The organism is Parageobacillus sp. NEAU-HV-2 (assembly GCF_059115485.1).
Genome location: NZ_JBXUJJ010000007.1, coordinates 1 through 115,343, shown reverse-complemented (window position 1 = coordinate 115,343; position 115,343 = coordinate 1). Strand labels below are relative to the sequence as shown.

The following is a 115,343-nucleotide window of genomic DNA, read 5'->3' as shown; positions in this document are numbered from 1 at the left end:
CGCAAGTCAATAATTTTATCGACATGCTCGTTCATGACCGGACATTGGTCTTCACAGTTGCGGCATGTCGTACAGGCCCAAATTTCCTCTTCGGTAATGACGTCGCCGATCAAACTTGGCATCTCCAGCGCTGCTGCTTGCTCTTGTGCGCCTTGCGCAGCAAACGCTAATTGGTTGCCTCTCGTGTTTTTAAAGGCAAACGTCGGCACCCACGGAGCGCGGGACGTAACAGCCGCCCCTTTCTCGGTCAGGTGGTCGCGCAGTTTTAAAATCAAATCCATTGGCGACAGCATTTTCCCGGTTCCAGTAGCCGGACACATGCTCGTGCATCGTCCGCACTCCACACAAGCATATAAATCGATAAGCTGTTTTTGTGTAAAGTCTTCAATTTTTCCGACGCCAAACGATTCCTGCGTTTCATCTTCAAAGTCGATTTTCGATAATTTCGGCCGCGACAAACGGCTGAAAAACACGTTAATCGGCGCGGCAATCAAGTGAGCGTGCTTCGACTGCGGTACGTATACTAAGAAAGTAAGCAAAATCAACAAATGAATCCACCAAGCGATAAAGAACAAGACAGCAGCTCCGGTTTCGCCAACCCAGCCGAACGCGCCGGCGATGAATGACGCGACTGGTTCGCTCCACATTGCTTCTTCCCCATGCCAAATCATGGCCATGCCGTTGCCAAACAAAACGGAAAGCATTAACCCGCCGATAAAGATGAGCACTAAACCAGCTTTAAAATCCCGTTTTAAACGAACGAGCTTTTCAATATAACGACGGTAAAACGCAGCCAATACGGCAATCAAAATAAGCAAGGTTACAATTTCCTGGAAAAATGTGAACCCTGGATAAAGCGGGCCTAGCGGCAGATGTGCCCCAGGAACGAGACCTTTGATGATAAAGTCAATCGCTCCAAATTGCACAAGAATAAAGCCGTAGAAAAAGATGACGTGAATGATACCGCTTTTTTTGTCTTTCAGCAGCTTTTTCTGGCCAAAAACATTGACCCAGATTTTTTGCAGACGCTCTTTTACTTTTTCATCAAACTCGACTTTTTTGCCGAGCTTAATATATATCGCCCGCGTTTTCACCACGTAGGCAAACAAGTAGACAGCGTAAGCGGTTACAAGCAAAAACGCAAGAAAGTTGATCACTAATAGAGAATTCATGCCTCTCTCCCCTTCCCCCTTTAAATCGATAAGATGCCAATCAAAAAATATTGACAACAAAATAAATTTTCAGAATTATGACCTTGCATCTATTTTACATAATGAATGAGCATTCAGTCAACAATGTTTTTACAAACTGTCCTAGTATTTTTTGCATGCGCTGGGTACATTAATAATTAGCGATGTAATCAGGAGGGGAAGAAATGATTGTATTTTTCGTTATTGTTATTATATTAGCGCTAATATTTCTTGATGACAAGCTCGGAACGTTCATTTTCCAACATAAAAACAAAAAAATCGTCTATCCGCGGCGCCATAGCGGTATTTCTTTTTTTATCAACGGAACGCATCTTTTTTCCGATTATTTTGCGGAGATTCGCCAGGCGAAACACCATATTCACATTTTGTTTTACATCATTAAAGATGATGAGACGAGCGAACCGTTTTTTCAATTGCTAAAACAAAAAGCAAAGGAAGGGGTTCGCGTCCGCCTTCTCGTCGATTGGGTCGGAAGCTTCGGCTTGCCAAAAGCACTGATTCGTTCATTAAAAGCGAGCGGCATCGAATTCGCCTACACACATAAACCGCGCTTTCCGTTTTTCTTCTACTGGTTAAATCGGCGCAACCATCGAAAAATTACCGTGATCGACGGAAAAATCGGGTATATCGGCGGCTTTAATATCGGCAGGGAATATGTTGGAAAAGATCCAAATTTCGGGGAATGGCGTGATTACCATTTAAAAATTACCGGCGAAGGGGTTCATGATTTGCAAACGCAGTTTTTGCGCGACTGGGAAGAGGCAACGAAAACTACCTTTGCCAAAGACGAATATTTTCCTCCTCTTCAAGCAGGCGCAATCACCCATCAACTGATCGCGGTGAACGGTCATGGGCTCGAACAGCAATTTATTGATGTCATCGGCCGTGCCAAAAAAGAAATTATCATCGGCAGCCCCTATTTCATTCCTAGCCGCCCGGTGATGAATGCACTGTTAGACGCACTTCGACGCGGCGTCAACGTGACGGTTCTCGTCCCGCTAAAGGCGGATCACTTATTGGTCAAAGAGGCTGCCTATCCTTATTTTTACCGCCTGTTAAAAGCCGGAGCGCGTATTTATCGCTTTTATCAAGGGTTTTATCATGCGAAAACGATCGTAGTTGATGAGGAGTGCTGTGACATCGGCACCGCCAATTTTGACAAACGAAGCCTGTTTTTTAATAGCGAGATCAATTGTTATATATATGACCGCGATTTTGTTCAGAAAGTAAAAAAAGCGATCACACACGATTTAGCCCGCTCGGAACCGCTGACGCTTGATTTTTGGAAAAAACGCACGGTATGGGAGCGCGGCAAAGAATCGATAGCGACGCTTCTCTCTGCTTGGCTGTAACAGCCATGCCGCGGGGGTCTCCCCTTAGCATGGCGTTATTTCCAAAAATAGCTAACCCATTCAAATATTTTCATCCCTAAGTATACCCCGACAATCCCAGCAATACCAGCTAAAGCCGGCGGAGCAGGAATCGGCAAACGGAACAGCGTAAATAAAAAGCCGACCACCATCCCAGTTAGCAGCGATAAAATCACTTCTTTCATTTCCGTTTCCTCCATGTGTTTTTTTCATCATGATGTCCATAAGAAAGAGGGGGTATTCCCCCTCTTTCGAGCATTGATTTGCAATATTTCCTAAACAGAATGGCTGGCAAATCCACCTCAAAAACGCTCTACGCTGCTATTTTGTCACATTTTTTCCGGCGCCGATACGCCGATGAGCGCCAGCGCGTTTTGCAGCGTAATTTGCACGGCTTTCATGAGCGCTAAACGCGCCCGGCTTTTTTCAATGTTTTCCGGATCTAATACTTTTTCCGCATTGTAAAAGCTATGCAGTGCCGACGCCAGCTCAAACACGTAGCCGGTCACGCGGTGCGGCATCCGCTTCACAGCCGCTTCTGCCACGGCACTTGGGAACTCGCCAAGCTTTTTCAACAGCTCGATTTCTTTTTCCGTTTCGATATAATCAAGTTGCAAATCGCCTTCATACGATAAGTTTTGCTCCTCGCCCTGGCGGAGAATGCTCGAGACGCGGGCATGCGCATATTGCACATAGTAGACCGGATTTTCATTCGACTGCGAAACGGCAAGGTCCATATCAAAATCCAAATGCGTGTCGCTCGAGCGCATCGCAAAGAAGTAGCGAACGGCATCCAAGCCAACCTCTTCCATTAATTCGCGCATCGTCACCGCTTTGCCGGTACGCTTGCTCATTTTGACCCGTTCGCCATTTTGGTACAAGTTGACTAATTGAATAATTTCCACTTCCAACACGTCCGGGTCATAGCCGAGCGCCGCAATCGCCGCTTTCATCCGCGGAATATAGCCGTGATGGTCGGCGCCCCAAATGTTAATAATTTTCGCAAATCCGCGGCGCAGCTTATCTTGATGGTAGGCAATGTCCGGCAGTAAATACGTATACGTGCCGTCTTTTTTGATTAACACGCGGTCTTTGTCATCGCCAAACGCCGTGGAGCGGAACCATGTCGCCCCGTCTTTTTCGTAAATATGGCCGCGTTCGCGCAGCGCCGCCAGCGCTTCATCAATTTTTCCGCTTGTATATAAAGATGTTTCCGAATACCAAACATCGAACGAGACGCGGAAATCGGCCAAATCTTTTTTAATCTTTTCTAATTCATAGTTGAGTCCGTACTCGCGGAAAAAGGCAAGCCGCTCTTGTTCATCGATATGGACAAATTTGTCGCCATGCTCCTCGGCCAGCTTTTTGCCGATTTCGACAATATCTTCGCCGTAATAGCCGTCTTCCGGCATGGCTTTCTCGATGCCGAGCGCCTGGAAGTAACGGGCTTCAACCGATTTAGCTAGGTTGTAAATTTGATTGCCGGCATCGTTAATATAATATTCACGCGTCACATCAAATCCGGCTTTTGCTAAAATATTGCATAGCGAATCGCCGACCGCAGCACCGCGGGCATGGCCTAAATGCAAATCGCCGGTTGGGTTAGCGGAAACAAACTCGACTTGCACTTTTTGCCCGTTTCCGACGTTCGTTTCCCCATAAGCTTGTCCTGCTTGAATGATTGTTGGAACCAGTTCCGTTAAATAACGGTTGTCCATATAAAAGTTAATAAACCCTGGACCGGCAATGTCGATGTTGGCGATGGACGCTTTTGTGCGGTCGAAGTGCTGCACGATTTCTTCCGCGATCGCCCGCGGCGGTTTTTTCGCAATGCGGGCCAGCTGCATTGCCATATTCGTCGAATAGTCGCCGTGCGCTTTTTCTCTCGGCACTTCTAAAATCACATCCGGCATTTCTTCCTCTTTCGCAAGTCCGGCGCTAATGACGGCGCGCTTAATTTCTTCTTTGATCCGTTCCTTCATTTGTTCGACAATGTTCATTATCTATACCCCCTTAAACATAATCGTCATCGCATGGCGGCCTATTTTTTCATTTTGCATCTGCAGCTGGTACGATACAAACAACTGCCCTTTTTTCCGCCTGTCATCATAATGAAACTCGATATGATCGGTTTTTGTTTTCATCGTCCATTGCCCGAACGAAGTGCGGTAATGGCCGGTCGTTTCTTCCGTTTCGCGGAACGCATGGCGCATATGCACCGCTCCGGAACGAATGACGACCACTTCCCCGTTCGTTATTTTGACGATCGTCTTAATGTTGCCGAGTTCGTGCTGCTCCTCAAATTGCAAATACATGGCATTTTCTTTTATGTAGTAAAGCCCTTTTGCTTCTAACACAACCGTTTCTTTGTGCAGCCCGTCACGAATATCGGTCACTTGTTTCAGCTGCATCGGGATTCCGTTTTGTTTCTCCATCGAGAACACGCCCTTGCTAAAAAACAATAATAACTTAATTAAGTATAAAGGAATTAATTCCTTTGATTCAAGAGGAGAAGAAAGTATGCTGGCATACGTTACAAGGAAAATTTGCCTCTAAGCGCGTTTTCCGTAGCTTTTTGGCGCAAATCGGCCAGAATTTCACAGGAAAAAGCACCATCTTGAGTAAGATGGCGCTTTTAAGGAAACATATTTATGGTTGTTTTACATTTTGCAACACATTGATCGTAAAGACGATGACAGCGATGACGACAAGTGTTCCGCCAAGGGCAGTAACTGGGATCCATGCATTGTTTCCATAAACGACAAAAATAAGACCAATCATCATGAGTGGCAAGCCGATATTATGAAGCCAAAAGTGGGTTTTTGCTAGTTTTGTTGCTGCTGCTTGCGGGAATAAATGATAAATAATTCCAGCTAGCGTTAACGCGGTCCAGCCAAGCAAGTTGATGTGAACGTGAACCGGGGTCAACGTAAATGAGTGGGAAATCGACATGTAAAGTCCTAAACATACCCCAATCATAAAATAAACGGCGGAAATTTTAATAAGTCGTATCCCCATTATAATCCCCCTAAAACTAGGATAATGATACTACACTATATTATTCCATACAGGTCTATATTCCTAAAAAAATCCCGACCCCAGTAGAAATGGAGTCGGGATTTGCCATCAGCGGCGTTTTGGCACCCAGCCGAGAATCATTTCGCGAATGAGTTTGCTTGCGGTGTTGGCCGTTTGTTCGGAATGGTCATAAATCGGCGCTACTTCCACTAAATCGGCACCAACGACGCGAACATCCGATTTCGCGATTTCATGAATGGCCGCCAATAGTTCTTTCGATGTAATGCCGCCGGCGTCGACCGTTCCCGTACCCGGGGCATGCGCAGGGTCTAAAACGTCGATGTCAATCGTCACGTACACCGGACGCCCAGCCAGCTTTGGCAGCACTTCCCGAAGCGGATTGAGCACTTCAAATTTCGCGATGTACATGCCGTTTTCTTTCGCCCATTCGAATTCTTCTTTCATGCCGGAACGAATGCCGAACGAAAAGACGTTTGTCGGTCCGATTAAATCGGCTGCTTTGCGAATCGGCGTCGCGTGGGATAGTGGCTCGCCCTCGTAATGTTCACGCAAGTCGGTATGGGCGTCCATATGGATAACCGCTAAATCCGGATATTTTTTATATACCGCTTTAATGACCGGCCAGGAAACGAGATGCTCACCGCCGATGCCAAGCGGAAATTTATCTGCGGCTAAAATTTGATCGACAAAGTCTTCGATGATATCCAAGCTGCGTTGCGCGTTTCCAAACGGAAGCGGAATATCGCCGGCGTCAAAATATTTCACTTCTCTAAGTTCGCGGTCTAAATATGGGCTATATTCCTCGAGACCGATGGATACTTCACGGATGCGGGCCGGACCGAAGCGGGAGCCAGGGCGATAGCTTACCGTCCAGTCCATCGGCATCCCGTAAATCACCGCTTCGCTTTCCGCAAAATTCGGGTGGCTTCCGATAAACACATTGCCCGAATACGCCTCGTCAAATCTCATGATGCCATCCCCCTCATTTCAATAAATCAGCAACAAATTTCGGCAGCACAAAGCACGCTTTATGCAGCTCTTTCGTGTAATATTTCGTCTCGATGTCATGGAAGCGATCATCGCTTACTTCAAGCGGATCGTATTTTTTCGAACCGATCGTAAACGTCCAAAGCCCGCTTGGATACGTTGGGATGTTTGCCGTATATAAACGCGTAATCGGGAAAATTTCGCGCACGTCGCGGTATACGTTGCGGATTAAATCCGCCTTAAACCAAGGGTTATCAGTCTGAGCGACAAAAATACCGTCTTCTTTCAACGCTTTGGCGATGCCGGCGTAAAATCCTTTCGTAAATAAATTTACTGCCGGACCGACCGGCTCTGTCGAATCGACCATAATGACATCGTATTCATTTTCGCTTTTTGCAATATGCATAAAACCGTCATCCACTTTTACTTCAACGCGCGGATCGTCAAGCTTTCCGGCGATCTCCGGCAAATATTTTTTCGAGCATTCAATAACTTTGCCGTCAATTTCTACGAGCGTCGCTTTTTTGACGCTTGGATGTTTCAGCACTTCGCGGATGACACCGCCATCGCCTCCGCCGACAACAAGCACATTTTCCGGATTTGGATGGGTGAACAGCGGAACGTGCGCGACCATTTCATGGTAGACAAATTCGTCTTTTTGCGTTGTCATCACCATTCCATCTAAAATAAGCATGTTGCCGAACTGTTCTGTTTCGACCATGTCCAGCTTTTGGAATGGAGTTTGTTCTGTATGTAAAGTACGTTTAATTCTCGCTGTAATGCCAAAATGCTCTGTCTGTTTTTCGGTAAACCATAATTCCATCGGTAACATCCTTTCTCTGCTCGTTTCCACTTCTCGTATACGCTATTTTCATCTTTCCCTCGCGGAAAAAAACTAAACATGAAAAAGTATAGAGCAATCTAGCAAAAATGCAAGAGGTACTTGATAGAAAAAACGTTTAAAATAGAAAAAAATTTTTCATACTAATACAAATATGGTTTATGAAGTTATGAGGTGATGAACGTTGGAAATCATCCCAAGCAGCCGGTTTCGCGGGACGTGGAAATATATTCGGGCGTTCGCCTTTATTAGTTTCATCCTAGCAATCTTATCGGCCGTTACGCTTGGCGGCTTCATCTTATTTGCAAAAATCAAAGGCGCTCCTCCTTTAGCGGTGCCGCAAACAACGATTTTTTATGCAGATGACGGCACAAAAATCGGCGAAAGCGATAACGGGCAAAAGCGCTACTGGGTCAAGCTTGACGATATATCCCCTTATGTCATACAGGCGACAATTGCTGTAGAAGACCGCAAGTTTTACGAACATCACGGCTTTGATATCAAACGGATTATCGGCGCTGTCGCCGCGGATATAAAAGCGATGGCGAAAGTACAAGGAGCGAGCACGATCACTCAGCAATACGCGCGCAATTTATTTTTAACTCACGATAAGACATGGACAAGAAAATTACAAGAGGCGCTTTACACGATCCGCCTTGAAGCAAATTACAGCAAAAATCAAATTCTTGAAGGTTATTTGAACACGATTTACTACGGTCACGGCGCTTACGGGATCGAGGCAGCGGCCCGCTATTATTTCGGCAAACATGCAAAAGACCTTACGCTAAGCGAAGCGGCGATGTTAGCCGGCATCCCGAAAGGTCCGTACTACTACTCTCCGTTGATTAACGAAAAGAGGGCCAAGGCGCGGCAAAAAACGGTGCTGTTATCGATGGAACAATCCGGATACATCAACAAAAAAGAAGCGGAGCAAGCGTATCAAGACAAGCTTGTTTATACACATCATCACGAAATGAAACAAAAAAATATTGCCCCTTATTTTCAAGACGTTGTTAAACATGTGCTGCGCAATCAATTAGGACTTGACGAACGAACAATCGAGTTGGGCGGCCTGCGCGTATATACATCGCTCGATCCGCACATGCAAAAAATCGCGGAACAGGAAATAAACGCGATCATTGACCCGCACTCCCAAATTCAAGCCGCACTCGTCGCGATGGACCCGCGCACGGGAGAAGTAAAAGCGCTCGTCGGCGGCAGGGACTATGAAAAAAGTCCGTTTAACCGCGCTGTGCAGGCACAGCGGCAGCCGGGATCCACCTTTAAACCGTTTTTATACTATGCCGCAATTCGCGAAGGTTTCACCCCTTCCACGCAAATGCGCAGCGAACTGACGACGTTTACGTTTGATAACGGCAAAGCGACCTATACCCCGCATAACTATAATGACTACTATGCCAATGACGCGATTACACTTGCGCAGGCAATCGCCTTATCGGATAACGTGTTTGCCGTTAAAACCCATTTATTTATCGGTGAAAACAAGCTCGTGGAAACGGCAAAAAAGCTAGGGATTACAAGCAAATTAAAGGCAGTCCCGTCGCTAGCGCTCGGCACCTCGCCGGTCAAAGTGATCGATATGGTCAAAGCCTACAGCGCCTTTGCTAATAACGGCAAAAAAGTCGAGCCTGTTTTTATCAAAAAAGTCGTCAACCAGCAGGGAGAAATCATTTACGAATACAAACCGGAAAGCAAACAAGTGCTTGATCCTGACGCCGCTTACGTCACGACCCAGCTGATGACGGGCATGTTTGACCCGAAATTAAATGATTACACGACGGTAACCGGCCAATCGATTCGCAAACAGATAACACGTCCATATGCCGGCAAATCGGGAACAACCGAAACGGATAGCTGGATGATCGGATTTGCGCCGCAATTAGTAGCAGGAGTATGGACGGGTTACGACCGCGGGGAAACGATTGATAAAATGGTGGAGAAACAATATGCAAAACAAATTTGGGTTCGCTTCATGGAAAAAAGCTTGCAAGGAAAGCCAAAGAAAAAGTTTAAGCCGACAAAAGGCGTCGTCGGCGTGTACGTCGATCCAGATAACGGCAAACTTGCGACAAAATCATGTCCAGTAAGGCGGCTTACTTATTATATTACCGGCACCGAACCGAACGAATACTGCACAGATCATTTACCTGAAAAGAAAGCAAAGAAAAAAGAGAAAAAGAAACATTGGTTCGAAAAATGGTTCCCTTGGTTTTAGAAGAAAACCCCCCAAGCGTGATACGCTTGAGGGGTTTTCTCGTCCTAGTTTTATTGTGTTATACATGTAGGTTTAGTTTACCCTTTTTCCCTATAAACTACAAGTACCCGTCATAATACGTTCACAAAACCGTCACATATATGGAATTTACTGAAAAATGCCAGCCTATCCCCATGCAAAAAAACAGCCTTCCGTCTCATCGCGTTGCTTTCTCTTTTGTGCCGGGGCCAGCTTATTTGATACAGAGAGGATTTACTTTTCTCCTTCCAACCCTTTTTTCAATTCGTCGCTGGAACGATTCCACATCTCCATATCATGTTGTTTTAAAAAGTCGGCAAGCACCCGTTTTGATTTCTCATCCATATGATCAACGATAATGTGCCGTTTTAGCGATTTATCTAAACGATTCACATGCTCTGGCAGCAGTTTGTAGCCGCGGCGCGTTTCCCTATCGACCGTCATTTCGCAGGCGGTCACACCGGCATAATACGGCCCGTCTTCTCTCCGTTCAATCGTGACCCAGACGATCCAATACGGCTTGCCATTCGGTACTTCATCACGGTTTGGCAAAAATTTAATGCCCCGCTCCACCGCGCTGCGGGCATGCATCGCGCCCATGTCGACGAACGCCTCACCCGCTTCGACATCAATAATCACCGGGGAAACGTTCTCCAAACTTAACGCCCCGGCGCCAAAACCGCGGTGGCCGTCGGTCGGATCGTCTTTAATAATATTAAACCCGATGTTTTTCTTCTTTTTTTCCATTAAACCTCCTCCTTCCTGTCACATGAACAATTCGGCAAAAAATGATTGCAAATTTTCAAGGACAAATGGAATCGCCACCTGAAAAATCGGCTCGATCGTATAACTGTCAAGCGGGGTCAGCACTAAAATGAGAAACAAAAGCATCCCATAGCTTTCCCATTGCGTCATTTTCGCACGAACACCTTGCGGGGCTAAATCTTCGATAATCCGATACCCATCAAGGGGCGGAAACGGAAGCAAGTTAAAAATAAACAACACAACATTTAAACCAATAAAAATTTGAAAAAAGAGGTCAAACCCCGCGGCAAACCAATCGGGAAGCGCCCGCATGACGCCGAAATGAATCATGCTATACCAGACAAGAAACCCAAGCGCGGCAAGCAATAAATTGCTTAGCGGGCCGGCAATCGATACAAGGATCCCGGCAAGACGCGGATGTTTAAAATGAAAGCGGTTGACCGGAACAGGCTTTGCCCAGCCGAAACCAGCAAGAAAAATGAGCAACGTACCAAACAGATCCAAATGGGCAAGCGGCGATAGCGTCAGCCTGCCCTCATGTTTGGCCGTCGGATCGCCAAATTTATAAGCGACGTAAGCATGGGCGAATTCATGTACCGAAAAGGCGATCGCCAGCGTCAGCAATACATATGGAATTTCACTTAACGGGTATGGCAATAAATGTTCCACTCTGTTTAACTCCTTTTTCCACACATTACATTTATTTTTAGTATACATGATTTACTGGAAAAAGTGGACTGAAGTTCTTTTTTTCATCGTTTTAGCGCAGGAGACCCCCACTTCAACGAATGAGAAGGGCGGAGCCCAATGAGTAAGTGGGGGAGGAATGCGCCTTCCTCCTTTCTCTTCTAATATGCTATCATTAACTTATGGAGAAAACCGTTGGATAAGGCACTCCATCGACTACTCGATATAGGAGGTTGGTTGCAGAATCGTTGCAACCGTAAAATATCGAGCGTCATCTTCGCCGTCTGTTGTGTGTGGAAAATGAGTACTGCCAACAGACGAATCGGAACGAACCAGTAGCGGTACAGGCATGCCCTGGATCGCTGGGCAGTTGTCAACCTGCCTAAAGTAACACCAAGTCAAGGAAGGAGGTTCGTAAAAGAACCGCTTGCACTTCTGGGTAGTTACAAGCCCCCACTTCAAAAGCCTCTAGGCTCTAAGTGGTGGGTAGTTGACGATATAATCAACACGACAAGAGATGACAAAAAGGAGGAGCACCGATGCCTTACGTAACGATCAAAATGCTTGAAGGACGCACGGAAGAACAGAAAAAGGCGCTTGTCGAAAAAGTGACAGAAGCAGTCGCCGAAACAACGGGCGCTTCGAAAGACAAAATCGTCGTTTTCATTGAAGAAATGACGAAAAATCATTACGCTGTCGGCGGTAAACGGTTGAGCGACGAATAATGAGCGTGCAGGCAAGGAACTTTTTATTTGTTCCTTGCTTTTTTATTGCGGATTTTTTAAAAAACGAATATTATTATATATGCATTTAAAAATGTTCGTTTTTGGAGGTAAATGATGTTTGATTTAAGGAAACATAACACGAATTTAAAAACAGAAATCATTGCCGGATTGACGACGTTTTTAACGATGGTATATATCATCGTCGTGAACCCTGTTGTATTATCGGATGCCGGCGTTCCGTTTTCTCAGGTCTTCACCGCTACGATTATCGCCACCGTCATCGGAACGCTATGGATGGCGCTATTTGCTAACTATCCGATCGCGATTGCGCCGGGAATGGGGTTAAACGCGTATTTTGCTTACTCCGTTGTCGGATCGCATGGCAATATTTCCTATGAAACAGCATTCTCGGCTGTGTTCGTTGCCGGAATCCTTTTCGTCATTTTGTCGCTCACGCCGTTTCGCAGCAAACTGATCGAAGCAATTCCAGAAAACTTAAAACATGGCATTACCGCGGGAATCGGCTTGTTTATCGCCTTTATCGGCATGCGCCTCACTGGCATCATTCAAGCGCATCCACAAAACTTGGTCGCGTTAGGCAATTTGCACTCGCCATCGGTCATTTTGACGTTGGTCGGTTTAGCGGTTACGCTTGTGCTTATGTCGCTTGGCGTCAACGGCGCGCTCTTTTTCGGGATGGTCATTACCGGAGTGATTGCTTATTTCACCGGACAATTGAAATTTGACAAAGGCTTCGTTTCCGTGCCATCGCTTCCGGAAGGGCTTGTTGTCGCCAATCCCCTTACCGCCATCGGCGATGTCATTCAATACGGATTGTACGCCGTTGTGTTTTCCTTTTTGCTTGTGACGATTTTTGACACGACGGGAACGATGATTGGCGTCGCCCAGCAAGCCGGACTGATGAAAGGAAAAACGATGCCGCGCGCTCGCGAGGCGCTGCTTTCCGACTCGATTGCGACGACGATCGGCGCAATGTTCGGCACAAGCCCGACATCGGCGTATATCGAATCTTCTTCCGGCGTTGCCGCCGGAGGGCGTACGGGTATTACAGCGCTGACGGTCGCCCTCTTATTTGCCTTATCCGCCTTTTTTGGGCCGCTTGTTGGCGCCGTATCCGGCATTTCAGCGATTACCGCGCCGGCGTTAATTATCGTCGGAAGCTTAATGATGGGAAACATCGCCCATATTCAGTGGGATCAATTAGATGAAGCATTCCCGGCGTTTCTCATCATTTTAAGCATGCCGCTGACTTCAAGCATCGCCACGGGAATCGCGTTAGGGTTTATTTCGTACCCTCTGTTAAAAATCACGCGAGGCAAATGGCGCGAGGTGCATCCGCTCGTATATATTTTTGCTGTTCTCTTCTTCTATCAGCTTGCCTTTCTGCCTCATTAACGCAACGAAAAAACGAAGTCCCGTTCAGGCGTGGACTTCGTTTTTTACTTTAGCACGCAATTGTTCAATATAGGTATACGCCTGTTCCACTTCTTCTTCCGTATAGCGCTGCTTGCTTTTTAATAAAAATACTTTTTCTTTCACTTCTTCTTTCGGTAAATGTTCAAAGTAGAGCACCGTCGATACAAGCTCTAAAAACCGCGAATTTTGCCCGTTCATCTCTTGCATGCATTCACGCAAATGAGGCATGTCCAACTCGTAATGGTTTAAAAACTGCATACCCGCTTCCGTCAGCGTGTAGCGATATTGAAAATAACCGCCTTTTTTCTCTTTTACTTCGTGCAAAAACCCTAAATCACAAAGCTCCTCAATGCGGCATGTTAATTCTTCCGAATACGGTCCGTAAAAATGAAAATCAAATTTCTCATAAAACGGAAACTGCAATTTTTTCGCGATGTAAATCATTTTTTGCAGCTTTTTGCGACCGACGATTTCCCCCGCTGCCGCCAGCGCCTTCATCACTTTCGCATGCTCTGTGAACACTTCCCGTCATCTCCTAACCCTCTAAAATTTCAATAATTTTTTTCTTTGTCGTCCGCTTTGTCGAAAAATCATAAATGAAATCAGCGGGAAAATATAACTTATGGTCGGTTCTGCGCTTGCCGGAAATCGCATCGACAAGCACCGATTCCCGCGACAGCTCGCGGAGCTCTCCGTTCGGCATCAATAAATAAATCGGCAGCCGCTCTCCTTCCTCGCCGGGACGGTAAAAGTCATACGGCAAATCGGACGAAGAATCGACGACTAAGTAATATTCCGGATCAATGCCCGCTTTTTTAAACAAGCCGGTCAGTTCGATCAGCTTTGTCATCTGTTCATTTGTTGGATTAAATTCGACATATTTGAATAAATGACGGTTGACAAAACGGCGGCATAGGTCGCTTAAAATCGCATCGCGTTCGTGCTGCCACTGTTGAAAATAAAACAAAATCACCGCCTCATCAAGCTGCAAATAATCTTGCAATTCTACCGTCCCAGTAAAAAACGAATAAAAATGAATCGGCTTCGTTTGAAACTCATATCCTTCTTCATACAGCCTTTTTGCCCGGTGTAAAATTTTCGTTAAAATGACCTCGGCGCTACGCGTGACCGGATGGAAATAGACTTGCCAATACATTTGATAGCGGCTCATAATATAGTCCTCGACCGCGTGCATGCCGCTGCGCTTAATAACGACTTGGTCTTCACGCGGACGCATAACGCGCAAAATCCGTTCCATATCAAAATTGCCGTAGCTGACGCCGGTATAATACGCATCTCTTAGCAAATAATCCATCCGGTCGGCGTCGATTTGACTGGAAATCAAACTGACAACAAGCTTATTCGGATACGTTTTCGCAATTACTTCCGCCACTTTTTTCGGGAAATCGTCGCTGACGCGGCGGAGCACGGCGTTCACTTCCGTATCCCCTAAAATAATCGCCTGGGTGAAATCTTCATGATCGAGCCGAAACACTTTTTCAAAGGAATGGGAGAACGGCCCGTGGCCTAAATCATGCAATAGCGCCGCACATAGGCAAAGAAGCCGCTCGCTGTGGTCCCAATGTTCGCGGCCGACGAACACATCATCAATAATGCGGCGAATAATTTCGTAGACGCCAAGCGAATGGTTAAAACGGCTATGCTCGGCGCCGTGAAACGTCAAATATGTCGTGCCGAGTTGTTTAATGCGGCGCAAACGCTGAAATTCTTTCGTTCCAATCAAATCCCAAATCACTTTATCACGAACGTGTATGTACCGATGCACTGGATCTTTAAATACTTTTTCTTCACTCAACTGCCCGCCGGGATATGCCATGTTATCCCCTCTTCCATTTCTAACATGAATCTATTATAAGCCGTTTTCTTTTATAAAGAAATACTTGATTTTTCCGGCTTTACCTCTCATTATTTCCTAAAAATAGAAACAAAAAATCACCTTCTCGTCAAAAAGGAAGGCGATTTTTTAACTCTTCTTTAATCTTTCGGCAATTTTCTCAATCAGCTCATCCTCTGTCAGCGCCGCGACCGGACGGTTATTGACAAAGGCAAACGTTTTTTTGCGGCCCGGGCCGCAATACGATTGGCAGCCGATTTTAATCGTTGCGTTGGGATCCAACTTTTTTAAACGCGGAATTAACGTTTTCAAATTTGGCGCTTTGCAATCATCACAAACGCGAAATTCATTTGCCATGCTGGCTCACCCTTTCTCTGCGCTCGCTTGCGTTTGTTTACACTATCGTGTATTCTAACGCTTCTTTTTGCCTATTGCAAGTTTGTTGGCTTCCGGCTTACCTTCCATTTCCTTCCTCTATTATGCTCCTAGCATGTGGTTCGTTCACAATTCTTGCAATTTTTGATTCACCGAAACTAAAAAATGTATAAGATTTACTATTTTTGTCCATGCTTCTACTAGCAAACAAGAAAAAAAGGGGAGTTGAGAACGATGAAGCAACGACAAGATGCATGGACAGAAGAAGATGATTTGCTATTAGCGGAAACGGTGTTGCGCCATGTGCGAGAAGGAAGCACACAGCTAAACGCCTTTGAAGAAGTCGGCGATAAATTAAACCGGACAGCGGCGGCCTGCGGGTTCCGCTGGAATGCGGTCGTCCGGCGCCGTTACGAACAAGCACTGCAGCTTGCCAAACGGCAGCGCAAAGAAAGACAGCGGCTTTTAGGCAAACAGCAAGGCGGGAAGAAAAAACTGCTTTACAATCCTCCTGTTCCTTCGCTAGCAGAAATCGGGGAAATCACCCAATTGCCGGCGGTTGTATCTCCCGCTAGTGAATCAGCATCGATTACATTAGATCAAGTGATTTCCTTTTTGCAAACATTGAAAACGACTTACCGCCAGCACGAAGCGATCACAAAAGAAAATGAACGTCTGCGCAAAGAAAATGAAGAAATGCGGGCGAAAAATAAAGAATTAGAAAAGAAAATTGCCAAACTAGAAGAAAACTCTTCCACGATTCAAGAAGATTATGAAACATTGGTAAGAATTATTAATAGAGCTCGCAAGCTTGTTTTGCAAGAAGAAGAGGAGCGGCAGGCGCTCAAATTTCGAATGGACCAAAACGGAAATTTGGAAAAAATTGCAGAGTAATAACGGCTGCCCTGTTTTCCTAGGGCAGCCGTTATCATTTGACGAACGCTTTTTCATTGCGGCTAACGATGCGCTCCCAATAATGTTCGTATAAAGACAGCTCTTCTCCCGTCAGCGTCGAGGAATACAGCTTTCCGCCAAACGACTGGAGCGTGCGCAATAAAAGAAGCATCACCGCTGGGATTGTCAGCTCGTCCCCGAGCAATTCCGAAAGCGACGCCATCGTGCTTGGGACAATGGCCGGATAGGAAAACTTCGTCGCTTCCCCTTGCAATCCGAGCTCATAAAAACGGCGGATTAACTCGGCGCGCGCCGAACCGCTTCCGCTCACACATAAATAAATTTGCACCGCTGCGCCGCCGCGCACGCGCCGCTGCGAAATGCCAGCGAATTTTTTGCCGTCAATGCTGAGATCATAACTGCCCGGACAATAGGAACCAACGATTTCCCGCGCTTCAATCGCTTTACCGTAAGATGAAAACATCGTTTTGACGAGCTGCCACATCGCTTCATATCCTTGATTAATATCAATCGCTTTCGTCGTTTCCGAGAAAATAAGCGATATATTGAGCACCCCTTCATCAAGGACGACGGCAAGCCCCCCGGAATTGCGGACAATCACCTTGTATTGGTTTGTTTCTAAAAAAGACACCGCTTCCTGCAAATAGGGAAGCTTTGTATCTTGAATTCCTAACACGACCGTATTGTAATGCACCCATGTGCGGACGACGGCATCAGACTGTCCCGTTCCAACCGATGTGCAAAGCGTATCATCGATGGCAAACGATTGTTTCGCGTCAAACATCGGGCCGAAATGCGATTGGTCAATAATGCGCCATCTCGCCTGCTGCAACAATTCATGGACCATTTGCGTTTTTCTCCTTAGCAAAGTAATCTGAAAAAATTATATCATAAAAAAAGGATGACCATCATTGTCATCCTTTTTCCGCGTTACAGCGATTGCGCTGCGGTAATGAGCGTCAGTTTGTACACATCTTCGGCGTTGCAGCCGCGCGATAGGTCGTTGACCGGCTTATTCAGCCCTTGCAAAATCGGACCGATCGCTTCAAAATTACCGAGACGTTGAGCGATTTTATAGCCAATATTTCCCGCTTCTAAGCTTGGGAAGATAAATACGTTCGCATCGCCTTGAATGACGGAATCCGGTGCTTTCTTTTTCGCGACAGATGGAACGAACGCGGCGTCGAATTGAAACTCGCCGTCTAACACTAAATCCGGCGCCATTTCTTTCGCGATTCGCACCGCTTCAACGACTTTTTCCGTTTCCGGCGATTTCGCCGATCCTTTTGTCGAAAAGCTTAGCATCGCTACGCGCGGTTCGATATCGAACATTCTTGCCGTATTGGCGCTCTCAACGGCGATTTCCGCTAAATCTTGGCTGTCCGGGGCAATGTTGATTGCGCAATCGGCAAATACGTATTTTTCCTCACCGCGCACCATAATAAATACGCCTGACGTTTTGCGGACGCCTTGTTTTGTTTTAATGATTTGCAATGCCGGCCGGACCGTATCGGCAGTCGAATGGGCAGCGCCGCTAACAAGCCCATGCGCTTGATCCATGTAAACAAGCATTGTGCCAAAATAATTTTCGTCAAGAAGCATTTGCCGCGCCGCTTCTTCGCTCACTTTTCCTTTGCGGCGCTCAACAAACGCGGCAACAAGCTCGTCCATTTTCTCGTATTGCTGCGGGTCGATAATTTCGACATTTTCAAGCGTCAAGCCAAGCTCATTTGCTTTTTGTTTCACCGCTTCTTTATTGCCGATGACAATCGGCACGACGAGCTGTTCTTGCACCAGGCGGCTGACCGCTGTTAAAATGCGCTCATCAAGACCTTCCGGAAAGACAATTTTGCGCTGTTTTCCTGCTATTTTCGCTTTTAAAGCGGCAAATAAATCATTGCTCACGAACGAATCCTCCTCAATTAATAAAATCCACTATATACTAGCATACTCTTATTATGGAGAAACGCAATGAAGTTAAGCCCTTACAACAAATAGTTGTTCTATTAAAATAATTCTGTTTACTTCGCTTCCTATGCGACTTTCGCGCGTTTTTTGGCTAAACTATGGTATAGTGAAACTGTAAACTACATAATAAACAAGGAGTGAACGATATGAGCGAAGCGGCACAAACACTCGATGGCTGGTATTGCCTTCATGATTTCCGCTCGATCGACTGGAGCGCGTGGAAAACGTTAACGAGCGATGAGCGTGAAGCAGCGATTCGTGAGTTTTTATCTTTAGTTGAAAAATGGCAAGAAACAGAAGATAAAAAAGAAGGCAGCCACGCTATTTATACAATCGTCGGTCAAAAGGCAGATATTATGTTTATGATTTTACGTCCGACGATCGAAGAATTGAACGAAATCGAAACGGCGCTAAACAAAACAAAACTGGCCGAATGTTTAGTACCGGCCTATTCTTACGTTTCCGTTGTCGAGCTAAGCAACTACTTAGCCTCCGGCGATGAGGACCCTTATCAAATTCCGGAAGTGCGCCGCCGTCTTTACCCAATTTTGCCGAAAACGAAACACATTTGCTTCTATCCGATGGACAAGCGCCGGCAAGGCAATGACAACTGGTATATGCTTTCAATGGAAGAACGGCGCAATTTAATGCGCGCGCATGGCATGACTGGCCGCAAATACGCCGGCAAAGTGACGCAAATTATCACCGGCTCCGTCGGCTTGGATGACTTTGAATGGGGCGTTACATTATTCTCCGATGACGCATTGCAATTTAAAAAGCTCGTTTATGAAATGCGGTTTGACGAAGTGAGCGCCCGCTATGGAGAATTTGGATCTTTCTTTGTTGGAAACCGTTTAACAGTAGAAAAAGTGCCGTTATTTTTACATGTGTAACCTCAACGGGGATGCATTCTTTAAGCATCCCCGATTTTTTTGGACAATCCCCGTTTTTCTGTCATATCCCGTTTTTCTTCCCCATAAATATAAAATCAGAAATTCGTTTATAAATTTGTCACCATTTCTCGCTTCCGCAATAGCCTATTATTGTCGAGAAAAAAGACCGTATGGGGTGACAATATGGCTGTTGTGGCATGCACAGATGAAGATGTCAAATTGCTGGCAAGACTGATGCGGGCAGAAGCAGAAGGTGAAGGAAGACTTGGCATGTTATTGGTAGGAAACGTTGGAGTGAACCGTTGCATTGCCGATTGCCTTGACTTTCGGGGGATACGCACCATCCGCCAAATGGTGTTTCAAAGCCCGGGCGGTTTTGAAGCAGTGCAAAAGGGCTATTTCTACCAAAGAGCAAGAAGCATCGACATTCAATTAGCCCGTCAAGTGATTCGCGGCTGGCGGTACCATCCTGCGACAAACGCGCTTTGGTTTTTTAAACCAGGGGGAGAATGTCCAGCGCAGTGGTTTAACCAATGGAACGTCGGTCGTTATAAGTCGCATTGTTTTTATGCACCATCGCGGAGTGAGTGCCCAAGAGTATATTAAACTTTCATAGAGGAGGTTACCCTATGTCCAATAATTCATATGAAAATGCGTTTAACCCGCTCGAAGATGAGCGTCAACAACCGTATCAATCTTATCAACCTTATCAGTGGTATCCATATGGATATATGTACCCACAAACTTACTATCCAATGGCTTATCCATACTACCAGCAGCCAATGACGATGATGCAGCAGCCAATGACGGCGCCAACTTCTGCATTTGGCTTACAAACGCCTTCTTTCGCGGCCCAAACACCGACAACCGCAAGCCAGCCGTCCATCCCTGGCATGCTGCCAATCGAAGAGTCATACATTGAAAACATTTTGCGCCTCAACAAAGGAAAACTCGTTACCGTATATATGACGTTTGAAAACAACCGTGAGTGGAACGCAAAAATATTCCGCGGAACCATCGAAGCGGCGGGACGCGACCATTTAATCTTGAGAGATCCACAAACGGAAATGCGCTACTTATTGCCGATGATTTACCTTGATTATATTACGTTTGACGGGGAAATTGCCTACGAATATCCATTTGCTGGAGCGACGGCGCAATTGAGCAGCTATTCCCCGCGATAACCGCAAACAATAAGGTTGCTTTGGCAACCTTATTTTTTATGCCTTCCCCACTCGCTCTGCCGCTAGCCATTCGGCTTCGCTGGTGCTTCCGCCATGGAGCCGAACGGATGGACGAAATCAGCGGCATGAAATGGGCGGCCTGGCATCACTGGGTCTTCGGATTGCTCTTTGTTTTTGGCATATCCCTGTAAACGAACGTCAGGAAAAACTTTCGGCCATTTGCCATCCGCAAAGAACCGTTTATATTCCAAAAAATAAGGAGCGCTTCATGGAAACGCTCCTTTCAACCTATTTTCATTGCCGCATAACCGATCAGCACCCATGCGATTAAAAAGGCAACGCCGCCAAACGGGGTGATCGCTCCAAGCGGTTTGATTTGCGTCACGCTTAACACATACAAGCTTCCGGAAAATAAGACGATGCCGATAAACATAATCCAGCCGGCCGTGCTGATCAAGCCTGCTTGCGGAAACTTGCCAAGCAGCAGCCCAACGACCAACAGGCCAAGCGCATGAAACATTTGGTACTGCACCGCCGTTTTCCATATTTCTAAATAACGCTCTGGAATCTTTCCTTCTAACCCATGCGCCCCAAACGCCCCAAGCGCAACGGCTAAAAAGGCGTTCAGCGCTCCAAGAAAGACAAACGTTTTCATGACATCTCCGCCCTCTCCTGCACAGTGTTCATCCTTATCATAACGTATTTCGACAACAAAGAAAAACCCTTCTGCTCATGAAGGGTTTTCAGCATTGCTGTAAATACATTTCCCTAGAAATCCAACAGCGACGGACCGTTTGCGCCGTCGCCGATGTCGATTCGCTCTCCTTTTCCTTGCCGAAGCAAAAGCGGCGCCGCTTCCGGTAAAGACACCGACGGCATTTCTCGTTTTTCCTCTTCTTCCAACACCAAGTCACATAAAGCGCGTACGGCGGCGACATGTTCCCGCACGCGCTGCGGGCTATCCGCCGCCCTTGCTCTTCGCAGCTCTTCCTCCATTTTTGCCAAAATCGCCGCAATCGAAATCGTCAATGTATTCACTCCTCATCCAATTCATATCGCTTAAGCTTTGTTTCCTATGTTCTCAATCTGCCAGTCGATCGGCTCGTACCCGCATTGCTGCAAAAACGCGTTCGTGCGCGAAAACGGGCGATGGCCAAAAAAGCCGCGCGCCGCCGAAAACGGGCTTGGATGCGGCGCTTCGATAATGTAGTGATGCCGATTCGTAATTAGCTCTTTTTTCGCCTGCGCATGCCGCCCCCACAAAAGAAAGACGACCGGATCTTGTTTTTCGTTTACGAGCTCAATGACGCGGTCGGTGAAAAACTCCCATCCTTTTCCTCTATGGGAATTGGCCTGCCCGCGGCGTACCGTCAACACAGTGTTTAATAACAACACTCCTTGCTTCGCCCATTTTACCAAATATCCATTGTCTGGAATGTAACATCCTAAATCGTCGTGAAGCTCTTTAAAAATATTGACAAGCGACGGCGGCAGCGGCACTCCCGGTTTGACGGAAAAGCTCAGCCCGTGCGCCTGCCCCGGCCCGTGGTACGGGTCTTGTCCTAAAAGCACGACTTTCACTTGCGCATATGGCGTATAGTGAAGTGCGTTAAAAATATCATACATGTCCGGATAAATCGTCCGTGTACGGTATTCTTCTTTCAAAAATTCGCGAAGTTTTATGTAATATGGCTTATGAAATTCTTCTTCCAATAGTGGAGCCCAGTCATTTTTCAAAATCGCCATGTTGCTAACCCCTTTTTTGTTTACTCATTATTAATGTACCAAATCGAGCGTACTAAAATTAGATAAATAAAAACATAGCTCGTTCAATCGAAAAATGTCATCAACTGTTCATACCCAAGAAAGAAGCAGAGGGCGAACGCGGCGAGCGATACATGAACGCGTTCAAAACGATATAAATTTTTCAGACTCGCAAACGGATCAACACTCATGCCTGTTTATATTCTATGTTTTATTATAACATAGCACTTTTGGCCAAACCTACAAGCACATTTTCGAGAGCTTTTTGTTCACACTCGCTTCGTCCGTTTGCAGACGGTTTGCAAAACACGAAAAAGCTCCCCTCTCAGCAAGAGGAGCTTTTTTTACGTTTCATTTCATTTATCCTTACCTTAAACTCCCACTTCTAAACAAAATGTTCATTTCCGCATGCTTTTGAAAATCAGCCCAAGCAAAAAGACAAAAATTGCCGCGCCGATGATGGCAGGAATAATGGCGAAACCGCCAATGACAGGCCCCCATGTTCCGAACAACCAATGTCCAATCCAGCTGCCGACAAAACCAACAATCATTGATCCAATGATTCCACCGGGCATATCCGCTTTTACAAGCGCATCACCAATAGCCCCGATAATGGCGGCAATCACGATGGATATAATAAGTGACAACATGTAGCTAAACCTCCTTTTTCTCTATTACCTATAGTTTTCCCCTCTTGAAACAAAAAAACCAGCGCATGCCAAAAAGCGCTGGTCGTTTACGTGATTAAAATTGTATTTTTTCTTCCAAAAAGCGTTTTAGCTCGGCAATCGGGATTCGCACTTGTTCCATCGTGTCGCGGTCGCGCACCGTCACCATGCCGTCCTGTTCAGAATCAAAGTCATACGTGATACAGAACGGGGTGCCGATTTCATCTTGACGGCGGTAGCGTTTGCCGATCGAACCGGACTCGTCATAATCCACCATGAAATATTTCGACAGGTCTTCATAAATGCGACGCGCGCCTTCCGATAGTTTTTTCGACAGCGGGAAGATGGCTGCTTTATAAGGGGCAAGCGCCGGATGCAAATGCATCACCGTCCGCGTCGTGCCGTCTTCGAGCTCCTCTTCGTCATAGGCGTCAATCATAAACGCGAGCGTGACGCGGTCCGCGCCAAGAGACGGCTCAATGCAGTAAGGAACATACCGCTCATTCGTTTCTTGATCGAGATAATGGAAATCTTCGCCGGAATATTCCATATGCCGTTTCAAATCGTAATCGGTCCGCGACGCGATGCCCCACAGCTCGCCCCAGCCGAATGGGAACTTGTACTCGATATCCGTCGTCGCGTTGCTGTAGTGCGACAGCTCTTCTTTCGTATGGTCGCGGAGGCGGATATTGTCCTCCTTCATCCCTAATGACAACAGCCATTCCTTGCAAAACTGTTTCCAGTAATCAAACCATTGCAACTCTTCACCAGGCTTGCAGAAAAACTCGAGCTCCATTTGTTCAAATTCGCGGGTGCGGAACGTAAAGTTGCCCGGCGTAATTTCATTGCGGAAGCTTTTGCCGATTTGCGCGATGCCAAACGGCAGTTTCTTTCTCATTGTGCGCTGCACGTTTTTGAAGTTGACGAAAATGCCTTGCGCCGTTTCCGGACGCAAATAAATTTCATTGGCGCTCGATTCAGTGACGCCTTGATATGTTTTAAACATTAAGTTAAATTGGCGCACGTTCGTGAAATCATGGCTGCCGCATTCCGGGCACACGATGTGATGCTCTTGAATGAGCTCTTCCATTTTCTCAAACGGAAGTCCGTCGACCACGATTTCGATTCCTTTTTCTTGTAGCGCATTTTCAATCAGCTTGTCGGCGCGGTGGCGCGCTTTGCACTGTTTGCAGTCGACCATTGGATCGTTGAAGTTGCCTAAATGGCCGGACGCTTCCCACGTTTTTGGGTTCATTAAAATCGCCGCATCCAAGCCGACGTTATACGGGGATTCCTGGACAAATTTTTTCCACCATGCCCGCTTAATGTTATTTTTTAATTCCGTTCCTAGCGGGCCGTAATCCCATGTGTTCGCCAAACCGCCGTAAATTTCTGAACCAGGAAAGACAAAGCCGCGATGTTTGGCGTGGGCCACGATTTCTTCCATTGTTGCTGCCATCTTCGTTTCCTCCTTCACATTTCTTTTTTTCCAAAACAAAACGCCCTCGCCACTAGGCCTTACGCCTAGGGACGAGAGCGTAACTCCCGCGGTTCCACCCTAGTTGATGCGATCGTGTCGCATCCACTTTTTGAACAAGCAACTCCGGACTGCCGTTTCATTAACCATCTTCACCGGGCTTCCACCGTCCCCGGCTCGCTAGCGAAGAGAGGGTTAACTACTATTGATCCATCATCGTTACAGCGTATTTCATTTTGCTAATTATAATAGCAAAATCGCAAAACGTTCGTCAATGGCCGGCCGCATTTTTTACACACGATTTTGCAGCTGCGCCAGCCTGGATACGATCGGAGACCCATCCCAAATCACTTCGCTTTTGGCGCGCCGCTTTTTCACTTCCGGCTCTTCAAGAAGCAGCCAAAAGTTTTTCATCGGCAAGTCGCCAAGCCCATGCTTTTCACTTAACCGGTTTAAGTACATGCGCCGCTTGTCATTCATCTGTCGCGACAAGTTGTCGCCGTTGTCCGCAAAAGCGTATAATACGCTCGCCGCGGCGACACGTTTGACGCGACATGTCGCGGATACGCGTAAAAAAAAGTCCCAGTCCCAATAATGGTGAACATACGGATCGAAGTAACCGAGACGGTCATGAACCGCTTTTCGGTACAAACTCCCTGACGGCACATAGGTCGAAAATTTCCGCATCGCTTCCCGTTCATATTCATAGGCGAATAAAAAGCGGGCCGTCGGGATGCGCTGATTGTTTTCCATCCGGTAGTGAAAAATTTCCACATCGGAATAGACGAAATCGGCATCCGCGATTTCCGCGACCATCCGTTCCATATGAGACGGAAGCAGTAAATCATCGTCATCGCAAAGCATGATGAGTTCCCCGCTTGTCGCTTTCACGCCGACGTTTCTCGCCTCGACATGTCCGATATTGTCGCGACAATGAATGAGGCGGACATCGAGTTCTGGATATAGCGCGACAATGTCGTCGACGCGCTCGCCGCCGTCATTGACAAGGACGACCTCAAAATGCCGATACGTTTGCCTGCTTAATGACTCTAATAGTTCCGCGAGCGAGTGCGGACGATTATAAGTAGGAACGACAACCGATACAAGGGGACGCAACGCCCGTTCACCGCCTCTCTTTTTTCTCCCTGTAAAAAAGAAGGAGCAATTACCCTTAAGGTATAGCCCCTTCCCTTTTTTGTCAACCGCTATGCCAGTTCTTGCTGTTTCGTTTCTTTGCCTAGTACCCAGACAGCAATCACGCCGACAAACACCGAGATACAGAAAATGAAGAAAATGGTGGTGATGGCGGTATGCTGGGCGACAAGATAGCCGACAAAAAGCGGACCTAAAATGCCGCCGAGACGGCCAAATGACGCGGCCATCCCCGCTCCTGTACCGCGAATCGACGTCGGATACTGCTCCGGCGTGTAGGCGTATAACGCCCCCCAAGCGCCAAGGTTGAAAAAGGAAAGCAAAATGCCCGAAGTCATCAGCTGCGCAAGGGAATCGGCGTTTCCAAAGAAGTACGCGCTGACGGCGGTACCGATTAAGTACGTGACGAGCACAAATTTCCGCCCCGCCCGTTCAATGAGCCATGCGGCGCTGAAGTAGCCCGGCAACTGCGCCAACGTCATAATCAAGACATATTCGAAACTTTTAATGAGACTGAACCCTTTCATCACGATCACACTTGGCAACCATAAAAACATGCCGTAATACGAGAAGACGACGCAAAACCAAAGCACCCACAGCATGATCGTTTCTTTACGATAAGGAGACGACCAAACTTTCACGATATTGTTCCATACCGTTTCTTCTTTCCGCACGCTCGCAAACCGCGGCGAGTCTGGCAAGCTCCAGCGCAAATAGAGAGCGTACAGCGCCGGGACAGCCGCAATCAGCAGCGCCGTTTGCCATCCGTATTTCGGAATAACAAAGTACGAAATTAAAGCCGAGACGAGCCAGCCTCCCGCCCAAAAGCTTTCGAGCAGGACAACGACCCGGCCCCTGTCTTTCGCCGGGACACTTTCCGCGACAAGGGTCGAGGCGACCGGCAATTCGCCACCCAAGCCCATGCCGATGAGAAAACGCAGCACTAAAAATGCCGCCAATGTCGTCGTCAAAGCAGATAGCCCGCTGCCGACAGAAAACAATAAAAGCGTCAAAATGAATACATTTTTTCTGCCGATCCGATCCGCCAACAAGCCAAATAAAAGAGCGCCGACCGCCATCCCGATCGAGTTGACGCTGCCAATCCAGCCCATTTGTTCCACCGTCAAACCCCAATCTTTTTGCAACGCCGCCATAATAAACGACAACATGCCGACATCCATGGCGTCAAACAGCCAGCCAAGCCCGGCTACTCCTAACAGCTTCCGCTGCGAAATTGCCTTTTGATCCATGTCAACCCTCCCATTATTACAAGTGTAAAGACACTTTCTTACCTCATTATAGGGAGTTTTGGCTGTTTATTCAATAAAGATTGTGTCGGTTTTATCATGGAAATATGGGCAGCTTTTCATTCATAGATGTTTGGATATGATGTTCTGCATGAGCAAAAAAATTCCCCAGGTACCGATGCCAAGGGCAATAGACGTGATAAGGGGAAAAGAGGCTCTTAAACATAAGGCTGTGACTATCAGTAAAAAAGCAGTTGCCGGAAATCCCCATAATACTCCAAACAGAAATTTGCATAAATATGGCGTTGTCTCCCCTTGAACGTAGAGCCAACATAAACTTAATAAACTGACTAGCGGCAATGCCGCGATCATTCCCCCGAACTTCGGATATATTTTTGCTACTTCTGTGATCACACTGATCAAAACGGCAGAAACGATTACCTTCACTAAGGCAAACATTTTTTTGCTCCCTCACAAAGAATGGCAAATGCTTTTTGTATCGTTTGTACATCCGATTCATCCATTTGCATCAAAATTTTTCTTAACTTTTCTGCATCCAACCGGGTATGACGGTATAATACACGCTTTCCTTCTTCCGTTAACTCCACAATCACTCTTCTCTCATCCAAATGGCTTCTCTTTTTATCAACCAATCCTTTTTTGATCAATCTTTTTATATGCTCCGAAGCCGTATTATGAGAGACCGCTAAATGCTTTGCTAAATCGCCAATCGTTGCTTCTTCATTTTTTTCAATGTACTGCAACAAACGGATCGCTTGGTGTGTAATATTATCTTCATGGACATAGTGTAATAAGTAATAAATATCGGTCCATTGCTCGTTAATCGTTTCGATCATGTCGTCAATCTGCATCTCTATCCCTCCTCCCTTAAATATATCTTAATATACGATATAATCTTAAGTAAAGATATAATAAAAAGAGGATAAGCCATTGACTTATCCCTCAGCTCTATCTTGCGAATACTTCATTAATCGTATACTCCAACCACGCTTTCACCGTCGTAAACGCAAACGGAACATTGAGGCGTTCTGTCCATTGGTGAGCGTCGCGTCCGACCGGACCGACGTTGAGCACCGGAACTTGGAATTTTGCCAACGCGTCAAGCGGCAAATCATAGCCGCGGTTCCAAAGCGGCATATTGTCGGTAAGCGCTCGCAAAGAAGCGGGCGACTGCTGCAAACCGACGTAGCTTAAGTCGGAAATACCGCCGAAATAATGCTGCTGCACGAGCGAAACTCCATGTGTTTCTTGCGCATACGTTTTTAGCTTGGCAACAAGCTGCCCAATGAGCGGATCGGCGCTGGAATTGACGGCAGGATAATATGGCGGCGCGTAAAACAGGACGATCATCGGCGCGAAATCTTTGCAAAGCATCGCCAGCTGATCGACGAGCGCGATCGTCTTCTCGCGTTCGTCTTTGTTCGTATTCTTCGCTAAAATGTTGGCTTCCAGCTCCTCCACTTTTGTCGTTCCAAACATCTCTACCGCTTTTTTTCTTAGCTCGGCAAACGTCCATACATGGACAGAAAGCGATTTTGGCGTCGATTGTTCCAGCTTGGCAAAGCGGGATGCCTGAACTTGGTACAGGTCTTCCATTCGTCTTGCCGCGCGCTTCGCCACTTCCACGAGCGCGCTCGTCACATCATCGAGCGATTTTCGCTGCAAAAATAAATTAAATAACGTCACGGCGCGATGCGGTATTTGGACGGAATAATCCTCCTTTAAATCCGTTTGCCACAAATTCGTCGGCGGCGGGCTTACTTCTCTATCCACCACTTCACAAAAATCGGTGTTTAACTCCAGCTCCGCTGCGATTTGCGCTACCATAAAATTCGCGTTCAACCCGGCAAGCGGCTCGCCGACATGGGTTTCTTTCCCGTAACAATAAAAACCTGGAAGCACTTTGCCGATCGAACCCGTATAAATGTAATTCGTTTTGTCGCCTGGGTAGCGCGTAAACATTGGCTCCGAATTCAGAACAAGCCGATACGTCAGGCCATATTTTTCTGCCATCTCTATAAGCACTGGCACCGCCGCGCGCATTCCGGCCGAGTTCACCTCTTCATCCGGCACCGTTAGCAGCAATAAATTGCCGTTAAACTTGCCGTGGCATGCCTGTTCGATCAGCGCCATATGTAAAGCCAGCCCGCATTTCATATCCATTACGCCGCGGCCAAACAGCCATTCTCCTTCTGCGATGTCCGCCTGCACGTCCGCAGGAAGCGGCGGCTGCTGAGCGTAAAACCGCTTCGTCAGCTCCTCTGGCGAAAAGGCGGCATCCTTCCATGCCCCGTAATCTTGCACATCGACAACATCAAAATGGCTGAGAAGAATGATGGTGTCGCGCACTTGTTCCGCTTTTTTGACAAGCGCTGTCACAAAATAGCGTCCGTCCCCGGTCGGGTGCAATTGGACAAGCCCATTATTTCCCCGGAAATAATCAAGGGTGAGCAGCTGGTCCGCTATATATTGCGCCAGCCGCACTTCCGCTTCTGTCCCGCTGATGCTTGGATATTGGACTAAGCGACAAAGCAGTTGTTTCAACTGCTCGGTTGTTTGCCATTTCATACCGATCCCCCATTTGCTATCGTCATCCCTTTTATTCTAGCAAAAAAATAACGCCGCAACCTATCGTCATTGCGGCGCTACAAACTCCATTTTTGGATGTCGAAAACAAGGTGTCCATTTGCGGCAAATGAAATCGTTTGATTATGTTTATACGGGAAAAACCGTGCGGTAAATACTTCTTCCCCTTTATTCACAAATACCTCCATCGAGGACGTGTCTAAAAACATATGCAGCGAGTGCAAACGTTCCAAACGGCATTGTCTTTTTTCCGTCAGCCCGTTGGCGAAACTTTTGCGCTCCAATGTCAACACGCGTTCATCGCTATGATAAATAATACGTGCCGTATTGCGAATAGCAATTTCCATTATGCCCCCTGATAGACGAATATTCTCTAGATTAAGCTCGATAACATCCCCGCTGATTCCTTCTAATATCATTTCTTCGTTCGCGATCGTGACATTCGAATATGCAATTTTATCCTTGCGCAACATTTGCAGCTCTTCAACCGGTGTTTGATATAACTTGCCATCTTTCAGTTTCAACTCACGCGGCAATGTTAGCGCATGAACCCAGCGATGTGTAATGGTTGGATGCTTATCTTCATCCTGATCAGGAACTCCCATCCAAGCGATTAAAATGCGCCGTCCTTTTGCATCCAGCATCGTCTGTGGAGCGTAAAATTCAAAGCCGCGGTCTAATTCGGCAAACGGCCCGTGAAGAAATTGGGCCGTTTCGTAATCAAGACGGCCGACAAAATAACCGGACTGATGCACGTTTTGATAGCGCATGGCTTCCGCTTCCAGCCCTTGAGGGCAGACAATCAGCACTTCTTGCCCATCTAATTCAAACAGGTCTGGGCATTCCCACATGTAGCCGAACTTCCCTAGCTGCCGCGAATTTCCGCCTGTTATAGGCCCGAGATGTTCCCAGTCACGGAGGTTTTGCGAACGGAATAACACCGCTTTGCCATCGAGGCTTTCGCTTTGCGCGCCGACAATCATATACCACTTATCGCCTTTTTTCCAAACTTTCGGGTCGCGGAAATGCGCCGTATAGCCGTCCGGAAGCGTCACAACAATCCCTTTTTTCTCAAAATCAATGCCGTTTTTTGACATAGCCATACATTGGTACGTCTGGCGGTTGCCATGTTCATCCTTCACATTTCCCGTGTAAAACAACGTTAAAACACCATCATGGTCAATGGCGCTGCCGGAGTAGCACCCATCTTTGTCATACCATTCGCTTGGAGCCAGTGCGATTTTCTCTTGTTTCCAATGAATGAGGTCACACGATGTATAATGCCCCCAAAATTTTGCGCCATGCCCAGTATGAAATGGCATCCATTGATAAAACACATGATATACTCCATTCCAATGAATCAATCCGTTCGGGTCGTTCATCAGCCCGACCGGGGGCATTAAATGATACTGAAGACGATAGTAATCTTTTTCTACTTTATCGCGATATTTTTCGATTTCCCTATACGCCTGTTCGATCTTCTCCCGTTCTGTTTCTGACTTCATATTCGCTCCCCCCTCGTCTTTTTTGTCCCCGTCGCCCTTGACGCCCCTTTCGCATCTTTGGCGGGTGTTGGTCAAGGGCGAATTCGGCTCCAAGGATACCTTACGATGCTCAATGGGACGGCGGATGTGGAGTTTTCATAGAACTTTTGACGCTACCTATTATCCGGCGCCTTGTTTATTCTTCCTCGCGAAATCCAAGCAATAACGTGGCAATAAACGCCGATCCGACCGCAATCGCAAATCCAATTAAATAGTTGATGAGGTTTTGCATTCCTTCTGGCGCCACGATCGCAATCATCGGAATGCCCGTTAACCCGTAGGCGTTCGCAACGACGTTTGTGAATACGACATATGCCCCTCCGAGCGCGCCTCCAATGGCCGCAGCAATAAACGGCTTGCGGTACTTTAAGTTCACCCCGAAAATCACCGGCTCAGTAATTCCGAGGAAGGCTGACAATGCGGATGGAAGAGCCACCTCTTTTGTTTTTACGAGCTTCGCTTTCACAAATACGGCCAGTCCGGCCCCGCCCTGTGCGACGTTGGCCATCGACCAAATCGGCAATAAATAGTTGACGCCAAGTTTCGCCAATAAATTAGCTTCGATCGCATGGAAGCTATGATGCACGCCGGTAATGACAATCATCGAATACAAGCCGCCAAAAATCAGCCCCGCCAGCGCCCCGCCGTAATGGTAAATAAAGTTGAGCACCGTCGTAATTCCATCACCAAGCAAGTTGCCTAACGGACCGATGGCTAAAATGGTAATAAATCCGGTGGAAATGACCGTCACAAATGGAACGACAAGCAAGCTGACCGTGTGAGGTACGACATTCCTCAACCCGCGCTCGATTTTACACATGACATAAGTAGCAAGCAAAATCGGAACGACTGTCCCTTGATAGCCAACCATGGCAATATCAAAACCGAGAAAATGCATATAGTTTGGTTTTGCTTCCGCTAATCCCCATGGGTTCAACAGCGCCGGATGGGTCATAATCCCACCGATGACCGCCCCTAAAAACGGGGTGCCGCCAAACTCTTTTGCGGCACTAAAGCCAATTAAAATCGGCAAAATGATAAAAGCTGCACTGGAAAACATATCAAGCAACACATACAATGGGCTGTCAGGCGCAACCCATTTGAACGCTTTCATCATTCCTAAAAGCCCCATGAGTAAACCGCTGGCGACAATCGCCGGAATAATCGGAACGAAAATGTTTGATAACGTTTTCGCCAAACGGGCTAATGGATTCATTTTTTGCTTGACCGCTTCTTGATGAACATCCGCGCTTACATGTTGCAATCCTGCTTCTTGTACAAACGAGTCGTATACTTTATTGACAACGCCGGTACCAAAAATAATTTGATATTGCCCGGAACTAGAAAACGCTCCTTTCACTCCCTCGATGTTCTCAATCGCTTTTGTATCCGCTTTCGTGTCATCTTTTAACACTAAGCGAAGCCTTGTTGCACAATGGACGGCGCTGATGATGTTCTCCTTCCCGCCTAATAACGGAATGAGTTGTTTTGCGACGCGTTCGTAATTCATTTGCGAACCCCTCTCTTTTTTATTTTTGAAGAAAAACAAAAAGACCTAAAACATACAAAGGGCAGCATATGACAGAAACAATCTGCCATTCCCTTCATACGTTTTAGGTCTTGCCTGCCTGTGCAGTAACAATCCCGCAATATTGTTTTCTTATCTGCATTGTAATTCGTTTCTCCCAGTTTGTCAACGCTTTCGTAAACGTTGAATGTGAAGGGCAATATAAGCCAGCTCCGCGTCTGGAAACTCTAGGCCATATTCGCCTTTTGCGTGCTCCGCCATCTTCTGCGCGCAGGCGAATTCTTTCCCATACTTTGTTTGAATGAGCGCCAGCATCTCTTCATCCATCGAGTGCAGAAGCTCTCCGTTTTCTATACGATTGATCGCAAACCGCAAATGCGTAAGCAGCCGCTGGTAGGAAATACTATCTTCGTCAATGGGAATGTCTAACTCTGCCTGTATAATGTCAATCATTTCACGAATGAGCGTCGTTTGCCGCAGCGTTTTGTTCATGCTGGCGGCATCCATTTTCGCCGTATGGATATGAAGGGCGATATGCGCCGCTTCATCGTCTGGAATTTCAATGCCGAGCCGTTCTTGAATCAATTGTTTGGCCCATAACCCAATTTCATACTCCGTTTTGTATAGCACTTTAATTTCATTAAGCAATTTATTTTGGATGCGATACCCCTGCTTGAGCCGTTCAATAGCAAATGACAAGTGATCGGTTAACGCGATATGAATATGATTGTTTAATGGCGCTTGCAGCTTTCCTTCTGCATAACTGATGATCTCTTCCGCAATCTCGATATACTCTTCCGGCAATGTCCGCAATAATTGTTGAAACTTTTCGTTCTCCTCTTCCATAACAAAAATTTTCTCAATTTTTGCCGGGGGGATAATGTCATTTTTTCGCTTTTGAAACGCGATGCCCGCACCCATAACAATTTTTTCTTTTCCGTCATCCAACACGACGACCGCATTGTTATTTAAAATTTTGTGGATTCTTAATGCCATCATGCCATCCCCCGATCAGCATGGTATTATGCTTTCGTCTCTATACGGAAAAGAACCGTTTCCCCTTTTACCGCCGTTGTTTCCGATGATTTTTCTAAACTTGCCACTGCATCGCCGTTCGTCACAATGATCGGGGTGATCGTGCTTTTCGCTTTTTGTTGGACAAGCCCGAAATCGACCGTTAATAAGCGCTGGCCTTTTTTCACACGGTCCCCCGCCTTGACATGCGCCGTAAAGCCTTCGCCGTTCATGGAAACCGTTTCTAACCCGACATGAATCAACAGCTCGACGCCCGCTTCGGAACGCAATCCGACGGCGTGCTTTGTCGGGAATACTTGCACGACTTCGCCGTCCACCGGAGCCACAACTTCCCCGTCTCTCGGCTCAATCGCGATACCATCGCCCATCATTTTTTGCGCAAAAACAGGATCGGGAACTTCTTCCAGCGGTTTTATTGTTCCTGTCAATGGAGCAACAACGTCTTCATGTGTCGGTTTTTCTTTTTTGCCAAACCATTTTTTAAACATCGTGTTCATCCCTTTCTTATTCTTGCTCTTCCACTCTTTATAAAAGATGGGGAGCGCCACGGCAGTGCTCGTCTGAGTTTTTGCATGCACAGTTACCATCACCGCGTACTGGCTTTTTCATATTCAGAGTAGCTAGAAGCGGCGCGCTTGTCAAAGAATAACGCTACTCTTTCATGGCCATACGCTATGCTAGTCACTTTAAGCGACGGCAAATCTCCTCCGTTACTTCATGTATTGAAAACATTTTTCCTCCTATTTTGTTATTCGATATATGGTGCGTCAATTTCTATATAACGCAATATTTATCATCGAAAAAACCGTTTCGTGATAGAATAGAAATACACTATTTCGTATGGAGGAAACGAGGGAAACGATATGTCTCATTACGATGACCCTTTTCGCGGCAACTTTGACAGCCTTGAAGAGTTTGCCGACCATATTAGCGACCTTTTGCAATGCCCGATTACGATTGAAGACGCGAACCATCGGCTCATCGCCTACAGCGCCCATGACGACTATACCGACCCGGCGCGGACGGCGACGATTATCAGCCGGCGCGTGCCGGAAAAGGTGATTAATAGTTTATGGAAACAAGGAGCGATTCCAGCGCTGCTAAGCAGCCGCGAGCCTGTCCGCGTCTCTGCCATTTCCGAAGTCGGCCTTGGCAGCCGTGTCGCCGTCTCGATTTGGAAAAACGATGAAGTGATCGGCTTTATTTGGGCGCTCGAAACCGACCGCACGTTATCGCAAGAAGATATGGAGTTGTTAAAAAAAGCGGCCAAGGCAGCGAAAAATAAAGTGTTGCAGCTGTATATGCGCAAAAATAAAAAAGAAGAGCGGGTACAAGAATTGTTCTGGAAGCTGTTAACCGGACATATGGCGACAGAGGAAGAAATTAAAGAAAGCTTTGCGACAATGCAAATTCCGGCCGCTCCGTTATTTTCCGTGATCGTTTTCCGCTTTGCCACCGAAATGACACGGGAGATTGAAAAGCAAATTTCTTACTTGCTGCAAACGACCCAGCAAATTCAGCTTCTTCTCTATACAACCGACCGCAATGATGTCATCTTGCTAGCCGCCCCAAAATCAATGAATCAGCCGTTAAAAGAATTGCACACGTTTATCGAATCGTTCACGCTCAAAATGAAAGAGCGCTTTCATATCAACAGCGTCCAAAGCGGCTTCGGCGGCATTTACGAAACATACACATTGATTGAAAAAAGCTATAGAGAAGCGTTGACCGTGCTGAAAATGAAAGAAAAGTTTCCGGAACAAATTCGCTCTATTTATGGATATCAACAACTTGGCATTTATCAATTTTTTGATTTATTGTTGGAAAAAAAGCGGCACGGAGAGCTAATAAACCCGGCTTTAACAAAATTGCAGGCTTATGATCAAAAACATCATAGCGATTTAGTGAAAACGTTTGAAGTCTTTTTTGACCACGACAGCAATGTCAATGAAACGGCAAAAGCGCTGAACATTCATCCGAATACCCTCTCCTACCGGCTGAAACGCATCGCCGAGATCGCTGAAATCGACTTGCATGATATGAATCAAAAAGTGAAATTATATATCGATATTAAATTAGCCAAATATGAAGCGCTCCATTAACTTTGTGGAAATCCACAAAAGGACGGCGCTTCTTTCTTTTTTCCTAACAAAGCCAAAATGGAAACAACCATTTATACTGTAATTAAGGTCATTTATAGAGGAGGAATTTTTCTGATGATTATCGGGGTACCAAAGGAAATAAAAAATAACGAAAACCGTGTCGCCATTACACCAGCAGGCGTTATGTCATTCGTTCAAGCAGGACATACAGTACTGGTTGAAAAAGATGCAGGAATTGGAAGCGGTTTCACTAATGAGGATTACGCAAGCGCCGGAGCGCAAATTATTGAACAAGCGCAAGACGTATGGGCGAAAGCGGATATGGTGATGAAAGTAAAAGAGCCGCTGCCAAGCGAATACGGCTACTTCCGTCCGGGATTAATCTTATTCACTTACTTGCACCTTGCCGCTGAACCGGAATTGACGCGTGCCCTTAAAGAAAAAGGCGTTATTGCCATCGCCTATGAAACCGTGCAAATCGGCCGCACGCTTCCATTGCTTACACCGATGAGCGAAGTCGCAGGGCGGATGGCAGCGCAAATCGGCGCACAATTTTTAGAAAAACCATATGGCGGAAAAGGCATTCTTCTCGGTGGTGTCCCAGGAGTAAGCCGCGGCAAAGTGACGATCATCGGCGGCGGTGTCGTCGGAACGAATGCAGCAAAAGTCGCTGTCGGGCTTGGCGCGGATGTCACGATCATTGATTTAAGCGCCGATCGTCTCCGCGAATTAGACGACATTTTCGGCCACCAAATTACGACGTTAATGTCTAACCCAATGAACATCGCCCAAGCAGTTGCAGAGGCGGATCTCGTTATCGGCGCTGTATTAATCCCTGGCGCGAAAGCACCAAAACTCGTCACGGAAGACATGGTCAAAGCGATGAAACCGGGATCTGTCATCGTCGATGTCGCAATTGACCAAGGCGGAATCGTGGAAACGAGCGACCACGTCACGACGCACGACAACCCAACATACGTCAAACACGGCGTCGTCCACTACGCTGTCGCCAACATGCCGGGAGCAGTACCAAGAACATCGACGCTTGCCTTAACGAACGTGACGCTTCCGTACGCGCTGCAAATCGCCAATAAGGGCGTTTACCAAGCGATCGCCGACAACCACGCACTGAAACTTGGCGTCAACGTCGCCAATGGCGAAATTACGTATGAAGCGGTCGCCCGCGACCTTGGCTATAACTATGTTCCAGTGGAAGAAGCGTTAGGAAAACAACTAGCTGCAAACTAATTGATCATACCGGTGCTGCTTGGCGCAGCGCCGGTTTCTTTATATATTTCGTTTGCTTTGTCCCTATCACTTCTCTATCTTATCGAAGTGATTTGTGCTATGATTAAGTAATACATAAACATCGATACATACAAAGGAGGAATGTATCATGGCAATGCCGAAAGCACTGACGATCGCCGGTTCCGACAGCAGCGGTGGCGCCGGTTTGCAGGCGGATTTAAAAACGTTTCAAGAGCTTGGCGTATACGGAATGACCGCGATTACGACGATCGTCGCGATGGATCCGCATAACCACTGGTTTCATCAAGTGTTTCCAGTCGATCTCGCAACTATTGAAGCACAGCTCGAAACGATCATCGTCGGTGTTGGAGTCGACGCGATGAAAACGGGGATGCTGCCGACGACAGATATTATTGAACTTGCCGCAAAAACGATTGAAAAACATCAATTAACGAACGTCGTCATTGACCCCGTGATGGTGTGCAAAGGAGCAGACGAACCGCTCCATCCGGAAAACACGGTTTGCTACCGCGAAGTACTCGTGCCAAAAGCGACGGTGGTCACGCCAAACTTGTTTGAAGCAGCCCAATTAAGCGGACTTCACCGCATCGAAACGGTGGAAGATATGAAAGAAGCGGCAGGCCGAATTCATGAACTTGGCGCCAAATACGTCATCGTCAAAGGCGGGCGCAAAATTCCGCATGAAAAAGCGGTCGATGTGCTATACGATGGCCAAACGTTTGAATTGTTAGAGTCCGACCGCATTGAAACAACGTATACACACGGCGCCGGCTGCACATTCTCGGCGGCCATCACGGCTGAGCTGGCAAAAGGCAAACCGGTAAGGGAAGCGATTGCTACGGCAAAAGCGTTCATTACCGCAGCCATCCGCCATTCGTTCCCGCTCAACCAATACGTCGGCCCAACGAACCATGCCGCGTACCGCCGCTATCAGCAACAATAAAGCAGGAGGAAACATCTCCTGCTTTTTTTCTTTATATAAGAAAATAAACGTGATAAGATAAAAGATAAATAATTACAAAAAGAAGGATGTGTGATACGATTGCGGGTATCTGCTGTACAATACCATTTGCATACGATCAGCTCATTCCAGCAATTTGCCGATCAAGTGACCCATTACGTGAAAACGGCGCAAGAGTTTGAAGCCGAGTTTGTTTTGTTCCCCGAATTTATGACAACACAACTTTTGTCCATTCCATCTAATACAGGCAAAACGCCAACGATCGATGACTTGCCAAATTATACAGAACCGTATTATGAACTATTTACTTCACTGGCGAAAGAAACCGGCATGTACCTTATCGGCGGCACGCATGTCATTCGCAAAGACGGAAAATTGTACAATGTCGCCCATTTATTCACCCCGGACGGACAAATCCATCAGCAAGCAAAACTGCACATTACCCCGACGGAAGTAAAAGAGTGGGGCATTGCTCCGGGAGAAAGCGTCAATGTGTTCGAAACGGAAAAAGGAACGATCGCGCTGTTGACGTGCTATGACATTGAATTTCCGGAAATCGTGCGCATCGTGCGCGCCAAAGGGGCGGACGTCATCTTCTGCCCATCGTGCACAGACGACCGCCATGGGTTCCATCGCGTCCGGTATTGCTGCCACGCGCGCGCTGTGGAAAACCAAGTGTATGTCGTCACGACAGGCACGGTCGGCTCGCTGCCAACCGTTGACTTTATGCGCGCCAACTTCGGCCAAGCCGCGGTCATTACGCCAAACGACATTCCGTTCCCGCCGCGCGGTATTTTAGTCGAAGGGGAAATCAACGATGACATGATTGTCACCGCCGACCTTGACTTGTCGCTATTGTATAAAGTGCGGGAAAAAGGGTCAGTGACGACATGGCGCGACCGCCGCACCGACTTGTATCCAGACTGGAAATAAGGGAGAGGGGCGAAATCGATGAAATACGTACGAATTACAAGCATTGACGACCCGCTTTTTGCAAAAATGTATGAGTTGCTACAAACGGTATTTCCAGAAGAAGAAGTGCTCGAATTTGAGCTGTGGAAAGAACCGCTCCAAGACCCGAATTTGCGCGTCTGTGTCGCCGTACTAGACGACCATGTCGTCGGCGCGACCGAATACCGCTACTACCCGGACATGAACGTCGCGATGACGGACTTTACGATCATCGGCAAAGAAGGGCTTGGCATCGGCCGCTTTTTAATGGAACACCGCGAAAAAGATTTGTTAGACATGGCCGCTAAGCACGGCAACGAGCTATTGGGCATGTTTGCGGAAATTTACGATCCTTATCGCGTGCAAGGCCATTCGTTCGGCGGCATTAAGCCGATGGACCCTTACGTCCGCCGCGAAGTACTGTCCCATATCGGCTACCGCAAGCTTAACTTTCCGTACGTCCACCCTTCATGGAAAAACGATGGGGAAGCAGTATCCGCCCTTGATTTTTGCTTCCTGTCCTATAACCATAAGGGAGACTCGCTGCCGGCCGACCTCATCGTCCGCTTTCTGCAGACGTACTATGCGATTTTGCCAAACAAATCAGACGCCTGGCATGACATGATAAAAAACTTACAAACGAAAACGGAAGTAGAATTGCTGCCGATTTAACAAAAAAACCCGGACACGACAACGCGTCCGGGTTTTTTCTTATAACGATGCTTTGAAATGGTCAAACTGTTCAACAATTTTTTCTTCCGGCTCCTTCGTTAACAAGCTGACGATAACAATCGCCGCCAAGCTCGCCGCGAAGCCTGGAATCATTTCATAAAGCAAGCTTTTCAAATACGCTGATTGCGTCCAGAGAATAACGGTCATAGCGCCTGCGACCATGCCGGCCAGCGCCCCCCATTTCGTCATGCGCCGCCAGAACAGACTTAATAAAATGACTGGACCGAACGAAGCGCCGAAGCCTGCCCACGCATAGCCGACCAAGTTTAAAATTGTGTCGTTTTTCGTGTACGCCAGCGCAGAAGCTACCAGCGCGACAAGCAATACGGACAGGCGGCCGACCAATACTAGCTCCTTATCGGAAGCAGAACGGCGGAATAATACTTTATATAAATCTTCCGTCAGTGAGCTGGATGTCACAAGCAGCTGCGAAGAAATCGTGCTCATAATGGCCGCTAAAATCGCCGCCAGCAAGAACCCCGTGATCAGCGGATGGAATAAAATTTCCCCGAGCTTGATAAAAACGGTTTCCGGATCGCTAAGCTTCGGACCGTGTTCGGAAAAGTAAGCGATTCCAAATAACCCTGTTAACATCGCGCCAACAACCGAGAAAATCATCCACCCCATTCCGATGCGGCGGGCGCTCTTCATTTCCTTGACCGACGAAATCGCCATAAAGCGGACGATAATGTGCGGCTGTCCGAAATAGCCGAGACCCCAGGCAAACAGCGAAACAATCCCGAGGAAGCTGGTCCCTTTCCATAAATCGAGCAAATTAGGGTCAATATTTTTAATCGTAACAACCGTATCGCCGACACCGCCCGTATGGAAAAGCGTTACGACAGGGACAAGAATAAGAGCAATAAACATAATCGTTCCTTGCACAAAGTCCGTCCAGCTGACCGCTAAGAATCCGCCGAACAGCGTGTATGCCACAACAACGCCGGCAACGATCCACAACCCCGCGTGATACGTCGTGCCAAACGAGTTTTGAAATAAAACGGCTCCAGATACAAGGCCGGAAGATACATAAAAGGTAAAGAAAATCATAATAACAAGGCCGGAAATTAAACGAAGCAGCTTCGATGTATCACCAAATCTATTTTCCAAAAATTCTGGAATTGTAATCGAATCGTTTGCCACTTCCGTATATACACGCAAACGAGGCGCAACATATAACCAGTTCGCATATGCCCCGAGCGTAAGCCCAATAACAATCCATGATGCACTTAATCCTTGCGCATACATCGCTCCCGGCAGCCCCATCAACAGCCAGCCGCTCATATCGGAAGCTCCTGCACTCAGCGCCGTGACCGCAGGGCCTAACGTCCTTCCCCCCAGCATATAATCGGAAAGGTTAGATGTCCGTTTATACGCCCAATACCCAATCAGCAACATTCCAATCATATAAACTGCAACAGAAATGATGGCCAAAGTAATCTCCCCTTCCTTTGTTGTCCTTCCCTATCATCATAACGGAAGAATATTATTTTTACAATAATAATTATAATTTTCCAATTGTTTAAAACATAAGCATAACTATAGTTTTTTCGAAAACAAAACGAATATTCAATTAATTTATAATATAAAAATAAACCAACCCACTTCTTCTACATTATTTTGCAAAAATGAATATTCATTTATTTCAAGAATATTATAAATTGTAATTTAACTAATAGAATATAATAGTAAAGAGTTTTTCTGTAAAATATATATACTCCAAAATATTCAAATAATTATTTTTATAAATAGTATTGCATAAATGTAAAAATACTGATAGTATGAAATCGTCTATTAAACAATTGCACAAGGGGGATGGTTATCATGATAAAAAAAGGAGCAATTCTCGCTGTAGTGCTTGCATTGCTTACAGCGTTGGCTGCATGCGGAAAATCAACGGAACCGAGTTCTTCTTCCTCTTCGGGAAAAGAAGAAACAAAGAAAAAAATTATCGTCGGAACAGACGCTGCGTTTGCACCGTTTGAGTATATGGATAAAGGGAAAATCGTCGGTTTTGACGTTGACCTGTTAGATGCGATTATGAAAGAAGCAGGCATGGACTATGAATTAAAAAATATCGGCTGGGATCCATTATTTGCAGCTTTACAAAACAAAGAAATAGATATGGCGATTTCCGGCATCACGATCAATGATGAGCGGAAACAAACATATGATTTCTCCATTCCTTACTTTGAATCCACCCATATGATTATGGTGAAAGAAAATAGCCCAATCAAAAACGCGCTTGACTTAAAAGGAAAAACGGTCGGCGTCCAAAACGGCACCACGGGGCAAGCAGCAGTAGAAAAATTGCTTGGAAAAGAAAATAAAAACATCAAAAAATTTGAAAACACGGTTGTGGCGATTATGGACTTATTAAACGGCGGCGTCGAGGCGGTCGTTACGGACAACGCGGTGGCAAACGAGTATGTGAAAAACAATCCGGATAAAAAAATCAAAACCATCGCCGATCCAGAACATTTCGAGTCTGAGTTTTACGGGCTGATGTTCCCGAAAGGAAGCGACTTGAAAGCGAAAGTAGACGAAGCGTTGAAAAAAGTGATAGAAAGCGGCAAATACGCAGAAATTTATAAAAAATGGTTTGGAACAGAGCCAAATCTCGATAATCTAGTAAAACAACAATAAACGCGCGAACATCGGAAAATGCGTAACTACTTTATTTTAGTTACGCATTTTTTATAAGAAAGGTGAGGGCTAATGGATTTTCGTTTTGATATTATTCAGGAATACGCCCCGTTTTTCCTAAAAGGGGTGTTATTAACTATTGGGGTTTCGATCGCCGCCATCATTGCCGGCTTGATTCTCGGTCTTATAATCGGCCTTGGCAAAATGTCCGCGAAGCGGTTCATCCGCCTTCCGTTTGAATGGTACATTAACTTTTTCCGCGGCACGCCGCTTGTCGTACAAATACTGCTTGTACACTTTGGAGTTATGCCGCTGTTTTTTGCCCAGCCAAGTGCGACCGTCTCGCTGGTTGTATCGCTGTCCTTAAACTCGGCAGCGTATGTCGCAGAAATTTTCCGCGCCGGCATTCAATCGATTGACAAAGGGCAAATGGAAGCGGCCCGCTCGCTCGGTATGACGCACGCACAGGCGATGCGCTACATTATTTTGCCACAAGCGTTAAAACGGATGATTCCGCCATTTGGAAATGAGTTTATCGTTTTAATTAAAGACTCGTCCCTCGGCCTTGTCATTGCCGCCCCAGAACTTATGTATTGGGGAAGAGCAGCGCAAGGACAGTACTATCGCGTTTGGGAGCCATATTTAACCGTGGCATTTATCTATTTGCTTCTAACCCTTTCCCTCAGTAAACTACTACATTATTTGGAAAGGAAGTATTCAAACCAATGATTAAAGTCAGCAATTTAAAAAAATCATTTGGCAACCTAGAAGTGCTGAAAGGAATTAATGCCCATATCCGCGAACGGGAAGTCGTCGTTGTCATCGGCCCGTCCGGCTCCGGGAAATCGACCTTTTTGCGCTGTTTAAACCTTTTAGAAGACTTCGATGAAGGGGAAATCATCATTGACGGAATTAACATAAAAGAAAAGCAGACAAACATTAACAAGGTGCGCGAAGAAGTCGGGATGGTGTTTCAGCGCTTTAACTTATTCCCGCATATGACCGTGCTGAATAACATCACGCTCGCCCCGATAAAAGTGCGGAAATGGCCGCGCGAAAAAGCAGAAGCAAAAGCAATGGAGCTGCTTAAAAAAGTCGGGCTGCAAGAAAAGGCAAACGCCTACCCAGACTCTTTATCGGGCGGACAAGCGCAGCGCGTTGCGATCGCCCGGGCGCTGGCGATGGAACCGAAAGTGATGTTGTTTGACGAGCCGACGTCCGCCTTAGACCCGGAAATGGTCGGGGAAGTGCTGGCCGTCATGAAACAGCTCGCAAACGAAGGAATGACAATGGTCGTTGTCACGCACGAAATGGGCTTTGCCCGCGAAGTCGGCGATCGCGTCCTGTTTATGGACGGCGGCTACATCGTTGAAGAAGGCACACCGAGCGAAATTTTTGACAATCCAAAACATGAACGGACAAAATCGTTTTTGTCAAAGGTGCTGTAACCTTGTATTTGCCTTGTTGCCGCAACAAAGCGAAGCAACAAGGTGTTTTTTATGGACCACAACAGCAAAAGGCGCTGGTACACTACTTCCATAAGCAAATACATAGCCCTGGTTTTCGCGCTTACAAAGGGCTGAAAACCAGGGCTATATTTTCTTTATACCGAAGCGGCTTGAAGCCGCTTTAATTCCTCGCCTAAAAACTTGGCCACTTCTAACATGCCAAACTTGCCGGCGCGCGCCTCCGCCTCCGAGTTGTAGTTTGTATTGGTGTTGACATCGTACGTAAAAACGCATCGCAATGCTCGACAATCGCTTGTTTTCCCCGTTCGCTCTCGCCGCCGGCGTATAAAATCGAATACGACTTTTGCACCGGTTTCGGCGCTAAATGGGCTCCTTTTACTTCATAAAATTTTCCCCGGAAATGAAACACATCGTTCGTCCACATTCCTTTTAACACTTGGACGAATTCTTCCGTGCGGTCATAGCGCTCATCCTGTTCGGTAAGCCATATTGACGCGCTTCTTCTTCCCCCACCATGCCGATGCGACATTCAGCATAAAGCGACCGTTGCTAATGTGGTCATATTGTTCCCCCCATAATAGCTCTTTCAAGAAAAAAGCAGCCTTCCCTCGCATTGAGGGAAGGCTAAACAGAACAACCCAGCCGCTTTGCCAATTGTTTGCGCAGACGCGGATTTAACGTTTGCCACATCCATGTTTCGTATAGTTCTTTTTTCTCGGCAAATGATAAATAATAGCGCTCACCTGCCTGCTGACGCGCTCTTTTGGTGACATCGTACAGTGAAAGTGCCGCCGCCACCGATATATTAAAACTTTGGACAAACCCGTACATCGGAATCATAAACGTCGCATCGGCGATACGAAGCGCCTCCTGCGACACGCCGCTATGTTCGTTGCCAAATAAAAGAGCTGTTGGCCGCGACACATCGATATCGCAAAGATGAACCGTTCCTTCACCGAGATAGCTGGCGTACACTTGATATCCTTTTGCTTGCAACTCTTTAATCGCCGTGACAATATCCGGCTTTCGATAAAGCGTCAGCCATTTGTCGGTATGTCGCGTCACGAGCGGGTTCGGCCGAAACGGCGCTTTTCCGGTGACGACATACACATCCTGCACGCCAAACGCTTCCGCTGTCCGCAACACCGCCGCCTGGTTGTGCGGATCATCGACCGCTTCGGTCAACAACGTAATATATCGCGTCCGCTGATGTAGTACGTCATACATTCGTTTTAACCGTTCCGGTAAAATCATTTCCCAGATAAGGCGATTTTCTTCCGTCAGCAACCCTTCTTCTTGCAGCTGTTCAATGAACGTTTTTGCTTCTTGTTCGTTCATTGCCATCACCTTCATTCCGCATAAATAATTAGAACGAATTTCATTGTACAAAATTTTAAGTAAGCGGGCAAATCGTTCCTACAAATTGCCAAAATAAATTCCCTTGTTGTAAAGTATACTAAAACATAACAAGACAAATTATGATATTGAAATTTTAAAAATATTATTAATATTATAATAATAATAAAAACAAGAACTATTTACCATATAAATACATTTACAAATAATCATAAATTATGTACTATATTTACTGTAAGCGTTTTTATTTTAAACATTTTTAATATAATTTTATTTTTTTTGTAAAAAACACCTTTGTCCTAACGGATGGGAGGAAACAAGAATGCAAACCTCAAAAAATGAACAAAAACTGCATCGCGGACTAGAGGAGCGACATATTTCGCTGATGTCCCTTGGGGCTGCGATTGGGGTCGGGCTATTTCTCGGCTCTGCGTCTTCCATCAAATTAGCGGGACCGGCGATTTTACTGGCATACGCGGTAAGTGGGGCGATTATGTTCTTTATTATGCGCGCGCTCGGGGAAATGGCCGTGGAAAACCCGGTTGCCGGCTCATTCAGCCGCTATGCACACGACTATTTAGGCCCGCTTGCCGGTTATTTAACCGGGTGGAACTATTGGTTTTTATGGGTCGTTACTTGTATCGCGGAAATTACAGCAGTCGGCATTTATATGCAATTTTGGTTTCCTGATACACCAAGATGGTTGTGGGCGCTAGCCGCTTTAATCTTGATGACATTGATCAATTTCCTTGCGGTCAAAGCATATGGGGAATTAGAGTTTTGGTTTGCGCTTATTAAAATTGTCACCATTGTATTTATGATTGTCGTCGGCCTTGGCATGATTCTGTTCGGAATCGGCAATGGCGGAATCGCCACCGGCATCAGCAACCTTTGGGAACATGGCGGATTTTTCCCGAACGGCATTACCGGTGTATTAATGTCTTTGCAAATGGTGATGTTCGCCTACTTAGGAATTGAAATGCTCGGCGTTACGGCCGGCGAAGTGAAAAATCCGGAAAAATCGCTGACCAAGGCGGTCAATAGCGTATTTTGGCGCATTTTAATTTTCTACGTGGGCGCATTGTTTGTCATCATGTCCATTTACCCTTGGAACGAAATCGGCGAAAAAGGAAGCCCGTTTGTTTTAACGTTTGAAAAAATCGGCATTCACGCCGCCGCGGGAATCATCAACTTTGTTGTTTTAACAGCTGCTTTGTCTTCCTGCAACAGTGGAATTTTCAGTACAAGCCGCATGCTCTTTAACTTGGCTGAGCAAAAGGAAGCACCATCTTCCTTCGCTAAACTGACAAATCGCGGAATTCCGGGCGTGGCCCTCATCGTCACGGCGTTAGCGATGTTAGTCGGTGTGTATTTAAACTTCGTTTCCGAAAAAGTTTTCCAATGGGTGACCAGTGTCGCCACATTCGGTGCGATTTGGACATGGGCGATTATTTTGCTGGCGCAATTGCAGTTCCGCAAACGATTAAGTCCAGAAAAACAACAACAATTAAAATATAAAATGCCGCTTTACCCTTATAGCTCTTATATTTCTCTCGCCTTCCTCATCGGAGTCACCGCTTTAATGGGCTACTTCAAGGATACAAGAATCGCGCTCTACATCGGACCAGCCTGGCTCATCTTGCTCGTTGCCGTCTATTATGCAAAAGGCATGCATAAGCGTCATGCCCGCGCTTCTGAGAAAAAACAAGTCAGCTAACCAACCGTCTCCATCCCTTTTATAGGGATGGAGATTTTTATTTTTCACATCCTTCTTTATGTTCATTGGTTGTCATTCTTCTTTTTACGATCTGTTATACCTCTTATCATCATTCAATTAATATTGCTCAATATTTCACAAACTATTCAATAATAGATGGTTATAGGCATCAAAAAATGTAGTATTGTGTAGATGAAAGCTGTTATATATATTTTTATCAATCTGTTATATTTACAGACGATTGGGAGGGGATCTGTTATGAAACAAGCTACTGCTGTATTAGACCCGTGGCGAAATTTTAAAGGGTCAAAATGGAAAAAGTCCATTGACGTCCGTGACTTTATTTTAAACAATGTAACCGTTTATTATGGGGATGAGTCATTTCTAGAAGGGCCTACAGAAGCAACGAAGAAACTATGGGAACAAGTGATGGAATTATCGAAGCAAGAACGCGAAAAAGGCGGCGTTCTCGATATGGATACATCCATTGTTTCCACCATCACTTCCCACGGACCAGGTTATTTAAACAAAGACTTGGAAAAAATCGTTGGTTTTCAAACAGATAAACCGTTTAAGCGCTCATTAATGCCGTTCGGCGGCATCCGCATGGCGCAACAATCATGTGAAGCATACGGCTATAAAGTAAGCGACGAAATAAAAAAAATTTTTACGGAATACCGCAAAACACATAATCAAGGTGTATTTGACGTTTACACCGAAGAGATGAAATTAGCGCGCAAAGCGGGAATCATCACCGGTCTTCCAGATGCGTACGGACGCGGCCGCATTATTGGCGACTATCGCCGCGTAGCATTATACGGTGTCGATCGTCTTATTGAAGAAAAACAAAAGGATTTGAAAAATACCGGCGCAAGAATGATGACGGAAGACATTATCCGTCTTCGCGAGGAAATTGCTGAACAAATTCGCGCGTTAAACGAATTGAAACAAATGGCATTAAGCTACGGTTACGACATTTCCAGACCAGCGCGAAACGCACACGAAGCATTCCAATGGCTCTATTTCGCTTATCTTGCCGCTATTAAAGAACAAAACGGCGCAGCGATGAGCTTAGGACGTGTTTCTACCTTCTTAGATATTTATATCGAACGCGACCTACAAGAAGGTACGCTAACAGAAAAAGAAGCGCAAGAACTTGTCGACCATTTTGTGATGAAATTGCGCCTTGTCAAATTCGCAAGAACACCGGAATATAACGAACTATTTAGCGGTGACCCAACATGGGTAACAGAATCGATCGGCGGAATGGCGATCGATGGTCGTCCGTTAGTAACGAAAAACTCGTTCCGCTTCCTTCATACGTTAGATAACTTAGGACCTGCGCCAGAACCAAACTTAACGGTACTGTGGTCAAAACAATTACCGGAAGCGTTCAAAGAATATTGCGCGAAAATGTCGATAAAAACAAGCTCGATTCAATATGAAAACGACGACTTAATGGGCGTGGAATTTGGCGATGACTACGGAATTGCCTGCTGTGTATCGGCAATGAGAATTGGCAAACAAATGCAATTTTTCGGAGCGCGCGCCAACCTTGCGAAAGCATTGTTATATGCGATTAATGGCGGCGTCGATGAAAAATTAAAAATTCAAGTTGGCCCTGAATTTGCGCCAATTACATCCGAATATCTAGATTACGAGGAAGTCATGCGTAAATTTGATCATGTGCTTGAATGGCTTGCGGAACTTTATATTAATACACTCAATGTTATCCATTACATGCACGACAAATATTGTTACGAACGAATTGAAATGGCACTTCACGATACGCATGTTTTACGCACGATGGCAACTGGTATTGCCGGGCTATCGGTTGTCACCGATTCGTTAAGTGCGATCAAATACGCAAAAGTAAAACCGATTCGCGATGAAAGCGGCATTGCCGTTGATTTTGAAATTGAAGGCGACTTCCCGAAATACGGGAATAACGATGATCGCGTCGACCAAATTGCGGTTGATTTAGTCGAGCGTTTTATGACGAAATTGAAAAAATATAAAACGTATCGCGATTCGAAACATACGCTATCGATTTTAACGATTACATCGAACGTCGTATACGGGAAAAAGACAGGAAATACACCAGATGGCCGCCGTGCTGGCGAACCGTTTGCCCCGGGAGCGAACCCGCTACACGGTCGCGACATGAAAGGAGCGCTCGCTTCGTTAAGCTCTGTCGCGAAATTGCCATATGAACATGCGTTAGATGGCATTTCTAATACGTTCTCGATCGTGCCAAAAGCGTTAGGAAAAGAAGAACAAACCCGTGTTCATAACCTTGCCGCCATTTTAGATGGTTACATGGAAAAAGGCGGGCATCATCTCAACATTAACGTTTTGAATCGCGAAACGTTATTAGACGCGATGGAACATCCAGAAAAATATCCGCAATTAACGATTCGCGTCTCTGGATATGCCGTCAACTTCATTAAATTAACTCGCGAACAACAAATTGACGTCATTAACCGCACGTTCCACGAAACGATGTAACTATCTCCCCCCTCCTTCTTGAGAGGGGGGTCTATTTCTCTTAGGAAGGTGATCATTCGATGAAAGGGTTTATTCATTCGATTGAAACATGCGGTACCGTCGACGGTCCAGGCCTTCGTTATGTCATCTTTACACAAGGATGCTTGCTGCGCTGTCAATATTGTCATAACGCCGATACATGGGAAATCGGAAAAGGAAAAGAAATGACCGTTGAAGAAATTATCGATGATGTGAAAACATACTTGCCGTTTATGAACGCTTCCGGCGGCGGAATTACCGTCAGCGGCGGGGAACCTTTGTTGCAAATCGACTTTTTAATCGAACTATTTAAAGCGTGCAAACAACTCGGCATTCATACAGCGATTGATTCATCAGGGGGATGCTACACGACGGAAGCGCCGTTCCAGCAAAAATTAAATGAATTGCTTTCCTATACTGATTTAATTTTACTTGATTTAAAACATATTGATGAAAAAAAACATCGGAAACTGACGGGAAAAACAAATAAACACATTTTACAATTTGCTCAGTTTTTATCCGAAAAAAACGTTCCCGTTTGGATTCGGCATGTTCTCGTTCCAACCATTACAGACGACCCTAATGACTTGCGCCGTCTCGCCGCTTTTATTCGTACGTTAAACAACGTCAAAAAAATTGAAATTCTCCCGTATCATAAATTAGGAGTATACAAATGGAAAGCGCTTGGATTGAAGTACCCGTTGGAAGGAATTGAACCTCCTTCGGAAGAAAGCGTGCAAATGGCACAGCGAATTCTAAATGGAACGGAAAATGGTGTGCCTCTTTAAGGGGTTTTTTCTGTTTTATATGTTTAGAAGATCCTTCTCATTTCCTTCATTGCAGTGAAACTTTGAAACATATACATGAAAAAGGATGGCCCGCCACGCTTACCAGCGAGTATATGGGCCATCCTTTTTCTATAGGGGGAGGTTGTGTTAAACTCCTTTAAACGCTTGGCGATAGATATGAACTAAATCGCTAACAAGCGGGAGTTTCGGGTTAGAAGTGGTACATTGGTCTTCGAAAGCTAATTCGGCTAATTTTTCTACTTTGCTTTCGAATTCTTGTTTGCTGATACCGCATGCTTCAATGCTCATCGGCATATCCAATTGTTTTGCCAGCTTAATGATCGCTTGAACGAGGCTTTCGACCCCTTCTTCCGTTGTGCGAGCCAGCAAGCCGAGCATTCTCGCAATTTCCGCATAGCGTTGATCCGCTTTGAAATATTCGTATTTCGGAAATGCGGTAAATTTTTTCGGTTTCGCTGCGTTATAGCGAATGACATGCGGCATTAAAATGGTATTAGCGCGTCCATGCGGAATATGGAATTCCGCGCCAAGTTTATGAGCCAAACTATGGTTAATGCCTAAAAACGCGTTGGCGAACGCCATTCCCGCAATCGTAGAAGCGTTATGCATTTTCTCCCGAGCGAGTTCATCCTTCCCGTTTTGATATGCCCGCGGCAAATATTCAAATACGAGTTGAATTGCTTTCATTGCAAGACCATCGGTATAATCATTTGCCATATTGGAGACATACGCTTCGATCGCATGTGTCAATACGTCCATTCCCGTATCAGCGGTGACATGTTTTGGTACGGTCATGACAAATTGTGGATCCACAATTGCGACGTCCGGTGTTAATTCATAATCTGCTAACGGATATTTTATATTCGTTTTTTTATCGGTAATGACTGCAAAAGACGTTACTTCCGATCCTGTTCCTGACGTAGTCGGAATGGCAACAAATTTCGCTTTTTGACCTAGTTTTGGATATTTATAAACGCGTTTTCGAATATCTAAAAATTTTTGTTTTAACGCGTTGAAATCCGCTGTCGGATGCTCGTAAAAGAGCCACATCGCTTTTGCCGCATCCATTGGCGAACCGCCTCCGAGCGCGATAATCACATCCGGCTCGAAGCTTCTCATCATGTCGACGCCTTTCATTACCGTTTCAATAGAAGGATCTGGTTCTACTTCTGAGAAAATTTCACTATGCACATAATCCGGGCGTCTGCGCAAGTAATATAGCACTTTATCGACATATCCGAGCTTGATCATTCCCGGGTCGGTGACGATAAAAGCTTTGGAAATGTTCGGCATTTTCGCTAAGTATTGTACTGCATTTTTTTCGAAATAAATTTTCGGCGGCACTTTAAACCATTGCATATTTACCGTTCTTTTTGCCATTCTTTTAATATTGATAAGATGAATCGCACTTACGTTTGTCGAAACAGAATTCCCGCCAAACGTGCCGCATCCAAGCGTTAATGACGGAATGTACGCATTGTAAATATCACCGATTGCTCCTTGCGAAGACGGTGCATTTACGATAATCCGTCCCGCTTTCATCCGTTTGCCAAACTCGGTAACAACTTCTTGGTCATCGGAATGGATAACAGCCGAATGTCCTAAGCCGCCAAACTCCAGCATTTCCTCACAGCGCTGAAATCCTTCTTCCGTGCTGTTTACTTTATAACAAGCAAGTACAGGGCTTAACTTTTCACGAGACAACGGATATTTTGGTCCAACCCCTTTTAACTCAGCAACAAGAATTTTCGTGTCTTCCGGTACAGCTATACCAGCCATTTTCGCAATTTCATAAGCTGGCTTTCCGACGATATCAGGGTTGACGGCACATGTATTTTCATTAATAACGAGCTTTTCTACTTTTTTCTTTTCTTCTTCATTTAAGAAATAACAACGGTTTTCCATCATTTCTTTTTTTACTTGTTCATAAATTTCTTTATCAATAATGACTGCTTGTTCGGAAGCGCAAATCATGCCGTTATCAAATGTTTTCGATAAAATTAAATCATTTACAGCCCGTTTAATGTTTGCCGTTTTTTCAATATAGCAAGGCACGTTACCAGGTCCGACGCCTAAAGCTGGTTTTCCAGAGCTGTACGCCGCTTTCACCATGCCGGCGCCACCAGTTGCTAAAATGAGAGAAACGCCAGGATGATGCATAAGCTGACGTGTTGCTTCAAGGGAAGGAGTTTCAATCCATTGAATGCAATGTTCTGGAGCTCCTGCCCGAATCGCCGCATCGCGCAGCACTCTTGCTGCTTCGCTACTGCATCGTTGCGCCGATGGATGGAAGGCAAAAATAATCGGGTTGCGTGTTTTTATCGAGATTAACGCTTTAAACATCGTTGTCGATGTCGGGTTTGTCACCGGTGTTATCCCAGCAACAACACCAACAGGTTCGGCAATTTCTATAATTTCTTCATGCGGATTTTCATAGATAATGCCGACTGTTTTATCGTACTTAATATTGTGGTATATATATTCTGTCGCAAAAAGGTTTTTAATAATTTTATCTTCATATACGCCACGTTTCGTTTCTTCCACTGCAAGCTTTGCTAATGCCATATGCTGATCGAGCCCAGCTAACGCCATTTCTTTAACGATATGATTGATCATTTCTTGATCGTAAGCTCGAAATTGTTCTAACGCTTTCTGTGCATTAGCGACAAGCTCATCAACCATTTTTGCCACTTCGATTTTTTTATCGATCACTTTTTCCTCAACAGCCATACATGGTCTCCCCTCTCTTTGTGAAACATTTCACAAATAAAACTAAAAAATATAAGATGGAAATAATCCCATCTATTACACCCCTATTATAAATAGCTAATAGAGATTTTAGTTTGTCTTATTTGTGAAATGTTGAGCAATTTGTTCATAAAATGTTCATAAAAAATTTATCGTACCTTTATCTATCTCCCGTCCTACCAGTAGCTGTATTTTTCGATAATGAGCTTAGGCGTTATTTTCTTCTAAAACTTGGGGTATCATTCTGCATAACACGTCTTAAGTTTGATACAAAATCAGTATATAAAAAGAAGGCTGCCTTAGGGCAACCTGCGCAGACTATGACAAATTGGGTTTCGACGAATGTCTGAAACCTAATTTATAGAAGCTATTTGACTAACGAATGTTTAAATGCATAAATCACCGCTTGTGTGCGATCTTGTACTCCTAATTTGCTTAATATGTTGCTGACGTGGACTTTCACCGTTTTTACGGCAATAAACAACTCATCGGCGATTTCTTGATTCGTTTTTCCTTGCGCCATCAACAAAAGCACTTCCATCTCCCGGTTTGTCAATTCTTCGTGAGGAAGGATTTCTTTCTTTTGTTTCATTTTTGTCATTACTTTATTCGTCACTTCCGGTTCCAACACCGATTGACCGTAAAACGTCGCACGGATTGCGTTGGCGATTTCGTTCGCTTTCGATGTCTTTAGCATGTAGCTCGTTGCTCCGGCTTCCAAAGCCGGATACACTTTCTCATCATCTAAAAAGCTCGTCACAACGATAATTTTCGCTTCCGGCCATTGGGCAATAATGTGCTTTGTCGCTTCAATTCCGTCCATCTCCGGCATCACTAAATCCATTAAAATAATATCTGGGCGCAGCTCTAGTGCCAGCTCTACAGCGCGTTTGCCGCTATCGGCTTCTCCCACCACTTCCATATCCGGCTGCGACGCCAAAAACGCAGAAACGCCAATTCTCACCATTTCATGATCATCGGCCAATAAGACACGGATCACGACTTTCCCTCCTCTATGATCGGCACTTTCACCTCTAAACGCGTTCCTTGATTCGGCACACTGACGATTTGCATCGTCCCGCCGATCTCCAGCGCGCGCTCATGCATATTTTGCAAACCGTACGACCCTGCTTTCACTTGATCGACGTTGAAGCCGACGCCATCATCCGATACCCGCAAAATGACAAGTTGGTCTCGTTTCACTAACAATACTTCCAATTTTGTCGCCTTTGCATGACGAAGCGTATTGGAAATCGACTCTTGCAAGATGCGAAATAAATGGTCTTCTACCCCTTTATCAAGCGGAATGTCTTCCACTTTCCACTCGATGTGCAGCGGCACTTTTTGCTTTAGTTCCATCAATAACTCTTGAATTCCTTCTTTTAGCGATTTGCCTTTGAGGGCTATCGGGCGAAGATGAAGCAATAACGCCCGCATTTCCAATTGCGATTGGTGGATCATTTCTTCAATTAAACGAAACTGTTTTTCTTCGCGCTCGTCGGAAAACGTTTTTGTTTCATTGATGGCGGAAATAAGCATCGAGGCGGCAAACAGCTGCTGGCTGACCGAATCATGAAGCTCGCGCGCAAGCCGATGCCGTTCTTGGGAAATGATCTCTTGAATCCGCTTTTCTTGCTCTTCCGCCTTTTCATTGGCGAGCCGCTGCGACAATTTCACTTGTTCCGTCATCTGCTTTTGAATTTTTTGAATGCGCGCTACCACCGCCGCCACTTCTTTCAGCTTTGGAGGCTCCATAGTGGAAACAGGCTGACCATGTTCGAGCTGGCGCAGCGAATTCATCACCGTTCGCCACTGTTTTTGCGAAAAGAACCCGAACATAATCCCAAACGCTATTCCAGCGGCAACACTAACCCCCGCCATAAATAAAAGGAACGGAACACCCATGATTTCTTTTTCCCATAATAAAGACCAGTTCGATAACGGATACGTGATAAATAGGAGCAACACCGTAATGATGGAAACGAACAACGAAAAGGCAATTCCCGTGACAATATAACGCTGCATTGTATTCATACATGCTTCACCTCGATTGTTCCGATAATCATCGAGGTGAGTATTTTGACCTTTTGCTCCGCTTCCTCATATCCTTTTGTTTGAAAACAAACGGTTTCGTTCCACAAATTCGCTTCCTTTCGCTCAAAAACGATAGCGGAGCCATAGATCACCGAATGGTGCAGACGCACTTCCACCTCATACGGCACAAGGATTTGTACGTTCCCGATCAAATGACGGATGACAATGACCGCTTCTCCTTTCGGAAGCACTGTATAACTTAAATCAATTACCACATCGGAAATCCCGCCTTGAATGTTAATATCTTCCCATTCATAAACACGTTCAGGTGTTTTTTGGCTGCTAAAGAAACTGTTTTTCCAGCGCGGTTTTCGCTCAAGGAGGGAGGATGTGCCATGCATTCGCTCGACCATGATTGGCTGTATCTGCACAGGAGCTTTTTTCGATTGCATGTACTGCCAAATGATATACACTAAAATAAAAAACAATGAAATGCGAAATGTCACCATGCTAGCTAACGAAATGACGAAACTAATGAGTCCAAACCAAAACAGAATAACGCCTGACAGCTTCGGCATCCGCTTTCGCCCTATATACATACAGCCAATCGCGAAGAGCAAGGAGAAAACATCCCCATGCTGAAAAAATAGCAGCTCTGCCAAAAAGAGAATGATGGCGATCATGGCAAGCCAAGCGGCGTGATCTGTTTTTTGCTGACGAAACATCTTTTTTCCTCCCTCCTTTATTACGATTGCCGCATCTCCATTATATAGCTAGTGAAAAAAGGGCGTTAATATTGTATACGCCCTTTTAGAATACCACGTTTTCGTTATGAAATTGAATTTGTCTTTTCTGTTTCCAGCTTTTTCTCCAATTGCGCGATGCGTGCGTCAATCGTGCTTGCATAATAATTGGCTTTGACGTTTTGTTCCAGGCGTTCTAAGTATTGTTCCATTTCGTGAAAACGAGAATAAGTGGTATCGTTCCATCCTCCTTGCAGCACTTTATCCATTCGATAATGCGCGCGTGCGACATTTTCCCGCCCCATGAGCTGCATGCGGCGAATGTGCATATCTTTTAATTTATGTTTCATTTCTTCATATTTTCTTTCTAACTGTTCTAACTCGTTTGTTGCTTGCTGAAGGAGCTCTTGTATTTGCGATGCTCTTTCTTCATATTTTGTCTGTTCCAAAACAGCAAATTCATATAGTTCATTTTCCCCCGCCTGGGAAGCGATTTGCGCTTGATACTTTCGCTTATCCGCAAGCTCTTTCGCCTGATTGTATTCACGCGTGAGTTCTGTCTTCAATAGATGCTGCCGCTCAAGCAGATGGCGAACCTTTTCTACCTCCTTTTCGCATTGCCGTAAATATTCATTTAATAATGCAATTGGATTTTGCTTTTCTTTTTGATCGATTATCTCATGTAAATCAGCCATGATGATATTTTTGATTCTCGTTAATAAATCGGCCATCACTGTTTTCCTCCTTTACAAGCTTCGTTCTAACTCTGCCCACTGCTTTTCAAAATGAGCAAACGGGTCATCCATTTCTTTCGTTTTCATCTGTTTTGTTTCATTCCATTTTTTATAAACTACATACAACACATATGCTGCGGCAACTGCAATGAGCGCAGGCGCATTCGAAGCGGAAGCAACGAAAGCGATAATTCCGATTGTGATCCAAAACAGTTTTTTCATCGTTGTGTCCGCTTTCATCCATCGTTTCCATGCGTAATACAAAATGACAAGGCTCACTGCCAAAACAGCGAGAGAACCAAGGTTTGCGAAGAGCGTAACCGCCGCAATCGCACCGATTATGAACAATCCGATCTTTTTCATCTCTTTCCCTCCTTTCTGTCTCCATCCTACCAACCCTTCCATATTTCGATAATGAGCTAGGGCGTTATTTTTCTCTAAGACCTGAGGCGTAATTTTCTGATCAGCATCTGCTATCGCATCCATTTGCCGCACATCGCAAAAGACTCCTTGTGACAAGAAAAAAAGAAGGCTGCCTGGTGGGCGCCTTCCTATTCCATCGCTTTCATATACGCTTGTTTCGGATGATTCGGCTGATCTGGATATTTCAGACGGATTTTTCCTTCCTCTAATAACTTGCCTAAATAGTTGTTTCTTAATCCATCCGGCGTTCTTTCCAACAGAGCCGCTAATTCCTTTAACATCAGCGGTCTTTGCGCACAAAGCTGCAAAATGATATTTTCCATCACACTTGGAGGCAATCGTTTTTTCTTTCTCGCCAGCTCTGCAATATTCCATAATTTCTCGTCCATTTCATCAGAGGACAACTCATTATTTACGGAGTCGGACAAGCTATTTACGGAGTTTAGCTCGTTATTTATGGAGTAAGAACCGTTATTTATGGAGTCTATCTCGTTGTTTACGGAGTTAGGTTCGTTATTTACGGACTTTTCGTTTTTATTTACGGAGTTTGGCTCGTTATTTACGAAGTTTAGTTCCTTATTTAAGGAGTTGGAGTTGTTATTTATGGAGTTCGGTTCTTCGTCCATAAATGACATATCGATTTCTTCCGCATCATGCTGTTTCATATTTTGATATATATCTGTTTCATAGGCAGCCGCTGTTTCATCTGGAAAATGAAATGGATATAATACCACGATCGTCCGTTCCGGATTCGAATGTTGAATAAATTCTGGCTGTTTCCAGTGCCGATCGTTCCAGGTAGCCGCAATATGTTTTAAACCAAATCCGGCCCGTTTGCAAAGGCCGATTAAAATAAACATTTTAAATAAATTCGGATTGCGAAGATTGCTCATATGTCCGGAAAGCGCAGAATCGACTGGGATGCGGAATAGACCTGGATTGGCAAAACGAAATATGCCATTTTCTTTTTCGATGATAATGCCGCCTTCTCCTAAATAATCGGCATGCACAATTGCATTAATCAGTGCTTCGTACACCGCTGTTTGCAGCGCGGGACCCATCTCATGGCGCTGAAACTGCGATATGACTTTATAATAAAAATCATATACGTTACCCGACCAGGTGCCGTCCTGCGAGGTAAATCGCGTCGTCCAATCGTCGGTTACTATACCGTTCAAACTTTCCCGATATTCCAGAAAGTATTGTGGTAAAACTTCTGTAATGATGCGCTCCTCGCTAAACATTAACAATCCTGCTAATGTAACCCCTTCTTTGCTGCTGTCTCGCAGTTTTCCCCATGCACCAATTTTGTATAAAAATTCTTTCGTCTCCAGCCCATTCCACGGATGATTAGGTTTTGCCGCAGCAAATTTTTCTCGATAACTCTTCACCGATTCAAAATTTAGTTCATTTAAACCGTAATGTTCCAAAATCGAGCTATCATGCCAAACAGCTGCATTGTCTTCGCGAAAACTTGAATATTTATTCACTCCCGATCTTCCTTTAACTATTATTTTTATAAAATATACGTATCGTTCTTTACTCCTATTGTATCATCTTTCGTTTTTCTTGCGTGCAACTACCAAAAAAAGAAAAGCAGATGCCGTTTTTTACACCTGCCTTTCCGTACATTATATTTTCTAACAATGACGGATAGTTTTTCCTCAATCAAGCCAAACTAATAAAAACACGATAAGGAGGCTTGTGTGATCTATGCTATCTCTTCCTTCATCATTGGAGCCATATTGGCGGACATCTGTCGAGCTGGCTTCGTTTCCAAAACTAAAAGAAGATATTCGTACCGATGTTGCCATTATTGGCGGAGGAATCTCTGGAATTACCACTGCTTATTTGCTTGCCAAAAAGGGAGTGCGCGTCGCTTTATTAGAGGCGGACCGCCTTCTCAACGGAACAACCGGGCATACGACTGCAAAAATTACGGCACAGCACGACATCATTTATGATGAGTTTATTCAACACCTTGGACAGGAAAAGGCGAAACTGTACTATGAAGCATGCATGGACGCATTGCGTTTTATCCGCAATACGGTCGAGCAGCACGCCATCGATTGCGATTTCATGGAACAGGATGCATACATATACACTACTTCTTCCGACTCCCTGACCAAATTAATCAATGAATGGAAAGCATATGAAAAGCTCGGCATCGACGGGGCGTTTGTGGAAGCGATCCCGCTTCCGATCCCGGTGAAAGCCGCGGTCGTCATGAAAAATCAAGCACAATTTCACCCGCTGAAATACTTAACGAAACTAGTCGACATGATTGTCCAGGCTGGCGGAAAAATCTACGAATACACGCCTGCCGCGGATATCGAGCAAGGACAGACGCTGACCGTTGTCACCCGCGACAAAAAGCGGGTGACGTGTGAACATGTCGTCATTTGTTCCCATTTTCCGTTTTATGACGGCGGTTTCTATTTCTCACGTATGTACGCGGAACGCTCTTACGTATTAGGCGTGAAAATCGCTGAAACCTATCCTGGCGGCATGTATTTAAGCGCGGACAACCCGAAGCGTTCCGTCCGCTACACCACGATGAACGGAGAAAACTTAATTTTAATCGGCGGGGAAAACCACAAGACAGGACAGGGCGTCCCGATGATGCGGCATTACGAGTCATTGCAGTCGTTTGCCTCGGAGTTATTTACCGTGACCGACATCCCTTACCGCTGGTCGGCGCAAGATTTAACGACGCTCGATAAAGTGCCGTACATTGGGAACATGACCGCGGACACGCCGAATATTTATGTCGCGACAGGGTATCGCAAGTGGGGCATGACGAACGGAACCGTAGCGGGTCTATTAATCAGCGACCTGATCCTAGGACGCGACAACCGCTACCGTGACTTATATACGCCGTCCCGGTTTTATGCCGACCCAAGCATCAAACATTTTCTCACGCAAAATATCGATGTCGCGAAACACCTTGTCGAAGGGAAAGTCGAAGTGGTCGTCCGCAAGCCGGAAGACTTGGCCAACGGCGAGGGCGCGGTCGTGACCGTAAACGGAAAGCGCGCTGGCGCGTATAAGGATGAAAGCGGGACATTGTTCATCGTGGATACGACATGCACCCATATGGGATGTGAACTGGAATGGAACAGCGGCGACCGCACTTGGGACTGCCCGTGCCACGGCTCACGCTTCTCCATTCACGGCGATGTCGTCGAAGGCCCGGCGCAACGGCCTTTAAACAAAATAGAGGACTATCCATCGTAACAAAGAGCTGCCTTATATTGGGCGGCTCTTTTCTCTATTCCACAACTTTTTACCGGAACTTACGGTATCTATTTATTCTATTTCCGATGTCGAATTACGTTAATATTAAGTTGTGAAAAGGCTTACAATAAAAGGGGGTAACAACGTTGAAATTGCTTGCCATTACTTCATGCCCTAACGGTATTGCACACACATATATGGCCGCTGAAAAACTAGCAAAAGCAGCTGAAAAAATGGGACATGAAATTAAAGTGGAAACACAAGGTTCCATTGGAGTGGAAAATGAGTTAACTCCAGAGGACATTCAATCTGCAGACGGAATTATCATCGCTGCAGATAAACAAGTAGATAAAAGTCGCTTTTATGGGAAACGAGTGCTCGAAGTATCCGTCACAGACGGTATCCGTAAACCAGAAGAGCTCATTGCTAAATTTGAACGTAACGAAGTTCCAGTATACGGAAAGTCACAGTCCGATACACTCAAAACGATTGAAGAAGTAAAAACAGAAAGAAAACAAAAACAAAATCTTATTTACCGTAACTTGATGAATGGCGTTTCCTATATGATTCCATTCGTCGTGATCGGTGGGCTTTTAATTGCTCTTTCTCTCGCTATTGGCGGTGAACCAACGGACAAAGGTCTTGTTATTCCAAAAGGGTCTATATGGAACGATATTCTCAATGTAGGAACGGCTAGCTTTACCTTCATGGTTCCAATTTTATCTGGCTTCATCGCAATGAGTATCGCTGATCGCCCTGGTCTCGCCCCTGGTATGATTGGTGGTTATATTGCAGCAAATGGAAGTTTTTATGGCAGTGAAGCAGGCGCTGGATTTATCGGGGGAATTATCGCTGGATTTTTAGCTGGTTATATTGCAAAATGGATTAAAAGTATTCCTGTTCCGAAAATCGTTCAACCTATTATGCCAATACTTGTAATTCCATTATTTTCTTCGATCCTTGTAGCAGTCATTTTTATTTTTATCCTTGGACAGCCAATTGCCGGCATTATGGAATGGCTTACTTCGTGGCTCAATAGTATGCAAGGAGCTAGCAAAGTTATTCTTGCCATGATTCTCGGAGCAATGATTGCGTTTGATATGGGGGGACCTGTCAATAAAGTTGCCTTTTTATTTGGTTCTGCTATGATTGCAGAAGGAAATGTCCATATTATGGGGGCGATTGCTGTAGCGATTTGTATACCGCCTCTTGGACTAGGATTAGCGACTTTACTTAATAAATCCAAATTTACGGAAGAAGAACGGGAAGCTGGAAAAGCGGCACTCGCTATGGGACTCGTCGGTATCACCGAAGGCGCTATTCCATTCGCAGCGCGAGATCCGCTTCGCGTCATCCCAAGCATTATGATCGGTTCGATGGTCGGTTCCGTCATTGCCATGTTAAGCGGTGTTACTGACCATGTACCACACGGTGGCCCGATTGTTGCAGTATTCCAAGCTGTAGAACATGTACCGATGTTTTTCGTATCCATCATTATCGGAATGATTGTCACTGCTTTACTTGTCAATGCCATTAAAAAACCTGTTTAGTTCGTATCATTTCAGAATCTTTGCTATAAGCAAAGATTCTTACTTTCTATCTATTGAAAAAAGGAGGTGAGCATTGATGCTTTCCCGTCATAAACAATTATTAAAGCAGTTATTAGCTGCTCATACGTATACTTCGGTTGCAACGTTGGCAAGTCAACTAGTTTGTTCGGAAAAAACGATTCGTAATGATTTAAAAGCACTCGATGAATTTCTTTCCGAGAAATACCCAAATATTGTTATAGAACGAAAACCAAGTGTTGGAGTCATTATTAAAGGGAAGGAGACGGAAAAGCAAAAGCTTCTTCATGATTTGGCCCGGCTTGAAGAAACAAATTCTTCCCAAGATTATCGAAAACTTCAATTAATAAAAATACTTCTCACAGAAGACAAACCGATAACAATGCAACAGCTCGCCGAACGATTTTATATTAGTAAACCAGCTATTCAACATGATTTAGAAGAAATCGAACAATGGTTGCAATCGTTCGGCCTCGTACTTATTCGGAAACCTCACCTCGGCATAAAAGTAGAAGGAACCGAACAGGCATGGCGTACCGCCTTATCGCGATTAGTAGAACTTCTTGTAGACCATTCTTATTATATATTCGACGCCAAGCAACTAAAATTAATCGAAGACGTATTGAAGCCATACGAGCTTGCCTTGATCGAAAAAGAAGTACGAAAAATGGATGAATGGCTTGAGTTTCCTCTTACCGATCAATCTGTGATCAGTTTAACAGTGCATATCGCTATCGCAATCAAACGGATCAAAATGGGCCATCGTATTGATATCAATACCAATCAATTGCAAGAGTTGCAAACAAAACCAGAGTATCGGCTTGCCGAACAATTGGCAAAACAAATCGAACAATGGATTGCTGTAAAAATCCCTGACGAAGAAATTGGATATATCACGTTGCATCTGCTTGGCGCAAGATTGCGATATGATCAGACAAATGAAAAAAAAGATATCGAGCAACTGTTAACAAAAATGGACAACGAAGCATTGCAAATCGTAAAAGAGCTTATTCATGATATTTCTTTGCATACCGATGAACGTTTACGTGAAGATAAAGAGTTATTAATCGGACTTACGATTCATGTTCATTCTACACTCAATCGACTGCGGAACGGGTTAGCCGTAAAAAATCCTTTATTAAAAGATATCAAACAAATGTATCGCTATCCGTTTGAAATCGTGTTGTCACTGATCCCAAAAGTCGAGAAAAAAATAAATGTTCCAATTCCCGAGGATGAGGTCGCCTATATTGTTCTTCACATTCAAGCGGCTTTGGAACGGATACAGCACAAGAATGAAAAAATAAGAGCAGTTATTGTTTGTGCCACTGGTTCGGGAACATCCCGGCTCATCGAAGCAAAGATATCCGCTGCCTTTCCAAAATTGGAGATTGCTGCTGTTGCATCTATCGCGAAACTCAATGAAATCGTTGCTACGACACAGCCAGATGTGCTTATCAGTACTGTTCCATTAGAACATCGAAAAATTCCTGTGATCACGGTAAGCCCACTGCTGCCAAAACAAGAACTTGACATGATAGAACAATGGATAGAACGTGCGTCTCAGCCAAGCCGTTATGAAATGTTGAGACAACTAATGAACCCTTCATGTATTTTTCTTGATATATCAGTTTCCAATCGCTTTGAAGCCATTGACTATATAGCAAATGAACTTTGCAAACGAGGATATGTAAAACCACTATATGGACAAAGCGCCAAAGAGCGTGAAACACTTTCCTCAACATATATCGGTGGAGGAATCGCTATTCCACATGGTCAAATTCAATGGATTAATCAATCCGTTATTGCCGTGGCTCGTTTATCTTCACCAATTGATTGGGATGGTGAGCAGGTAAAATTTGTGTTGATGATTGCCCACCGTCTCAACGATAACAGGCAAATAAAAAAACTGTTTCAAGAAATAGCTCTTCTTTCCGAAGACGAACAAATGCTAAAACAGCTATCTGTCTGCAAAACAGCAGATGAATTTATCAATTGCTTCAAATCAAGAAAAAGGGGAGAAATCGAAAATGAAATTAACAGAATTAATGACTATGGAATTGATTGAGCTACAACTGAAAGGGGAAACGAAAGATGAGATTATGGAAGAAATGGCTACCATGATCGATCGTTCTGGCGCCTTATACGACAAAGAAGCGTATAAACAATCGCTGTATCATCGCGAAATGGAAGGAAGCACAGGCATCGGATTTGGTATTGCGATTCCTCATGGAAAAAGTCATGCTGTAAAACAAACATGTGTTGCCTTCGGGGTAAAACGTAGCGGTGTAGACTGGGACAGCTTAGACGGCGAAAAAGCTCAGCTCATTTTTATGATCGCTGTACCAGAAGAACAAGCAAGTAACGAGCATTTAAAAATTCTCCAATTCTTATCTCGAAAACTTATGGATGATGAATTTCGCGAACATCTTTTACAAGCAAAAACCAAAGAAGAAATCATGCAATTATTCGAACAAGTATAATGTATAATTATAATAAAGTTATGGCAATCATGTATAACTCTATAAAAGGGGGGATTCCCATGCAAATCGAGCCAATTTTTCTCACTCCTATTTTCCAAGAACGCATTTGGGGCGGTACAAAGCTAGCGGAACGATTCGGTTATTCGATTCCGTCGCCGCATACAGGCGAATGCTGGGCTGTATCTGCCCATCCAAATGGTCAAACCGTGATTAAAAACGGGCCATTTCAAGGAATGACGCTTGGCCAATTGTGGGAAGAGCGCCGCGACTTATTTGGCCACTTTCCATCGGACCGCTTTCCATTGTTGACGAAAATTTTAGATGCGAACGCCGATTTATCGGTGCAAGTGCATCCCGATGACGCATACGCGCAACAGCATGAAAATGGCGAACTCGGAAAAACGGAATGCTGGTATATTATCGACTGCAAACAAGGTGCAGAGCTTGTTTATGGGCACCATGCAAAGACGAAAGAAGAATTGAAGGAAATGATGGAACAAGGACAGTGGGACAAGTTGCTTCGCAAAGTTCCGATTAAGCCCGGCGACTTTTTCTATGTCCCGAGCGGCACAATGCACGCCCTTTGCGAAGGGACGCTCGTCCTCGAGACACAGCAAAGCTCGGACACGACCTATCGCGTCTACGACTATGACCGCGTCGACGCCAACGGGAAGAAACGTGAACTCCATTTAGAGAAAGCGCTTGACGTCATGACCGTCCCGCATCGCGATGCCGCCGTTCACCCGCGCGTCACACAAATGGGCAGCACTGTCGTTACCACCTTTATCGAAAGCAACTACTTTGGCGTACAAAAGTGGGAAGTGGACGGGACTGCCGAATTCGAGCAAACCCGACATTTCTTGATCGTCAGCGTCCTTGCCGGACAAGGGGAGCTCGTATCCAGAGAACGTTCTTACATATTGAAAAAAGGAGATCATTTTATTTTGCCGCATCAATTTGGCCGCTTTACCATTAAAGGAACATTGGAAGCGATCGCCTCATGGCCGCGTGCATAATATAAAAAGGAGCTGTCTGCGTATAGACAGCTCCCTTTATATTAATCTTCGTTTACTGCTTTTGCGTGAGAGGTTGGATATTCTTTTTCCCAAAAGTCAGCACCCGTAATACCTAGTTTTACTGGATCAAAGACCGGATCTTTTCCGGCTTTTTTCTGTTGTTCATAGTCCTTCAGAACTTTTAACGCTGGTTTCGTCAATAAAAGAATCGCAATCAAATTGAGCCAAGCCATGCTTCCGACACCGATATCGCCCAGCGTCCAAGCAAGTTTCGCCGTTTTCACGCATCCGTAAAATACAACTGCTAACATCGCAATTTTTAATGCAAATTGAAGCCAGTTTGCCTTATTTAACTTCAATAGGCGGGCCATATACGCGATGTTCGTTTCTGCCATATAGTAGTAGGCCATAATCGTCGTAAACGCAAAGAAGAATAAAGCAATCGCGACAAACGGCGCGCCAAAGCCTGGAAATACCGTTTCCACCGCTTTTTGCGTAAAAATAGGCCCTGGCTCCACATCCCCAAGTTTTTGCACAATTGGCGCTTTTCCTTCCGGCGTGACATTATACATGCCAGTGATCAAAATCATGAATGCCGTCGCCGAACATACAAACCATGTATCGACGTAGACGGAAAATGCTTGAACTAAGCCTTGTTTCGCCGGATGCGACACTTCAGCTGCTGCGGCCGCATGCGGCGCCGTCCCTTGTCCCGCTTCATTGGAATAAATGCCGCGTTTCACACCCCAGGAAATCGCCGCGCCAAGAATGCCGCCAAACGCTGCGTCCATGCCAAAGGCGCTGCGGAAAATTAAACCAAGTACACGCGGCAGTTCAGAAATATTGGCAAAAACGATAAATAAGGCCATTAAAATATACCCTAGCGCCATAAACGGGACAATCCATTCAGCTGCACGTGCAATCCGTTTGACGCCGCCAAAAATGATAACACCTAAAAGAATAACAATGCCAATTCCCGTAACCGTCGGGCTGACCCCAAAAGCATTTTTAATCCCTTCGGCAATGCTGTTGGCCTGCACGCCTGGAAGCAGTACGCCGGTCGCCAGCACCGTCACAACCGCAAATAAGACTGCATACCATTTCATATTCAAGCCTTTTTCAATGTAATAGGCTGGACCACCGCGAAACTGGCCATCTTGTTTCGTTTTATACACTTGCGCAAGCGCCGCTTCGACAAACGCGGAGCCTGCCCCTATAAACGCGATGAGCCACATCCAAAAGACGGCTCCAGGCCCTCCAAATGCAATCGCCGTTGCGACACCGGCGATATTCCCTGTCCCTACCCGTCCGGACAATGCAAGCGACAGCGCTTGGAAAGAGGAAATTCCTGCCTCTGAGCTTTTGCCCTGGAACATTTGCTTGATCATTTCTTTCATGTGCCTCACTTGTAAAAAGCGAGTAAGCAATGAATAAAAGAGACCTGTTGCTAAACAAAGAACAACTAATGCCGGGCTCCAAATAATCCCGTTTAACCACTCTACAAATTTCTCCACTTCAATCCCCCCTATATCTATTCATCTAATAACATTGATATTATAAAATATTTTTAATTTTCTTTTAATATTAAATTTTAAATTAAAAAAAAGTCCCTTAAATGGAAGGGACTTCTCACCCCATATTTTTTCCAATTTTGCATGCCGCAGCAATGTTTCGTGCCACTTTTGTAATATAATATTCTGCGTTTTCAATAGCTTTTTCCAGTGAAATAATTCCCGGGACAATGCTGTAAAGCGCGTCAATGCCGTGGTTTAGCACAACATCGCTGTCATCGGACACGGAGCCGGCAAGGGCAATGACCGGTATATGGTACCGCTTGGCCGCTTTGGCGACACCGACGGGCGTTTTTCCAAAGATCGTCTGTCCATCGATGCGCCCCTCTCCAGTAATCACAAGCGCAGCGCCTTGAATTTGCTCAGAAAATTTTACCGTTTCCAATACAATGTCAACTCCGCGCTTTAAATCTGCGTTCAGAAAGGCAAGCAGCCCCGCGCCTAAACCGCCCGCCGCCCCGGCGCCAGGGATGTCTTTCACTTGTTTCCCTAACGCCTGTTCAATGACAGCGGCATAGTGCTGCAAATTTTGATCGAGCACCGCGACCATTTCCGGTGACGCCCCTTTTTGCGGACCGAAAATCGCCGAAGCCCCGTTTGGCCCTGTCAGCGGATTGTCGACATCGCAAGCCACCTCAATTTTGACGTGCTTCAGCCTCGCGTCCAGCCCGGAAAGATCAATGTCAGCCAGTTCGGACAAGCTGCCGCCTCCCGAACCGATTTCCTGACCGCGATGGTCTAAAAGACGGCCGCCAAGTGCTTGCACCATGCCGGCTCCGCCGTCATTGGTCGCGCTCCCGCCGATGCCGATAATAATATGCTCAGCGCCTTCGTCAAGAGCGGCAAGGATTAATTCACCCGTTCCTCTTGTTGTCGTCACGAGCGGGTTGCGCTTGTCCCGCGGGACAAGGTGCAGGCCGGAAGCGGCCGCCATTTCAATCGCTGCCGTCTTCCCGTCGCCAAGCATGCCGAAAAAGGCCGACACGCGCTCCCCAAGCGGTCCGGTCACTTCCGTTTCGACGATGCGTCCGCCTGTCGCGTCAACGAGCGACTGGACGGTTCCTTCTCCACCGTCTGCCATCGGCACTTTCACATATTCCGCCTCTGGAAATACTTCGCGGAAACCTTTTTCCACTGCATTCGCTACTTCGAGTGCGGACAGACTTTCTTTAAACGAATCTGGCGCAATAACGATTTTCATCTTCTCTCCCCCTATTGTGATCATGAAAACAAGCGAAAGACACCAAAAATAAGCGTCGAGATGACGGTAAGCGTCAAGCCGATCAGCGACTCATACGGAATTAATTTCAACCGTTCCTTTATCTCCATATGGACGCTGCCCGCCGTCGCGTGAAAGAAGCTGCCATGCGGCAAATGATCAAGCACCGTCGCTCCGGCATGAATCATGGCGGCTCCGGCTAATGCGGAAATGCCTAAACTCATAATTGTCGCACCGAAGACGCTGCTCGCGACAGCGGTTCCGGCAGTCGTCGAAGCGGTCGCTCCGGACATAAAAATTCCAGAGATCGGCGCCAGCACATAAGCAGGCAGGCCGAAATGATCCAATCCATGGACAATCACATCTTTTAGTGAAGAATTCGCGACAATCCCTGCCAATGTCCCCGTTCCGACCAACATAATGGCAACGCCGGACATTTTCGCTAATCCCGACATCATGAATGTATTTAAATGGGCCCCTTTTTTCATCACCAGCGCCCCAACGATGCCGCCAACAGGAAGAGCGATCATCGGATCAATCGCAATATGAAACAGCGGCCGCAACGCAAGCAATAAGATGGTAGCAAGCGGAGCGATAATGGCCGTGAAAAATGGCGGCACCGATCCATCACTTTTCCCTTCCCATCCTTCATCGACAGGCGTTCCTGTCCGGGCAAGTTTTTTGGCTATTATGTACGTAACGGTAAGGCCAAATGCCGCGGGAATAATCCCTGCCGCCATCAACGACGTTAATGGAATATGAAACACATCCGCCGCGGCGATGGCGTTTGGATTTGGCGACATAATGTTTCCCGCCTTTCCGCCGCCAATCATTGCTAATAAAATCGACGTTTTCGTGATATTCGCCCGTCTGGCAATCGCCAAGGCAATCGGCGCGACAGTAATGACCGCGACATCGACAAACACGCCAACCGCCGTCAGCAACATCGTCGCTACAGAAAGCGCAAGCAAGGCTTGCGTTTCGCCAAGTTTGCCGACAATCGTTTTGGCGATCGATGCCGCCGCCCCTGATTCCATTAAGACTCCCGCCAGCACCCCGGCGGCCAAAATGCGCAAGACGGCGGGAACCATTCCTTTTGCACCTTCCATCATGACGTTGACCGTATCCGTCACATTAACTCCGCCAACAATCCCACCAATGAAAGCTCCGGCAATCATCCCGTAGGCGGGGGAAACTTTTCGTAAAATCAATACAATGGCAATGATTAATGCTACGATTGCTCCTAATGCGCTTACTTGAATATCCATAACAGCTCCTCCTTTAATACGAACAATGCCCCCTCATGAACATGACTGATTCTCTCTTTATCGCCAGAGCCAATAATGTCACCTTCTCGATCCATCACATTCGTATTTCCCCCTAAAATCTTCATCGTCCGTTCAACGATAACTCCTTCGTAAATGGATACAACGCTTCTCCCTCCTTCTCCAACATTTTCACAATAATTACATCTTATTAATAATCTCTTCAATTTTCTTTTTTATCATAATGATTGTAAAAATAAGAAAAGGGAGTGTCAAATATGGTCCAAACCAAACGATGGCTGACAGGACTCACCTTAGGTGCAGCATTAACAATAACAACGTACGGAGCTATCACCGCATCCGCTTTTTTCAATAACGAACATTCTCCACAATCATCTTCTACTCAAGGAAAAGCAAAAAATGTTATCGTATTTGTCGGGGATGGAATGGGGGCTGCCCATCGTGACGCAATCCGCTTGGCAACAAAAGGAGTAAACGGGGAGCTGGAAATGGATGATATGCCTTATTCCGGAATCGTCCATACGAATTCCGCCGACAAAAAATCATTTATAACTGACTCCGCAGCTGCCGCGACCGCGATTGCGACAGGGGTAAAATCGTATAATGGCGCCATTGGGGTCGACGTGAATGGAAAACCGGTCCAAACCATTCTCGAACAAGCGAAGGAAGCAGGGAAATCGACAGGGCTTGTCACAACAAGCCAAGTGACGGACGCTACTCCGGCAGCATTCGCCGCCCATGTAGCCAATCGTTCATCCCAAAGCGATATTGCCAAACAATATCTCGAAAACAGCAAAGTAGATGTCATTTTAGGTGGCGGTGAAGATTACTGGTATCCGTCCGAAAATCCAGGGAAACACCCTGACCACCCTAGTGAGGATCCAAGCGAGGCAAGCAAAGGGACGCAAGGAAACCTTGTCGAGAAGGCAAAACAACTAGGTTATACATACGTAAGCAACGCTGACGAATTAAGACAAGCTCACTCGAATAAGCTCCTTGGTCTTTTTGCCAACGAAGAAATGTTCCAGCAACGTCCTGAAGGAGAGGGGGATGTGTACAATCCTGTCGTATCGCTACCTGAGATGACGAAAAAAGCGATTGACATTCTCTCCAAAAATAAAAAAGGATTTTTCCTCCTCGTTGAAGAAGAAGCCATCGATGAAATGAGTCATGAAAATAATGCTTCTCTCATGCTCAAAGCTGGTCAACAATTTGATAAAGCTGTCGCCATCGGAAAAGAATATGCGAAGAAACATCCTGATACACTCGTAATCGTTCTTGCAGACCATGAATGCGGCGGATTAGCAATTGAAACCGCCAATGATACAGATGAGTCAGGAGATGGAAAAACAATTTCCTCCGAAGATGGGCCGTTCCCTGTTGCTCATTCTGAACAAACGTTTACCATCGATTGGACGACAACCGGTCATACAGGTGTCGACGTTCCGCTAACCGCGATGGGACCAGGAGCTGACAAACTAACAGGCGTGTATGAAAATACGCATATTCATGATGTCATCGTTCAAGCGATGCGTCGAAAATAACAGTGAACAAAAAGGATTCTTCATCACTCTCATGATGAAGAATCCTTTTTTGTTATTTTTCGCCTTTCTCTGCCGCTTTTTTCATGGTCATCGGTTTCTTTTCCAAGCTGGAAAACGGCACTACCTCAACGTTTCGATACGTAATATTGTCAGGATCCAATCCATTTCCTAGCACACCGTAAACATGGCCTTGCCGCGGCTCAATCAGTTCATTTTGCTGATAATAGACTCTCGGCGTTTTCCAAAGCGCGGCCAATGCTTTACTCATCGGCATTTCATGATACCTCTCCGGCCACATTCGTTTAATATGCTCCTTCACTAATGGATAATATTTCGAGCTCATCGCTGGAAAGAGATGATGTTCCGTATGATAGGAAAAGTGAAAGTGAAGCACATCGACCCACTTCGGCACGGTCACCGAAAGGCTGTTCGCTAATGGATCATTCACCGGAACTAACGGATTTAAACGATGATTAGTAGAAATATAGCTCATCACGATAAAATTAGCGATGAACAATGGCAACAAAAAGGCGAAAAACCAACGTTCCCAGCCAATGATCAACAATAGCCCAATCCACGTAGCCCATGGCAGGCAAAACTGAAGCAAGATGACGCTCTGATTTTTCGGCCGAAAATCTTTGAAGAAATACACCAACATCCTGATAGAATGAAGTGTAAACATCACCGATAAGGAACTAAAAGCGAAAAACGCGCGAATCGGAAACGGAATTTTATATACCCAGCGCAATAAGCGGCTTTTGGCTAATTTCTCTAAACTTGGCCATGCGTCAGGATCCATTTCTTCATCCTGTGTGTGCACATGATGAGTCGCATTATGCCATTTTCGCCATAGCTTTGGCCCTGTGCATAGCGGCCAAAACGCAATCGCGCCTAGAACATCGCGCAACCACGGTTTTCGCACGACCGTGCCATGCAAAATTTCATGTCCTAAAAATCCTAATGACGCGAAACTGAAGCCTAGCACAACAGAAATGAGGAGATTCCATATCGGATGAAGATGCAAAAGAGAAACAGCGAGGATGCCACCGATGGTCAACAATAAATAAGCCAAACCTCCAAAAAGACGGGACTGAACAGGTTGAAACGCCTTCTTCGGCAAATACGGGGAAATTTTTGCCGCATACCAACCGAACGTATGAAATTCTTTCATTCAATAGCTCCTTTCAAATAATTCCCCGTTTGATAAGCAGCGATGAAGAAACCCTCCCCATGGATCATCGCGTTCATCAAAGTGCTTAACTTAACGAAGAACCATACCCTTCTTAACCAAGCGTGCAATTTTATGTGTCTAATATCTAAAATTTAAAATCGCTATTGGTTATTGGATTCCATGCTAACACCTTTTAGCTTGTCCTGTCAATCATTTTATGTTCTGATTCCACTATTTGGGTATTAAATTAAATAGAAAAATTTTCTAACTATAGGTATTTAATAAACGAACAAATAGAGATATAATTTTAATAAAAAATTGTTCTACTTATTTTAAAATTAATTATCTTTTAAATCAGAATATTTTTTTTATAACGATTTATATTGTAGGAGAGAAATAGATGATGCTATTGCGGGCAAGAAAAATCATTTTTGCTATCTTCTTTACTGCCGTTGCCATCGCTCTGTATTCCCATCCCTTTACCGCCAATGGTACATATTTTACAGCGCTGTTTTTATACTGGTTTTTTTCCAGCCTTTATTCCCATTTGCGCGTCGTCGATAAAACAAAAAGCAACATTCCTGTCGATTACGGCATCAATTACAGCTTATCGTTCGCAATTTTTGCCGGTCCGCTTGGATTGTTTATGTTTGAGGCATTGTTTCGCCTGACCGAACACGTTACAAAAAAATGGCTAAAAACGGCCGAACCTGACGAATGGCTGCATACGATATACAATATTGGCTCTTTTGTGACGTTTAATTCCCTTGCGTTCTACTTATATCACCTTCTTTATCCTTTGTTCAACCGCATCCCGTTTGGTTTTTGGCTGCTTTTGTTTTTGCTGATCGTTATCGTTTCCTTGTTGACGGACATTGGTCTTATTACTGTATTCCATGCCGTCGGCGATATAAAAACATGGCAAGAGGCAATTGACTTTATTAAAACAAGAAGCTTGTTTGACATGGGGAAAGTTTCATTAACAAACGGCCTGCTATTGATTTTCTTGGAAGAAAAACGATGGGACATGCTTATCAGCTTGTTTTTGCTCAATTATTTCGTCAGCCGCTCGTTTTTCTTAAAATCGCAAAGCATCCAGCATAAAATCGAGCGCGACCAATTTGAAAAAATGGCCTATACCGATTTTCTCACCGATGTCCATAACCGCGCGTTTATGGATAAAAAAATAGCTGAATTAAATCAAACAAATGAATGGATGAGCGTCGTCGTCGCCGATATCGACAATTTTAAAAAAATTAACGATACATATAATCATGCCGTCGGCGATCAAGTAATCCGGCATTTTGCCTCAACATTGCAACGATTTCTAGATAAAGATGATTTCTTATTCCGCAGCGGCGGAGAAGAATTTACGATGTTCCTGCGCAACCGGACTTTTGAAGAAAGCGTTCAGCTTGTAGAAACGATTTTGCAGGCGATTCGCGACAGTGTCGTATCTGTGGAATACGAGTCTGAAGAGAGACTCATCTCCTATACTTCTTCTTTTGGTTTATATTTCTTTCAAACCGGCGGTCATGTATCCATAGAGAAAGCATATGTATACGCTGATCAATTACTGCTTCAATCAAAAAACCTCGGGAAAAACAGAGTATCGGTAAAATACGGAGGAGCCGCGTAACATACGGCTCCTCTTATTGTGCAACCCCATTCCCTATTTATGATACGGCTCCCCTCTATTAATCCGAAACGCCCGATAAATTTGTTCAAGGAGAATAAGGCGCATCAGCTGGTGCGGGAACGTCATTTTGGAAAACGATAACGCTTCGTCGGCGCGCTGCATTACTTGTTTGCTTAAGCCTAGCGAGCCGCCGATTACAAATGCCACTTTGCTTTTTCCGTAAGTGGCCAGCTTGTCTAAATCGGCGGCAAACTGTTCCGATGACTTCATTTTCCCTTCTATCACCAAGGCAATGACATAGGCGTCACCAGGAATTTTTGCTAAAATCCGTTCTCCTTCTTTCTGCTTGATTTGCTCGGCTTCCTGCCCGCTTAAATGTTCCGGCGCTTTCTCATCCGGGACTTCAATAAGGTCGATTTTCGCATAAGCCGATAGCCGTTTTGTATATTCATTCACTCCTTGTACTAAATATTTTTCTTTCAACTTACCAACAGCAACAACATAAATATGCACAGATCATCCCCACCTTGCAAACATGTTATCAACAACACTTATCCACATATACACAGAGTCTATCCACATATTGTGTAAAAACATTAGTTCCCCACTATATATACAGCCTTATTTTTGCAAAAATCACACGATTGACTGGAGTTATCCACACCGATCAATGAAACATTTGGCGCTTGCTCCGTTTCATCCACATACATATCAATAGCCATATCCACATGTTCTTCACAGCAAAGAAACATCGGTCTCACTCCTTTTATCCAGTTGTGGAAAAAGAAGAAGGAGCGTGATCCGCTCCTTTTCATTTCTAAATTAAAAAGATTCTTTCGCCAGCTTCATCGTCACCGTACGTTTTTCCCCGTCACGATAGAACGTGACTTTCATTTCATCGCCAATCGATTTTTTCGTATACAAATATTTACGTAAGTCTAATACATTACGAATTTTATAGTCATCTAGGGCAACGATAACATCAAACTGCTGTAATCCCGCTTGTGCCGCTGGCGACATCGGCACGACTTGAATGACCGCCGCCCCTTCCGTGACATGTTTCGGCAAGTGCAGCGTTGCTTGTAAATGATATGAAGAAATGTCGCTTAAGGAACGAAGCTCTACCCCCATATATGGCCGACGCACCTGCCCGTACTTTTCCAAATCGGAAATGATCGGAATCGCTGTATTGATTGGAATGGCAAAGCCGATGCCTTCGACTGACTCTTGGGCAATTTTCATTGAGTTGATGCCAATAACCTGCCCTTCGACATTGACTAAAGCGCCGCCGCTGTTGCCTGGGTTAATCGCTGCATCTGTTTGCAATACTTCGGCATTCCAATCAGGTGCGCCATCTTGATCCAAATCAACTTCCACCGTCCGATTTGTTCCTGAAATAATTCCTTGGGTCACTGAACCGGCAAATTGCAAGCCGAGCGGGTTGCCAATCGCAATGACCGGTTCCCCGGGTTTCAAGGTATCAGAATTGCCGAACTCCGCCACTTTTTTCACATGCTCCGCATCGATTTCCAGTACCGCTAAATCCATTAACACGTCGCTTCCGAGCAATTTTGCCGGCACCCTTGTTCCGTCCTTTAAGCTTACTTCCAATTGGCTAGCATTCTCTACAACGTGATGGTTAGTGACGATAAATGCCTTGTCATTTTCCTTTTTATAAATGACGCCCGAGCCGACACCAGCTTCGCCCTCCTGCGACCAAAAACTCGCTTCTTGAATATTGACAATGCCAACGACAGCGTCTGACACTTTATCAATCGCCTTCGTTACTCCGCTTGTCACATCAACAGAAACGTTTTGCTGTACAGAAGGTGTTTTGGCTGTTTCCTTATTTGGCGCTTGCCCACTTTCTTTTGGGGCAATATCATAAGGAAGCACGTCCCACCGTGAAAGAGCCGGAATAGAGATCACTACTAAAAACGCCCCTAACATAGCGCCCACTAACGCAGAAACAAACCAGCCTCCACGTCTCCTTTTTTGAATTTGACGGTACTGCTCATAATGGTCATCATAGTATCCCATGCGTATCAACCCTTTCCGATAGGCTGTCCATTCCTCATTATAATCATGAACAAGCAGAAAAATCCATTATAAGCACGTTTATCTATTTTCGACAAAGCGAAAGTCATACATACACTAGCGCCGTTGCTTTTTTCGGATCGGTATCATATAAATCAAACTGACCGCCGGCCTCTAGCCCTTTATTTGCCAACACTTGTGCTACTGTCATCCGCGCTAATTCTTTTATATTATTATCTTGACTTAGATGGGCCAAATAAATTCGCTTTGTACGGTCGCCAATGACATCAGCTAACGCCAGCCCTGCCTCTTCGTTCGAAATATGCCCGACATCGCTTAAAATGCGGCGTTTGACATTCCACGGATATTTTCCCATCCGTAGCATTTCGACATCATGGTTGCTTTCAAAAATAAAGACATCGGCATTTTCAATCGTCCCTTTCATCCGGTCACTGACATACCCGGTATCTGTCATTAGCGCCAGCTTTTTTCCTTCATGATGGAATACGTAAAACATCGGTTCGGCTGCATCATGCGATACACCAAACGATTCCACATCCAAGTCGCTAAACGACTGCACTTTTCCTGATGGAAAAATAAACTTTTGCTCGGTGGGGATTTCGCCAATCATTCCCTCCATTGCTTTCCACGTTTTTTCGTTCGCATAAATAGGCAAGCGGTACTTGCGGGCAATCACGCCCAACCCCTTAATATGATCGCTATGTTCATGGGTGACTAACACAGCGGTGATGTCCTGCAGCTGGCGGTCGATTTGCGCAAATAATTGTTCTAATTGTTTGCCGCTTAAACCTGCGTCAACAAGGAGCCGCTGCCGCTCTGTTTCTATATAAAATGCATTTCCTGTGCTGCCGCTTGCTAAGACACTAAACTGCATCCCCATTATTTCTCACTCCAAAACATTCTCCTCATCGTTAATAATTTGTCCTTCAAAGGCGTTAACAAAATAATCTTCTTTCCCGTCTACGACAATGTGCCACGTTGGCGTTAATACTTGTGAGGCGGTAAACTGCACAAGGCCATAGTATCCCAGCTCTACCGAGGTAACGCGGTCTCCCGGCTCCAAGTATCCCTTTTTATATAACGTTTCGATGGCCTTAATAGCAGGAACAATGTCTTGCTTTCTTTCATATTTTTGTAACTCGTCTAACATCGTTTGCTCATAGGATACCGCTTCGTTGCGCTCATTGACATGTATTAACAACTTGCTGTTTTCATTGTTATAAATGATTTTGCCATCGTACATCTGATAGCAAATGACCGTATTCGATTTTTCATCAAACGCCCAAAACGTATATTTTTGGCCGTCAATAATATGTCGCTGCAAAAATTCCTTCAACCGGTACGGATCCTTAAAATTAAGCGATATCGGATGAACGAATGCTCCTTTTAACTCTTTATCATCCTGTACCGTGACTTTTTGCCCTGACAATTTTTTTATTTCTTCTTTCGTAAACTCCTTGCTTTTGCCGCTCACATAAGCCGCCTTTGTGATTTCTTTCGGCAGTTCGACGTAGGTGATGCCGTTTGCCTGCAATTGCTCTTCAATGGTTGTTTCCAAAATGACGTCCAACTGGCTGCTATTCCGCTTTTCCATAAACTGATAACCTAAAAAACAATCGAGGATTAGGAACGTAATAATGAAAATCGTCTTTGTTTTACTCCAATCCATTTACGTTCCCACCTCTTTTTTCACGATCCTGATCATCCACGGGCACCTTCTTCCACGTCTGGCCGTACAAGTAAAACCATGATGGCTCTAAAATAATCACTTTTTCACGTTCCGGATCTTTCACAAGCTCATAACCGACTGTAATATCTTTGACTAGCCCCTTTCTAAATCCTTTGACCTTTTCGAGCTTTTCGATCACTTCATGGCCGGATAATAGCGTTCTTGGCACATTGACGAGATCGTAAATTTCTAAACGAAACAGAGGCCGCTGATATGTCACAAGTTGGCTATATCCCCATGTTTGGGTAATTTCGGACATGCCGTATTCGTTAAACACGGGACGGCCGTTAATCGTAAGGCGGAATACAACTTTCCGTTCCTCCTCATCCCATCTTGCAAAATGATATATATCGGTCCAGCCGCCATGTTCGTTGACAAAATCAATGCTTTTTTCGATTAAATTCCCATTTTGCTCGTTTCCTTCATTGTTCTTCACCTGCGCCGCCGGATTGACGTACAGCAGCATTCGCTGCAGAAAATCGACGTCCATTAGCCGCGATCCATCTGTATATTCTTCGCCAAATGTAATTAAATCTTTTTTTACAAAACTTGGATCACTAAACAATGCCTCTTTAAATTTATCAGGGTCGAGCTCGTCCGTATAATACTGCAGGCGATCCATTACCACTTCTTTTTCGGGCAAATAAATTTGCTTCGTTTCACTAACGGCATAAGGGAAATAACGCGGATGGCGATCGATTTCCGCGGTTAGCTTGTTTACTTCCGATAATACAACGTCGCTTGCCAGCGCCTTGTACACTTTCCGCTTTTCCGTAGAAATAAAATAAACAGGGAGCTCATTTTTGTTCGCGAATGGAATCACGATGCGGTCAAAATAGTGATTTTTTATCCCTTTATCTTTAATTTGCAAAATGGACCGGTACACATCCATGGGGATGCTATCGGGATAAACGAGCTCTATTCTTTGTTTATCATCTAAAAACGATAAAAATTTTCCGATTGGAATCGTCGAAGAAATATCTTCAAAATCATCGATCGTCCATTTTTTTATTTCTTTTAAAATCTCATTTCTTTCCTCATCCTTGATAATTCCATAATGGGCATTATGTTTATGAATCAATATTTGCGAAGGCTGGACGATCATCGCTGTATCTACTTGAGTGTTGCTGACGGAAACATGCTGAATGTATTCGTCATTTTGCAACACATCGTATTTTGGATGGTATGTCCATAATCCGAACGTTAAAATAATGCTTACAAGCACTAAAGAGGTTAACACAATCGTCTTTACCGTTTCATACATCGTACCAGTCATCCTTTTGATCACGTTCTAGCGGTAAAGTAAAGAAAATCGTTGTTCCTTTATGCTCCTTACTTTCCGCCCAAATCGTTCCCCCATGGGCAACGACGACTTCTTTCGCAATCGCCAGCCCGAGTCCAGTACCACCAAGTTTGCGAGATCTTGCTTTATCGACACGATAAAACCGTTCAAACACTTTCGCCAAGTCCGCTTTCGGAATGCCGACCCCTTCATCGCTAACGCTGACAATAATTTCATCGGCAAGCTCTCTGACGCGAAACGTAATCGTTCCGCCTTGAGGAGAATATTTGATCGCATTGGAAATAATATTGTCTAACACTTGTGTAATTTTATCTTCATCCACTTCAATAAAAATGGCTTCCCGTGGAATTTTGCGCACAAATTTAATATTTTCTTTTTTCGTTAATTCAAAGCGATCAATCACTTTATGAAAGTACGCGGAAAAATTGATCCATGATTTTTTCAGCTTATAATCTTTACTGTCGAGTTTAGAAAGTTGCAATAAGTCGTTGACTAAGCGGATCATCCGTTCCGTTTCGTTTTGCACTACTTGAATAAATCGCGGAGCGATCTCCTTATCTTGCCAAGTCCCTTCCGCCAATGCTTCCAAATAGCTTTTCATCGTTGTTAGCGGCGTGCGAAGCTCATGGGAAACATTCGCAACAAATTGCCTCCGTTCCCGATCGATTTTTTCCTGCTCAGTAATATCATGCAAAACAACAATCAATCCGTTCACAAACCCGGTCCCTTTTTGAATAACCGATAATGAAGCTCGCAAAATATATAATTCCTCATCGGTGCTGAAGTCTAAAATGAGCGAGTCGCGTTCCTCAAGCAATGTTTCAAATGTGTATTGATCACCGATTCCAAGCACGTCAATAATGGAGCTCGACAGCACTGTTTCACGTGAAACATTCAAGATGTTCAAGGCAGCGTCATTAATAAGGATCACCCTGCCGCGGCGATCCGTCGCGATCACCCCGTCGGTCATATGCGTCAATACCGACTCCAGCTTGCGCCGCTCCCCTTCCGTTGTCGCCTGCGCTTCCTGCAGCTTTTTCGTTAAATTGTTGAACGTCATCGCCAATTGCCCGATTTCATCGTAACCGTAAATTTTTACTTTACGCGAGAAATCGCCTTTTGTCATTGCCAGCGCCTGCTTGCGCATGTCGGAAATCGGACGGGTGATCGTGCGTGACAAAAAAATACCGAGCACAGCAGTGATGGCGAGAGCAATCCCGGTCCCTGTCGCTAAAATTGTATTGATTTGCCTCATTTGTGAAAATACATTTTCCATCGAAGCAATGATGTAAATAACTCCCTTTACTTCACCGTCCGATTTAATCGGTGTAGAAGAAATATATATGCGATGCCCCTTCGGGTCGAGATGCATACTGTCAACTATTTCTCCCGTTACAAGCGAGCGCTTTACATAAATTTCTGTTGTTCGCTTTCCTACAATATTTTGCATATAAGGGTTGGATGTTGCCAACACTTTGCCTTTGTCATCAATGACGCGCACTTCTGAAATATCCTGGGAAACAAAATCGTGAAGAAGGGAGCGAATATCTTCTTCCAACGTTGGACTTTTTGCGTCTCTTTCTTTACTGATCGCCTGCTCCACATTGTACGCCAGGAGCGTAACCCGTTCATTCAAGGAATTTTTGAAGCTTTGCACTAGCTCTGTTTCTAGCTTTCTGACAAAATACACACCAATGATTTGCATCGCGATCAGAATCAATAAAACATATATAATAACAAATTTAAAATGGATCGAACGAAATGGACCTACTTTTTTCATCTGCTTTCGCTACTCCTGTTCTGGGTTGCGTAAATAATAGCCGACTCCCCGACGCGTCACAATCCATGACGGATGTGATGGATTATCTTCAATTTTTTCACGAAGACGACGCACCGTGACATCGACCGTACGAACGTCGCCGTAATAATCATATCCCCATACCGTTTGCAACAGGTGTTCCCTTGTCATCACTTGTCCAATATGTTTAGCTAAATAATGAAGCAATTCAAACTCTCGATGCGTTAATTCAATCGTTTCCCCTCGTTTTAACACGATATAGGCATCAGGACGAATGACAAGCGAGCCAATGATGATCTCGTTTGTATCACTCGCTTCCTCCTGGGCCGCCGTTTGTGAATGGCGGCGTAAATTCGCCTTTACCCGCGCTAGCAATTCTCTTGTACTGAACGGCTTCGTGACATAGTCATCTGCCCCTAATTCCAAACCAAGCACTTTATCAATCTCGGAATCTTTTGCGGTTAACATAATAATCGGCATATCGTATTTTTTCCGCACTTCCCGACAAACTTCCATTCCGTCTTTTTGCGGAAGCATAATATCTAGCAAAATAAGGTCAGGCATGACTTCCTCGACTTTTTGCAATGCTTCTTCGCCATCGTATGCACAAATCACTTCATATCCTTCTTTTTGTAAGTTAAATTGCAAAATATCCGCAATCGGCTTTTCGTCATCAACAACCAAAATCCGCTTTTCCATCTTCTTCACATCCTTTCTTTACGATGGAATTCAAAATAGATTTATCATTATTAATTTATCATGTTATCAAAATGAAATCACTCATAACCGTTTGCCATTTAAAGGAGAAACAAAAAGAAAAGCATAGATACATCGCTGCATCTACGCTTTTTCTATCATTATACTACATATTTTACGCATATACGCTGCGAACCACGTTTGTTTGCGAACGATCCGGGCCGACAGAGAAAATCGACAGCGGAATCCCTGTCAACTGCGAAATGCGTTCGACATAATGGCGGGCGTTCGCTGGAAGCTCATTCAAACTGCGCACCCCTGTAATATCTTCAGACCAGCCTGGCAGTTCCTCATAAATTGGCTCACATTCCGCTAATACTTTTAAGCTGGCTGGGAACTCTTCCAATACTTTTCCCTTATAACGGTAGGCAACGCATATTTTCAGCGTTTCAATTCCTGTCAATACGTCAATCGAATTGAGCGATAAATCGGTAATACCGCTGACGCGACGCGCATGGCGGACAACCACGCTGTCAAACCAGCCGACGCGGCGCGGGCGGCCCGTAGTTGTTCCATATTCGCGCCCGACCTCGCGGATGCGGTCACCGATTTCATCATGCAATTCGGTCGGGAACGGACCGTCGCCGACACGGGTCGTATATGCTTTCGCCACGCCGACGACATGGTTAATTTTCGTTGGCCCAACTCCGGCGCCGATCGTTACACCGCCAGCAACCGGATTCGAGGAAGTAACAAACGGGTACGTTCCTTGGTCAATATCCAGCATGACGCCTTGCGCCCCTTCAAAAAGAACGCGACGTCCTTCGTCAAGCGCGTTGTTTAAAACAACGGACGTATCGCAAACATATTTTGCAATTTGCTGCCCATACTCATAATACTCTTCGAAAATATCTTCTAATTTGAATCCTTCCACGCCGTACACTTTTTCAAAAAGCACATTTTTCTCTTGCAAATTGCGTGTCAATTTTTCTTCAAACACTTCACGATCCAATAAATCGACGATGCGAATGCCGATGCGCGCCGCTTTATCCATGTAGGCTGGCCCGATTCCTTTTTTCGTCGTGCCGATTTTGTTCGCGCCTTTCCGCTCTTCTTCGAGTTCATCCAGTTTTAAATGGTATGGCAAAATGACGTGGGCACGGTTGCTGATGCGTAAATTATCGGTAGAAATACCGCGATCATGCAAATATTTCAGCTCTGCCACTAACGCTTTCGGGTCAACGACCATTCCGTTGCCGATCACGCAAATTTTATCTTTATAAAAAATACCGGACGGAATTAAATGCAATTTATATTTCTCTCCGTTAAAGACAATCGTATGTCCGGCATTGTTTCCGCCTTGATATCTCGCAATAACTTCCGCGTTTTCTGATAAAAAGTCGGTAATTTTTCCTTTTCCTTCATCGCCCCATTGTGTCCCGACAACGACGACTGACGACATGGCGAGCACCTCCACTTTAACTCGATATAAACATTGTAAGTGTAGCAATTTTTATCAGGAAAGTCAAGAAAACACGAACGTTGTTGTTTATTAACATTTAATTTATTCGCATTTTAAAAGCACTGTCCAATAAAATGAAGAAGGTGTCAGTAAAAAATGACACCTTCTTTTCGTTACGCCCCTGGCGGAATTTGGGCATCATCAAAACGGCGTTCCAAATTGACGAACTTATTATATTCTTTAATAAATGCAAGCTGCACTGTCCCAACTGGGCCATTGCGCTGTTTAGCAATAATAATCTCAATAATATTTTTATTCTCCGAATCTTTATTGTAATAGTCATCGCGGTATAAAAAGGCGACAATGTCTGCATCTTGCTCGATGCTCCCCGATTCGCGGATATCGGACATCATCGGCCGTTTATCTTGGCGCTGCTCGACGCTTCGCGACAACTGGGATAACGCGATCACCGGCACTTCTAATTCACGGGCTAACGCCTTTAAAGAGCGGGAGATTTCCGACACTTCCTGCTGACGGTTTTCTCTGTTTCTACCGCTTCCTTGAATAAGCTGCAAGTAGTCGATCACTACCATGCCAAGGCCACTTTCTTGCTTTAGGCGACGGCATTTGGCGCGAATATCGCTGACGCGGATGCTTGGCGTATCATCAATATAAATGCCGGCGTTCGATAAACTTCCCATCGCCATCGTTAGCTTGCCCCAGTCTTCCGGAGTCAGTTTTCCCGTCCGCAAATTTTGCGCGTTAATATTTCCTTCCGCGCATAACATCCGCATCACTAATTGCTGGGCGCTCATTTCCAAACTAAAAATCGCGACGTTTTCATTCGCTTTTGTCGCTACGTTTTGCGCAATATTTAAGGCAAATGCCGTTTTTCCTACGGAAGGACGAGCCGCGACAATAATAAAATCGCTGCGCTGAAATCCCGACGTCATGCGGTCGAGCTCGGTAAATCCGGTCGGGATCCCCGTTACTTCGCCTTTTCGGTTATGAAGCATTTCAATATTATCATACGTCTGCACAAGAACGTCTTTAATATTTTTAAACGTTCCCGAATGTTTCCGCTGCGAAATCTCCATGATTTTCTGCTCTGCTTCGTCAAGCAAAACGTCCACTTCATCTTCTCTTGTGTAGCCGTCTTGCGCGATCGATGTAGCGGTGCGAATCAAGCGGCGCAGTACCGATTTTTCTTCCACGATGCGCGCATAATATTCCACGTTGGCCGCTGTCGGCACTGAATCGGCAAGCTCACTTAAATACGAGACGCCGCCGACTTCTTCCAGTTGCTGCGTATCGGCAAGCTCAGCCGTCACTGTAACTAAATCGACTGGTTCTCCTTTGTCGGCGACACGGAGCATCGCATGGAAAATTTTTTGATGGGCAGCGCGATAAAAATCTTCCGGAATTAAAATTTCCGAGGCTAGCGTTAAAGCGGAAGGATCAAGAAATACGGCGCCTAGCACAGCTTGTTCCGCTTCAATGCTTTGCGGAGGAATCCGTTCCGAAAATAGTTCGCTCATGTCTTTCACCACCTTTTCCCCCGTTTTTCCTGTCATAAGAAAAATGTGATTATATGGGGAAAACTCCCCATAAAATCACATTTATTCTCATGTATCATATACTGCTTCCCTTTCCGTTGAAAACGAAACAGAATTGGTCAACGATTACACCGTTATTTCTGTTCTGTCACGTGCACCTTTAATGTCGCTGTAACTTCCGGGTGTAGTTTCACAGGCACATTCGTGTATCCTAGGGAACGAATAGCATCCTCGAGTTCGATTTTGCGCTTATCGATTTTGATATTGTGCTGAGATTGCAGCGCTTCGGCAATTTGCTTGCTTGTAATCGATCCGAATAAACGGCCGCCTTCTCCGGCTTTCGCCGCTAATTGCACCGTAATTTGTTCCAGCTGTTCTTTCAACTGCTTTGCCTTTGCCAACTCCTCTTCCGCCTGCCGCTGTTCTTTCCGTTTTTGCGCTTCTAGCGCTTTTATGTTTGCCGGTGTTGCTTCAATGGCAAGCCCATGTTTAAAAAGGAAATTGTTTGCGTATCCGTCAGCGACGTTTTTAATTTCCCCTTTTTTCCCTTTTCCTTTGACATCTTTTAGAAAAATCACTTTCATGACGGTTTACCTCCTCCTAAATACTCATCAATCGCGGCACGCAATTGCCGTTCCGCCTCCTCGATGGTTATATCGGAAAGCTGGGCGGCAGCATTCGTTAAATGCCCACCGCCTCCTAAGCGTTCCATAATCAATTGCACATTGATGTCTCCTAACGAACGGGCGCTAATGCCAATCGTTTGATCGGCCCGCTTCGAGATTACAAACGAAGCGACAACACCGCTTAAAGTAAGCAGCGTATCCGCCGCCTGCGCAATCAACACTTGATCATATGTTTCGTTTGGGTCTCCTTTGGCGATAGCGATGCCCCTTGGATCAATGGATGCATTTTCAATCATTTTCGCCCGTTTGACGTAATTGGTGATGCTCTCTTTCAACAATTTTTGCACTAATACGGTATCCGCGCCTTGCGCGCGTAAATAAGAAGCGGCGTCAAACGTCCGCGAGCCGGTGCGAAGCGTAAAGCTTTTTGTATCGACGACAATTCCCGCGAGAAGCGCCGTTGCCTCGAGCATTGTCAACTTCACCCGTTTTGGCTGATATTCCAATAACTCCGTCACCAGCTCAGAAGTGGAAGACGCATATGGTTCCATATAGACGAGAATCGGCGCATCAATAAACTCTTCGCCACGGCGATGATGGTCAATGACGACAATATGGTCGGTGCGATACAATAATCTTTCTTCGATTACTAAAGAAGGGCGGTGCGTATCGACGACAATTAGCAGCGTATCTTCCGTCACTAACTCCAGCGCTTGCTCCGGCTTAATACACCTTGACCATAGCTCTGAATGTTTTTTTAATTCTTCTATTAAGCGTTGGGCCCCAGCATCCGTTTTTGCTGTATCAACCACGATAAATCCTTCTTTTTGATTAGACTGGGCGACTTTTAAAATTCCGATCGCGGCGCCAAGCGCGTCCATATCCGGATATTTATGCCCCATAATCAGCACTTTGTCGCTTTCCGCAATTAACTCTCTAAGCGCATGGGAAATGACACGGGCGCGAACCCTTGTACGTTTTTCCATTGGATTCGTCTTGCCACCGTAAAATTTTACTTTTCCGTTTCCTTGTTTAATAGCCACTTGGTCGCCGCCGCGGCCCAATGCTAAATCTAAACCGGATTGGGCTAACGCCCCTAATTCTGGAAGCGACGATACACCAGTACCAACCCCAATACTTAATGTCAGCTGGACGTTATGTTTCATCGTCTGTTCGCGAACTTCATCCAAAATCGAAAACTTGCTTTTTTCCAATTGTTCGAGAATATGCTCATTAAGGACGGCGATAAACCGATCCGAAGAGGTGCGTTTCAAAAATATGCCATAATCATTGGCCCATTGATTCAATATTGATGTCACATGACTGTTCATCTGGCTTTTTGCCTGATCATCCATTCCTTGTGTAATTTCGTCGTAATTGTCAAGGAAAATAATTGCCAATACTAACCGTTCCGCTTCATATCGTTTTTGCAGCTCCACTTGTTCTGTAACATCGAAGAAGTAAAGAAGCTTCTCTTCCCGACGAATGACGACTTTAAATTGTTTTCCATGGATATCGATAATTTCTTCATTTGTCTGCCCCTGTTTTACAAAAGCGACCAATGAATCGGCAAGATCATATAACGTATAACCGACTAATGTCTGCTCTTTAAAACAGGAGGCTAAAAATTGATTCGCCCATTCCACCTCATAGTCATCATTAATCAACATAATGCCAATCGGCATTCCCATTAATGCTTCTTCGCCGACTTTTTTAATTCGATACGACAAATTAGAAATATATTGTTCCAACTCCGCATATAATGATCGTTGTGAATGGATTACATAATAAAGCACAAATCCAAGGAGCAACAAGCTGACTATCCCTAAAATCCATTGAAAATAAAGCAAACAGATGGCACACGCAGCCGACAACGCAATAAAGATGTACAAGGGATACCGATACAGTTTCCTTTCATAAAAATGAGACATTCAAGTCAGCTCCTACACCGAAAAAATAATCTACCTTATCTAATAATTATATGCGTTTTCGCAAATCAAATCCTAAATCAATTATACCTAATATTGCGATAAGATAAAGTAGAAAAGGCAGGAATAAGCATAAGACCGTTCCGCCAATGACCATCCCTTTTGGAATATTCTTTTCATTCGCGACATGATATAAAAAGGAAAACCCTTGCACCATCAAAAGCAGCTGCAATACATAATATACGTTTAAAATAGCGATATAGGCAAACGTTCCTTTTTCTAATGGGATAAAAGATAGGGCAATTACCAATACATAAACCCATAATAAACTTTTTGGCAACGTTACATCCCGAAACGGTGGCCACGTGCCGACCGGCAGCTTTAATCGTTTTAAAATCGGAACAGAGACAATGATCGTTATGTAAGCAAACAAAAAAGCAGCGATGACAAACAAGGTAGGTATGACATATTTTATAAGCTCGAATCCTTGATTAAATTGTTCCTGCAATTGTTTTGGCGGCTCCTGTCCCATCCCCTTCATCATTTGCATCGCAGTGTCAAATGATTGGCGAAATGCTGAGAGCGTTTCCTGAATGATATCCGTCTGCAAAAATTTTACGGAGATGGCATAATCGATGACGATGTTAATAAGAAATATAAGCGCGCTGATCAGTAAAATCATATAACGGCTTTTATTTTTGGCAAGCATTACCCCAATCGCAATCCCTGCTGTTCCAAACATCAACGCCACCGGCAAGGAAAACAGCGAGCCAATCAACATAGAAATAATCAGCGAAGCAGCAAGCAAAAGCAATGCATAAGCATAACCATGCCTTATCGTAAAAATAATAAACGGAAGCGCCAAAAACAATGTCGCAATTACTCCAATAAGCGGCACGTATAAAGCAATTAAAAATAACACTGCAAACAAGGCTAACTGAATAGCCGCCTCCGTGATCATATATGTTTTGCGCAACAATCGTTCCCCCTTCCTGTAACTATAAATAGAAAAAGCAGTAAGGACCATCCCCCTTACTGCTTTTTTTCTTATTCGTCTGCTACATATGGCAATAATGCCATTTGCCGAGCACGTTTAATTGCAACCGTCAATTTGCGTTGATATTTTGCGCTTGTTCCTGTTACACGGCGAGGTAAAATTTTGCCGCGTTCGGAAATGAATTTTTTCAACAAGTCGACGTCTTTATAGTCAATATGCGTAATTCCGTTCGCTGTGAAATAGCATACTTTCCGACGTTTTGCACGTCCGCCTTTGCGTCCTGCCATTTCATATCCTCCTTTCCTTTTTTCCTTTATCCGGCCAAAAACCTTTTGCTTTTTTCAACTAAAACGGCAGATCATCATCCGAAATATCGATCGGCTGACCGTCGTTGGCAAAAGGATCTTCATCTATGCGACTAAAATCTCTTTCATTCGGATTGCGATGGTTCTGATCTGGTCCAAATGGGAATGGCTCCCCATAGTAGCCGCCTGTTGCCGTCCCACGCTGTTCTGTGCTACTTTTCGGTTCAAGAAATTGGACGCTATCAGCAACCACTTCCGTTACATATACACGTCTTCCATCTTGACCTTCATAGCTGCGGGTTTGTAAACGGCCGTCAACTCCGGCTAAACTTCCTTTTTTTAAGAAATTCGCGACATTCTCCGCTTGGCGCCGCCAAACGACACAGTTAATAAAATCTGCTTCCCGCTCGCCTTGCTGGTTGGTAAACGGGCGGTTGACAGCGAGCGTAAACGTAGCAACAGCCACCCCACTTGGAGTATAGCGTAATTCCGGATCTCTCGTTAATCTTCCGACGAGAATTACGCGGTTAATCATCAGAACCACCTCTTAACATGGAAAAAAATTATTCTTCTTCTTTAACAACGATATGACGGATAATATCTTCGCTGATTCGCGCTAAACGGTCAAACTCTTGCACCGCTTTTGGCTCAGACACGACATTAAGAATCATGTAATGGCCGTCACGGTATTTTTTAATTTCATATGCTAAGCGGCGTTTGCCCCAATCCGTCACATTTGTAATTTCCGCACCATTTTCTTTTAAAATAGTATTGAAACGTTCTACTACAGCTTGTCTTGCTTCTTCGTCCATATTCGGGCGGATGATGTACATGATTTCGTATTTTCTCACGTTCGTCACCTCCTTTTGGTCTAAACGGCCCTTTCGATCAAGGGCAAGGAGCAATAAAACATTACTCACGTTTTTTGATTATATCATGGCGAGAAAGGATAAGCAATATTAAACATTAAAGCGGAAATAAATAATATCGCCATCCTGCACTTCGTAGTCTTTTCCTTCGAGGCGGATTTTTCCAGCTTCGCGCGCTGCTGCCATCGAGCCTGCTGCCACTAAATCTTCGTATGAAACCGTTTCGGCGCGAATAAACCCGCGTTCAAAATCAGAGTGAATAATTCCTGCGCACTCCGGTGCCTTCATGCCTTTACGGAACGTCCAGGCGCGCACTTCTTGTTCCCCTGCGGTGAAAAATGTCGCCAAGCCAAGCAAGCTGTACGATGCGCGAATTAATTGGTCGAGTCCTGATTGTTCAATGCCGAGCTCTTGTAAAAACAGCTCTTTTTCCTCATCGTCCAATTGCGCGATTTCCTCTTCAATTTTTGCGCACACGACAATGACTTCCGCATTGTCGCTTTTCGCAAATTCGCGAACTTGCTGCACAAACGGATTGCCGTTTGGGTCCGCCACGTCTTCTTCACCGACGTTAGCTACATATAACATTGGTTTAATCGTTAATAAATGAAGCTGCTTTACCACTTTCATTTCTTCTTCTGTAAAGGAAAGGGTGCGCGCCGGTTTTCCAGCCTCAAAGGTTTCTTTTAAGCGCAATAAAATATCATATTCAAAAGCGGCATCCTTATCTTTTTGTTTGGCGATTTTGCCGACGCGGTCGATCCGTTTATCCACCGTTTCTAAGTCAGCGAAAATCAGCTCTAAATTAATCGTTTCAATATCGGCAAGCGGATCGACTTTTCCCGCTACATGGGTGATATTTTCATCCGTAAAGCAGCGGACAACTTGGCAGATCGCATCGACTTGGCGAATGTGCGATAAAAATTTATTGCCAAGCCCTTCTCCTTTGCTTGCTCCTTTGACGATGCCAGCGATATCGGTAAACTCGAACACTGTCGGTACGGTGCGCTTCGGCTTGAACATTTCCATCAACACTTTTAGCCGCTCATCCGGCACTTCGACAATGCCGACGTTTGGTTCAATTGTACAGAAAGGATAATTGGCAGACTCTGCTCCTGCCTTCGTAATCGCATTAAATAGCGTCGATTTGCCGACGTTTGGCAACCCGACGATTCCAGCTGTCAATCCCATACATTCCACTCCCTTTTTTCCCGGTCGCATCTTTCCTCATTATAGTGACTTCAAAAGAAAATGACAAGCGCCTTTGCGCGCTAGTCATTTTCCACCTTTTCGATATTGACTAAACAGTCGTATAAAGTGCTGCCGCGCCCATTGTCCGATTCGCGGTCCGATGTTAACACATTGACCGCACCACCAAATTTCGCCCATTGCCCTTCATCAATATTGATGGTTTTTGGATGGGCTTTGGCAAGGATTTTTACTGTTCCTATTAATTCGCCGCGATCATTGAACACCCTTGCCTTGTCCCCTTCTGACAATCCTTTTTCTTTTGCAACATCTTTTGCCACTTCAATTTTCAGCGCCTGAATGGCCTCGACAAGATGATAATGCTGCGAATGATTGGAGCGAAGCGGGTGAATCGTCAACAAACGGTACGGATATTTTTTCGCTAATAACGGATTCGTTATTTCCGACTCGGCTGGATACATGATTTGCAGTTTGCCGTTCATTCCTTTTTGCTTCGCTAACGCGGAAGTGAACTCATATTTGCCGCTTGGCGTTTGAAAGCGGTAGTCACTCCATGGCACAGGATGAACCGGAAGAAGCAGATGCTTTTCCTTTTTCAGCCGCTCGAGCGTGATGCCGTATCGTTCCAACGGCTTTAACCCCATTTTTAAAAACTCTTCCCTTGTATAAGCAAAATCAGCGCCAAAACCAAGCCGTTTTGCCAGCTCCATCCATATCCAAAGATCGGATTTTGCCTCGCCCGGCGGTTCGACGAGCTTTGGCCCATAGTTGACATAAGCGTGGTACATAGATGAGTAATAAATGTCTTCTTCCTCGAATACCGTCGTTACCGGAAATACATAATCAGCCATTTCGGCGGTATCGGTCATAAATTGTTCGAATACAACGATCGTATCCACGGACTGGAACGCCTTTTTCACTAAGTTCGTGTTCGGCACTTGTGTGAGCGGATTGCCGCATGTCACAATAATCATTTTAATATCCGGGTTTGTCGCCTGCAAAATGCCTTCCGCCTGCTTCATCATCGTAAACGTGCGGGAAGCTTTTTTTCGCTCTGGAAGGGCAAGCGCGGCAATATCAAAACATTGACCGACTTGCAGATTGCCAAAGTTCGCCCCTCCTCCCGGAATGCCAACGTTGCCGCTTATCGCCACCAGCGCGTCAATCCAGCGGATCGTATTGCCGCCGTTTGCGTATCGCTGCATGCCAAGCCCCAAATAAGTAGCAGTTGGGCGATTTCCGTAAATCTTCGCCAGTTCAGTGATCACATCGCGATTTACTTCAGTAAGCCGCTCAATTTTTTCTATCGTTATGCTTTCCAGTACCGCCGCGGCATCGGCAAACCCAACGGTATGCTGTTCAATAAATGTGCGGTCTTCCAAACCTAGGCGCAGCATTTCTTTGATAATTCCCATGGCCAAAAATGCATCCATTCCTGGCTTTACGGATACATACATATCGGCGATTTGCGCCGTTTGCTGGAACAGCGGATCAATGACAATGATTTTTGTCCCTCGTTTTTTTGCGGCGAGAAGATGCTGAAATAAATGCATATTCGTCCGCGCCACATTTCGTCCCCAAATAACAACGTGGCGGCTGTTTTGAATATCTTCTGGAGCGTGGCTATACGAATTGCCAAAATCCCATGTTTGCGCTTCAATGCCGGAGCCCCAGCATAAGCTTCCCGTCAGTTCGGTTACACCGCCGTAGCAGTTAAAAAAGCGCTGATCCAAATTTTTCAACAATCCGTTATTGGCGTAATCATGGCTGTGGAGCACCGCGGTCGTGCCATACCGTTCCTTGATTTCCCACATTTTTTCCGCTACTTCATCGAGCGCTTGCTCCCATGAAATACGGAGAAACTGACCATTAACCTTTTTTAACGGATACAAAAGGCGCTCGCTCGAATTCGTCCGCTCTTTGAGCATACGGCCGCGGGAGCAAATTTTCCCTTGCGTAATCGGATGTGTTTCGTCCCCGTCCACTTTTTCCACTTTTCCATCTTGAATGGTCACTTTTAATCCGCACACATCCCAGCAGTTTAATGGACATGATGTGATGCGTGTTGCCCCCATGGCTCTCCTCTCCTTTTCCGTTATAGAAAGAGCATGAGGGAAACTACCCCTCATGCTTTACCAACACTTTTTTTAGCTTTCTAACAAACTCTTTGCGCGGAAGAAGCACACTATGGGCGCAGCCTTCGCATTTGATGCGGATATCGGCGCCTAAACGGATCACTTTCCAGCGGTTCGTGCCGCACGGGTGCGGCTTTTTCATTTCTACGATATCATATAATCCAAATTCTTTATTTTCCATTGGCTCCCCCCTGCCTTTTACCTAGGCGTTTTCTTTTGTTTGCTGAACAGGTTGTTTTTCTTGCTCATTGCGATTATGAAGAACGAGACGTGGATATGGAATTTCGATTCCCTTTTCATCTAAATGCATTTTTACCTCTTTTCGAATCGCTCTTGCTACAGAAACATGACGCATCGGTTTCGTTTCGCAGACGATGCGCAGCACTACTTCAGAACTAGCTAAATTTTGCACGCCCAACAATTCCGGCGGAGCGATCATATCTTCATATTTTGCCGGCAATTGCGGCAGCAGTTCGCGAATCGCTTCTTCTACTTTTTCAATATCCTCTTCATACGCAATGCTCACATCGACTACAGCAACGCTATTGTTGAGAGAGTAGTTGGTCACTTGCGTAATGCTTCCGTTTGGCAAAATGTGAATTTCTCCTGTCCAGCTTTTAATTTTCGTTACCCGCAAACCGATTGCCTCTACATATCCTTCAAAATTGCCGATGCGCACATAGTCTCCTACCGCAAACTGATCTTCAAAAATGATAAAAAATCCGGTAATGATATCCTTTACTAAACTTTGCGCGCCAAAACCGACAGCAAGTCCGACAATTCCGGCGCCCGCCAAAATCGCTTGTACTTTCGCGCCCAACGTATCTAAAATCATAATCAACGCAATAAAATATAGTACGTACTTAATCACATTATCGAGGAGCCTTAACAATGTTGCTTCCCGTCGCTCGGAAATGCGGAGCGGCGCCTTTTGCCGCACTTTGAAAATATTATGGACAGCTACTCTCAACACTTTTTTGGCAACGGCGCATAACACTAAAATCAAAATGATTTTTAATGTTCCTGCCCCTAAATTGACCCAAAACTCCTCATTTGTGACAAATCCAAACAACCGATCTTTTTTTACTATATCCAATGTTGTCTACACCTCTGCATCATTTTTCGCTTTATATCACTATTTATTTTAACAAGATTATCAATCAATTTGTACTAATAAACATATAAAACAAGACACCTATATGTATATAACGTTCGTTTTTTCCGTATACTGTTAATACTTTGAATGGAAAACCGGGAGTGAATCGAATGAACATACCATCTATTTTTTTCTCTTCGAAAGATGATAAGGAACGTATTTTTCATGATGAGCATGGGGCTTCAACATTCATTGCACTGCGGCTTGTTTCATTGCTTCCTGACCCGTTATCGCAGCCTGTTGCCATTGTTTGCATCGGCACAGACCGTTCGACAGGAGATTCGCTTGGGCCGCTTGTTGGCACCATGTTAAAAGAAAAACATCTTTCCCACTTTCACGTATATGGAACGTTGGAAGAGCCGATCCATGCTGTCAATCTGGAAGAAAAAATCAACGCTATTCGTTCCATCCATCATGACGCATTTATGATTGCCATCGATGCCTGTCTAGGACGGCTGAAAAGCGTCGGCGCGATCACGATCGCAAAAGGCCCGGTACGGCCTGGAGCCGGGGTCAATAAGCAGCTCCCCCCTGTCGGCGATATCCATATTACAGGAGTAGTCAATGTCAGCGGCTTTATGGAATTTTTCGTTTTGCAAAACACCCGCCTCCATCTCGTGATGAACATGGCGAAAACGATTGCCAACGGCATTTATGAAGCCGATCGGCAATTAAGCCGAAAAGAGTTTTTGACGAATACAGCATTTGCTAAAGATCATCGTCGCCCATTGTAGCCATTTATAACCAATCCCCTCTTTGTTGCGATAAACAAGAAGGGGGTTGTTTTTTTCAAAAAAAGTAAAGAATGGAAACAGCAAAAGCAGTAACGATAATGCTAGGCAGTAGATTGGCCACCCGTATGTTTGTAATGCCGAGCATATTCAAACCAATCGCCATAATTAAAATTCCTCCTGTCGCTGTCGATTCGGCAATAAATGAATCGATAATTTCTTTTGGCACCCATCGTTCAATTTGGGTAGCGAGCAGCGCGATGCCTCCTTCATAAATCATGACAGGAATCGCGGAAAAAATAACGCCAATTCCAAGCGTTGTCGTTAAAATAATGCTGGCAAAGCCGTCCAAAATCGATTTCGTATACAGGACGCGATGGTCTCCGCGCAATCCGCTGTCAAGCGCGCCGACAATCGCCATGGCGCCGATGACAAATAACAAAGTGGCACTGACAAACCCCTTTGCAATATTTCCTTGTTGATTCCCTCCCACCTTTTTCTCAACCCATTCGCCAAGCTGATTCAGTTTTTTATCCCAATCCCATATTTCGCCCAGCACGCCGCCGAGGACAAGGCTGAAAATAACAATAAGAAACTGTTCGCTTTTTATCCCCATTTGAATTCCGAGCAGTGCTACCGCAAGACCGATTCCTCCCATCACCGTTGCCTTTAACCGCTCAGGAATACGGTGAAATAGCTTCCCTAACAACGACCCAATTGCAATGCATATCCCGTTGACAATAGTTCCTAACAGTACCATGACGCGTTTCCTCCTAATAAAAAAAATAAACCACCATAATATGATGGCTCGCTTTATTCATCCAATCTTACATCCAATAACTCTAGTATTCTTTCTAAATCTTCCGAGGAAAAAAACTCGATTTCGATCTTCCCCTTTTTTCTCGTTTGCTTAATCGTTACATTCGTTCCTAGCTTCTCCCGTAATAATGACTCGCTTTCCTTCAAAAAAACGCTTTTTTCCACCGGTTTTCGTTTTAATGTTTCACGTGGAACATTTTGATTGATTTGTTGAATGAGTTTCTCCAATTGACGGACATTCAGCTGTTCGCGAATCACGCGCTCAACAACGGATTTCATCTTATTTTTCTGCTTTAATCCTAACAGAGCCCGGCCGTGCCCCATCGACAGCGTTCCATTAACAATCAGTTTTTGTATATCCTTCGGCAACGACAATAAGCGCAGATGGTTGGCGATATGGGGCCTGCTTTTCCCCAAGCGGTTGGCAATTTCTTCTTGGGTAAGCTGCAGCTTTTCCATTAGCATTTTATACGCCGCTGCCTCTTCAATCGGGTTTAAATCTTCTCGCTGCAAATTTTCTAATAAAGCAAATTCCATCATTTGCTGGTCGGTTAGTTCGCGCACGACGACCGGAACAGTTTGTAAATTCGCTTCTTTGGCAGCACGATACCGCCGTTCCCCCACGACGATTTCAAACCCTTTTATCGTCTTGCGGACGATCAGCGGCTGCAGTATTCCGTGCTGCAAAATCGACTGCTTTAATTCTTCAATCGCTTCCGGCTGAAACGTTTTTCTTGGCTGGTAAGGATTCGGATGAAGATCGTGAATGCTTACTTCTCGAATAGTTTCCTCTTTTCCCGCTAACGCCAAATGGGAAAACAGCGCATCAATACCTTTGCCGAGACCTTTAGCCACGCTCTAGCACCTCCTTTGCCAATTCTAAATACACTTCCGCTCCCCGCGACTTTACGTCGTACAAAATAATTGGTTTTCCGTGGCTTGGCGCTTCGCTCAACCGGACATTTCGCGGGATAATCGTGTTATATACTTTTTCGCGGAAGTATTTTTTTACCTCCTGAATGACTTGAATGCCTAAATTCGTACGGGCGTCTAGCATCGTTAACAAAACGCCTTCAAGATGCAAATTATGATTTAAATGTTTTTGTACAAGCCGGATTGTGTTTAGTAGCTGGCTCAGTCCCTCAAGCGCATAATATTCGCATTGTACAGGGATAAGAACGGAATTCGCCGCCGTTAATGCGTTTAGCGTTAATAATCCCAATGAAGGAGGGCAATCGATAATAATAAAGTCGTATATTTCCCGTAAAGGCTCAAGCGCATTTTTTAAGCGGATTTCGCGGGAAATGACCGATACAAGCTCAATTTCTGCTCCTGCCAGTTGAATAGTCGCCGGAATGATATGTAAATTTTCAATATCGGTTGGTCTTATGACATCTTTCGCTTTTAAATCACCGATAATGACATTATAAATGCATTCATCGACATCCCCTTTTTCAATTCCGATCCCACTTGTTGCATTGCCCTGCGGGTCGATATCTACTAATAATACTTTTTTTCCAATATGCGCTAAACAAGCAGCTAAATTAACCGCTGTCGTCGTTTTTCCGACTCCGCCTTTCTGGTTTGCAATTGCAATTACTTTGCCCACGATGCCACCTACCTCTAATTCGTACTCATATTGTCTATTTTATCATGAAACAAGTAAAATGAACTTGTTTTCTGTTTGCCATCGAAAGAAAAAACCCCATCAAAAGCAGCTTGATGAGGCAAGACATCCTTGCGTCTATTACTTTTTCGGAATGCGAATCGTAATTTGATAATAATCGTCAAACTCTTCCTCCTCCGAATCAACCGCCACACCGCTGTTTGCCACCATCGTGAGCGACTGTCGGATCGTGTTGACAGCAATACGCATATCCCTGCTGAACGCTTTCCGCTTCGGCTTTGGTTTGCGATTGGCCGATTCTAGCATTTTCAGCACCCGATCTTCTGTTTGTTTGACATTTAATTGTTTATCAATAATTTCTTGCAGCAATTTTAATTGCTTTTCTTTATCTTTTAGGACGATTAAAGCACGGGCATGGCGTTCGGTAATCGTGCGGTGCAATAATGCTTCCTGCACCTCTTGCGGCAGTTTTAATAGACGCAGTTTGTTGGCAATCGTCGATTGCCCCTTTCCAAGCCGCTGCGCCAGCGCTTCCTGTGTTAAATCGTGCAGCTCGAGCAGCTTCGCATACGCCATTGCTTCTTCAATCGGTGTCAGCTCTTCTCGCTGCAAATTTTCAATTAATGCAACTGAAGCGGTTTCTTTGTCATTTAAATTTTTCACAATCGCCGGAATTTCCGCCCATCCGAGCGTTTGGACGGCCCGCCATCTTCGTTCTCCTGCAATAATTTCAAACTTTCCATCCTCGCACTCGCGGACGACAATTGGCTGAATGATGCCGTGCGTACGAATCGTTAACGCTAGTTCCTTAATTTTTTCCTCGTCAAAAATGGTCCGCGGTTGGAAACGGTTTGGAATAATCTTTGCAACTGGAATTTTTCTTACCTCGTCTTTTTCCTGTCTTTCGATTAATTCTTCCTGTTCCTTTTCTCCAAAGCTGAAAAAGCGAGAAAAAGGATGTTTCATTCCCCTACACCACCTTTGAAAACTCTCCCCTAGATTCTGAACCTCCACACGACTAAAGTCGGTGGGTTTTGACGTACTAAAGAGTTTTTCTACACCTGCGTGCAGGCACTCACTCTTGTTCCGCCAAACTTTTATAGACAAACACCTCACTGGTGTTTAGCGCCCTATTGACTCGGTTCAAAACCGTTTTCCACTTCATCCCAAGACTTAAGTTACGGGATGAAGTGGTATATACTTTTGTAAAAACTTTATTGAATTGGTTGTTTATTTGGCATTCCCGGTTTGCGTGGATATTTGCTTGGCGTACTTTTTACTTTTTTAATAAAAATAATGGCTCGTTCACTTTGTTCCATCGGCAGCGTAAACTGTTCGACCGCGGAAATTTCACCGCCAAACAGAGCGATCGCTTTTTTCCCTTCTTTCAATTCCTCCTGTGCCGAAGCGGCTTTCATCGCAATAAACGTGCCATTGACTTTCACGAGTGGAAGGCATAGCTCGCTAAGTACCGGCATTCGCGCCACCGCCCTCGCCATCACAACATCAAACGATTCGCGAAATTCTTTTTTTCTGCCAAACGTTTCAGCACGGTCGTGATAAAAAGCAACATCCGTCAGAGCTAATTCATCTGCTAAATGCTGTAGAAAAGTAATGCGCTTTTGCAATGAATCGACAATCGCCAATTTCAAATGGGGAAAACAAATTTTTAACGGAACGCTCGGAAATCCCGCCCCCGCTCCTACATCGCAAAGCGATAAAGATCGGGAAAAATCATAGTAAAAAGCCGGAGAAAGGGAATCAAAAAAATGTTTGACATACACACTGGGCTTGTCCGTGATGGCGGTCAAATTCATCTTTTCATTCCATTCGATTAACAGTTCATAATACCGCTCAAATTTTTCTAGCGCTTGAGGAGGAAGGATAATCCCTTTCTCCTCAAGCATAGCTTGAAACTGTGCTGTATCCATACGCCAATCCTTTCCCTAATTTTTATTCATTCGACACACGCGCGATTCTTCCTTGTTCTAAATACACTAATAATATCGAAATATCGGCAGGATTTACACCAGAAATGCGCGAAGCTTGCGCAATCGACAGCGGCCGCACTTGCTTCAATTTTTGTCGCGCTTCCGTTGCTAAGCCGTGAATCGCGTCGTAATCGATATCTTCTGGAATTTTTTTGTTTTCCATTTTTTTGAGGCGTTCCACTTCTTGCAGCGATTTTTGGATATAGCCTTCATATTTAATTTGAATTTCGACCTGTTCCGCTACTTCTGGCGAAATTTCTTCTTCCGCCGGGGCGAGTTTTTGAATATGTTCGTATGTCATTTCCGGACGCCGCAGCAAGTCCGCAGCACGGATACCGTCTTTCAGCTCGCTGCCGCCGGCCTCACGGATGACTTCCTGCACTTTTGGAGTTGGTTTGATAATAAATGTTTGCAGCCGTTTTTTCTCTCTTTCGATCGCCTCTTTTTTCGCCAAAAACTTTTGATATCGTTCTTCAGAAATGAGGCCGATTTTATAACCAAGTTCTGTTAGACGCAAATCCGCATTATCATGACGAAGCAGCAAGCGGTATTCAGCGCGAGACGTTAACAATCGGTACGGCTCATTCGTTCCTTTGGTGACAAGGTCGTCGATTAATACGCCGATATAGGCATCCGAGCGGCTTAAAATAATTTCTTCTTTTCCAAGCGCCCGGTGCGCCGCGTTAATTCCCGCCATAATTCCTTGTCCTGCCGCTTCTTCATATCCGGACGTTCCGTTAATTTGTCCAGCCGTATATAAGTTTTTCACCAGTTTTGTTTCCAGCGTTGGCCATAGTTGCGTTGGAACGATCGCATCATACTCAATCGCATAGCCTGCCCGCATTAACTGCGCTTTCTCAAGGCCCGGAATGGTCGCTAACAGCTGGCGTTGAATATGTTCCGGCAAGCTTGTCGACAATCCTTGCACATAGACTTCTTCCGTTTCGCGCCCTTCCGGCTCTAAAAAGATTTGATGGCGTGGCTTATCGTGGAAACGGACGATTTTATCTTCAATGGACGGACAATAGCGCGGACCTGTCCCTTTGATCATTCCGGAATACATTGGCGATAAATGCAAGTTTTCGTCAATAATGCGATGCGTCTCTGCCGTTGTATACGTAAGCCAGCATGGCAATTGATCGGTAATATATGTTGTCGTTTCATAGGAAAACGCCCGCGGCACATCGTCCCCTGGCTGAATTTCTGTTTTGCTGTAGTCAATCGTACGGCTGTTGACGCGCGGCGGCGTTCCTGTTTTAAAGCGGACAAGCTCAAAGCCAAGTTCTTCTAAATGCTCGGACAATTTAATGGACGGTTGCTGGTTGTTTGGACCACTTGAATATTTAATGTCACCGATAATAATTTCGCCGCGTAAAAACGTTCCCGTCGTAATGACGACCGCTTTCGCGTAATAATGAGCTCCAGTTTGAGTAATAACCCCTTTGCATACACCGTCTTCCACGATTAAGCGTTCCACTTTTCCTTGCAATAATGTAAGGTTTTCTTGGTTTTCAAGCGTTTTTTTCATTTCCCGCTGATACAGCACTTTATCGGCCTGTGCCCGCAACGCCCGTACCGCCGGACCTTTCCCTGTATTTAGCATCCGCATTTGGATGTACGTTTTATCAATATTTTTTGCCATTTCCCCGCCTAACGCGTCGATTTCGCGGACGACGATTCCTTTTGCTGGACCGCCAATCGATGGGTTGCATGGCATAAACGCAATCATATCTAGGTTTAGCGTAATGACTAACGTTTTTGCACCGATGCGCGCTGCCGCCAACGCCGCTTCACATCCTGCATGGCCGGCGCCGACGACAATGACGTCATACGAACCCCCATGATAGTCCATATATATACCTCCTTCATTATTTTCCTAAGCAAAACTGAGAAAATAACTGATCAATCAAGCTTTCATGCACCGTATCACCAATGATTTCGCCAAGCAGCTCCCACGCTCTTCTTAAATCGATTTGCACCAAATCGACCGGCATTCCCGCTTCAATGCCAGAAATCGCATCCTCAACCGCCTTTTTCGCCTGCTGAAGCAAAGCGATATGGCGCGAATTGGAAACGTACGTAAGGTCGCCCGCTTCAACCGAGCCGCTAAAAAACATTTCTGAAATCGCTTTTTCCAAATCTTCAATTCCTCTTTCATTTAACAATGAAGTCGTAATAATCGGGCGGCCATCGGCTAGTTGTTTAACTCGATCCATATCGATATTTTTTGGTAAATCCGTTTTATTAACAATCACAATAAAGTCCATTCCTGTGATCATTTCAAACAGCCGTTCATCTTCTTCTGTCAGCGGCTCATGATAATTAAGCACAAGCAAAATCAAATCCGCCTGTTTTAACATTTGCCGCGAGCGTTCGACCCCAATTCGCTCGACAATATCTTCCGTTTCACGGATTCCCGCTGTATCGATTAACCGAAGCGGAACACCGCGGACATTGACGTACTCTTCAATAACGTCGCGCGTCGTTCCCGGAATATCCGTGACAATCGCCTTATTTTCGTGAACGAGCGCATTTAATAGCGACGACTTTCCGACGTTTGGTCTGCCGATGATGACCGTGGCCAACCCTTCGCGTAAAATTTTGCCCTGCTGCGCGGTTTGCAGCAGCTTTTCAATTTGTTCCCGCACATATTGCGCTTTTTCAAGCAACAGTCGCGGCGTCATTTCTTCGACGTCATCATATTCCGGATAGTCAATATTTACTTCTACATGGGCAAGCGTTTCTAAAATCGTCTGCCGTAATTCGCGAATTAACTTCGACAAACGCCCCTCCATTTGCTGGAGCGCCACGGTCATCGCCCGATCCGTTTTCGCCCGGATCAAGTCAATCACCGCTTCCGCCTGTGATAAGTCAATCCGTCCGTTTAAAAATGCCCGTTTTGTAAATTCCCCTGGCTCGGCCAGCCGCGCCCCATTCGCTAACACAAGCTGCAACACGCGATTGACGGAAACCAACCCACCGTGGCAGTTAATCTCGACAACGTCTTCCCTTGTAAACGTCTTTGGCGCCCGCATCACCGATACCATGACTTCCTCGACCGTCTTCTCGTTATCCGGATCCACAATATAACCGTAATGAATCGTATGGGATGGAACATCTTTCAGCCGTTTTCCGCTCGGACTTTTAAAAATGCGGTCGGCGATTGCAATCGCCTCATCCCCGCTCAATCGAACAATCGCGATTGCTCCTTCCCCCATCGGGGTAGAGATCGCAGCAATCGTATCCAATTCCATCAATTTCTTCACCTCTCTTTGCCGGCAAAAAGCGCATCTATCTATAGGTTAGACAACTGTTGTTGCCAATAACGATCTGTTCACAACTATTACATAATCATTTCAATTTTAACTTATCCACATGTGAATAACAACATGAAGTGCTTATTCCTCGCCCTAAAAAATGTAAGAACAGGCAATGCCAATCATGTAAAAAAAAGAGAAAAAAGAGGCCGTCTCGTTTTCTTTAGAGATAGCCCCTTTTCACCAATTTTATTGTGCAGAAGGAGATACGACAACATAGCGATGCGGCTCTACACCAACCGAATAAGTAACGACTTTTTTATGGTCTGCTAATGCGCTATGAATAATTTTCCGCTCATGTGCCGGAAGCGGCTCCAGCCTGACTTCTTTTCCCGTTTTTACCGCTTTTTCCGCCAGTTTTTGTGCCAGCTGCATCAGCGTTTTTTCTCTTCGTTCCCGGTAGTTTTCCGCATCAACGACAATAGAAACATATTCCTCTGCATGGCGGTTAGCGACAAGCTGCGTGAGCAGTTGCAAAGAATTTAACGTTTGTCCATGTTTTCCAATCAATAAACCTACTTGTTCGCCTGTGATCATGAATGTCACTTGCTTGCCTTGCTGCTGCTTCTCTATCGTTGCTGTATTTACTCCCATTTGTTGTATCACTTTTTTTAAAAACAGCTCTGCTTCTTCGATTGGATCTATCTTCAAAATCGCTTTCACCACTGCCGGTTTGCTTCCAAAAATGCCAAACAGCCCTTTTTTTCCTTCATCGAGCACAATGATTTCCGCACGATTTTTCGAAACACCAAGCTGTCGCAGCGCCGACTGCACAGCTTCATCTACGGTCGCGGCGGTCGCGGTTACTTCTTTCACTTTTTCTTTCCTCCTGAATGGGCAGTGTCCACCATTGGCCCCTTAATCAAATATGTTTGTACAATCGAGAAAATATTCCCTACAACCCAGTAGAGAGACAAAGCAGCAGGAAAATTAATGGCAAAAATAACGATCATAACCGGCATCATCCAAAGCATCATGGCCATTTGCGGATTTTGCTGTCCGGCGCCGGCCATCATTATTTTTTGCTGGATAAACGTTGTAATCCCTGCGATAATCGGCAAAATGTAGTATGGATCTTTTTCCCCAAGATCGAACCATAAAAAGTTGTGTTCGGCAATTTCTCTTGTACGCATAATGGCATGATAAAACCCGATCAAAATCGGCATTTGGATAAGGATTGGGAAACAACCTGCCATCGGGTTGACACCGTGTTTTTGAAACAGCAGCATCATTTCCTGCTGGAGCTTTTGCTGGGTTTGCATATCTTTGGAGCTATATTTTTCGCGAAGTTTTTGTATTTCCGGCTGAAGCGCTTGCATCGCTTTCGCGTTTCTTGTCTGCTGGATCATTAACGGCAGGATCAATAGACGAATAAAGACCGTTACGACAATAATCGACAGTCCAAAACTTCCGCCTAAAACTTGAGCAACATATTTAATTAGCCAAGAAAGCGGATAAACGATATACTCATTCCAAAATCCTTTGCTTTCCGGCGTAATCGGTTCATTGATTTGCGAGCATCCCGAAAGAACCGCAATTACTGCAATGAACGCAACTATTAACCAAATTCGCCTCTTCACCTTCTTTTTCCTCCTAAATTACGAATTCGTATTATCCTAAATATGTATTTTAACATCATTCTAAACATAGTGGGTGTACTTTTTTACGAAATATTTACATGCAAGGAAAAACAACCTGATTTAACCGTTTTATTTCTCCTCTTTTTTTAATGCTCCTGCCTTTCGCAATACATGAATCAAGCTTTTTTTTACCTCAAAATAGTCCATTTCCGCAACCGGCAGCCTGGCAATAACCACGTAATCTTTGCCGGGCATGATCTCCTCTTTCATTTCAAGGAAACATTGGCGGATATAGCGCTTGATTCGATTTCTAACAACCGCTTTCCCAAGCTTTTTACTCACCGATAATCCGATGCGAAAGTACGGTTGTTCCGGCCGATCCAGCATATAAACGACAAACTGCCGATTCGCCATCGATGTGCCGCGCTGAAACACCTCTTGAAACTCTTTGTTTTTCTTTATGCGGTACTTTTTCTTCATGTCCCGGAAACACTCCATCTTTTTCAATATCTATTAACACTATCCCTTGCGAAAAAAGACCACTGAATTTTCAGTGGCCTATGCGGATAATACTTTTCTTCCTTTACGACGACGGCGCGCAAGCACTTTTCTGCCATTTTTCGTGCTCATGCGTGCGCGGAATCCATGGACTTTGCTGCGCTTCCGATTATTTGGTTGGTATGTTCGTTTCATCTATGACACCTCCCTAGGGAATAACTGTTACGGGCAGTCTTTCTAATTATATTGAACAATCTCATAAAATGTCAACCGCTTGAAGCGTTTCTCTCGCTTTATAAAAATGTGGATAATTTTTTAGACACCATTTGAATATCCACATTATTTATCGACATTTTTTTCACATTTTTCACTATGTGGATAATTAAGTTTTTCACAACACTTTCGTTTTGTGGATAATTTTAAAAATCCATTGCAACATGCTATTTTATTTGCTATTATTATTGTGTTTTCACTATGGAAAATGATGTGGATAAAGAAAAATATCCACATTTTGTGGATATGTTGTGGATATGTTTTTTCACAGCCTGTTTGTAGGATTATCCACAGGTGGTGGATTTTGTCGAAAAACCGTTTTTTTCTCATTAATGTGTTATTTCCACAAATTATTTTTTTAAACGAATTATTATCCTCTGAATAAGGGAGGGGCAACGGTTGGAAAATATCCATGATTTATGGAATCGCGTGCTCGGGGAAATCGAAAGAAAAATTAGCAAGCCAAGCTTTGAAACTTGGCTAAAATCAACAAAAGCCCACTCTTTACGAGGTGACACGCTTGTTGTCGTAGCCCCAAACGAATTTGCAAGAGACTGGCTGGATTCCCGCTACTCTCATTTGATTGCGGAAACGATCTACGATATTACTGGTGAAGAACTGTCAATCAAGTTTATTATTCCTCCTAATCAATCAGAAGATGATTTTGAATTTCAGCGATCCTCGAAAAAACAGCGGAAACCATATGAAGAAGCATCAGATTTTCCGCAAAGTATGCTGAATCCAAAATATACGTTTGACACGTTTGTCATCGGTTCTGGCAATCGCTTTGCCCATGCGGCTTCTCTCGCAGTGGCGGAAGCCCCGGCAAAAGCGTACAATCCGCTCTTTATTTACGGCGGGGTTGGCTTAGGGAAAACGCATTTAATGCACGCGATCGGTCACTACGTCATCGAACATAATCCGTCAGCTAAAGTCGTTTATCTATCTTCGGAAAAATTTACAAATGAATTTATTAATGCGATTCGCGACAACCGTCCTGACGATTTTCGCAACAAGTATCGAAATGTCGATGTCCTATTAATTGATGATATTCAATTTTTGGCCGGAAAAGAACAAACGCAAGAAGAATTTTTCCATACGTTTAATACTCTGCACGAAGAAAGCAAACAGATCGTCATTTCTAGCGACCGGCCGCCGAAAGAAATTCCAACGCTAGAAGACCGTCTTCGCTCACGGTTTGAATGGGGGCTTATTACCGATATCACTCCTCCGGATTTGGAAACGAGGATTGCGATCCTTAGAAAAAAAGCAAAAGCGGAAGGATTTGATATTCCGAATGAAGTGATGCTGTACATTGCCAATCAAATTGATTCCAACATCCGCGAGTTAGAGGGCGCCCTTATCCGCGTTGTCGCCTATTCATCGCTAATCAATAAGGAAATTACCGCTGACTTGGCTGCGGAAGCCTTAAAAGACATTATCCCAAGCGCAAAACCGAAAGTCATTACGATCCAAGATATTCAGCGCGTCGTCGGCCAACACTTTAATATTAAACTAGAAGACTTTAAAGCGAAAAAAAGAACGAAATCTGTCGCTTTTCCGCGTCAGATTGCCATGTATCTTTCCCGCGAGCTCACAGACTGCTCATTGCCAAAAATCGGGGATGAATTTGGAGGACGTGACCATACGACCGTCATCCATGCACATGAAAAGATTTCAAAACTTTTGCAATCAGATGTGCAGCTGCAAAAGCATATAAAAGAAATTCAAGAGAAATTGAAACAATTGTGAATAATAGGTCGAGATTTATGCACAGTCTATCCACATGTGGACAGGCTGTGTTTCCTTTGCTTTGTTTACTTATCCACATTTCAACAAGCATTATTACTAGTATTATGATTTTTTGTTTTTTATATTACTATAAAAAAATAATTTATTTCCCTGATTATTTTTAGGAGGCATTGCACGATGAAAATTGCCATTGATCGAGAAGCGCTAGCCAAAAGCGTTCAAGATGTGATGAAAGCTGTGTCGCCGCGCACAACCATTCCAATTTTGACGGGAATTAAAATTACTGCGACTTCACAAGGAGTAACATTGACGGGAAGCGATTCCGATATTTCTATTGAATCATTCATTCCTGCGGAAGAAGAAGACAAGCTGCTTGTTGAGGTAAAAGAGACTGGCAGCGTTGTATTGCAAGCGCGTTTTTTTGCCGAGATCGTAAAAAAATTGCCGCAACAGACAGTGGAGATAGAGGTCGGACCAAACTTTTTAACGGTCATTCGTTCCGGCAAGGCGGAATTCAACTTAAACGGTCTTGATGCCGATGAATATCCAAGATTGCCGCAAGTTGAAGAAGAAAATGTATTTAAAATCCCGACGGATTTATTAAAAACGATTATTCGCCAAACGGTATTCGCCGTTTCGACATCGGAAACGCGGCCGATCTTGACAGGTGTCAACTGGAAGTTTGAAAAAGGCGAACTTACTTGCACGGCGACAGACAGCCACCGTCTGGCGTTAAGAAAGGCAAAAATAGAAACGGAGAATCCGCAGTCATATAATGTCGTCATCCCAGGAAAAAGTCTAAACGAATTAAGTAAAATTTTAGATGACAGCAATGACCCGGTTGATATTGTCGTTACGGCCAATCAAATTTTATTTAAAACAAAACATTTGCTATTCTTTTCCCGTCTGCTTGATGGGAATTATCCAGAAACTGCCCGTCTTATTCCAACGGATAGCAAAACCGATATTATCGTGAATGCAAAGGAATTTCTACAGGCGATTGACCGCGCCTCTCTATTAGCAAGAGAGGGAAGAAACAACGTGGTAAAACTAACCACACTAAATGACGGCATTATTGAAATTTCTTCCGTTTCTCCGGAAATCGGAAAAGTAACGGAAGAAATTCAAAGCGAATCCGTTGAGGGAGAGGAATTAAAAATTTCCTTTAGCGCAAAATATATGATGGATGCGCTTAAAGCGCTCGATGGCACTGATATTAAAATCAGCTTTACTGGCGCGATGCGGCCGTTTTTGCTTCGTCCTTTGCATAGCGATTCGATGCTTCAGCTTATCTTGCCGGTAAGAACGTATTAATGTTGAAGAAAGCTGCTACCATAATAGCAGCTTTCTTTGATAGTATGTCATTTTTTCGTTAAAATAAAAGAATGGGCAGTTTTAAGAAAGCGAGCGATGAACAGATGGAGAAAAAAGTAGCGATTACAACGGAAACAATTACGCTTGGACAATTGCTCAAACTTATTCAAGCCGTCGGTACAGGTGGTGCAGTAAAATGGTTCCTGCAAACAAATGAAGTGTTTGTCAACGGAGAAAGAGAAGACCGGCGCGGAAGAAAACTAAAAAATGGCGATAAAGTCGAGATTGAAGGATTAGGCACGTTTATCGTAACGAAGGCAGAGTAGGTGAAGAGCTGTTGTTTCTAACACACTTATCATTAAAAAATTATCGTAATTATGAAAGCCAAACATTGGAATTTACGAACAATGTAAATATTATTTTGGGGGAAAATGCTCAAGGAAAAACAAATATGATGGAGGCTATCTATGTATTGGCGATGGCGAAGTCGCATCGCACGACAAACGACAAAGAGCTTATTCGCTGGAATGAAGACTATGCTAAAATAGTAGGAAAGGCAGTAAAAAAACACGGATCGTTATCGCTCGAATTAATCATTTCAAAAAAAGGAAAAAAGGCGAAATGCAACCATATGGAACAGCAGCGGCTAAGCCAGTACGTCGGCCATTTAAATGTCGTGATGTTTGCCCCAGAAGACTTAAACTTAGTGAAGGGAAGTCCGCAAGTAAGACGCCGTTTTATCGATATGGAAATCGGGCAAGTTTCCCCCGTTTATATACATGATTTGAGTCAATATCAAAAGATTTTGCAGCAGCGCAACCACTGTTTAAAAATGCTGCAGACACGCGAGCGGCAAGATGAAACGATATTAGATATTTTAACAGAGCAGCTGATTCCGCTGGCGGCGAAAATTACGCTAAAGCGCCATGAATTTTTGTTTTTGCTCGAAAAATGGGCAGCGCCCATTCACCATGAAATTAGCCGCGGATTAGAACGGTTGCAAATTCAATATGAGCCGTCTATTGATGTATCAGAAAAGGTAGAATTGTCGAGAATAATAGAAGCATATAGCGAAAAGTTTGCTACAATAAAGGAGAGGGAAATTCAGCGGGGAATGACGCTCGCTGGCCCGCATCGTGATGATATTTCATTTATTGTAAATGGAAAAAATGTGCAAACATTTGGTTCTCAAGGACAACAACGCACAACAGCGTTATCTGTCAAGTTGGCGGAAATTGAATTAATTTTCTCTGAACTTGGCGATTACCCCATTCTTTTACTGGATGATGTGCTATCAGAACTTGATGACTTTCGGCAAACCCACCTCCTTGATACGATCCGGCGAAAAGTACAAACATTTGTGACGACAACAAGCATTGACGGGATTAAACATGACATCATTAAGGAAGCCGCCATTTATAAAGTGCATTCTGGTTCCATAACCGCCCCTTCCTGTCATTAATGCTTTGAACGTTTGGAAAGAAAGCGTAGGTGATTTGACATGAAAATGGAACAAAAAGTCGAACATACGTATGATGCAAGCCAAATTCAAGTGCTCGAAGGGTTGGAAGCGGTTCGAAAACGCCCTGGAATGTATATTGGTTCGACGGGGCCAAATGGGCTGCATCATCTCGTATGGGAGATTGTTGACAACAGCATTGACGAAGCATTAGCTGGTTATTGTACGGAAATTAACGTGACGATCGAAAAAGATAACAGCATTACTGTTGCGGATAACGGTCGTGGCATTCCCGTTGACATTCAAGAGAAAATGGGACGCCCAGCTGTTGAAGTAATCATGACCGTCTTGCACGCCGGGGGCAAGTTTGGCGGCGGCGGTTATAAAGTGTCGGGTGGACTGCATGGAGTTGGCGCTTCTGTCGTTAACGCTTTGTCGGAAGAATTGGAGGTATACGTATACAGAGATGGGAAAATACATTATCAAAAATATCAGCGCGGCGTTCCTTGCACCGATTTGCAAGTGATTGGCGACACAGATCGGACAGGCACTACCACTCATTTTAAACCTGATCCGGAAATTTTTACAGAAACGACCGAATTCGATTATGAAACGTTGGCAACTCGTCTTCGTGAGCTTGCTTTTTTAAACCGCGGCTTGAAAATTACGCTCGAAGATAAGCGGGTAGAAAATCGAAAAAATGAATATTGCTACGAAGGCGGTATTCAATCTTACGTTAAACATTTAAATCGCACGCGCGAAGTGCTTCATGAAGAGCCGATTTATATCGTCGGTGAACGCGACGGTATTCATGTCGAAATTGCGCTTCAATACAACGACAGCTATAGCAGCAATATTTATTCATTTGTGAACAACATTCATACACACGAAGGCGGAACGCATGAATCCGGTTTTAAAATGGCGCTGACGCGCATTATTAACGATTACGCACGCAAACAGCAAATTTTTAAAGAGAATGATCCTAATTTAATTGGCGAAGATGTCCGTGAGGGGTTAACAGCAATCGTTTCGATTAAGCACCCGTCCCCGCAGTTTGAAGGACAAACGAAAACAAAGCTTGGAAACAGCGACGCTCGGACGGTTACCGACGCGGTGTTTTCGGAGCAATTTGAAACCTTTTTACTAGAACATCCGACCATAGCTCGAAAAATCGTCGAAAAAGGAATGATGGCGGCCCGAGCGCGCGTAGCGGCAAAAAAAGCGCGCGAGCTGACACGACGGAAAAGTGCGCTCGAAATTTCCAACTTGCCTGGGAAATTGGCTGATTGCTCATCAAAAGATCCTTCGATTAGCGAGCTGTATGTTGTGGAAGGAGACTCTGCCGGCGGTTCGGCCAAACAAGGACGGGACCGTCATTTCCAAGCGATTTTACCGCTGCGCGGGAAAATTATTAACGTCGAGAAAGCACGCCTGGATAAAATTTTATCGAACAATGAAGTTCGTGCCATTATTACTGCACTGGGCACGGGAATTGGTGAAGACTTCGATATTACAAAAGCGCGCTACCATAAAATCATTATTATGACCGATGCGGACGTCGATGGCGCCCATATTCGCACATTGCTGCTTACATTCTTTTACCGTTATATGCGCGAATTTATCGAGCGGGGATATGTATACATCGCCCAACCGCCGCTTTATAAAATTGAGCAAGGCAAACAAGTAAGGTACGCCTATAACGACCGGCAGTTGGAGAAAATTCTTGCGGAATTGCCGGAAAACCCAAAACCGACGATTCAACGTTATAAAGGTCTTGGCGAGATGAACCCAGAGCAGTTATGGGAAACAACGATGAACCCGGAGACAAGAACGCTGCTTCAAGTTAGTTTGCAAGATGCCATTGAAGCTGATGAAACGTTTGAAATTTTGATGGGAGACAAAGTAGAACCACGAAGACAATTTATCGAAGAAAACGCAAGGTATGTAAGAAATTTAGATATTTAGTTTGGAGAGTGTTGAGCAATCACCCTCCCCACTCCAAATTTTTTTATAAGGGAGGTTTTTATGAATGGCAGAAAATCAACATCCGCGTATCCGTGAAGTCAATATTAGCCAGGAAATGCGTTCCTCGTTTCTCGATTATGCGATGAGCGTCATCGTATCGCGGGCATTGCCTGATGTGCGTGACGGGCTAAAACCTGTGCATCGCCGCATTTTATATGCGATGCATGATCTTGGCATGACCGCGGACAAACCATACAAAAAGTCGGCCCGCATCGTCGGCGAAGTCATCGGGAAATACCATCCGCACGGCGATGCAGCCGTATACGACACGATGGTTCGCATGGCACAAGATTTTAACTATCGCTACATGCTTGTTGATGGGCACGGAAACTTCGGATCGATTGACGGCGACGCGGCTGCCGCGATGCGCTATACAGAAGCGCGCATGTCCAAAATCGCGATGGAACTGTTGCGTGACATCAACAAAGACACGATCGATTATCAAGATAACTACGACGGTTCGGAAAAGGAACCAGTCGTTTTGCCGTCGCGCTTTCCTAACTTATTAGTAAACGGCTCATCTGGAATTGCGGTAGGGATGGCGACAAACATTCCGCCACATCAGCTCGGCGAAGTCATCGATGCCATTTTGGCATTAAGCAAAAATCCTGATATGACGGTAGCCGATTTAATGGAATACATTCCAGGACCGGATTTTCCGACGGCGGGGCAAATTATCGGCCGCAGTGGCATTCGTAAAGCATACGAAACAGGACGCGGCTCGATTACATTGCGTGCGAAAGTGGAGATCGAACAGCAGTCCAATGGAAAGGAAACGATCATCGTCCGCGAGCTTCCTTATCAAGTGAACAAGGCAAAATTAATTGAACGTATCGCGGAGCTTGTCCGCGAAAAGAAAATTGACGGCATTACCGATTTACGCGACGAGTCGGACCGGAGCGGAATGCGGATTGTCATCGAAGTGCGCCGCGATGCCAACGCCAAAGTCATTTTAAACAATCTATATAAACATACGGCTTTGCAAACAAGCTTTGGCATTAATATGCTTGCGCTTGTTGATGGTCAGCCGAAAGTGTTAAATTTGAAGGAATGTCTGGAGTATTATTTGGAACATCAGAAAGTAGTAATCCGTCGCCGGACAGCTTATGAGCTGAAAAAGGCGGAAGCCCGTGCCCATATTTTAGAGGGCCTTCGCGTTGCTCTTGATCACCTTGACGAGGTGATTAACCTAATCCGTAGCTCGCAAACGACAGAAATCGCTAGGGAAGGGCTGATGAAACAATTTTCACTCAGTGAAAGACAGGCTCAGGCGATTTTAGACATGCGTTTGCAACGATTGACAGGGTTAGAACGCGAAAAAATTGAACAAGAATATCAAGATCTTGTCCGTTTCATCGCTGAATTAAAAGCGATTTTAGCAGATGAGGAAAAGGTGCTGCAAATTATTCGTGATGAACTAACGGAAATTAAAGAGCGGTTTAACGATGAGCGGAGAACCGAAATCGTCGTTGGAGGAGTCGAAGAATTTGACGATGAAGATTTAATTCCGCGTGAAAACATCGTCATTACGCTTACGCATAAAGGTTATATTAAAAGACTTCCTGTTTCGACGTATAAAAGTCAAAAACGAGGCGGACGGGGCGTCCAAGGCATGCATACGACCGAAGACGATTTTGTCGAACATCTTTTGATTACGTCGACTCATGATACCATTTTATTCTTTACGAATAAAGGCAAAGTATATCGGGCAAAAGGATATGAAATTCCGGAATTCGGTCGGACCGCGAAAGGCCTTCCGCTTATTAATCTTTTAGAACTGGATAAAGATGAGTGGATTAATACGATTATCCCTATTCATGACGAATTTGACGACAATCTATATTTGTTCTTTACAACAAAAGAAGGCATTGCCAAGCGTTGCCCACTTTCTGCTTTCGCCCATATTCGAAACAACGGTTTGATCGCAATCCATCTGCGCGAAGGGGACGAGTTGATTTCGGTTAAGTTAACGGATGGATCGAAACATATTATCGTCGGGACGAAAAACGGAATGCTTATTCGTTTTCCGGAAACCGATGTGCGCACAATGGGACGGAGTGCAACGGGAGTGAAGGCGATCACGCTTGATGAGGATGATGAAGTAGTAGGCATGGACATTTTAGAGGATGATTGCGACGTATTAGTCGTGACGAAAAACGGATACGGCAAGCGCACCCCTGCCTCTGAATATCGTCTGCAAAGCCGCGGCGGAAAAGGAATTAAAACATGTAATGTGACGGAGAAAAACGGTCCGGTTGTTGCGGTGAAAACGGTCAACGGAGACGAAGATTTAATGCTCATCACGACAAGCGGCATCCTCATTCGCATTGCTGTCAGCGATATTTCACGAGTAGGAAGAAATACGCAAGGGGTAAAATTAATTCGTCTATCGGAAGAAAATGAGCATGAATATGTTGCTACGGTAGCGAAAGTTCCAATAGAAGAAAAAGAGGAAGAGGATCATTTATCATAAATAATATAGGTGTCCGAAACTTTGCTTTCGGGACACCTTTCTTTTTTATATTTTATATGCATAAAGTACTACAACTGATTTCCTAATAATGTTAGTATAAAATTGCACGAACAAAATATAGGAGTGTATAGTGATGATTCGGGTAAAGCTTCACCAATTGCAAGAAGGATGTATTCTTGCCGAAGATGTGCTAGGGAAAACGAAAAAACCAATTATGCCAAAAAGTACGGTAGTGACATCAACGCTATTAAACGTATTAGAAAAATTTTTAATTGGGGAAGTATGTGTCGAGCCAATTTTAGCAAACGGCGAGCCGTTTCGGCCGACGGAATTGTCTGAAGCGTACCATGAAGGTGCTATAAACGGTGAACATCTGATATCTCTTTACTTAAAAGCGGTTCAAAAATATAAAAAAGCGTTTCAGTCATGGCAATCTGGCTCCCCGATTGACATCGCCGAAGTTAGAGATATGATTATTCCACTACTGGATAAATTTATACAGAATAAGAGGGAATTGTTAATCTTATACCGTTATGCGACAACAGAAGATTATTTATATCACCATGCTGTTAGTGTCGGGTTGTTAGCAGGTTTTTTAGCAAAACAAATGGATTATAGCAGAGGGGATTGTTATCAAATCGCGCTTGCCGGTGTATTGTCTGACTGTGGAATGGCGAAGGTGGACAAAAGGATTTTAACAAAGCGGTCCGCGCTTACTACTAGCGAATACAAAGAAGTACAGCAACATAGCGTATTTGGCTATCGAATGGTACAAAGAATAACAGCTTTAAAACAAGAAGCAAAGCTGGCGGTATTGCAGCACCATGAACGCAATGACGGAAGCGGCTATCCGTTTGGCATTCGTGACCAGCAAATTCACCCATATAGCAAAATAGTGGCGGTAGCAGACGTTTATCATGCAATGACTTCCGAGCGCCTTTATCGACGTAAACAGTCACCTTTTAAAGCGCTGGAAAAAATGCAAATCGAACAATTTGGCAAATTAAGCATGGAGGCAATAAAAGTGCTGCTAGATCATTTAGTCAGCTTTCAAACAGGAACGCTAGTTAAATTATCAAACGACGAAATAGGAGAAATTATTTTTATACAGCCGGAAGAGCCGACAAGACCAATTGTTAAACTAGCCAACAAAGAGGAATTTCTTTCTCTAAGTGAACATCGAGATATATATATCGAAGAAATTATTAATTAATAATGCTAGCGGTTTTTCTTAAAAATACTGTTGAATATGAAAGGCAAAAATGATAGAATCAATTTTGCTTGATTCAAAAGATGTTTCGCTTGATAAATAAAAAAAATTTGTAAAAAAGTGTTGACTTTTAATTGTCTATGAGTTACTATTTAATAGCTGTCATCATTAAGAGATAAAAGCTCCTTGAAAACTAAACAAAACGCAAGCGTCAATCCAGAAAAGCGGAGGCGACACGACACCTTACGGTGTCGGTGCTGAAGCTTGGAAATAAGCCAATCAACTTTCTATGGAGAGTTTGATCCTGGCTCAGGACGAACGCTGGCGGCGTGCCTAATACATGCAAGTCGAGCGGACCGAACAGGAGCTTGCTCTTGTTTGGTTAGCGGCGGACGGGTGAGTAACACGTGGGCAACCTACCCGTAAGACCGGGATAACTCCGGGAAACCGGAGCTAATACCGGATAACACCGAAGACCGCATGGTCTTTGGTTGAAAGGCGGCTTTGGCTGTCACTTACGGATGGGCCCGCGGCGCATTAGCTAGTTGGTGAGGTAACGGCTCACCAAGGCGACGATGCGTAGCCGGCCTGAGAGGGTGACCGGCCACACTGGGACTGAGACACGGCCCAGACTCCTACGGGAGGCAGCAGTAGGGAATCTTCCGCAATGGACGAAAGTCTGACGGAGCGACGCCGCGTGAGCGAAGAAGGTCTTCGGATCGTAAAGCTCTGTTGTTAGGGAAGAAGAAGTACCGTTCGAATAGGGCGGTACGGTGACGGTACCTAACGAGAAAGCCCCGGCTAACTACGTGCCAGCAGCCGCGGTAATACGTAGGGGGCGAGCGTTGTCCGGAATTATTGGGCGTAAAGCGCGCGCAGGCGGTCCCTTAAGTCTGATGTGAAAGCCCACGGCTCAACCGTGGAGGGTCATTGGAAACTGGGGGACTTGAGTGCAGAAGAGGAGA

At 44.9% G+C, this 115,343-nt stretch carries 107 protein-coding genes, 1 rRNA gene and 3 pseudogenes (1 of these 111 running past the window's edge); 35 read left to right on the top strand and 76 right to left on the bottom strand.

The genetic code is table 11. The features are described 5' to 3' along the window. A protein-coding gene (locus AC1WMD_RS12580; RefSeq protein ID WP_494257456.1) for a heterodisulfide reductase-related iron-sulfur binding cluster crosses the window boundary here: on the bottom strand, positions 1 to 1,172 show its 5' portion. Its footprint begins 928 nt before the window's first position; the window shows 1,172 of its 2,100 coding nt (coding positions 1-1,172); the start codon lies at positions 1,170 to 1,172; its stop codon lies off the left edge, out of view. Positions 1,173 to 1,375: 203 nt separating this feature from the next. Here AC1WMD_RS12580 and cls point away from each other — a divergent pair, with 203 nt between their 5' ends. Next, a complete protein-coding gene (cls, locus tag AC1WMD_RS12575; RefSeq protein WP_043906292.1) occupies positions 1,376 to 2,563 on the top strand; it encodes a cardiolipin synthase in 1,188 nt (395 codons plus the stop codon). A gap of 35 nt (positions 2,564 to 2,598) precedes the next feature. Here the strand turns inward: cls and AC1WMD_RS12570 are convergent, their stop codons facing one another. The 6 genes from AC1WMD_RS12570 to speE form a co-directional block, all read right to left on the bottom strand. Further along, positions 2,599 to 2,766: a XapX domain-containing protein gene (locus AC1WMD_RS12570; RefSeq protein WP_043906293.1), complete on the bottom strand. Its 168-nt coding sequence runs from the start codon at positions 2,764 to 2,766 to the stop codon at positions 2,599 to 2,601. Between the two features lie 144 nt (positions 2,767 to 2,910). Next, a complete protein-coding gene (gene argS / locus AC1WMD_RS12565) occupies positions 2,911 to 4,581 on the bottom strand; it encodes an arginine--tRNA ligase (protein ID WP_043906294.1) in 1,671 nt (556 codons plus the stop codon). A gap of 3 nt (positions 4,582 to 4,584) precedes the next feature. Then, on the bottom strand, positions 4,585 to 5,016 hold the full coding sequence (locus AC1WMD_RS12560; protein ID WP_043906295.1) for a YwiB family protein: 432 nt from the start codon (positions 5,014 to 5,016) through the stop codon (positions 4,585 to 4,587). Positions 5,017 to 5,230: 214 nt separating this feature from the next. Continuing rightward, a complete protein-coding gene (locus tag AC1WMD_RS12555) occupies positions 5,231 to 5,599 on the bottom strand; it encodes a cytochrome-c oxidase (RefSeq protein ID WP_043906296.1) in 369 nt (122 codons plus the stop codon). Positions 5,600 to 5,707: 108 nt separating this feature from the next. Then, a complete protein-coding gene (gene speB, locus AC1WMD_RS12550) occupies positions 5,708 to 6,589 on the bottom strand; it encodes an agmatinase (RefSeq protein WP_494257454.1) in 882 nt (293 codons plus the stop codon). Positions 6,590 to 6,602: 13 nt separating this feature from the next. Continuing rightward, entirely contained in the window at positions 6,603 to 7,430 is an 828-nt protein-coding gene (gene speE, locus AC1WMD_RS12545; protein WP_017436917.1) for a polyamine aminopropyltransferase, read from the bottom strand. Positions 7,431 to 7,632: 202 nt separating this feature from the next. Here speE and AC1WMD_RS12540 point away from each other — a divergent pair, with 202 nt between their 5' ends. Then, entirely contained in the window at positions 7,633 to 9,684 is a 2,052-nt protein-coding gene (locus AC1WMD_RS12540) for a transglycosylase domain-containing protein (protein WP_043906298.1), read from the top strand. Between the two features lie 252 nt (positions 9,685 to 9,936). On the opposite strand, the gene AC1WMD_RS12535 is transcribed toward AC1WMD_RS12540, so the two are convergent. Together AC1WMD_RS12535 and AC1WMD_RS12530 are read right to left on the bottom strand one after the other, a co-directional pair. Then, on the bottom strand, positions 9,937 to 10,449 hold the full coding sequence (locus AC1WMD_RS12535) for a YwhD family protein (RefSeq protein WP_043906299.1): 513 nt from the start codon (positions 10,447 to 10,449) through the stop codon (positions 9,937 to 9,939). Between the two features lie 18 nt (positions 10,450 to 10,467). Further along, positions 10,468 to 11,136 (bottom strand): site-2 protease family protein, encoded by a 669-nt coding sequence (locus tag AC1WMD_RS12530; RefSeq protein WP_494257453.1) that lies wholly within the window; start codon positions 11,134 to 11,136, stop codon positions 10,468 to 10,470. A 557-nt stretch (positions 11,137 to 11,693) separates the two neighbouring features. Here AC1WMD_RS12530 and thmT point away from each other — a divergent pair. Beyond that, positions 11,694 to 11,879 carry a 2-hydroxymuconate tautomerase gene (thmT, locus tag AC1WMD_RS12525; protein WP_043906301.1) on the top strand — a complete coding sequence of 62 codons (186 nt, stop codon included), beginning with the start codon at positions 11,694 to 11,696 and terminating at the stop codon, positions 11,877 to 11,879. Between the two features lie 114 nt (positions 11,880 to 11,993). Beyond that, the gene (locus AC1WMD_RS12520; RefSeq protein ID WP_043906302.1) at positions 11,994 to 13,295 is read left to right on the top strand and encodes an NCS2 family permease; all 1,302 of its coding nucleotides are present in this window, start codon (positions 11,994 to 11,996) and stop codon (positions 13,293 to 13,295) included. Positions 13,296 to 13,319: 24 nt separating this feature from the next. Here AC1WMD_RS12520 and AC1WMD_RS12515 read toward each other — a convergent pair whose 3' ends face one another. The 3 genes from AC1WMD_RS12515 to AC1WMD_RS12505 form a co-directional block, all read right to left on the bottom strand. Beyond that, a complete protein-coding gene (locus AC1WMD_RS12515; protein WP_043906303.1) occupies positions 13,320 to 13,838 on the bottom strand; it encodes a YwgA family protein in 519 nt (172 codons plus the stop codon). Positions 13,839 to 13,851: 13 nt separating this feature from the next. After that, positions 13,852 to 15,153, bottom strand: a complete 1,302-nt coding sequence (locus AC1WMD_RS12510; protein WP_017436924.1) for an HD domain-containing protein — start codon at positions 15,151 to 15,153, stop codon at positions 13,852 to 13,854. A gap of 147 nt (positions 15,154 to 15,300) precedes the next feature. Beyond that, on the bottom strand, positions 15,301 to 15,528 hold the full coding sequence (locus AC1WMD_RS12505) for a YuzB family protein (protein ID WP_043906304.1): 228 nt from the start codon (positions 15,526 to 15,528) through the stop codon (positions 15,301 to 15,303). Positions 15,529 to 15,780: 252 nt separating this feature from the next. Between AC1WMD_RS12505 and AC1WMD_RS12500 the strand changes: the two genes are divergently transcribed. Further along, positions 15,781 to 16,440: an RsfA family transcriptional regulator gene (locus AC1WMD_RS12500; protein WP_043906305.1), complete on the top strand. Its 660-nt coding sequence runs from the start codon at positions 15,781 to 15,783 to the stop codon at positions 16,438 to 16,440. Positions 16,441 to 16,474: 34 nt separating this feature from the next. Here AC1WMD_RS12500 and lipL read toward each other — a convergent pair whose 3' ends face one another. Together lipL and pta are read right to left on the bottom strand one after the other, a co-directional pair. Further along, on the bottom strand, positions 16,475 to 17,308 hold the full coding sequence (lipL, locus tag AC1WMD_RS12495) for an octanoyl-[GcvH]:protein N-octanoyltransferase (protein ID WP_043906306.1): 834 nt from the start codon (positions 17,306 to 17,308) through the stop codon (positions 16,475 to 16,477). Positions 17,309 to 17,391: 83 nt separating this feature from the next. After that, the gene (gene pta / locus AC1WMD_RS12490) at positions 17,392 to 18,366 is read right to left on the bottom strand and encodes a phosphate acetyltransferase (RefSeq protein WP_043906307.1); all 975 of its coding nucleotides are present in this window, start codon (positions 18,364 to 18,366) and stop codon (positions 17,392 to 17,394) included. 209 nt (positions 18,367 to 18,575) lie between these two features. Between pta and hemQ the strand changes: the two genes are divergently transcribed. The 3 genes from hemQ (at position 18,576) to gerQ (ending at position 20,506) form a co-directional block, all read left to right on the top strand. Next, the gene (gene hemQ, locus AC1WMD_RS12485) at positions 18,576 to 19,322 is read left to right on the top strand and encodes a hydrogen peroxide-dependent heme synthase (RefSeq protein WP_043906308.1); all 747 of its coding nucleotides are present in this window, start codon (positions 18,576 to 18,578) and stop codon (positions 19,320 to 19,322) included. 183 nt (positions 19,323 to 19,505) lie between these two features. Beyond that, positions 19,506 to 19,928: a cell wall hydrolase gene (locus AC1WMD_RS12480; protein ID WP_043906309.1), complete on the top strand. Its 423-nt coding sequence runs from the start codon at positions 19,506 to 19,508 to the stop codon at positions 19,926 to 19,928. 23 nt (positions 19,929 to 19,951) lie between these two features. Beyond that, positions 19,952 to 20,506, top strand: a complete 555-nt coding sequence (gene gerQ / locus AC1WMD_RS12475; RefSeq protein WP_043906310.1) for a spore coat protein GerQ — start codon at positions 19,952 to 19,954, stop codon at positions 20,504 to 20,506. A 62-nt stretch (positions 20,507 to 20,568) separates the two neighbouring features. On the opposite strand, the gene AC1WMD_RS12470 is transcribed toward gerQ, so the two are convergent. The 15 genes and pseudogenes from AC1WMD_RS12470 to AC1WMD_RS12400 form a co-directional block, all read right to left on the bottom strand. Next, a complete protein-coding gene (locus tag AC1WMD_RS12470; RefSeq protein ID WP_043906311.1) occupies positions 20,569 to 20,757 on the bottom strand; it encodes a hypothetical protein in 189 nt (62 codons plus the stop codon). A gap of 32 nt (positions 20,758 to 20,789) precedes the next feature. Next, the gene (locus tag AC1WMD_RS12465) at positions 20,790 to 21,161 is read right to left on the bottom strand and encodes a DUF423 domain-containing protein (RefSeq protein WP_043906312.1); all 372 of its coding nucleotides are present in this window, start codon (positions 21,159 to 21,161) and stop codon (positions 20,790 to 20,792) included. Between the two features lie 113 nt (positions 21,162 to 21,274). Further along, positions 21,275 to 21,535, bottom strand: coding sequence for a YwdI family protein (locus tag AC1WMD_RS12460; RefSeq protein ID WP_494257452.1), 261 nt, complete (start codon positions 21,533 to 21,535; stop codon positions 21,275 to 21,277). Positions 21,536 to 21,565: 30 nt separating this feature from the next. Then, on the bottom strand, positions 21,566 to 22,252 hold the full coding sequence (locus tag AC1WMD_RS12455) for a uracil-DNA glycosylase (RefSeq protein WP_494257451.1): 687 nt from the start codon (positions 22,250 to 22,252) through the stop codon (positions 21,566 to 21,568). 416 nt (positions 22,253 to 22,668) lie between these two features. Further along, the gene (locus AC1WMD_RS12450; protein ID WP_166907574.1) at positions 22,669 to 22,920 is read right to left on the bottom strand and encodes a GlsB/YeaQ/YmgE family stress response membrane protein; all 252 of its coding nucleotides are present in this window, start codon (positions 22,918 to 22,920) and stop codon (positions 22,669 to 22,671) included. Between the two features lie 94 nt (positions 22,921 to 23,014). Continuing rightward, positions 23,015 to 24,397, bottom strand: coding sequence for a glycine--tRNA ligase (locus tag AC1WMD_RS12445; RefSeq protein WP_494257450.1), 1,383 nt, complete (start codon positions 24,395 to 24,397; stop codon positions 23,015 to 23,017). A gap of 309 nt (positions 24,398 to 24,706) precedes the next feature. Then, positions 24,707 to 25,549 (bottom strand): annotated as a pseudogene (locus tag AC1WMD_RS12440) (glycosyltransferase family 2 protein); the annotation flags it as partial. 71 nt (positions 25,550 to 25,620) lie between these two features. Beyond that, positions 25,621 to 26,817 (bottom strand): niacin permease NiaP, encoded by a 1,197-nt coding sequence (gene niaP, locus AC1WMD_RS12435; protein WP_494257449.1) that lies wholly within the window; start codon positions 26,815 to 26,817, stop codon positions 25,621 to 25,623. Positions 26,818 to 26,937: 120 nt separating this feature from the next. Further along, entirely contained in the window at positions 26,938 to 27,273 is a 336-nt protein-coding gene (locus AC1WMD_RS12430; protein WP_494257447.1) for a DUF3147 family protein, read from the bottom strand. Then, positions 27,261 to 27,686 carry a MarR family winged helix-turn-helix transcriptional regulator gene (locus AC1WMD_RS12425; protein ID WP_494257446.1) on the bottom strand — a complete coding sequence of 142 codons (426 nt, stop codon included), beginning with the start codon at positions 27,684 to 27,686 and terminating at the stop codon, positions 27,261 to 27,263. The genes AC1WMD_RS12430 and AC1WMD_RS12425 overlap by 13 nt, the downstream gene beginning before the upstream one ends. A 97-nt stretch (positions 27,687 to 27,783) precedes the next feature. Then, the gene (locus AC1WMD_RS12420; protein WP_494257445.1) at positions 27,784 to 29,403 is read right to left on the bottom strand and encodes a M20/M25/M40 family metallo-hydrolase; all 1,620 of its coding nucleotides are present in this window, start codon (positions 29,401 to 29,403) and stop codon (positions 27,784 to 27,786) included. 77 nt (positions 29,404 to 29,480) lie between these two features. Then, complete coding sequence (locus AC1WMD_RS12415; RefSeq protein WP_043906324.1) at positions 29,481 to 30,926, bottom strand: sucrose-6-phosphate hydrolase; 1,446 nt, start codon at positions 30,924 to 30,926, stop codon at positions 29,481 to 29,483. A 175-nt stretch (positions 30,927 to 31,101) separates the two neighbouring features. Then, positions 31,102 to 32,475, bottom strand: a complete 1,374-nt coding sequence (locus AC1WMD_RS12410) for a sucrose-specific PTS transporter subunit IIBC (RefSeq protein ID WP_043906325.1) — start codon at positions 32,473 to 32,475, stop codon at positions 31,102 to 31,104. 183 nt (positions 32,476 to 32,658) lie between these two features. Continuing rightward, positions 32,659 to 33,489 carry a PRD domain-containing protein gene (locus tag AC1WMD_RS12405; RefSeq protein WP_043906326.1) on the bottom strand — a complete coding sequence of 277 codons (831 nt, stop codon included), beginning with the start codon at positions 33,487 to 33,489 and terminating at the stop codon, positions 32,659 to 32,661. 26 nt (positions 33,490 to 33,515) lie between these two features. Further along, positions 33,516 to 34,016, bottom strand: coding sequence for a PTS sugar transporter subunit IIA (locus AC1WMD_RS12400; RefSeq protein ID WP_043906327.1), 501 nt, complete (start codon positions 34,014 to 34,016; stop codon positions 33,516 to 33,518). A gap of 375 nt (positions 34,017 to 34,391) precedes the next feature. Here AC1WMD_RS12400 and AC1WMD_RS12395 point away from each other — a divergent pair, with 375 nt between their 5' ends. The 5 genes from AC1WMD_RS12395 to AC1WMD_RS12375 all read left to right on the top strand — a co-directional run bounded on the left by AC1WMD_RS12395 (position 34,392) and on the right by AC1WMD_RS12375 (position 39,483). Beyond that, entirely contained in the window at positions 34,392 to 35,630 is a 1,239-nt protein-coding gene (locus tag AC1WMD_RS12395) for a PucR family transcriptional regulator (protein WP_494257444.1), read from the top strand. Between the two features lie 114 nt (positions 35,631 to 35,744). After that, positions 35,745 to 36,878, top strand: a complete 1,134-nt coding sequence (gene ald / locus AC1WMD_RS12390) for an alanine dehydrogenase (protein WP_494257443.1) — start codon at positions 35,745 to 35,747, stop codon at positions 36,876 to 36,878. 148 nt (positions 36,879 to 37,026) lie between these two features. Then, positions 37,027 to 37,842, top strand: coding sequence for a pyridoxine/pyridoxal/pyridoxamine kinase (gene pdxK, locus AC1WMD_RS12385; protein WP_494257442.1), 816 nt, complete (start codon positions 37,027 to 37,029; stop codon positions 37,840 to 37,842). A gap of 99 nt (positions 37,843 to 37,941) precedes the next feature. Further along, on the top strand, positions 37,942 to 38,793 hold the full coding sequence (locus AC1WMD_RS12380; protein ID WP_494257537.1) for a carbon-nitrogen hydrolase family protein: 852 nt from the start codon (positions 37,942 to 37,944) through the stop codon (positions 38,791 to 38,793). A gap of 18 nt (positions 38,794 to 38,811) precedes the next feature. Then, positions 38,812 to 39,483 (top strand): GNAT family protein, encoded by a 672-nt coding sequence (locus tag AC1WMD_RS12375; RefSeq protein ID WP_494257440.1) that lies wholly within the window; start codon positions 38,812 to 38,814, stop codon positions 39,481 to 39,483. A gap of 39 nt (positions 39,484 to 39,522) precedes the next feature. Here AC1WMD_RS12375 and putP read toward each other — a convergent pair whose 3' ends face one another. Next, on the bottom strand, positions 39,523 to 40,977 hold the full coding sequence (gene putP / locus AC1WMD_RS12370; RefSeq protein WP_043906333.1) for a sodium/proline symporter PutP: 1,455 nt from the start codon (positions 40,975 to 40,977) through the stop codon (positions 39,523 to 39,525). Between the two features lie 390 nt (positions 40,978 to 41,367). Between putP and AC1WMD_RS12365 the strand changes: the two genes are divergently transcribed. From AC1WMD_RS12365 to AC1WMD_RS12355, 3 genes are all read left to right on the top strand, one after another. Beyond that, positions 41,368 to 42,189: a basic amino acid ABC transporter substrate-binding protein gene (locus AC1WMD_RS12365; RefSeq protein WP_494257439.1), complete on the top strand. Its 822-nt coding sequence runs from the start codon at positions 41,368 to 41,370 to the stop codon at positions 42,187 to 42,189. Between the two features lie 72 nt (positions 42,190 to 42,261). Next, positions 42,262 to 42,918 (top strand): amino acid ABC transporter permease, encoded by a 657-nt coding sequence (locus AC1WMD_RS12360; protein WP_043906335.1) that lies wholly within the window; start codon positions 42,262 to 42,264, stop codon positions 42,916 to 42,918. Then, positions 42,915 to 43,637, top strand: a complete 723-nt coding sequence (locus tag AC1WMD_RS12355) for an amino acid ABC transporter ATP-binding protein (protein ID WP_043906336.1) — start codon at positions 42,915 to 42,917, stop codon at positions 43,635 to 43,637. The genes AC1WMD_RS12360 and AC1WMD_RS12355 overlap by 4 nt, the downstream gene beginning before the upstream one ends. A 155-nt stretch (positions 43,638 to 43,792) precedes the next feature. Here AC1WMD_RS12355 and AC1WMD_RS12350 read toward each other — a convergent pair. The 3 genes and pseudogenes from AC1WMD_RS12350 to AC1WMD_RS12340 form a co-directional block, all read right to left on the bottom strand. After that, positions 43,793 to 43,927, bottom strand: a pseudogene (locus tag AC1WMD_RS12350) (alpha-L-glutamate ligase); the annotation flags it as partial. Then, positions 43,921 to 44,218, bottom strand: a pseudogene (locus AC1WMD_RS12345) (LLM class flavin-dependent oxidoreductase); the annotation flags it as partial. The pseudogenes AC1WMD_RS12345 and AC1WMD_RS12350, both read right to left, overlap by 7 nt. A gap of 64 nt (positions 44,219 to 44,282) precedes the next feature. Further along, positions 44,283 to 44,996 carry a TrmH family RNA methyltransferase gene (locus AC1WMD_RS12340; protein ID WP_494257437.1) on the bottom strand — a complete coding sequence of 238 codons (714 nt, stop codon included), beginning with the start codon at positions 44,994 to 44,996 and terminating at the stop codon, positions 44,283 to 44,285. Between the two features lie 340 nt (positions 44,997 to 45,336). On the opposite strand from AC1WMD_RS12340, the gene AC1WMD_RS12335 reads away from it, so the two are divergent. The 3 genes from AC1WMD_RS12335 (at position 45,337) to pflA (ending at position 50,045) form a co-directional block, all read left to right on the top strand. Beyond that, entirely contained in the window at positions 45,337 to 46,731 is a 1,395-nt protein-coding gene (locus AC1WMD_RS12335) for an amino acid permease (RefSeq protein WP_494257435.1), read from the top strand. 258 nt (positions 46,732 to 46,989) lie between these two features. Next, positions 46,990 to 49,239 (top strand): formate C-acetyltransferase, encoded by a 2,250-nt coding sequence (gene pflB / locus AC1WMD_RS12330; protein WP_494257434.1) that lies wholly within the window; start codon positions 46,990 to 46,992, stop codon positions 49,237 to 49,239. Positions 49,240 to 49,298: 59 nt separating this feature from the next. Then, positions 49,299 to 50,045 carry a pyruvate formate-lyase-activating protein gene (gene pflA, locus AC1WMD_RS12325; protein ID WP_494257433.1) on the top strand — a complete coding sequence of 249 codons (747 nt, stop codon included), beginning with the start codon at positions 49,299 to 49,301 and terminating at the stop codon, positions 50,043 to 50,045. Between the two features lie 147 nt (positions 50,046 to 50,192). On the opposite strand, the gene adhE is transcribed toward pflA, so the two are convergent. The 7 genes from adhE to AC1WMD_RS12290 form a co-directional block, all read right to left on the bottom strand. After that, the gene (gene adhE / locus AC1WMD_RS12320; protein ID WP_494257431.1) at positions 50,193 to 52,796 is read right to left on the bottom strand and encodes a bifunctional acetaldehyde-CoA/alcohol dehydrogenase; all 2,604 of its coding nucleotides are present in this window, start codon (positions 52,794 to 52,796) and stop codon (positions 50,193 to 50,195) included. Positions 52,797 to 53,181: 385 nt separating this feature from the next. After that, positions 53,182 to 53,814, bottom strand: a complete 633-nt coding sequence (locus AC1WMD_RS12315; protein ID WP_043906344.1) for a response regulator transcription factor — start codon at positions 53,812 to 53,814, stop codon at positions 53,182 to 53,184. Further along, a complete protein-coding gene (locus AC1WMD_RS12310) occupies positions 53,811 to 54,848 on the bottom strand; it encodes a sensor histidine kinase (RefSeq protein WP_494257429.1) in 1,038 nt (345 codons plus the stop codon). The genes AC1WMD_RS12315 and AC1WMD_RS12310 overlap by 4 nt, the downstream gene beginning before the upstream one ends. Next, the gene (gene liaF / locus AC1WMD_RS12305; RefSeq protein ID WP_494257427.1) at positions 54,845 to 55,573 is read right to left on the bottom strand and encodes a cell wall-active antibiotics response protein LiaF; all 729 of its coding nucleotides are present in this window, start codon (positions 55,571 to 55,573) and stop codon (positions 54,845 to 54,847) included. Before liaF ends, AC1WMD_RS12310 begins: the two co-directional genes overlap by 4 nt. Positions 55,574 to 55,677: 104 nt before the next feature. Further along, a complete protein-coding gene (locus AC1WMD_RS12300) occupies positions 55,678 to 56,322 on the bottom strand; it encodes a PspA/IM30 family protein (RefSeq protein WP_494257426.1) in 645 nt (214 codons plus the stop codon). A gap of 15 nt (positions 56,323 to 56,337) precedes the next feature. Continuing rightward, a complete protein-coding gene (locus tag AC1WMD_RS12295) occupies positions 56,338 to 56,688 on the bottom strand; it encodes a lmo0954 family membrane protein (RefSeq protein ID WP_494257425.1) in 351 nt (116 codons plus the stop codon). Between the two features lie 188 nt (positions 56,689 to 56,876). Then, positions 56,877 to 58,238 (bottom strand): DUF8451 domain-containing protein, encoded by a 1,362-nt coding sequence (locus AC1WMD_RS12290; RefSeq protein WP_494257423.1) that lies wholly within the window; start codon positions 58,236 to 58,238, stop codon positions 56,877 to 56,879. 223 nt (positions 58,239 to 58,461) lie between these two features. Here AC1WMD_RS12290 and AC1WMD_RS12285 point away from each other — a divergent pair, with 223 nt between their 5' ends. From AC1WMD_RS12285 to manA, 5 genes are all read left to right on the top strand, one after another. Continuing rightward, positions 58,462 to 59,985 carry an FAD-dependent oxidoreductase gene (locus AC1WMD_RS12285; RefSeq protein WP_494257422.1) on the top strand — a complete coding sequence of 508 codons (1,524 nt, stop codon included), beginning with the start codon at positions 58,462 to 58,464 and terminating at the stop codon, positions 59,983 to 59,985. Positions 59,986 to 60,131: 146 nt separating this feature from the next. After that, positions 60,132 to 61,535, top strand: a complete 1,404-nt coding sequence (locus tag AC1WMD_RS12280) for a PTS fructose transporter subunit IIC (RefSeq protein WP_494257421.1) — start codon at positions 60,132 to 60,134, stop codon at positions 61,533 to 61,535. 76 nt (positions 61,536 to 61,611) lie between these two features. Further along, on the top strand, positions 61,612 to 63,621 hold the full coding sequence (locus tag AC1WMD_RS12275) for a BglG family transcription antiterminator (RefSeq protein ID WP_494257419.1): 2,010 nt from the start codon (positions 61,612 to 61,614) through the stop codon (positions 63,619 to 63,621). Further along, positions 63,584 to 64,036, top strand: coding sequence for a PTS sugar transporter subunit IIA (locus AC1WMD_RS12270; protein ID WP_017436987.1), 453 nt, complete (start codon positions 63,584 to 63,586; stop codon positions 64,034 to 64,036). The genes AC1WMD_RS12275 and AC1WMD_RS12270 overlap by 38 nt, the downstream gene beginning before the upstream one ends. 59 nt (positions 64,037 to 64,095) lie before the next feature. Beyond that, positions 64,096 to 65,052 (top strand): mannose-6-phosphate isomerase, class I, encoded by a 957-nt coding sequence (manA, locus tag AC1WMD_RS12265; protein ID WP_494257418.1) that lies wholly within the window; start codon positions 64,096 to 64,098, stop codon positions 65,050 to 65,052. Between the two features lie 41 nt (positions 65,053 to 65,093). Here manA and AC1WMD_RS12260 read toward each other — a convergent pair whose 3' ends face one another. The 4 genes from AC1WMD_RS12260 to AC1WMD_RS12245 form a co-directional block, all read right to left on the bottom strand. Next, positions 65,094 to 66,566, bottom strand: coding sequence for an alanine/glycine:cation symporter family protein (locus tag AC1WMD_RS12260; RefSeq protein ID WP_043906352.1), 1,473 nt, complete (start codon positions 66,564 to 66,566; stop codon positions 65,094 to 65,096). Between the two features lie 115 nt (positions 66,567 to 66,681). Further along, complete coding sequence (locus AC1WMD_RS12255; RefSeq protein WP_043906353.1) at positions 66,682 to 67,824, bottom strand: glycerate kinase; 1,143 nt, start codon at positions 67,822 to 67,824, stop codon at positions 66,682 to 66,684. 20 nt (positions 67,825 to 67,844) lie between these two features. Then, positions 67,845 to 69,110, bottom strand: a complete 1,266-nt coding sequence (locus AC1WMD_RS12250; RefSeq protein ID WP_494257417.1) for a GntP family permease — start codon at positions 69,108 to 69,110, stop codon at positions 67,845 to 67,847. Beyond that, positions 69,095 to 69,205, bottom strand: a complete 111-nt coding sequence (locus tag AC1WMD_RS12245) for a sugar diacid recognition domain-containing protein (RefSeq protein WP_313770009.1) — start codon at positions 69,203 to 69,205, stop codon at positions 69,095 to 69,097. Before AC1WMD_RS12245 ends, AC1WMD_RS12250 begins: the two co-directional genes overlap by 16 nt. Before the next feature lie 180 nt (positions 69,206 to 69,385). Between AC1WMD_RS12245 and AC1WMD_RS12240 the strand changes: the two genes are divergently transcribed. Further along, positions 69,386 to 70,672: an alkaline phosphatase gene (locus AC1WMD_RS12240; RefSeq protein ID WP_494257415.1), complete on the top strand. Its 1,287-nt coding sequence runs from the start codon at positions 69,386 to 69,388 to the stop codon at positions 70,670 to 70,672. Positions 70,673 to 70,724: 52 nt separating this feature from the next. On the opposite strand, the gene desB is transcribed toward AC1WMD_RS12240, so the two are convergent. Continuing rightward, a complete protein-coding gene (gene desB, locus AC1WMD_RS12235; RefSeq protein WP_494257413.1) occupies positions 70,725 to 71,843 on the bottom strand; it encodes a Delta(10) desaturase DesB in 1,119 nt (372 codons plus the stop codon). 403 nt (positions 71,844 to 72,246) lie between these two features. Between desB and AC1WMD_RS12230 the strand changes: the two genes are divergently transcribed. After that, positions 72,247 to 73,482: a GGDEF domain-containing protein gene (locus tag AC1WMD_RS12230; protein WP_494257535.1), complete on the top strand. Its 1,236-nt coding sequence runs from the start codon at positions 72,247 to 72,249 to the stop codon at positions 73,480 to 73,482. A gap of 33 nt (positions 73,483 to 73,515) precedes the next feature. On the opposite strand, the gene rlmH is transcribed toward AC1WMD_RS12230, so the two are convergent. From rlmH to AC1WMD_RS12130, 20 genes are all read right to left on the bottom strand, one after another. After that, a complete protein-coding gene (rlmH, locus tag AC1WMD_RS12225) occupies positions 73,516 to 73,995 on the bottom strand; it encodes a 23S rRNA (pseudouridine(1915)-N(3))-methyltransferase RlmH (RefSeq protein WP_494257412.1) in 480 nt (159 codons plus the stop codon). A gap of 83 nt (positions 73,996 to 74,078) precedes the next feature. After that, the gene (locus AC1WMD_RS12220; RefSeq protein ID WP_494257411.1) at positions 74,079 to 74,234 is read right to left on the bottom strand and encodes a CxxH/CxxC protein; all 156 of its coding nucleotides are present in this window, start codon (positions 74,232 to 74,234) and stop codon (positions 74,079 to 74,081) included. Between the two features lie 70 nt (positions 74,235 to 74,304). Next, a complete protein-coding gene (locus AC1WMD_RS12215; protein ID WP_494257409.1) occupies positions 74,305 to 75,522 on the bottom strand; it encodes a S1C family serine protease in 1,218 nt (405 codons plus the stop codon). Positions 75,523 to 75,625: 103 nt separating this feature from the next. Beyond that, complete coding sequence (locus AC1WMD_RS12210; protein ID WP_494257408.1) at positions 75,626 to 76,420, bottom strand: MBL fold metallo-hydrolase; 795 nt, start codon at positions 76,418 to 76,420, stop codon at positions 75,626 to 75,628. 6 nt (positions 76,421 to 76,426) lie between these two features. Further along, positions 76,427 to 77,209, bottom strand: coding sequence for a two-component system regulatory protein YycI (locus tag AC1WMD_RS12205; RefSeq protein WP_043906360.1), 783 nt, complete (start codon positions 77,207 to 77,209; stop codon positions 76,427 to 76,429). After that, positions 77,196 to 78,533 (bottom strand): YycH family regulatory protein, encoded by a 1,338-nt coding sequence (locus AC1WMD_RS12200; RefSeq protein WP_043906361.1) that lies wholly within the window; start codon positions 78,531 to 78,533, stop codon positions 77,196 to 77,198. The genes AC1WMD_RS12205 and AC1WMD_RS12200 overlap by 14 nt, the downstream gene beginning before the upstream one ends. Continuing rightward, on the bottom strand, positions 78,526 to 80,352 hold the full coding sequence (walK, locus tag AC1WMD_RS12195; protein WP_043906362.1) for a cell wall metabolism sensor histidine kinase WalK: 1,827 nt from the start codon (positions 80,350 to 80,352) through the stop codon (positions 78,526 to 78,528). Before walK ends, AC1WMD_RS12200 begins: the two co-directional genes overlap by 8 nt. 9 nt (positions 80,353 to 80,361) lie before the next feature. After that, positions 80,362 to 81,069 (bottom strand): response regulator YycF, encoded by a 708-nt coding sequence (gene yycF / locus AC1WMD_RS12190; protein ID WP_043906363.1) that lies wholly within the window; start codon positions 81,067 to 81,069, stop codon positions 80,362 to 80,364. A 172-nt stretch (positions 81,070 to 81,241) separates the two neighbouring features. Then, entirely contained in the window at positions 81,242 to 82,528 is a 1,287-nt protein-coding gene (locus AC1WMD_RS12185) for an adenylosuccinate synthase (RefSeq protein ID WP_043906364.1), read from the bottom strand. A gap of 173 nt (positions 82,529 to 82,701) precedes the next feature. Continuing rightward, the gene (dnaB, locus tag AC1WMD_RS12180) at positions 82,702 to 84,066 is read right to left on the bottom strand and encodes a replicative DNA helicase (RefSeq protein WP_043906365.1); all 1,365 of its coding nucleotides are present in this window, start codon (positions 84,064 to 84,066) and stop codon (positions 82,702 to 82,704) included. A 152-nt stretch (positions 84,067 to 84,218) separates the two neighbouring features. Beyond that, entirely contained in the window at positions 84,219 to 84,668 is a 450-nt protein-coding gene (gene rplI, locus AC1WMD_RS12175) for a 50S ribosomal protein L9 (RefSeq protein ID WP_043906366.1), read from the bottom strand. Further along, positions 84,665 to 86,641, bottom strand: coding sequence for a DHH family phosphoesterase (locus AC1WMD_RS12170; protein ID WP_494257405.1), 1,977 nt, complete (start codon positions 86,639 to 86,641; stop codon positions 84,665 to 84,667). Before AC1WMD_RS12170 ends, rplI begins: the two co-directional genes overlap by 4 nt. A gap of 46 nt (positions 86,642 to 86,687) precedes the next feature. Next, a complete protein-coding gene (locus AC1WMD_RS12165) occupies positions 86,688 to 87,614 on the bottom strand; it encodes a YybS family protein (RefSeq protein WP_494257403.1) in 927 nt (308 codons plus the stop codon). A gap of 71 nt (positions 87,615 to 87,685) precedes the next feature. After that, positions 87,686 to 87,922, bottom strand: a complete 237-nt coding sequence (gene rpsR, locus AC1WMD_RS12160) for a 30S ribosomal protein S18 (protein ID WP_013401907.1) — start codon at positions 87,920 to 87,922, stop codon at positions 87,686 to 87,688. 58 nt (positions 87,923 to 87,980) lie between these two features. Continuing rightward, positions 87,981 to 88,475, bottom strand: a complete 495-nt coding sequence (gene ssb / locus AC1WMD_RS12155) for a single-stranded DNA-binding protein (RefSeq protein WP_043906369.1) — start codon at positions 88,473 to 88,475, stop codon at positions 87,981 to 87,983. 28 nt (positions 88,476 to 88,503) lie between these two features. Further along, positions 88,504 to 88,791, bottom strand: a complete 288-nt coding sequence (rpsF, locus tag AC1WMD_RS12150; RefSeq protein WP_043906370.1) for a 30S ribosomal protein S6 — start codon at positions 88,789 to 88,791, stop codon at positions 88,504 to 88,506. 108 nt (positions 88,792 to 88,899) lie between these two features. Continuing rightward, positions 88,900 to 90,000, bottom strand: coding sequence for a redox-regulated ATPase YchF (ychF, locus tag AC1WMD_RS12145; protein ID WP_494257401.1), 1,101 nt, complete (start codon positions 89,998 to 90,000; stop codon positions 88,900 to 88,902). An 80-nt stretch (positions 90,001 to 90,080) separates the two neighbouring features. After that, positions 90,081 to 92,093 (bottom strand): molybdopterin-dependent oxidoreductase, encoded by a 2,013-nt coding sequence (locus AC1WMD_RS12140; protein ID WP_494257399.1) that lies wholly within the window; start codon positions 92,091 to 92,093, stop codon positions 90,081 to 90,083. A 43-nt stretch (positions 92,094 to 92,136) separates the two neighbouring features. Beyond that, a complete protein-coding gene (locus tag AC1WMD_RS12135; protein ID WP_491144659.1) occupies positions 92,137 to 92,334 on the bottom strand; it encodes a DUF951 domain-containing protein in 198 nt (65 codons plus the stop codon). Between the two features lie 21 nt (positions 92,335 to 92,355). Continuing rightward, positions 92,356 to 93,249 carry a mechanosensitive ion channel family protein gene (locus tag AC1WMD_RS12130; protein ID WP_043906374.1) on the bottom strand — a complete coding sequence of 298 codons (894 nt, stop codon included), beginning with the start codon at positions 93,247 to 93,249 and terminating at the stop codon, positions 92,356 to 92,358. 170 nt (positions 93,250 to 93,419) lie between these two features. Between AC1WMD_RS12130 and yyaC the strand changes: the two genes are divergently transcribed. After that, complete coding sequence (yyaC, locus tag AC1WMD_RS12125) at positions 93,420 to 94,043, top strand: spore protease YyaC (RefSeq protein ID WP_043906375.1); 624 nt, start codon at positions 93,420 to 93,422, stop codon at positions 94,041 to 94,043. Between the two features lie 55 nt (positions 94,044 to 94,098). Here the strand turns inward: yyaC and AC1WMD_RS12120 are convergent, their stop codons facing one another. The 11 genes from AC1WMD_RS12120 to rpmH form a co-directional block, all read right to left on the bottom strand. Next, positions 94,099 to 94,800 carry a DUF554 domain-containing protein gene (locus AC1WMD_RS12120; RefSeq protein ID WP_043906376.1) on the bottom strand — a complete coding sequence of 234 codons (702 nt, stop codon included), beginning with the start codon at positions 94,798 to 94,800 and terminating at the stop codon, positions 94,099 to 94,101. A 53-nt stretch (positions 94,801 to 94,853) separates the two neighbouring features. Continuing rightward, on the bottom strand, positions 94,854 to 95,714 hold the full coding sequence (locus AC1WMD_RS12115) for a ParB/RepB/Spo0J family partition protein (protein ID WP_043906377.1): 861 nt from the start codon (positions 95,712 to 95,714) through the stop codon (positions 94,854 to 94,856). After that, positions 95,707 to 96,468 (bottom strand): ParA family protein, encoded by a 762-nt coding sequence (locus AC1WMD_RS12110; protein WP_043906378.1) that lies wholly within the window; start codon positions 96,466 to 96,468, stop codon positions 95,707 to 95,709. Before AC1WMD_RS12110 ends, AC1WMD_RS12115 begins: the two co-directional genes overlap by 8 nt. A gap of 138 nt (positions 96,469 to 96,606) precedes the next feature. Next, a complete protein-coding gene (gene noc, locus AC1WMD_RS12105) occupies positions 96,607 to 97,452 on the bottom strand; it encodes a nucleoid occlusion protein (protein ID WP_043906379.1) in 846 nt (281 codons plus the stop codon). Positions 97,453 to 97,700: 248 nt separating this feature from the next. Further along, the gene (gene rsmG, locus AC1WMD_RS12100; protein WP_043906380.1) at positions 97,701 to 98,417 is read right to left on the bottom strand and encodes a 16S rRNA (guanine(527)-N(7))-methyltransferase RsmG; all 717 of its coding nucleotides are present in this window, start codon (positions 98,415 to 98,417) and stop codon (positions 97,701 to 97,703) included. Positions 98,418 to 98,439: 22 nt separating this feature from the next. Then, complete coding sequence (gene mnmG, locus AC1WMD_RS12095; RefSeq protein ID WP_043906381.1) at positions 98,440 to 100,329, bottom strand: tRNA uridine-5-carboxymethylaminomethyl(34) synthesis enzyme MnmG; 1,890 nt, start codon at positions 100,327 to 100,329, stop codon at positions 98,440 to 98,442. A gap of 16 nt (positions 100,330 to 100,345) precedes the next feature. After that, positions 100,346 to 101,731, bottom strand: coding sequence for a tRNA uridine-5-carboxymethylaminomethyl(34) synthesis GTPase MnmE (mnmE, locus tag AC1WMD_RS12090; RefSeq protein ID WP_043906382.1), 1,386 nt, complete (start codon positions 101,729 to 101,731; stop codon positions 100,346 to 100,348). Between the two features lie 252 nt (positions 101,732 to 101,983). After that, on the bottom strand, positions 101,984 to 102,610 hold the full coding sequence (gene jag, locus AC1WMD_RS12085; RefSeq protein WP_043906383.1) for an RNA-binding cell elongation regulator Jag/EloR: 627 nt from the start codon (positions 102,608 to 102,610) through the stop codon (positions 101,984 to 101,986). Then, positions 102,607 to 103,374, bottom strand: a complete 768-nt coding sequence (gene spoIIIJ, locus AC1WMD_RS12080; protein ID WP_043906384.1) for a YidC family membrane integrase SpoIIIJ — start codon at positions 103,372 to 103,374, stop codon at positions 102,607 to 102,609. The genes jag and spoIIIJ overlap by 4 nt, the downstream gene beginning before the upstream one ends. A 129-nt stretch (positions 103,375 to 103,503) precedes the next feature. Further along, positions 103,504 to 103,854, bottom strand: a complete 351-nt coding sequence (rnpA, locus tag AC1WMD_RS12075) for a ribonuclease P protein component (RefSeq protein ID WP_494257395.1) — start codon at positions 103,852 to 103,854, stop codon at positions 103,504 to 103,506. Between the two features lie 78 nt (positions 103,855 to 103,932). Then, positions 103,933 to 104,067 (bottom strand): 50S ribosomal protein L34, encoded by a 135-nt coding sequence (gene rpmH / locus AC1WMD_RS12070; protein WP_043906386.1) that lies wholly within the window; start codon positions 104,065 to 104,067, stop codon positions 103,933 to 103,935. 477 nt (positions 104,068 to 104,544) lie between these two features. Here rpmH and dnaA point away from each other — a divergent pair, with 477 nt between their 5' ends. From dnaA to AC1WMD_RS12030, 8 genes are all read left to right on the top strand, one after another. After that, a complete protein-coding gene (dnaA, locus tag AC1WMD_RS12065) occupies positions 104,545 to 105,897 on the top strand; it encodes a chromosomal replication initiator protein DnaA (protein ID WP_043906387.1) in 1,353 nt (450 codons plus the stop codon). 177 nt (positions 105,898 to 106,074) lie between these two features. Beyond that, complete coding sequence (dnaN, locus tag AC1WMD_RS12060) at positions 106,075 to 107,211, top strand: DNA polymerase III subunit beta (RefSeq protein WP_043906388.1); 1,137 nt, start codon at positions 106,075 to 106,077, stop codon at positions 107,209 to 107,211. A 104-nt stretch (positions 107,212 to 107,315) separates the two neighbouring features. Then, the gene (gene yaaA / locus AC1WMD_RS12055) at positions 107,316 to 107,537 is read left to right on the top strand and encodes a S4 domain-containing protein YaaA (protein ID WP_043906704.1); all 222 of its coding nucleotides are present in this window, start codon (positions 107,316 to 107,318) and stop codon (positions 107,535 to 107,537) included. Positions 107,538 to 107,548: 11 nt separating this feature from the next. Beyond that, entirely contained in the window at positions 107,549 to 108,673 is a 1,125-nt protein-coding gene (gene recF / locus AC1WMD_RS12050; RefSeq protein WP_043906389.1) for a DNA replication/repair protein RecF, read from the top strand. Positions 108,674 to 108,712: 39 nt separating this feature from the next. Further along, positions 108,713 to 110,635, top strand: a complete 1,923-nt coding sequence (gene gyrB, locus AC1WMD_RS12045) for a DNA topoisomerase (ATP-hydrolyzing) subunit B (protein ID WP_043906390.1) — start codon at positions 108,713 to 108,715, stop codon at positions 110,633 to 110,635. 64 nt (positions 110,636 to 110,699) lie between these two features. Further along, the gene (gyrA, locus tag AC1WMD_RS12040; RefSeq protein ID WP_043906391.1) at positions 110,700 to 113,168 is read left to right on the top strand and encodes a DNA gyrase subunit A; all 2,469 of its coding nucleotides are present in this window, start codon (positions 110,700 to 110,702) and stop codon (positions 113,166 to 113,168) included. 133 nt (positions 113,169 to 113,301) lie between these two features. Next, complete coding sequence (locus AC1WMD_RS12035; protein WP_043906392.1) at positions 113,302 to 114,381, top strand: HD-GYP domain-containing protein; 1,080 nt, start codon at positions 113,302 to 113,304, stop codon at positions 114,379 to 114,381. A 283-nt stretch (positions 114,382 to 114,664) separates the two neighbouring features. Then, a 16S ribosomal RNA gene (locus tag AC1WMD_RS12030) occupies positions 114,665 to 115,343 on the top strand; the annotation flags it as partial.

Bases quoted from the DNA above. Each gene is read 5' to 3' on its own strand.
- cls (WP_043906292.1), top strand. From the start codon at position 1,376: ATGATTGTATTTTTCGTTATTGTTATTATATTAGCGCTAATATTTCTT.
- AC1WMD_RS12570 (WP_043906293.1), bottom strand. From the start codon at position 2,766: ATGAAAGAAGTGATTTTATCGCTGCTAACTGGGATGGTGGTCGGCTTT.
- argS (WP_043906294.1), bottom strand. From the start codon at position 4,581: ATGAACATTGTCGAACAAATGAAGGAACGGATCAAAGAAGAAATTAAG.
- AC1WMD_RS12560 (WP_043906295.1), bottom strand. From the start codon at position 5,016: ATGGAGAAACAAAACGGAATCCCGATGCAGCTGAAACAAGTGACCGAT.
- AC1WMD_RS12555 (WP_043906296.1), bottom strand. From the start codon at position 5,599: ATGGGGATACGACTTATTAAAATTTCCGCCGTTTATTTTATGATTGGG.
- speB (WP_494257454.1), bottom strand. From the start codon at position 6,589: ATGAGATTTGACGAGGCGTATTCGGGCAATGTGTTTATCGGAAGCCAC.
- speE (WP_017436917.1), bottom strand. From the start codon at position 7,430: ATGGAATTATGGTTTACCGAAAAACAGACAGAGCATTTTGGCATTACA.
- AC1WMD_RS12535 (WP_043906299.1), bottom strand. From the start codon at position 10,449: ATGGAAAAAAAGAAGAAAAACATCGGGTTTAATATTATTAAAGACGAT.
- thmT (WP_043906301.1), top strand. From the start codon at position 11,694: ATGCCTTACGTAACGATCAAAATGCTTGAAGGACGCACGGAAGAACAG.
- AC1WMD_RS12520 (WP_043906302.1), top strand. From the start codon at position 11,994: ATGTTTGATTTAAGGAAACATAACACGAATTTAAAAACAGAAATCATT.
- AC1WMD_RS12510 (WP_017436924.1), bottom strand. From the start codon at position 15,153: ATGGCATATCCCGGCGGGCAGTTGAGTGAAGAAAAAGTATTTAAAGAT.
- AC1WMD_RS12505 (WP_043906304.1), bottom strand. From the start codon at position 15,528: ATGGCAAATGAATTTCGCGTTTGTGATGATTGCAAAGCGCCAAATTTG.
- AC1WMD_RS12500 (WP_043906305.1), top strand. From the start codon at position 15,781: ATGAAGCAACGACAAGATGCATGGACAGAAGAAGATGATTTGCTATTA.
- lipL (WP_043906306.1), bottom strand. From the start codon at position 17,308: ATGGTCCATGAATTGTTGCAGCAGGCGAGATGGCGCATTATTGACCAA.
- hemQ (WP_043906308.1), top strand. From the start codon at position 18,576: ATGAGCGAAGCGGCACAAACACTCGATGGCTGGTATTGCCTTCATGAT.
- AC1WMD_RS12480 (WP_043906309.1), top strand. From the start codon at position 19,506: ATGGCTGTTGTGGCATGCACAGATGAAGATGTCAAATTGCTGGCAAGA.
- gerQ (WP_043906310.1), top strand. From the start codon at position 19,952: ATGTCCAATAATTCATATGAAAATGCGTTTAACCCGCTCGAAGATGAG.
- AC1WMD_RS12465 (WP_043906312.1), bottom strand. From the start codon at position 21,161: ATGAAAACGTTTGTCTTTCTTGGAGCGCTGAACGCCTTTTTAGCCGTT.
- AC1WMD_RS12455 (WP_494257451.1), bottom strand. From the start codon at position 22,252: ATGGCGATTTTGAAAAATGACTGGGCTCCACTATTGGAAGAAGAATTT.
- AC1WMD_RS12450 (WP_166907574.1), bottom strand. From the start codon at position 22,920: ATGTTGTCACTTATTATATCCATCGTGATTGCCGCCATTATCGGGGCT.
- AC1WMD_RS12445 (WP_494257450.1), bottom strand. From the start codon at position 24,397: ATGGCAGCAACAATGGAAGAAATCGTGGCCCACGCCAAACATCGCGGC.
- niaP (WP_494257449.1), bottom strand. From the start codon at position 26,817: ATGGATCAAAAGGCAATTTCGCAGCGGAAGCTGTTAGGAGTAGCCGGG.
- AC1WMD_RS12430 (WP_494257447.1), bottom strand. From the start codon at position 27,273: ATGTTTGCCTTAGTGAAGGTAATCGTTTCTGCCGTTTTGATCAGTGTG.
- AC1WMD_RS12425 (WP_494257446.1), bottom strand. From the start codon at position 27,686: ATGCAGATTGACGACATGATCGAAACGATTAACGAGCAATGGACCGAT.
- AC1WMD_RS12420 (WP_494257445.1), bottom strand. From the start codon at position 29,403: ATGAAATGGCAAACAACCGAGCAGTTGAAACAACTGCTTTGTCGCTTA.
- AC1WMD_RS12415 (WP_043906324.1), bottom strand. From the start codon at position 30,926: ATGAAGTCAGAAACAGAACGGGAGAAGATCGAACAGGCGTATAGGGAA.
- AC1WMD_RS12410 (WP_043906325.1), bottom strand. From the start codon at position 32,475: ATGAATTACGAACGCGTCGCAAAACAACTCATTCCGTTATTAGGCGGG.
- AC1WMD_RS12405 (WP_043906326.1), bottom strand. From the start codon at position 33,489: ATGGCATTAAGAATCCACAAAATTTTAAATAACAATGCGGTCGTCGTG.
- AC1WMD_RS12400 (WP_043906327.1), bottom strand. From the start codon at position 34,016: ATGTTTAAAAAATGGTTTGGCAAAAAAGAAAAACCGACACATGAAGAC.
- AC1WMD_RS12395 (WP_494257444.1), top strand. From the start codon at position 34,392: ATGTCTCATTACGATGACCCTTTTCGCGGCAACTTTGACAGCCTTGAA.
- ald (WP_494257443.1), top strand. From the start codon at position 35,745: ATGATTATCGGGGTACCAAAGGAAATAAAAAATAACGAAAACCGTGTC.
- pdxK (WP_494257442.1), top strand. From the start codon at position 37,027: ATGGCAATGCCGAAAGCACTGACGATCGCCGGTTCCGACAGCAGCGGT.
- AC1WMD_RS12375 (WP_494257440.1), top strand. From the start codon at position 38,812: ATGAAATACGTACGAATTACAAGCATTGACGACCCGCTTTTTGCAAAA.
- AC1WMD_RS12365 (WP_494257439.1), top strand. From the start codon at position 41,368: ATGATAAAAAAAGGAGCAATTCTCGCTGTAGTGCTTGCATTGCTTACA.
- AC1WMD_RS12360 (WP_043906335.1), top strand. From the start codon at position 42,262: ATGGATTTTCGTTTTGATATTATTCAGGAATACGCCCCGTTTTTCCTA.
- AC1WMD_RS12355 (WP_043906336.1), top strand. From the start codon at position 42,915: ATGATTAAAGTCAGCAATTTAAAAAAATCATTTGGCAACCTAGAAGTG.
- AC1WMD_RS12340 (WP_494257437.1), bottom strand. From the start codon at position 44,996: ATGAACGAACAAGAAGCAAAAACGTTCATTGAACAGCTGCAAGAAGAA.
- AC1WMD_RS12335 (WP_494257435.1), top strand. From the start codon at position 45,337: ATGCAAACCTCAAAAAATGAACAAAAACTGCATCGCGGACTAGAGGAG.
- pflB (WP_494257434.1), top strand. From the start codon at position 46,990: ATGAAACAAGCTACTGCTGTATTAGACCCGTGGCGAAATTTTAAAGGG.
- pflA (WP_494257433.1), top strand. From the start codon at position 49,299: ATGAAAGGGTTTATTCATTCGATTGAAACATGCGGTACCGTCGACGGT.
- adhE (WP_494257431.1), bottom strand. From the start codon at position 52,796: ATGGCTGTTGAGGAAAAAGTGATCGATAAAAAAATCGAAGTGGCAAAA.
- AC1WMD_RS12310 (WP_494257429.1), bottom strand. From the start codon at position 54,848: ATGAATACAATGCAGCGTTATATTGTCACGGGAATTGCCTTTTCGTTG.
- liaF (WP_494257427.1), bottom strand. From the start codon at position 55,573: ATGTTTCGTCAGCAAAAAACAGATCACGCCGCTTGGCTTGCCATGATC.
- AC1WMD_RS12300 (WP_494257426.1), bottom strand. From the start codon at position 56,322: ATGGCCGATTTATTAACGAGAATCAAAAATATCATCATGGCTGATTTA.
- AC1WMD_RS12295 (WP_494257425.1), bottom strand. From the start codon at position 56,688: ATGAAAAAGATCGGATTGTTCATAATCGGTGCGATTGCGGCGGTTACG.
- AC1WMD_RS12285 (WP_494257422.1), top strand. From the start codon at position 58,462: ATGCTATCTCTTCCTTCATCATTGGAGCCATATTGGCGGACATCTGTC.
- AC1WMD_RS12275 (WP_494257419.1), top strand. From the start codon at position 61,612: ATGCTTTCCCGTCATAAACAATTATTAAAGCAGTTATTAGCTGCTCAT.
- AC1WMD_RS12270 (WP_017436987.1), top strand. From the start codon at position 63,584: ATGAAATTAACAGAATTAATGACTATGGAATTGATTGAGCTACAACTG.
- manA (WP_494257418.1), top strand. From the start codon at position 64,096: ATGCAAATCGAGCCAATTTTTCTCACTCCTATTTTCCAAGAACGCATT.
- AC1WMD_RS12255 (WP_043906353.1), bottom strand. From the start codon at position 67,824: ATGAAAATCGTTATTGCGCCAGATTCGTTTAAAGAAAGTCTGTCCGCA.
- AC1WMD_RS12250 (WP_494257417.1), bottom strand. From the start codon at position 69,110: ATGGATATTCAAGTAAGCGCATTAGGAGCAATCGTAGCATTAATCATT.
- AC1WMD_RS12245 (WP_313770009.1), bottom strand. From the start codon at position 69,205: ATGGATCGAGAAGGTGACATTATTGGCTCTGGCGATAAAGAGAGAATC.
- AC1WMD_RS12240 (WP_494257415.1), top strand. From the start codon at position 69,386: ATGGTCCAAACCAAACGATGGCTGACAGGACTCACCTTAGGTGCAGCA.
- desB (WP_494257413.1), bottom strand. From the start codon at position 71,843: ATGAAAGAATTTCATACGTTCGGTTGGTATGCGGCAAAAATTTCCCCG.
- AC1WMD_RS12230 (WP_494257535.1), top strand. From the start codon at position 72,247: ATGCTATTGCGGGCAAGAAAAATCATTTTTGCTATCTTCTTTACTGCC.
- AC1WMD_RS12220 (WP_494257411.1), bottom strand. From the start codon at position 74,234: ATGTTTCTTTGCTGTGAAGAACATGTGGATATGGCTATTGATATGTAT.
- AC1WMD_RS12215 (WP_494257409.1), bottom strand. From the start codon at position 75,522: ATGGGATACTATGATGACCATTATGAGCAGTACCGTCAAATTCAAAAA.
- AC1WMD_RS12210 (WP_494257408.1), bottom strand. From the start codon at position 76,420: ATGGGGATGCAGTTTAGTGTCTTAGCAAGCGGCAGCACAGGAAATGCA.
- AC1WMD_RS12205 (WP_043906360.1), bottom strand. From the start codon at position 77,209: ATGGATTGGAGTAAAACAAAGACGATTTTCATTATTACGTTCCTAATC.
- AC1WMD_RS12200 (WP_043906361.1), bottom strand. From the start codon at position 78,533: ATGTATGAAACGGTAAAGACGATTGTGTTAACCTCTTTAGTGCTTGTA.
- walK (WP_043906362.1), bottom strand. From the start codon at position 80,352: ATGAAAAAAGTAGGTCCATTTCGTTCGATCCATTTTAAATTTGTTATT.
- yycF (WP_043906363.1), bottom strand. From the start codon at position 81,069: ATGGAAAAGCGGATTTTGGTTGTTGATGACGAAAAGCCGATTGCGGAT.
- AC1WMD_RS12185 (WP_043906364.1), bottom strand. From the start codon at position 82,528: ATGTCGTCAGTCGTCGTTGTCGGGACACAATGGGGCGATGAAGGAAAA.
- dnaB (WP_043906365.1), bottom strand. From the start codon at position 84,066: ATGAGCGAACTATTTTCGGAACGGATTCCTCCGCAAAGCATTGAAGCG.
- rplI (WP_043906366.1), bottom strand. From the start codon at position 84,668: ATGAAAGTGATTTTTCTAAAAGATGTCAAAGGAAAAGGGAAAAAAGGG.
- AC1WMD_RS12170 (WP_494257405.1), bottom strand. From the start codon at position 86,641: ATGTCTCATTTTTATGAAAGGAAACTGTATCGGTATCCCTTGTACATC.
- rpsR (WP_013401907.1), bottom strand. From the start codon at position 87,922: ATGGCAGGACGCAAAGGCGGACGTGCAAAACGTCGGAAAGTATGCTAT.
- ssb (WP_043906369.1), bottom strand. From the start codon at position 88,475: ATGATTAACCGCGTAATTCTCGTCGGAAGATTAACGAGAGATCCGGAA.
- ychF (WP_494257401.1), bottom strand. From the start codon at position 90,000: ATGGGATTGACAGCTGGAATCGTCGGGTTGCCAAACGTCGGCAAATCG.
- AC1WMD_RS12140 (WP_494257399.1), bottom strand. From the start codon at position 92,093: ATGGGGGCAACACGCATCACATCATGTCCATTAAACTGCTGGGATGTG.
- AC1WMD_RS12135 (WP_491144659.1), bottom strand. From the start codon at position 92,334: ATGGAAAATAAAGAATTTGGATTATATGATATCGTAGAAATGAAAAAG.
- yyaC (WP_043906375.1), top strand. From the start codon at position 93,420: ATGAACATACCATCTATTTTTTTCTCTTCGAAAGATGATAAGGAACGT.
- AC1WMD_RS12120 (WP_043906376.1), bottom strand. From the start codon at position 94,800: ATGGTACTGTTAGGAACTATTGTCAACGGGATATGCATTGCAATTGGG.
- noc (WP_043906379.1), bottom strand. From the start codon at position 97,452: ATGAAACATCCTTTTTCTCGCTTTTTCAGCTTTGGAGAAAAGGAACAG.
- rsmG (WP_043906380.1), bottom strand. From the start codon at position 98,417: ATGGATACAGCACAGTTTCAAGCTATGCTTGAGGAGAAAGGGATTATC.
- mnmG (WP_043906381.1), bottom strand. From the start codon at position 100,329: ATGGACTATCATGGGGGTTCGTATGACGTCATTGTCGTCGGCGCCGGC.
- mnmE (WP_043906382.1), bottom strand. From the start codon at position 101,731: ATGGAATTGGATACGATTGCTGCGATCTCTACCCCGATGGGGGAAGGA.
- rnpA (WP_494257395.1), bottom strand. From the start codon at position 103,854: ATGAAGAAAAAGTACCGCATAAAGAAAAACAAAGAGTTTCAAGAGGTG.
- rpmH (WP_043906386.1), bottom strand. From the start codon at position 104,067: ATGAAACGAACATACCAACCAAATAATCGGAAGCGCAGCAAAGTCCAT.
- dnaN (WP_043906388.1), top strand. From the start codon at position 106,075: ATGAAAATTGCCATTGATCGAGAAGCGCTAGCCAAAAGCGTTCAAGAT.
- yaaA (WP_043906704.1), top strand. From the start codon at position 107,316: ATGGAGAAAAAAGTAGCGATTACAACGGAAACAATTACGCTTGGACAA.
- gyrB (WP_043906390.1), top strand. From the start codon at position 108,713: ATGAAAATGGAACAAAAAGTCGAACATACGTATGATGCAAGCCAAATT.
- gyrA (WP_043906391.1), top strand. From the start codon at position 110,700: ATGGCAGAAAATCAACATCCGCGTATCCGTGAAGTCAATATTAGCCAG.
- AC1WMD_RS12035 (WP_043906392.1), top strand. From the start codon at position 113,302: ATGATTCGGGTAAAGCTTCACCAATTGCAAGAAGGATGTATTCTTGCC.